General features: G+C 68.9%; 101 protein-coding genes, 1 tRNA gene and 1 pseudogene (2 of these 103 running past the window's edge). 51 read left to right on the top strand and 52 right to left on the bottom strand.

Annotated elements, in window-relative coordinates; translation table 11 throughout:
- Positions 1 to 423: the 5' portion of an SRPBCC family protein gene (locus tag ACH49X_RS29210; RefSeq protein ID WP_195082503.1), read on the bottom strand. Its footprint begins 102 nt before the window's first position; 423 of the gene's 525 nt are visible here — the first part of the coding sequence; the start codon lies at positions 421 to 423; the stop codon falls past the left edge of the window.
- Positions 424 to 988: 565 nt separating this feature from the next.
- Between ACH49X_RS29210 and ACH49X_RS29205 the strand changes: the two genes are divergently transcribed.
- The 3 genes from ACH49X_RS29205 to ACH49X_RS29195 all read left to right on the top strand — a co-directional run bounded on the left by ACH49X_RS29205 (position 989) and on the right by ACH49X_RS29195 (position 3,740).
- Positions 989 to 2,491, top strand: coding sequence for an amino acid permease (locus ACH49X_RS29205; RefSeq protein ID WP_323124602.1), 1,503 nt, complete (start codon positions 989 to 991; stop codon positions 2,489 to 2,491).
- A gap of 38 nt (positions 2,492 to 2,529) precedes the next feature.
- Entirely contained in the window at positions 2,530 to 3,447 is a 918-nt protein-coding gene (locus tag ACH49X_RS29200) for a ribonuclease Z (protein WP_195082504.1), read from the top strand.
- Between the two features lie 219 nt (positions 3,448 to 3,666).
- Positions 3,667 to 3,740 (top strand) — tRNA-Leu (locus ACH49X_RS29195).
- Positions 3,741 to 3,982: 242 nt separating this feature from the next.
- On the opposite strand, the gene ACH49X_RS29190 is transcribed toward ACH49X_RS29195, so the two are convergent.
- Together ACH49X_RS29190 and ACH49X_RS29185 are read right to left on the bottom strand one after the other, a co-directional pair.
- Positions 3,983 to 4,762: a hypothetical protein gene (locus ACH49X_RS29190; RefSeq protein ID WP_357208229.1), complete on the bottom strand. Its 780-nt coding sequence runs from the start codon at positions 4,760 to 4,762 to the stop codon at positions 3,983 to 3,985.
- A gap of 127 nt (positions 4,763 to 4,889) precedes the next feature.
- Positions 4,890 to 6,119, bottom strand: a complete 1,230-nt coding sequence (locus tag ACH49X_RS29185) for a helix-turn-helix transcriptional regulator (protein WP_357208231.1) — start codon at positions 6,117 to 6,119, stop codon at positions 4,890 to 4,892.
- Positions 6,120 to 6,507: 388 nt separating this feature from the next.
- Here ACH49X_RS29185 and ACH49X_RS29180 point away from each other — a divergent pair, with 388 nt between their 5' ends.
- Entirely contained in the window at positions 6,508 to 6,681 is a 174-nt protein-coding gene (locus ACH49X_RS29180) for a hypothetical protein (protein WP_357208233.1), read from the top strand.
- A gap of 9 nt (positions 6,682 to 6,690) precedes the next feature.
- Here ACH49X_RS29180 and ACH49X_RS29175 read toward each other — a convergent pair whose 3' ends face one another.
- Positions 6,691 to 7,494 (bottom strand): SDR family oxidoreductase, encoded by an 804-nt coding sequence (locus ACH49X_RS29175; RefSeq protein WP_357112226.1) that lies wholly within the window; start codon positions 7,492 to 7,494, stop codon positions 6,691 to 6,693.
- Between the two features lie 417 nt (positions 7,495 to 7,911).
- Here ACH49X_RS29175 and ACH49X_RS29170 point away from each other — a divergent pair, with 417 nt between their 5' ends.
- Together ACH49X_RS29170 and ACH49X_RS29165 are read left to right on the top strand one after the other, a co-directional pair.
- On the top strand, positions 7,912 to 9,303 hold the full coding sequence (locus tag ACH49X_RS29170) for a three-helix bundle dimerization domain-containing protein (protein ID WP_357208235.1): 1,392 nt from the start codon (positions 7,912 to 7,914) through the stop codon (positions 9,301 to 9,303).
- A gap of 97 nt (positions 9,304 to 9,400) precedes the next feature.
- Positions 9,401 to 9,724 carry a hypothetical protein gene (locus tag ACH49X_RS29165; protein WP_195082514.1) on the top strand — a complete coding sequence of 108 codons (324 nt, stop codon included), beginning with the start codon at positions 9,401 to 9,403 and terminating at the stop codon, positions 9,722 to 9,724.
- Positions 9,725 to 9,730: 6 nt separating this feature from the next.
- On the opposite strand, the gene ACH49X_RS29160 is transcribed toward ACH49X_RS29165, so the two are convergent.
- The 5 genes from ACH49X_RS29160 to ACH49X_RS29140 all read right to left on the bottom strand — a co-directional run bounded on the left by ACH49X_RS29160 (position 9,731) and on the right by ACH49X_RS29140 (position 19,217).
- On the bottom strand, positions 9,731 to 15,898 hold the full coding sequence (locus ACH49X_RS29160) for an amino acid adenylation domain-containing protein (protein WP_357208237.1): 6,168 nt from the start codon (positions 15,896 to 15,898) through the stop codon (positions 9,731 to 9,733).
- A gap of 545 nt (positions 15,899 to 16,443) precedes the next feature.
- Positions 16,444 to 16,995, bottom strand: coding sequence for a hypothetical protein (locus ACH49X_RS29155; RefSeq protein ID WP_357208240.1), 552 nt, complete (start codon positions 16,993 to 16,995; stop codon positions 16,444 to 16,446).
- A 139-nt stretch (positions 16,996 to 17,134) separates the two neighbouring features.
- Positions 17,135 to 17,746: a DUF305 domain-containing protein gene (locus ACH49X_RS29150; RefSeq protein WP_195082517.1), complete on the bottom strand. Its 612-nt coding sequence runs from the start codon at positions 17,744 to 17,746 to the stop codon at positions 17,135 to 17,137.
- 87 nt (positions 17,747 to 17,833) lie between these two features.
- A complete protein-coding gene (locus tag ACH49X_RS29145; RefSeq protein WP_195082518.1) occupies positions 17,834 to 18,598 on the bottom strand; it encodes a hypothetical protein in 765 nt (254 codons plus the stop codon).
- A gap of 46 nt (positions 18,599 to 18,644) precedes the next feature.
- Positions 18,645 to 19,217 (bottom strand): hypothetical protein, encoded by a 573-nt coding sequence (locus ACH49X_RS29140; protein WP_195082519.1) that lies wholly within the window; start codon positions 19,215 to 19,217, stop codon positions 18,645 to 18,647.
- 652 nt (positions 19,218 to 19,869) lie between these two features.
- Here ACH49X_RS29140 and ACH49X_RS29135 point away from each other — a divergent pair.
- Together ACH49X_RS29135 and ACH49X_RS29130 are read left to right on the top strand one after the other, a co-directional pair.
- Positions 19,870 to 21,021 (top strand): methyltransferase, encoded by a 1,152-nt coding sequence (locus ACH49X_RS29135; protein WP_357208242.1) that lies wholly within the window; start codon positions 19,870 to 19,872, stop codon positions 21,019 to 21,021.
- 133 nt (positions 21,022 to 21,154) lie between these two features.
- Positions 21,155 to 22,018, top strand: coding sequence for a Bax inhibitor-1/YccA family protein (locus ACH49X_RS29130; protein WP_067809325.1), 864 nt, complete (start codon positions 21,155 to 21,157; stop codon positions 22,016 to 22,018).
- Positions 22,019 to 22,075: 57 nt separating this feature from the next.
- Here ACH49X_RS29130 and ACH49X_RS29125 read toward each other — a convergent pair whose 3' ends face one another.
- From ACH49X_RS29125 to ACH49X_RS29115, 3 genes are all read right to left on the bottom strand, one after another.
- Positions 22,076 to 23,296: an acetyl-CoA C-acetyltransferase gene (locus ACH49X_RS29125; RefSeq protein WP_357208244.1), complete on the bottom strand. Its 1,221-nt coding sequence runs from the start codon at positions 23,294 to 23,296 to the stop codon at positions 22,076 to 22,078.
- Between the two features lie 38 nt (positions 23,297 to 23,334).
- Positions 23,335 to 24,222 carry an SGNH/GDSL hydrolase family protein gene (locus ACH49X_RS29120; RefSeq protein ID WP_357208247.1) on the bottom strand — a complete coding sequence of 296 codons (888 nt, stop codon included), beginning with the start codon at positions 24,220 to 24,222 and terminating at the stop codon, positions 23,335 to 23,337.
- 214 nt (positions 24,223 to 24,436) lie between these two features.
- A complete protein-coding gene (locus ACH49X_RS29115; protein ID WP_195082523.1) occupies positions 24,437 to 24,898 on the bottom strand; it encodes a hypothetical protein in 462 nt (153 codons plus the stop codon).
- A gap of 103 nt (positions 24,899 to 25,001) precedes the next feature.
- Between ACH49X_RS29115 and ACH49X_RS29110 the strand changes: the two genes are divergently transcribed.
- On the top strand, positions 25,002 to 26,390 hold the full coding sequence (locus ACH49X_RS29110; RefSeq protein ID WP_195082524.1) for a cystathionine beta-synthase: 1,389 nt from the start codon (positions 25,002 to 25,004) through the stop codon (positions 26,388 to 26,390).
- 55 nt (positions 26,391 to 26,445) lie between these two features.
- On the opposite strand, the gene ACH49X_RS29105 is transcribed toward ACH49X_RS29110, so the two are convergent.
- From ACH49X_RS29105 to ACH49X_RS29095, 3 genes are all read right to left on the bottom strand, one after another.
- A complete protein-coding gene (locus ACH49X_RS29105; RefSeq protein WP_195082525.1) occupies positions 26,446 to 26,925 on the bottom strand; it encodes a DUF4254 domain-containing protein in 480 nt (159 codons plus the stop codon).
- 274 nt (positions 26,926 to 27,199) lie between these two features.
- A complete protein-coding gene (locus tag ACH49X_RS29100; protein WP_357208250.1) occupies positions 27,200 to 28,822 on the bottom strand; it encodes an HD domain-containing phosphohydrolase in 1,623 nt (540 codons plus the stop codon).
- Positions 28,823 to 29,072: 250 nt separating this feature from the next.
- Positions 29,073 to 30,248 carry an acyl-CoA dehydrogenase family protein gene (locus ACH49X_RS29095; protein ID WP_357208253.1) on the bottom strand — a complete coding sequence of 392 codons (1,176 nt, stop codon included), beginning with the start codon at positions 30,246 to 30,248 and terminating at the stop codon, positions 29,073 to 29,075.
- Positions 30,249 to 30,476: 228 nt separating this feature from the next.
- On the opposite strand from ACH49X_RS29095, the gene ACH49X_RS29090 reads away from it, so the two are divergent.
- A complete protein-coding gene (locus tag ACH49X_RS29090; RefSeq protein ID WP_195082528.1) occupies positions 30,477 to 31,619 on the top strand; it encodes a cystathionine gamma-synthase in 1,143 nt (380 codons plus the stop codon).
- A gap of 97 nt (positions 31,620 to 31,716) precedes the next feature.
- Here the strand turns inward: ACH49X_RS29090 and greA are convergent, their stop codons facing one another.
- Together greA and ACH49X_RS29080 are read right to left on the bottom strand one after the other, a co-directional pair.
- Positions 31,717 to 32,211: a transcription elongation factor GreA gene (greA, locus tag ACH49X_RS29085; protein WP_028477722.1), complete on the bottom strand. Its 495-nt coding sequence runs from the start codon at positions 32,209 to 32,211 to the stop codon at positions 31,717 to 31,719.
- A 297-nt stretch (positions 32,212 to 32,508) separates the two neighbouring features.
- Positions 32,509 to 32,973, bottom strand: a complete 465-nt coding sequence (locus ACH49X_RS29080) for a DUF4307 domain-containing protein (protein ID WP_195082529.1) — start codon at positions 32,971 to 32,973, stop codon at positions 32,509 to 32,511.
- Between the two features lie 120 nt (positions 32,974 to 33,093).
- On the opposite strand from ACH49X_RS29080, the gene mca reads away from it, so the two are divergent.
- From mca to ACH49X_RS29060, 4 genes are all read left to right on the top strand, one after another.
- Positions 33,094 to 33,960, top strand: coding sequence for a mycothiol conjugate amidase Mca (gene mca, locus ACH49X_RS29075; protein WP_195082657.1), 867 nt, complete (start codon positions 33,094 to 33,096; stop codon positions 33,958 to 33,960).
- On the top strand, positions 33,957 to 34,235 hold the full coding sequence (locus ACH49X_RS29070; protein ID WP_195082530.1) for a hypothetical protein: 279 nt from the start codon (positions 33,957 to 33,959) through the stop codon (positions 34,233 to 34,235). Before mca ends, ACH49X_RS29070 begins: the two co-directional genes overlap by 4 nt.
- A 155-nt stretch (positions 34,236 to 34,390) precedes the next feature.
- Positions 34,391 to 35,701 (top strand): FAD-binding oxidoreductase, encoded by a 1,311-nt coding sequence (locus tag ACH49X_RS29065; protein WP_357208256.1) that lies wholly within the window; start codon positions 34,391 to 34,393, stop codon positions 35,699 to 35,701.
- Between the two features lie 529 nt (positions 35,702 to 36,230).
- Positions 36,231 to 36,806 (top strand): TIGR03086 family metal-binding protein, encoded by a 576-nt coding sequence (locus ACH49X_RS29060; protein ID WP_195082532.1) that lies wholly within the window; start codon positions 36,231 to 36,233, stop codon positions 36,804 to 36,806.
- 52 nt (positions 36,807 to 36,858) lie between these two features.
- On the opposite strand, the gene ACH49X_RS29055 is transcribed toward ACH49X_RS29060, so the two are convergent.
- Positions 36,859 to 37,305 carry a hypothetical protein gene (locus ACH49X_RS29055; protein WP_397071409.1) on the bottom strand — a complete coding sequence of 149 codons (447 nt, stop codon included), beginning with the start codon at positions 37,303 to 37,305 and terminating at the stop codon, positions 36,859 to 36,861.
- A 173-nt stretch (positions 37,306 to 37,478) separates the two neighbouring features.
- Here ACH49X_RS29055 and ACH49X_RS29050 point away from each other — a divergent pair, with 173 nt between their 5' ends.
- Entirely contained in the window at positions 37,479 to 39,530 is a 2,052-nt protein-coding gene (locus ACH49X_RS29050) for a thioredoxin domain-containing protein (protein ID WP_357110848.1), read from the top strand.
- 413 nt (positions 39,531 to 39,943) lie between these two features.
- On the opposite strand, the gene ACH49X_RS29045 is transcribed toward ACH49X_RS29050, so the two are convergent.
- Positions 39,944 to 41,581 (bottom strand): adenylate/guanylate cyclase domain-containing protein, encoded by a 1,638-nt coding sequence (locus tag ACH49X_RS29045; protein WP_357208261.1) that lies wholly within the window; start codon positions 41,579 to 41,581, stop codon positions 39,944 to 39,946.
- Positions 41,582 to 42,140: 559 nt separating this feature from the next.
- Positions 42,141 to 42,764 carry a hemolysin III family protein gene (locus ACH49X_RS29040; RefSeq protein WP_067809364.1) on the bottom strand — a complete coding sequence of 208 codons (624 nt, stop codon included), beginning with the start codon at positions 42,762 to 42,764 and terminating at the stop codon, positions 42,141 to 42,143.
- 277 nt (positions 42,765 to 43,041) lie between these two features.
- On the opposite strand from ACH49X_RS29040, the gene ACH49X_RS29035 reads away from it, so the two are divergent.
- On the top strand, positions 43,042 to 43,821 hold the full coding sequence (locus ACH49X_RS29035) for an isoprenyl transferase (protein ID WP_067809301.1): 780 nt from the start codon (positions 43,042 to 43,044) through the stop codon (positions 43,819 to 43,821).
- Positions 43,822 to 43,882: 61 nt separating this feature from the next.
- The gene (locus tag ACH49X_RS29030; RefSeq protein WP_357208264.1) at positions 43,883 to 44,482 is read left to right on the top strand and encodes a hypothetical protein; all 600 of its coding nucleotides are present in this window, start codon (positions 43,883 to 43,885) and stop codon (positions 44,480 to 44,482) included.
- Between the two features lie 6 nt (positions 44,483 to 44,488).
- Here ACH49X_RS29030 and coaA read toward each other — a convergent pair whose 3' ends face one another.
- Complete coding sequence (gene coaA / locus ACH49X_RS29025) at positions 44,489 to 45,421, bottom strand: type I pantothenate kinase (protein ID WP_195082537.1); 933 nt, start codon at positions 45,419 to 45,421, stop codon at positions 44,489 to 44,491.
- Between the two features lie 181 nt (positions 45,422 to 45,602).
- On the opposite strand from coaA, the gene ACH49X_RS29020 reads away from it, so the two are divergent.
- Positions 45,603 to 46,802 (top strand): DUF885 domain-containing protein, encoded by a 1,200-nt coding sequence (locus ACH49X_RS29020; protein WP_357208267.1) that lies wholly within the window; start codon positions 45,603 to 45,605, stop codon positions 46,800 to 46,802.
- A gap of 142 nt (positions 46,803 to 46,944) precedes the next feature.
- On the opposite strand, the gene ACH49X_RS29015 is transcribed toward ACH49X_RS29020, so the two are convergent.
- Positions 46,945 to 47,394 (bottom strand): nitroreductase family deazaflavin-dependent oxidoreductase, encoded by a 450-nt coding sequence (locus tag ACH49X_RS29015; protein ID WP_357208269.1) that lies wholly within the window; start codon positions 47,392 to 47,394, stop codon positions 46,945 to 46,947.
- An 11-nt stretch (positions 47,395 to 47,405) separates the two neighbouring features.
- Positions 47,406 to 47,867 (bottom strand): PaaI family thioesterase, encoded by a 462-nt coding sequence (locus ACH49X_RS29010; RefSeq protein WP_397071381.1) that lies wholly within the window; start codon positions 47,865 to 47,867, stop codon positions 47,406 to 47,408.
- Between the two features lie 94 nt (positions 47,868 to 47,961).
- Here ACH49X_RS29010 and ACH49X_RS29005 point away from each other — a divergent pair, with 94 nt between their 5' ends.
- Together ACH49X_RS29005 and glyA are read left to right on the top strand one after the other, a co-directional pair.
- Positions 47,962 to 48,540 (top strand): TetR/AcrR family transcriptional regulator, encoded by a 579-nt coding sequence (locus ACH49X_RS29005; RefSeq protein WP_195082541.1) that lies wholly within the window; start codon positions 47,962 to 47,964, stop codon positions 48,538 to 48,540.
- A 101-nt stretch (positions 48,541 to 48,641) separates the two neighbouring features.
- Positions 48,642 to 49,937: a serine hydroxymethyltransferase gene (gene glyA, locus ACH49X_RS29000; RefSeq protein ID WP_195082542.1), complete on the top strand. Its 1,296-nt coding sequence runs from the start codon at positions 48,642 to 48,644 to the stop codon at positions 49,935 to 49,937.
- 102 nt (positions 49,938 to 50,039) lie between these two features.
- Here the strand turns inward: glyA and ACH49X_RS28995 are convergent, their stop codons facing one another.
- The 5 genes from ACH49X_RS28995 to ACH49X_RS28975 all read right to left on the bottom strand — a co-directional run bounded on the left by ACH49X_RS28995 (position 50,040) and on the right by ACH49X_RS28975 (position 54,405).
- The gene (locus tag ACH49X_RS28995; RefSeq protein ID WP_357208272.1) at positions 50,040 to 50,780 is read right to left on the bottom strand and encodes an ESX secretion-associated protein EspG; all 741 of its coding nucleotides are present in this window, start codon (positions 50,778 to 50,780) and stop codon (positions 50,040 to 50,042) included.
- Entirely contained in the window at positions 50,777 to 52,027 is a 1,251-nt protein-coding gene (locus ACH49X_RS28990; protein WP_357208274.1) for a hypothetical protein, read from the bottom strand. The genes ACH49X_RS28995 and ACH49X_RS28990 overlap by 4 nt, the downstream gene beginning before the upstream one ends.
- Positions 52,028 to 52,045: 18 nt before the next feature.
- The gene (locus ACH49X_RS28985; RefSeq protein WP_357208277.1) at positions 52,046 to 52,627 is read right to left on the bottom strand and encodes a DUF3558 domain-containing protein; all 582 of its coding nucleotides are present in this window, start codon (positions 52,625 to 52,627) and stop codon (positions 52,046 to 52,048) included.
- Positions 52,624 to 52,947 (bottom strand): hypothetical protein, encoded by a 324-nt coding sequence (locus tag ACH49X_RS28980; RefSeq protein ID WP_323124597.1) that lies wholly within the window; start codon positions 52,945 to 52,947, stop codon positions 52,624 to 52,626. Before ACH49X_RS28980 ends, ACH49X_RS28985 begins: the two co-directional genes overlap by 4 nt.
- 261 nt (positions 52,948 to 53,208) lie before the next feature.
- Positions 53,209 to 54,405 (bottom strand): FAD-dependent monooxygenase, encoded by a 1,197-nt coding sequence (locus ACH49X_RS28975; RefSeq protein WP_357208280.1) that lies wholly within the window; start codon positions 54,403 to 54,405, stop codon positions 53,209 to 53,211.
- Between the two features lie 111 nt (positions 54,406 to 54,516).
- Here ACH49X_RS28975 and ACH49X_RS28970 point away from each other — a divergent pair, with 111 nt between their 5' ends.
- Together ACH49X_RS28970 and ACH49X_RS28965 are read left to right on the top strand one after the other, a co-directional pair.
- Positions 54,517 to 55,227, top strand: coding sequence for a TetR/AcrR family transcriptional regulator (locus ACH49X_RS28970; RefSeq protein ID WP_357110819.1), 711 nt, complete (start codon positions 54,517 to 54,519; stop codon positions 55,225 to 55,227).
- 23 nt (positions 55,228 to 55,250) lie between these two features.
- Positions 55,251 to 55,673 (top strand): limonene-1,2-epoxide hydrolase family protein, encoded by a 423-nt coding sequence (locus tag ACH49X_RS28965; RefSeq protein WP_195082549.1) that lies wholly within the window; start codon positions 55,251 to 55,253, stop codon positions 55,671 to 55,673.
- 6 nt (positions 55,674 to 55,679) lie between these two features.
- Here the strand turns inward: ACH49X_RS28965 and ACH49X_RS28960 are convergent, their stop codons facing one another.
- Positions 55,680 to 55,952 carry a hypothetical protein gene (locus tag ACH49X_RS28960; RefSeq protein ID WP_039800723.1) on the bottom strand — a complete coding sequence of 91 codons (273 nt, stop codon included), beginning with the start codon at positions 55,950 to 55,952 and terminating at the stop codon, positions 55,680 to 55,682.
- An 86-nt stretch (positions 55,953 to 56,038) separates the two neighbouring features.
- Here ACH49X_RS28960 and ACH49X_RS28955 point away from each other — a divergent pair, with 86 nt between their 5' ends.
- The 4 genes from ACH49X_RS28955 (at position 56,039) to ACH49X_RS28940 (ending at position 59,809) form a co-directional block, all read left to right on the top strand.
- Positions 56,039 to 56,407, top strand: a complete 369-nt coding sequence (locus ACH49X_RS28955; RefSeq protein WP_195046819.1) for a DUF488 domain-containing protein — start codon at positions 56,039 to 56,041, stop codon at positions 56,405 to 56,407.
- A gap of 266 nt (positions 56,408 to 56,673) precedes the next feature.
- A complete protein-coding gene (locus ACH49X_RS28950; protein ID WP_195082551.1) occupies positions 56,674 to 58,059 on the top strand; it encodes a PhoH family protein in 1,386 nt (461 codons plus the stop codon).
- A gap of 188 nt (positions 58,060 to 58,247) precedes the next feature.
- The gene (locus ACH49X_RS28945) at positions 58,248 to 58,850 is read left to right on the top strand and encodes an LGFP repeat-containing protein (RefSeq protein WP_195082552.1); all 603 of its coding nucleotides are present in this window, start codon (positions 58,248 to 58,250) and stop codon (positions 58,848 to 58,850) included.
- A gap of 101 nt (positions 58,851 to 58,951) precedes the next feature.
- Positions 58,952 to 59,809: an acyl-ACP desaturase gene (locus ACH49X_RS28940; protein WP_357208283.1), complete on the top strand. Its 858-nt coding sequence runs from the start codon at positions 58,952 to 58,954 to the stop codon at positions 59,807 to 59,809.
- Between the two features lie 63 nt (positions 59,810 to 59,872).
- On the opposite strand, the gene ACH49X_RS28935 is transcribed toward ACH49X_RS28940, so the two are convergent.
- The gene (locus ACH49X_RS28935) at positions 59,873 to 61,276 is read right to left on the bottom strand and encodes a class II fumarate hydratase (protein ID WP_195082554.1); all 1,404 of its coding nucleotides are present in this window, start codon (positions 61,274 to 61,276) and stop codon (positions 59,873 to 59,875) included.
- Positions 61,277 to 61,921: 645 nt separating this feature from the next.
- Positions 61,922 to 62,965: a class II fructose-bisphosphatase gene (gene glpX, locus ACH49X_RS28930; RefSeq protein WP_067809270.1), complete on the bottom strand. Its 1,044-nt coding sequence runs from the start codon at positions 62,963 to 62,965 to the stop codon at positions 61,922 to 61,924.
- 130 nt (positions 62,966 to 63,095) lie between these two features.
- Between glpX and ACH49X_RS28925 the strand changes: the two genes are divergently transcribed.
- A complete protein-coding gene (locus tag ACH49X_RS28925; protein WP_195082555.1) occupies positions 63,096 to 63,662 on the top strand; it encodes a DUF4245 domain-containing protein in 567 nt (188 codons plus the stop codon).
- Between the two features lie 188 nt (positions 63,663 to 63,850).
- On the top strand, positions 63,851 to 64,342 hold the full coding sequence (locus ACH49X_RS28920; RefSeq protein ID WP_323124596.1) for a GNAT family N-acetyltransferase: 492 nt from the start codon (positions 63,851 to 63,853) through the stop codon (positions 64,340 to 64,342).
- Positions 64,343 to 64,358: 16 nt separating this feature from the next.
- Here ACH49X_RS28920 and ACH49X_RS28915 read toward each other — a convergent pair whose 3' ends face one another.
- From ACH49X_RS28915 to ACH49X_RS28900, 4 genes are read right to left on the bottom strand one after another with little or no spacing between them, the layout of a single operon-like run.
- Positions 64,359 to 64,703 carry a VOC family protein gene (locus ACH49X_RS28915; protein ID WP_357110803.1) on the bottom strand — a complete coding sequence of 115 codons (345 nt, stop codon included), beginning with the start codon at positions 64,701 to 64,703 and terminating at the stop codon, positions 64,359 to 64,361.
- Positions 64,700 to 64,966, bottom strand: coding sequence for an exodeoxyribonuclease VII small subunit (locus ACH49X_RS28910; protein WP_195082558.1), 267 nt, complete (start codon positions 64,964 to 64,966; stop codon positions 64,700 to 64,702). Before ACH49X_RS28910 ends, ACH49X_RS28915 begins: the two co-directional genes overlap by 4 nt.
- A 1-nt stretch (position 64,967) precedes the next feature.
- Entirely contained in the window at positions 64,968 to 66,290 is a 1,323-nt protein-coding gene (gene xseA / locus ACH49X_RS28905; protein ID WP_397071372.1) for an exodeoxyribonuclease VII large subunit, read from the bottom strand.
- Entirely contained in the window at positions 66,287 to 66,958 is a 672-nt protein-coding gene (locus ACH49X_RS28900) for a lipid droplet-associated protein (protein ID WP_357208285.1), read from the bottom strand. The genes xseA and ACH49X_RS28900 overlap by 4 nt, the downstream gene beginning before the upstream one ends.
- A gap of 284 nt (positions 66,959 to 67,242) precedes the next feature.
- Between ACH49X_RS28900 and ACH49X_RS28895 the strand changes: the two genes are divergently transcribed.
- Positions 67,243 to 68,253: a 4-hydroxy-3-methylbut-2-enyl diphosphate reductase gene (locus tag ACH49X_RS28895; protein WP_195082561.1), complete on the top strand. Its 1,011-nt coding sequence runs from the start codon at positions 67,243 to 67,245 to the stop codon at positions 68,251 to 68,253.
- Positions 68,254 to 68,279: 26 nt separating this feature from the next.
- On the opposite strand, the gene ACH49X_RS28890 is transcribed toward ACH49X_RS28895, so the two are convergent.
- A complete protein-coding gene (locus ACH49X_RS28890) occupies positions 68,280 to 69,140 on the bottom strand; it encodes a DUF6542 domain-containing protein (protein WP_357110796.1) in 861 nt (286 codons plus the stop codon).
- 59 nt (positions 69,141 to 69,199) lie between these two features.
- A complete protein-coding gene (locus ACH49X_RS28885) occupies positions 69,200 to 70,345 on the bottom strand; it encodes a DNA recombination protein RmuC (RefSeq protein WP_357208288.1) in 1,146 nt (381 codons plus the stop codon).
- Positions 70,346 to 70,652: 307 nt separating this feature from the next.
- On the opposite strand from ACH49X_RS28885, the gene ACH49X_RS28880 reads away from it, so the two are divergent.
- Together ACH49X_RS28880 and ACH49X_RS28875 are read left to right on the top strand one after the other, a co-directional pair.
- Positions 70,653 to 71,825 (top strand): exonuclease SbcCD subunit D, encoded by a 1,173-nt coding sequence (locus ACH49X_RS28880; protein ID WP_195082564.1) that lies wholly within the window; start codon positions 70,653 to 70,655, stop codon positions 71,823 to 71,825.
- Between the two features lie 34 nt (positions 71,826 to 71,859).
- Positions 71,860 to 75,108, top strand: a complete 3,249-nt coding sequence (locus tag ACH49X_RS28875; RefSeq protein ID WP_357208290.1) for an AAA family ATPase — start codon at positions 71,860 to 71,862, stop codon at positions 75,106 to 75,108.
- A 28-nt stretch (positions 75,109 to 75,136) separates the two neighbouring features.
- On the opposite strand, the gene ACH49X_RS28870 is transcribed toward ACH49X_RS28875, so the two are convergent.
- The 4 genes from ACH49X_RS28870 to ACH49X_RS28855 form a co-directional block, all read right to left on the bottom strand.
- The gene (locus tag ACH49X_RS28870; protein WP_195082566.1) at positions 75,137 to 75,679 is read right to left on the bottom strand and encodes a methylated-DNA--[protein]-cysteine S-methyltransferase; all 543 of its coding nucleotides are present in this window, start codon (positions 75,677 to 75,679) and stop codon (positions 75,137 to 75,139) included.
- Positions 75,676 to 77,295 (bottom strand): DNA-3-methyladenine glycosylase 2 family protein, encoded by a 1,620-nt coding sequence (locus ACH49X_RS28865; protein WP_397071367.1) that lies wholly within the window; start codon positions 77,293 to 77,295, stop codon positions 75,676 to 75,678. The genes ACH49X_RS28870 and ACH49X_RS28865 overlap by 4 nt, the downstream gene beginning before the upstream one ends.
- Positions 77,296 to 77,467: 172 nt before the next feature.
- Positions 77,468 to 77,662 (bottom strand): YbdD/YjiX family protein, encoded by a 195-nt coding sequence (locus ACH49X_RS28860; protein WP_323124607.1) that lies wholly within the window; start codon positions 77,660 to 77,662, stop codon positions 77,468 to 77,470.
- A gap of 62 nt (positions 77,663 to 77,724) precedes the next feature.
- Entirely contained in the window at positions 77,725 to 79,983 is a 2,259-nt protein-coding gene (locus ACH49X_RS28855) for a carbon starvation CstA family protein (RefSeq protein WP_195082569.1), read from the bottom strand.
- A gap of 203 nt (positions 79,984 to 80,186) precedes the next feature.
- On the opposite strand from ACH49X_RS28855, the gene ACH49X_RS28850 reads away from it, so the two are divergent.
- From ACH49X_RS28850 to ACH49X_RS28840, 3 genes are read left to right on the top strand one after another with little or no spacing between them, the layout of a single operon-like run.
- The gene (locus ACH49X_RS28850; RefSeq protein ID WP_195082570.1) at positions 80,187 to 81,497 is read left to right on the top strand and encodes a sugar ABC transporter substrate-binding protein; all 1,311 of its coding nucleotides are present in this window, start codon (positions 80,187 to 80,189) and stop codon (positions 81,495 to 81,497) included.
- Positions 81,498 to 81,547: 50 nt separating this feature from the next.
- Positions 81,548 to 82,423 carry a sugar ABC transporter permease gene (locus tag ACH49X_RS28845; RefSeq protein WP_357208327.1) on the top strand — a complete coding sequence of 292 codons (876 nt, stop codon included), beginning with the start codon at positions 81,548 to 81,550 and terminating at the stop codon, positions 82,421 to 82,423.
- Positions 82,424 to 82,434: 11 nt separating this feature from the next.
- Positions 82,435 to 83,328, top strand: a complete 894-nt coding sequence (locus ACH49X_RS28840; RefSeq protein ID WP_357208330.1) for a carbohydrate ABC transporter permease — start codon at positions 82,435 to 82,437, stop codon at positions 83,326 to 83,328.
- 127 nt (positions 83,329 to 83,455) lie between these two features.
- Here ACH49X_RS28840 and ACH49X_RS28835 read toward each other — a convergent pair whose 3' ends face one another.
- The 3 genes from ACH49X_RS28835 to ACH49X_RS28825 are packed head-to-tail and all read right to left on the bottom strand — an operon-like array spanning position 83,456 to position 85,396.
- Entirely contained in the window at positions 83,456 to 83,872 is a 417-nt protein-coding gene (locus tag ACH49X_RS28835; protein ID WP_195082572.1) for a VOC family protein, read from the bottom strand.
- 10 nt (positions 83,873 to 83,882) lie between these two features.
- Entirely contained in the window at positions 83,883 to 84,719 is an 837-nt protein-coding gene (locus tag ACH49X_RS28830) for a helix-turn-helix domain-containing protein (protein WP_357208292.1), read from the bottom strand.
- Positions 84,720 to 84,763: 44 nt separating this feature from the next.
- The gene (locus ACH49X_RS28825; RefSeq protein WP_195082574.1) at positions 84,764 to 85,396 is read right to left on the bottom strand and encodes an NAD(P)-dependent oxidoreductase; all 633 of its coding nucleotides are present in this window, start codon (positions 85,394 to 85,396) and stop codon (positions 84,764 to 84,766) included.
- A gap of 74 nt (positions 85,397 to 85,470) precedes the next feature.
- Between ACH49X_RS28825 and ACH49X_RS28820 the strand changes: the two genes are divergently transcribed.
- The 5 genes from ACH49X_RS28820 to ACH49X_RS28800 all read left to right on the top strand — a co-directional run bounded on the left by ACH49X_RS28820 (position 85,471) and on the right by ACH49X_RS28800 (position 91,095).
- A complete protein-coding gene (locus ACH49X_RS28820; RefSeq protein WP_195082575.1) occupies positions 85,471 to 86,070 on the top strand; it encodes a TetR/AcrR family transcriptional regulator in 600 nt (199 codons plus the stop codon).
- 396 nt (positions 86,071 to 86,466) lie between these two features.
- Positions 86,467 to 87,390: a zinc-binding alcohol dehydrogenase family protein gene (locus tag ACH49X_RS28815; protein ID WP_195082576.1), complete on the top strand. Its 924-nt coding sequence runs from the start codon at positions 86,467 to 86,469 to the stop codon at positions 87,388 to 87,390.
- Between the two features lie 106 nt (positions 87,391 to 87,496).
- Positions 87,497 to 88,576 (top strand): redox-regulated ATPase YchF, encoded by a 1,080-nt coding sequence (gene ychF, locus ACH49X_RS28810; protein WP_195082577.1) that lies wholly within the window; start codon positions 87,497 to 87,499, stop codon positions 88,574 to 88,576.
- Positions 88,577 to 89,000: 424 nt separating this feature from the next.
- Positions 89,001 to 90,110 (top strand): LPO_1073/Vpar_1526 family protein, encoded by a 1,110-nt coding sequence (locus tag ACH49X_RS28805; RefSeq protein WP_357208295.1) that lies wholly within the window; start codon positions 89,001 to 89,003, stop codon positions 90,108 to 90,110.
- Between the two features lie 328 nt (positions 90,111 to 90,438).
- Positions 90,439 to 91,095 carry an HAD family hydrolase gene (locus ACH49X_RS28800; RefSeq protein ID WP_195082583.1) on the top strand — a complete coding sequence of 219 codons (657 nt, stop codon included), beginning with the start codon at positions 90,439 to 90,441 and terminating at the stop codon, positions 91,093 to 91,095.
- Here the strand turns inward: ACH49X_RS28800 and ACH49X_RS28795 are convergent.
- Positions 91,092 to 92,285, bottom strand: coding sequence for a hypothetical protein (locus tag ACH49X_RS28795; RefSeq protein ID WP_357208298.1), 1,194 nt, complete (start codon positions 92,283 to 92,285; stop codon positions 91,092 to 91,094). The genes ACH49X_RS28800 and ACH49X_RS28795 overlap by 4 nt on opposite strands.
- Positions 92,286 to 92,523: 238 nt before the next feature.
- Positions 92,524 to 93,963: a cytochrome P450 gene (locus tag ACH49X_RS28790; RefSeq protein ID WP_357208301.1), complete on the bottom strand. Its 1,440-nt coding sequence runs from the start codon at positions 93,961 to 93,963 to the stop codon at positions 92,524 to 92,526.
- A gap of 112 nt (positions 93,964 to 94,075) precedes the next feature.
- Here ACH49X_RS28790 and ACH49X_RS28785 point away from each other — a divergent pair, with 112 nt between their 5' ends.
- Together ACH49X_RS28785 and ACH49X_RS28780 are read left to right on the top strand one after the other, a co-directional pair.
- Positions 94,076 to 94,711 (top strand): TetR/AcrR family transcriptional regulator, encoded by a 636-nt coding sequence (locus ACH49X_RS28785; RefSeq protein ID WP_195082586.1) that lies wholly within the window; start codon positions 94,076 to 94,078, stop codon positions 94,709 to 94,711.
- A 287-nt stretch (positions 94,712 to 94,998) separates the two neighbouring features.
- Positions 94,999 to 95,700 (top strand): MerR family transcriptional regulator, encoded by a 702-nt coding sequence (locus ACH49X_RS28780; RefSeq protein ID WP_357208333.1) that lies wholly within the window; start codon positions 94,999 to 95,001, stop codon positions 95,698 to 95,700.
- Between the two features lie 133 nt (positions 95,701 to 95,833).
- Here the strand turns inward: ACH49X_RS28780 and ACH49X_RS28775 are convergent.
- Positions 95,834 to 97,000 (bottom strand): annotated as a pseudogene (locus tag ACH49X_RS28775) (transcription termination factor Rho, short form); the annotation flags it as partial.
- Between the two features lie 736 nt (positions 97,001 to 97,736).
- Here ACH49X_RS28775 and ACH49X_RS28770 point away from each other — a divergent pair.
- Both ACH49X_RS28770 and ACH49X_RS28765 read left to right on the top strand, forming a co-directional pair.
- Positions 97,737 to 100,187, top strand: a complete 2,451-nt coding sequence (locus ACH49X_RS28770) for an FHA domain-containing protein (RefSeq protein WP_195082588.1) — start codon at positions 97,737 to 97,739, stop codon at positions 100,185 to 100,187.
- Positions 100,188 to 100,610: 423 nt separating this feature from the next.
- A complete protein-coding gene (locus ACH49X_RS28765; RefSeq protein ID WP_357208307.1) occupies positions 100,611 to 102,260 on the top strand; it encodes a hypothetical protein in 1,650 nt (549 codons plus the stop codon).
- Positions 102,261 to 102,600: 340 nt separating this feature from the next.
- Here ACH49X_RS28765 and ACH49X_RS28760 read toward each other — a convergent pair whose 3' ends face one another.
- Together ACH49X_RS28760 and ACH49X_RS28755 are read right to left on the bottom strand one after the other, a co-directional pair.
- Entirely contained in the window at positions 102,601 to 102,939 is a 339-nt protein-coding gene (locus tag ACH49X_RS28760) for a VOC family protein (protein WP_195082590.1), read from the bottom strand.
- 20 nt (positions 102,940 to 102,959) lie between these two features.
- Positions 102,960 to 103,112 (bottom strand): CopG family transcriptional regulator, encoded by a 153-nt coding sequence (locus tag ACH49X_RS28755; RefSeq protein ID WP_195082591.1) that lies wholly within the window; start codon positions 103,110 to 103,112, stop codon positions 102,960 to 102,962.
- 86 nt (positions 103,113 to 103,198) lie between these two features.
- Between ACH49X_RS28755 and ACH49X_RS28750 the strand changes: the two genes are divergently transcribed.
- The 6 genes from ACH49X_RS28750 (at position 103,199) to ACH49X_RS28725 (ending at position 109,039) form a co-directional block, all read left to right on the top strand.
- On the top strand, positions 103,199 to 104,593 hold the full coding sequence (locus ACH49X_RS28750; protein WP_195082592.1) for an ATP-binding protein: 1,395 nt from the start codon (positions 103,199 to 103,201) through the stop codon (positions 104,591 to 104,593).
- A gap of 25 nt (positions 104,594 to 104,618) precedes the next feature.
- Positions 104,619 to 106,568 carry a VWA domain-containing protein gene (locus ACH49X_RS28745; RefSeq protein ID WP_357110756.1) on the top strand — a complete coding sequence of 650 codons (1,950 nt, stop codon included), beginning with the start codon at positions 104,619 to 104,621 and terminating at the stop codon, positions 106,566 to 106,568.
- 411 nt (positions 106,569 to 106,979) lie between these two features.
- Positions 106,980 to 107,366 carry a hypothetical protein gene (locus ACH49X_RS28740; protein WP_195082593.1) on the top strand — a complete coding sequence of 129 codons (387 nt, stop codon included), beginning with the start codon at positions 106,980 to 106,982 and terminating at the stop codon, positions 107,364 to 107,366.
- Positions 107,356 to 108,180, top strand: coding sequence for a hypothetical protein (locus tag ACH49X_RS28735; protein WP_195082594.1), 825 nt, complete (start codon positions 107,356 to 107,358; stop codon positions 108,178 to 108,180). Before ACH49X_RS28740 ends, ACH49X_RS28735 begins: the two co-directional genes overlap by 11 nt.
- Complete coding sequence (locus ACH49X_RS28730) at positions 108,177 to 108,656, top strand: roadblock/LC7 domain-containing protein (RefSeq protein WP_323124591.1); 480 nt, start codon at positions 108,177 to 108,179, stop codon at positions 108,654 to 108,656. Before ACH49X_RS28735 ends, ACH49X_RS28730 begins: the two co-directional genes overlap by 4 nt.
- An 11-nt stretch (positions 108,657 to 108,667) precedes the next feature.
- Positions 108,668 to 109,039, top strand: coding sequence for a hypothetical protein (locus ACH49X_RS28725; protein ID WP_195046858.1), 372 nt, complete (start codon positions 108,668 to 108,670; stop codon positions 109,037 to 109,039).
- 38 nt (positions 109,040 to 109,077) lie between these two features.
- On the opposite strand, the gene ACH49X_RS28720 is transcribed toward ACH49X_RS28725, so the two are convergent.
- A complete protein-coding gene (locus ACH49X_RS28720) occupies positions 109,078 to 109,560 on the bottom strand; it encodes a MarR family winged helix-turn-helix transcriptional regulator (protein WP_195082595.1) in 483 nt (160 codons plus the stop codon).
- A gap of 71 nt (positions 109,561 to 109,631) precedes the next feature.
- Here ACH49X_RS28720 and ACH49X_RS28715 point away from each other — a divergent pair, with 71 nt between their 5' ends.
- Positions 109,632 to 111,089: an MFS transporter gene (locus tag ACH49X_RS28715; protein WP_323124590.1), complete on the top strand. Its 1,458-nt coding sequence runs from the start codon at positions 109,632 to 109,634 to the stop codon at positions 111,087 to 111,089.
- 15 nt (positions 111,090 to 111,104) lie between these two features.
- Here the strand turns inward: ACH49X_RS28715 and ACH49X_RS28710 are convergent, their stop codons facing one another.
- Positions 111,105 to 112,076: a WYL domain-containing protein gene (locus tag ACH49X_RS28710; RefSeq protein ID WP_357208310.1), complete on the bottom strand. Its 972-nt coding sequence runs from the start codon at positions 112,074 to 112,076 to the stop codon at positions 111,105 to 111,107.
- An 88-nt stretch (positions 112,077 to 112,164) separates the two neighbouring features.
- Here ACH49X_RS28710 and ACH49X_RS28705 point away from each other — a divergent pair, with 88 nt between their 5' ends.
- Positions 112,165 to 112,800 carry a TIGR03086 family metal-binding protein gene (locus tag ACH49X_RS28705; RefSeq protein WP_357208313.1) on the top strand — a complete coding sequence of 212 codons (636 nt, stop codon included), beginning with the start codon at positions 112,165 to 112,167 and terminating at the stop codon, positions 112,798 to 112,800.
- Positions 112,801 to 112,910: 110 nt separating this feature from the next.
- Here the strand turns inward: ACH49X_RS28705 and ACH49X_RS28700 are convergent, their stop codons facing one another.
- A protein-coding gene (locus ACH49X_RS28700) for a glycine betaine ABC transporter substrate-binding protein (protein WP_195082599.1) crosses the window boundary here: on the bottom strand, positions 112,911 to 113,716 show its 3' portion. The gene runs 169 nt beyond the window's last position; 806 of the gene's 975 nt are visible here — the last part of the coding sequence; its start codon lies off the right edge, out of view; the stop codon is at positions 112,911 to 112,913.

Raw genomic sequence — 113,716 nt, 5'->3', positions numbered from 1 at the left:
GGCGATATCGGCGAGCCGGGACAGCGATTCCATGTTGCGCGGCACCAGAAGCAGTTCCTGCAGCACGTTGGGCACCAAGGTGCCCAACCCGCGTTCGGAGTGTTCGTACATCCGGATCTGCGTTTCGCCCGGCACGGTTTCCACCAGCTCCAGCCGGATCCACGCGGCGCCGAGCGGCGAGAGCTTGGCCTCCAGCTCCAGCATGTGCGGCGGTTCGGCCGAAACGACCCGCGTGGTGTCGTTGACGGTGAACGGCCACACGCCCGCGCTGTAGTGCAGCACGGAGCCCGGGCCCGGCCACGCTTCGTCGACGTCGCGGATGTGCGTCGCGCCGACCACCCAGGCGGCGAACAGCCATCCGTCGGCCAAGACGTCGAAGACTTGTTCCGGTGTCGTCGGCACGGTGATTTCCACGTGGACCATCAGCTCAACGCTTTCTGGGTGCGGTTTGCCTGTCGATTGCGGGGTGCCCGGTGGTGGGGTGGGCAAACCACGTCTCGGGATTTGATTCGCCGTCGCGCGTGAACAGAACAAACGAATCGTCCCCGGCGTCGTCCGAGATGCGATCTTCTGAGCATGGTCGAACCGGAAACATCGCCTCGGACGCTTCGTCTACTACTAGGCGACCGAGGGCGGTGCGGGCTTGGCCGAGGACACGGCCATCGGCGCCTGCGGCGGCCTGTGCTCCGTGCTGGGCGGCTGGGTCGCCGACCGTTTGCTCAGAATGCGGCGGCCGTGGTTGCGCGGTGTTGACGGCACTGTATTTTTTCTCGGATGGTCTCGGCACATCGATGTCGGGTAGTTTGGCTCGGTTCTATGACCCAGGTCACGAGTTCGCGTACTTCGGTATCACCGAGACGGCCGTGGCGTGTGCGGGGGCTGATCGTCGCCGCCATCGCGCCATGGCTCCGCGAATTCACGGCCGGCGTGCATCCACTCGCCGTGTGGGTACAGAACACAAGCAAGCAGCAAGGATTAAGGAGAACGCGTGACCAACCCCGGGCCACGAGCCGATTCGGCGGGTGATGTCTCGTCTCGATGGGGCGGTCTGTTCCGCACCAAGTCCATCGAACAGTCGATCCGCGACACCGACGAACCCGACTCGAAACTACGCAAGGACCTGACCGCCTGGGATCTCACCATCTTCGGCGTGGCCGTCGTGGTCGGCGCGGGCATCTTCACCCTCACCGCGCGCACCGCGGGCAATGTCGCGGGTCCGTCCGTCTCGCTCGCCTTCGTGTTCGCCGCCATCGCCTGCGGGCTGACCGCGCTGTGCTACGCCGAGTTCGCCTCCACCGTGCCGGTGGCTGGCAGCGCCTACACCTACTCCTACGCCACCTTCGGCGAACTCGTCGCCTGGATCATCGGCTGGGACCTGATCCTGGAGTTCGCGCTCGCCGCCGCCGTCGTGGCGAAGGGCTGGTCGCAGTACCTCGGCGAGGTGATCGGCACCTCCCCGATCGCGCATCTCGGCCCGGTGACCTTCGACTGGGGCGCGGTGCTGCTGATCACGGTGCTCGGCGTGCTGCTCGCGACCGGCACCAAGGTGTCCTCGCGGGTGTCGGCGGTGGCCGTCGCGATCAAGCTGGGTGTGATCGCGCTGGTGCTGGTCGTCGGCCTCACCTATTTCAAGTCCTCGAACCTCACGCCCTACATCCCGCCGTCGCAGCCCGGTGAGCGGGGTGAAGGGCTGCGGCAGTCGCTGTTCTCCTTCCTGACCGGCGCCGGGGCCAGCAACTTCGGCTGGTACGGCCTGCTCGCCGCCGCCAGCCTGGTGTTCTTCGCGTTCATCGGCTTCGACGTGGTCGCCACGACGGCGGAGGAGACCCGCAATCCGCAGAAGGCGGTGCCGCGCGGCATCCTCGGCTCGCTGCTCATCGTGACGGTCCTGTACGTGGCGGTGTCGCTGGTGCTCACCGGCATGGTGCCCTACACCGAGTTGTCGGGTAACGACGCGACGCTGGCCACGGCGTTCGGCATCCACGGGGTGACCTGGGCGAAGAACATCATCTCGATCGGCGCCCTCGCCGGGCTCACCACGGTGGTCATGGTGATGTACCTCGGGCAGACCCGGGTGCTGTTCGCGATGTCTCGCGACGGGCTGATGCCGCGCAAGCTCGCGCACACCGGCAAGAACGGCACGCCGGTGCGGGTCACCGCCATCGTCGGCGTCGCGTGCGCGCTGCTGGCGGGCTTCGTGGACTTCGGCACGCTGGAGGAGATGGTCAACATCGGCACGCTGTTCGCGTTCGTGCTGGTGTCGGTGGGCGTGCTGATCCTGCGGCGCACCCGCCCTGACCTGCCGCGCGGATTCCGGGTGCCCCTCGTGCCGGTGATCCCCGTCCTTGCGGTGCTGTCGTGCCTGTGGCTGATGCTGAATCTCTCGGTGGAGACCTGGCTGCGATTCCTGGTGTGGATGCTGATCGGGTTCGTGGTCTACTTCGCCTACTCGCGGCGCAACTCCGTGCTCCGGAAGGCTTCCGCCACCTAGTCGCGCGGCCGGAGTTCGGCTGCGGATAGCCTGACGCCGTGTCGCAGCGTGAGTTGGTTGTTCTCGGGACCGCTAGTCAGGTGCCGACGAAACAGCGAAACCACAACGGGTACCTGCTCCGGTGGGACGACGAGGCGATCCTGTTCGATCCCGGTGAGGGCACGCAACGGCAGATGACCTATGCCGGAGTGACCGTCACCGGGCTCACCCGGATCGCCATCACCCATTTCCACGGCGACCACAGTCTCGGGCTGGCCGGAGTGGTGCAGCGGATCAACCTCGACCGGGTGCCGCATCCGGTGGACGTCTGCTTCCCGGCGTCCGGCGCGGCGTACTACGAGCGTCTGGTCAACGCGACGTCCTACTATCACCGCGCCGAGCTGCGCCCCCGTCCGATATTCGGACCAGGCCCCGTGGACCTGCCCGAGGCGCCGTTCACGGTGACGGCGGTCGCGCTCTCGCATCCGGTGGAGGCTTTCGGCTATCGGCTCAGCGAGCCGCCCGGCCGCCGCATCCTGCCGGACCGGCTGCGCGCCCTCGGGCTGCGCGGCCCGGTCATCTCCGAACTGCAACAGCGCGGCAGCGTCGAGTTCGAGGGGCGGACGATCACTTTGGCCGAGATCAGCGAACCGCGATCCGGTCAGAGTTTCGCCTTCGTGATGGACACCCGGCTGTGCCCCGGCATCGCGGAGCTCGCCGCCGATGTCGACATGCTCGTCATCGAGGCCACCTTCCTGGACGCCGACGAACACCTCGCCGTCGAATACGGCCACCTCACCGCGGGCCAAGCCGCGCGGGTGGCCGCCGACGCGGGCGTGCGGACCCTGGTGCTCACCCACTTCTCCCAGCGCTACCGCGACCTCGACGAGCACATGGCCGAAGCGGCGAAGTACTTCACCGGCGAGATCCACATCGCCACCGACCTCGCCCGAATCCCCGTGCCGCCCCGGCGCTGACAGATTCGCCACGCCGAGAACACGCGCGGACGCTAACACCAGCCCGCCGCCGACGATCTAGTTCTCTGGGACGCCTGCCACCCCCGGGCCACGAACAACCGCCACCGGCGCCGGTCACTTGACCGCACCTTCGGCACCCGCCCACGGCCGACGCCCCGCCACCCCGGCGAATTGTCGGAATTCCGGTACAGCCGTACGACTCGGTACGCTGTCCCGGACGCCCCTATAGCCCAATTGGCAGAGGCAGCGGACTTAAAATCCGCCAAGTGTCGGTTCGAGTCCGACTGGGGGCACTCATGGTGCCGCAGGTAGATCGGTGTTCATGCTGTCCGGTTCGGCCGCGTCCACGCCCTCGGTCCGAGTGGATCCGCAGTGGCCAGCGCGCCGCTGTTCATCGCCTCCGCGACCCGTCCAGGTCACGATCACGCAGCTGCCTACCGGCGCGGCCTCTCGAACGTCACAGGTGCACCGCTGTACCGCCTCGGAACTCGCCGTCAGCAGCTCGGCGCGGAAACTGCGCGGATCCATGCGGACGCTAGGACGTCGGCCCCGCCCAGGAGAACTCGGTCGACCAGGTCAGTCCTGCCGTGTGGTCGGTAATGATCAACTCGAAATCCCAGGGTGTGTCGGCGATGTCATCAGGAATCGGAGCCTGGAAGGTTCTGGTAGTTCGCGTCGCCGAAGTCGATTCACCGGCCACCACCTCTGCGGTCCCGAAGTTGGCGCGCAGAACGGCGTCGACGTCGTAGTCCCAGATCGATGGTGCGTGTTCGTCACGCGCGGTCGCGGTGTAGAGGAACTCGATTCCTCTGGGGTTGAGCGTGACCGGTCCAATCCACGCCTCGATCGGGCCTTCATAGTCGGTGACGAAAACCGGATCGGTCAGCATGGCCAATCGACCTCGTGGATCGCCCAGCGGTGCTGGGTAGACGGTGTCGTTCGGCCAATACAGCCGCCGCAGCCAGGGACCGTCGGTGGTGACGTCATCAATGGTCAGCTCGATATCGACCGGTGTCGTATCCGGGGCGAGGTCGGGCAAGGTGATGTTCGTATGGGCGTGGGTGTCGGAGGAGATGCTGCCCCAGCCCACCTCAGTGGACACACCGTTAACCAGTGCCGACGCCCCGACGCGGTAGTGGAGCAACGACGGCGCGGCCTCGCCGACCGCTTCCGCCGCGAGGGACAGCCGCAATCCGGTGGGCGTACGCAGCGCCGGTCCGACCCAACTCAGAATTCCCTTGCTGCCGTCGGACACGAATTCCGGGGGCGTCCACACGGCCAGGACACGATCGGTAGTGCGCTCGCTCGGTGACATCGTCGGCTGTGCTCCTTTTGGATCGCGGTGGTGGACACGGAAAGGGCCGGTTAGGACGCGGGATCGGCACTCGATCAACGTTTAAACGAATCCCAGCCGGGCCAGGTCGTTACTCAACCAACGGGGATCAGGTGTGATCGACCAATTCGGGGGCGGCTTTGCGTATGCGGCGCAGCAGCTTCGACCCACGCTCCGAACCGACGGAGGTCAATGTGGGGAGCGCGGTGCGCCAGAGTTTGGCCGCGTCCTCGTGGTTGCCCATGCGCCAGCGGATGATTCCGGTCTCGGCCAGGCTGATCGCGTGAATCCGCGTGTGCGTTCTGGGATGCCAGATCGTCGCGCTCATGTATTGATAGCGCTCGGCTTCGGCCAAGTCGCCGATCGCGAGGAATGTTTTCGCGGTCTGGCGAGTCACGCTCGCTTTGTTCGGACAGAACAGCGCGGCCCATCGAGGAATCTCCGTCGTCGCCTCGGGCATGATCCATGGCTCGGCTCGGCGAAGCGCCTTGACGGCCTGGACCTTGTCGCCCGTTTCGGCGTAGCACCGTGCCAAGGCGACCTCGAACAGGGTCATCGTGTCGGGGCTGACCTTGCCGCGTGCGCTCAGCACCGCGCGTTCCGCGAGCGGGACACTGTTCTGGGGTTGATGTACGTCGCTGGCGTGCAATGCCAGGATGCGGAAGGCGAATCCGTCTTGGCCCGGCGTTCCGGATTCTTCGGCCAGACGAAGGGCGGACAGGAAGTAGCGTTGCCCGAGTCCGTCCTGCCCTGCGTCGTGGGCCTTGAAGCCCGCCATGTAGGCCAACTCCGACGCGGCGCTGAACGCCTGCGCACGCACCTCGGCGCTGGCGAAGCGCGACCTTAGCAGTGCGGCTACGTCGGTCGCCAAAAACTCCGCCACCGCGGAACGTCCCACATTGCCCCCGCGAACCTCATCCAATCGGAGAAAGGCGTCCGTCACGCCCTGTACGGCTTCGACCTCGGCCATACCCACCCGAGTGGCATCGGTGACGTGCACGAGTCTCGCCGCGTCCGAGAGAGCGGTGAGCGCCGTGGCGGTCAGCGCAGCGGAATACGCCGAATCACGCAGGAACGAGCGACGATCGACGTCGGCCCTGCCGAGAACCGACATCGCGGTGACAGGGTCGGTGAATCCGCCGCAGGCGCGCTCGTACCAGGTGACGACCTCGGACGAAGCGGTCCTACGCCCGGTCTCGTAGTGGCCGAGTGCGGCTTTGCTGTACGGAATCTTGGCGGCTAGTTCGGATAGCGATAGCCCTGCTGCTTCTCGGGCTGCACGCAGCCGGGCACCGAGAACAGCCGCTTGTGGGTCCGGTTCGTTGGCGCTACCGCGCATGGCTCGATCGTAGGCGAAGCCGTATACGGCTGTAGCCGTGAAGACATAACGGCCCGGCTGTGCGGCGGTGAGTCTTGAAGAGCCCCGGCCCGAGACGCACCGCGAGACCGATCGACTTCCTCGGCGTCGGACGCACTTCACACGACAAGGGGTGACGTATGGGGAACACGATTGCGGAGGCGGCTGTTCTGGCGGTACTCGCACCTGGCGGCATGTTGACCGCCGGGCAGATCACCGAGCAAGCCCAGCTAACCGCGTGGAGTGCCCGCCGGGCGATAGGACAACTGGAATCGCGCGGACTGATCATGGCCTCACCACATGCAGCGCGCTGGTCGATCACTCCACGCGGCCGCGCCTATTGGGCCAACCGTGGCAGGTGGTAGCCAGGATGAGCGCGGACACTTGGATCATCGTCGGGTTCGCTATCGCAATCGGCCTGCCGTTGGTTGTCCTCGTTGTAGCGATTCTTTGGCCGGAGCAAGTTCCTAAGGACCGCTCCGTGGATGCGATTCGCCAGCGCATCGAGGAAGAAGACGGCCCGCCTTCCGGTAATCCGACGTAGCTACTGCCCTCAACGCGAAAGTCCGTGGGCGCGGGCGATGATCCGTTCCATGACGGTGCGGGGGAGTAGGCGGCGGAGGGTGAACATGGCGGGGGCGTTGCTTCCTACCGCGTAGAGGGGTTTGGGGCGGTCGGCTTCGATCGCCTTGACGATTGTGGTGGCTACCTTTTCGGGGGTGATTCCCTTTGACTGGTTCTCATCGAGTTTCGCCATGAAGGTCGTGAAATCGGCGGTGTGGGGGGAACCTTCGGTGAGGTATTTGGTGCGGCGTTCGCGGAGGCCGGTGTCGATCTGGCCGGGTTCGACGGCGGTGATCCAGACGCCGAAGGGGGATTCCTCGAAGCGGGCGGCGACCGCGAAGCCGCGCAGTGCCGCCTTGGTGGCGACGTAGGAGGACCGGTAGGGCATCGGGAAGCTGGCGAGCATCGAGCCGACCATGACGACGCGGCCGTACCGGCGTTCCCGCATGCCGGGCAGCACCGCTCCGGTCAGGGCGACCGGGCCGAGCACGTTCAGCTGGAACAGTCGCTCGACGGCGTCGGTGGGCAGCTCGGCCAGCGGACCCGCCTGGCTCTCGCCCGCGTTGTTCACCAGCACATCGACGTGGTCCAGACCGGCCGCGAACGTCTCGATCGACGCCGGATCGGTGAGATCCAGCGCCCGGTACTCGACCCCCGGCAGCACGGCGTCCGAACCGATGGAATCGGGATTGCGGCTGGTGCCGATCACGCGATACCCACGCCCGGCCAGCGCGGCTGCGGTGGCCTTCCCGATTCCGGACGACGCACCGGTGACCACAGCGACGCGAGACATAACGCTCCTTTCGACGGCAACATGCTGACGATATCGTCAAGTTCCCGCTTTGTGCTACCCGCAAGTAACTCCTGAGCTTCGCGACGAGTGCGGGGTCCCGGTCCGGCGGCGGTGGGAAACGGGAGTACAACACGTGGTGGCGGCTCGGATATTGCCCATTGAATTCTCCATGGCGGGCTGGAGTCCGAACGGGGCGTCGGCAGGTTCCCGCGGGTGCGGCGCGAGAGTGGCTCGCGGGCCCGTGAGCTGGGCGTACGGGCTCGGGGCCCGATGTGAGAAGCCCACCGCCGCAGCGGAAATCGTTCACCTGTGGGAAATCCGGACGTATGTCGGCGGCCGAACGATGGGGCTAGTGTTGGCCGGCGCGGTGCAGGCCGGAGACGCTGCCGCGCTACCCCCGACGCCGAGGAGATTGTGGTGGTTGTCGATACCGTCCGTGAGGAACAGGCGATCCGTCAGATGACGGAGCGGCTGGTCGAAAACTACACCGAGACATATTCTCCCGAGCATATCGAGAGCGCCGTCGGTGCGGCGCGGCAGAAGTTCGCGGGCCGCCCGGTGCGGCAATTCGTTCCGATTCTGATCGAGCGGGTGGTGCGGCGGGAATTGGAGAAGTCGCCGGAGGCGGAAGTGCAACCCGCCACGGTCCCGCTGGACCAGGAACCGCAGGCCTCCACTCCGGGAAAACTGTCGGAGTTCCGCGAGTTGTGGACCTCGAAGAAGCGTTTCGCTCCGTACGCGCTGGGAGCCGTCGTCATCCTGACGGTTCTCGCCGTGGTTTTCGCCACGCGCCAACCCACTCCCGAGACGCCCGCCGCCGCGCCCGCCGCGCCGCTCACGGTCGTCCACGGTGTGGTCGGCTCGGAGAAGATGCCGTTCTTCCAAGATCCCGAAGTGGTCGACGCGCTCGCGCGCAACGGTGTGCGCGTCGAGGCCGAGCCCGCCGGATCGCGGCAGATCGCCACGTCCATCGATCTCACGAGATTCGATTTCGCCTTCCCGTCCAGTGAGCAGGCGGCCGAGCGAATTCAACGGCAGCGCAACGTGACCGCGAAGTACACGCCGTTCTCCTCGCCGATGGCCATCGCGACGTTCACCCCGATCACCGATCTGCTCACCCGGGCGGGAGCGGTGCGCCCCGGCCAGGTGCCCACCCTGGATCTGCGCCGCTACCTGGAGCTGGTTCGCAACGGCACCCGCTGGGACGAACTGCCCGACAACGCCGCCTACCCGGTGCGCAAGAACATCCTGATCTCCACCACCGACCCGCGCAGCTCCAACTCCGCCGCCATGTACCTGGCCGCGGCGAGCTACGTCGCGAACAACAACACGATCGTGCAGGGGCCCAACGCCGAGCAGGCCGTCCTGCCCGCCGTGTCGCGACTGTTCGTGGGCCAGGGTTACACCGAGAACACCACGGAAGGTCCGTTCAACAACTACCTCGCCACGGGGATGGGTCCCACGCCGTTGGCCTGGATCTACGAGGCGCAGTATGTCGAGGCGACCGTGCGCGGCCAGATCAAGCCAGGGATGACGCTGCTGTACCCGTCACCGACGGTGTTGTCCCGGCACACGCTGGTGCCGTTCGGCGCGACGGGTGACCGGCTCGGTCGGCTGCTGTCCACCGATCCGGAGTTGCAGCGGCTGGCCGCCGAGCACGGCTTCCGCACCAACGACGGCGCCCAGTTCGCGAAGGTCGTCGCCGAACACAACGTCCAGGTGGCCCCCGATCTGCTGGACGTCGTCGCCACCCCGACCTACGACACCCTGGAGCGCTTGCTCGACGGAGTCACCAAGTCCTACAACTGAAGCACGGACGCGCTCGCGTTTCGGCGCAGGCGATCCGGGCATCCCTTCCGCATCAGGAACCGGAACGACGGCCGGTATCGCGGCGGGAGGAACAGCAGTGACAGCGGACGAGGGCCCATGGGAGATACCCCCGATCGATGACGCCCCGGATATCGCGCGCGACTCCGCGCCGCCGCCGGGAGCGACGTTGGCCGACGCCAGGAACTGGCCGGGTTACGGGTTGCTGCTGGTCGCCGCGGCGGGCGCGATAGCCGCCGCGGTCCTCGCGGGCTTGGGACTCGGTCGGCTCTCGGTGGTCGCCGCGATCATTACGGTCGTCTTCCTGCTGGTGGGGGTGGGTTTGATCGTGCTGGAGCAGGTGCGGGCCCGCAGGCGCACCGAACAGCCCGCCGAGCGCGCCACCGTGCCGCCGGGGTACTGAGAAACCTCAATCCCGGGGCAGGAAGCCCGACGCGATGAACTCCCGCACGAAGGTGTCCACCACCGTCCGGTCCACTGTGGGGCAGTCCAGGCCCGCGTCCGCGAGCGCGGCGCGGGTGTGCTCGTCGGCCCAGTCGAGATGACCGGCGAGTTCGGCGAAGTTGTGGCTCAGCATGGCCGCGCGCACCAGCGAATCGTCGCCGAGCGCGTCCCGCCGCCGCGCTTCCCTGGCCAGGCCCGCGCGCACCGCGTCCTCCGGCATCGTCGCCACCGGCAACCCGTGCGCGCGCAGACTCGCGAGAATCTCCCCGACCGGTACCGGAGCCCGATTGACCAGGTGATACACGGTTTCCGAGCGCGGGCGAACGGAGATCTCCGCGATGGCGCCCGCCACGTAGCTCACCGGCACCAAGGAGACGGTCGCGTCGCCCACGTCGGGCGCCATGCCTAGCATCGCGGCGGCTCGCACCATGTTCCACAGCGAATCCTGCGGGCTGTTCACGCCGATGTCCGGGCACCCGCAGATGGTGCCAGGCCGGTAGATGGCGATGGGCACGCCCCGCTCGCCTGCCTGGCGGACCAGTTCCTCGGCCGCCCATTTGGACGCGAGGTAGCCGTTGCCGGGCACCTGCCCCGCGCGCAGGCGGACATCCTCGGTGACCACCGGCGAATCCGGCGTCGCGGCGACGGCCGCGCCCATGGTGGAGACCAGATGGAACGGCTTGACCCGCCGCGTCGTCGCCAGCCGCAACAACTCGCGGGTGCCCTCGACGTTGGCTTGCCGCAGCCGCGCGTACGGGTCGACGTGATTGACGCGCGCGCCGTTGTGGTAGATCGCGTCGATGCTGTCGGCCAAGCGTTCGTAGTCGGCGGGGTCCAGGCCGAGATGCGGCGCGGTGAGATCGCCCGCGACCACGACGATCCGCTCGGCGGCGGTGGTCCCCGACAGCCGGTAGTGGCTCAGCGCGCCCAGGATGCGGTCGATGCCCTCCTCGGCGTCGGCGGCGCGCACCACGCACCACACCCGGGCCTCGGTGCGATCCAGCAGCGCTTGCAGCAGGTGGACGCCGAGAAAACCGGTCGCGCCGGTCAGCAGGATCTCCTGCGGCGGACCGGTGTGCGCCGGTTCGCATCCGCCGATGCCGATTTCCGGCTCCAGCACGGCGTCGCGTTCCGGTGTCGCGGCCGTGGGCGCGGACCCGCCTGCCAGCCGGGCCGCGAGGCCGCCGACGGTCGGGGCCGCGAGGATCGCCGACATCGGCACGTCCCGGCCGAGCCGCTTCGACAACCGCTGGTGCAACGTGAAGGCGAGCAGCGACGACCCGCCGAGTTCGAAGAAGTCGTCGGCCACCCCGATCGGGCACACCGCGAGCACGTCGGCGAAGACTTCCGCGATCGCGCGCTCCAACGCGGTGCCGGGACGCGCGCCGGTGCGGGCGGCGAACACCGGCTGGGGCAGCGCGGCGCGATCGAGTTTGCCGCTGGTGTTCACCGGGAATGCGTCGAGCGCGAGCACCGCCGAAGGCACCATGTAGCCGGGTAGCATCCGCGCGACCGACTGCCGCACCGCGTCCGGGTCGACGGTGGCCCCCGGCGCGGCGACGACATAGCCGACCAGCCGGTCCCCGGCGTCGGAGCCCTTGACCGCCACCGCGGCCCGGCCCACCGCCGGGTCGGCCAGCAAGGCCGCTTCGATCTCGCCGAGTTCGATGCGATGGCCGCGCACCTTCACCTGGAAGTCCGTGCGGCCCAGGTAGTCCAGGGTGCCGGCGCGATTCCATCGCACCAGGTCACCGGTCCGGTACATCCGTTCCCCCGGGTGCAGCGGATCGGCGATGAACCGGGCCGCGGTCAGCCCGGGGGCGCCGTGGTAGCCGCGGGCCAGCTGAACGCCACCCAGATACAGCTCGCCCGCCACGCCCACCGGGACCGGCCGCAAACGGTCGTCGAGCACGTGGCAGCGTGAATTCCATTCCGGCACACCGATGGAAACGCTGGCCGCGGTGCGGTCGGCGGCCGAGACGGCGTGCCGCGTGATGCTCACCGCGGCTTCGGTCGGACCGTACAGATTGTGCAACTCGGCCCCGGACACCGTCGCGAAGGCGCGGGCGGTCTCCGGGGGCAACGCCTCACCGATGACGAAAACGGCTCGCAACGAGGACAATTCGTCCGCGGTCGCCTGCTGGGCGAACACGGTGAGCATCGCGGGAACGAAATCGGTGAGCGTCACCCGGTGTGCGGCGATCAGCCGCCCGAGCGCCGCCGGATCGCGATGCTCGTCCGGCCCGGCCAGCACCAGCCGTGCGCCCGCGCGCAACGGCAGGAAATAGCCCCACAACGACACGTCGAAGGTCGCGGGGGTCTTGTGCAGATAGACGTCGGTGGCGTCGACGCCGTATTCCGCCTGCATCCAGGCGAGCTGGTGCACGATCGCCCGATGACTGATCGCCACGCCCTTGGGGCGGCCGGTCGAGCCGGAGGTGTAGATGAGATACGCGGGGTGGTCGGCGTGCCACGGCGTCAGCCGCTCGGCGTCGAGCACGGGTTCCGCGCCGAAACGGTCGAGGTCCATGGCGTCGACGTCGTACGCCGCGACGGCCGTGAAGTCGTCTTCGGCGGTGGTCAGCACGCACCGCGGCTGTGCGGACTCGAGCACGTGCCGGATGCGCTCGGCCGGATGGCCGGGATCGATCGGCACCCAGGCCGCGCCCGCCGCCACGATCGCGTGCAGCGCCACGACCTGCTGGATCGATCGCCGCATCGCCACGGCGACGACGGTCTCCGCGCCGACGCCCTGTTCGATCAGCCAGCGAGCCAGCCGCGCGGACCGCTCGACCAGCCGCGCGTAGGTGATGGTCTCGGACCCGCAGACCACGGCGATCGCGTCGGGCGTCGCCGCGGCTTGCCGCGCCGTCGCGGCGGTGAGCGGCTCGGCTTGCACGCTGTGTTCCGGCCCAGTGCCCCAGGACCGGATCCGCTTGTGCTCGACCGGATCCATGATGTCGATGTCGCCCACCACGGCATCGGGCTCGGCCGCGACCCGGTGCAGGATGCGGATATAACCGTCGAGGAAGCGCTGCACCGTGTGCTCGTCGAACAGGTCGGTGCTGTAGCCGAATCGGATGATGATCTCGCCCGGCTCGCCGTCGTCGTCGCGGGTGTCGACCACACCGATGTGCAGATCGGTTTTCGCCGTGTCGGCGTCCACGTCGAGGAACGACACGCTCGGCCCCGACAGGTCGAGGGTGGCCTGCGTGAAGTTCTGGAACGCGAAGCCGACCTGGTAGAGCGGGTGGCGTCCGGGCGAGCGGGTCGGGTCGACCGCGTCGACCACGTGCTCGAACGGCACCTCGGAGTGCGCGAAGTTGACCAGGTCCCGTTCCCTGGTGCGGCGCAGCAGCTCGGTGAAAGTCTCCGCGGGCTCGATCCTGGTGCGGGAGACGGTGGTGTTGACGAACATGCCGACGACGTCCGCGAGCGCGGGCTCGGCCCGGTTGGTCATCGGCACGCCGATCGCGATGTCGTGGCTTCCGGACAGGCGCGCCAGCAGCACGGCGAGCGCCGAGCGCATCACCATGAACAGCGTCGACCGGTGGGCGCGCGCGACGGTGAGCAGGTCGCGGTGCAGACTCGCCCGCGCCGACCGCTGGGTGGCCGAGCCGCGCAGTGTGGCCACCGGCGGGCGCGGCCGGTCGGCGGGCAGATCGAGTTCGTCGGGCAGACCGGCCAGCTCGCCGGTCCAGTACGCCAGCTGCCGAGACAACAGGGAATCGGGGTCGTCGCGGGAACCGAGCAGATCCTGCTGCCACAGGGCGTAGTCGGCGTACTGCACATCCGGTGGCCGCCAGGCCGGTGCGGCGCCCGCGCTGCGTGCGGCGTAGGCCATCGCCACATCGCGGGCCAGCGGCGCCAAGGAGGACCCGTCGGCGCAGATGTGGTGCAGCGCGCAGACCAGGACGTATTCGGTGGGGGTGCGCAGCAGCCGCACGCGCAGCGGCACCTCGGCCGACACGTCGAACCCGTGGCGCAGGATCGCGCGCACCCGGTCGGGAACCGCGTCGTCGGACAGTTCCTCGACCGCGAAATCACCGACCACGTGCTCGGTGTCGAGAATCAGCTGCCGCGGGCCGGTCGCGTCGGCCGGATACTTGGTGCGCAGCGCCTCGTGCCGCTCGACGGTATCGGCGAAGGCCGCGCGCAAGGCGGGAATGTCCAGTTCCGACAGTCGCAGCGCGAAGCCGATGTTGTCCACCGAGGACATGGTGTCGAACTGGTTGCGCAGCCAGAATCGCAGTTGGGCGGGCGAGAGCGGGATGCGCTGCGGCCGGGTTCGCGCGCGCAGCACCGGGCGCGCGGTGTCGAATTGCTGCGAGCGGATGGCTTGGGCCAGGCCTGCGACCGTCGGATGGTCGAACACCAGCCGGGGCGGGATGCGCAGCCGCCACGTTTCGCTCAGGCGCGCGGCCACCTGGGTCGCCAGCAGCGAGTTGCCACCCGCGGCGAAGAAATCGGCGTCGGCGCTGAACCGCTCCCGGCCCAGCACGCGTGCGAAGACTTCGGCGACCGTCTCCTCGCCGAGGTCGACGGCGGGCCGATAGTCGGGCTCGTCCAGGGCGCGCACGCGCAGGGCGGGCCGATCTGCCTTGCCCGTCGGGGTGCGCGGGATTCGTTCCACGACCGTGATGGTGTTGGGCACCATGTATTTCGGCAGCAGCGCGGCCAGCGCGTCGGCCAGAGTGGCGGGATCAGGGACATGGCCCGGTTCGGGCTGGACGAAGGAGGCCAGCGTGGTCTCGCCCGTGGCGGTCTTGCGGTCGACGGTCACGGCCAGCAGGATGCCGGGCTGGGTCGACAGGATGGCGTCGATCTCGCCGAGTTCGATCCGGAAGCCCCTGATCTTGACCTGGTCGTCGGCGCGGCCGAAATAGTCCAGCTCACCGGAGGTCGTGCGCCGGACGAGATCGCCGGTGCGGTACATCCGGGAGCCGGGCGGCCCGAACGGGTCGGCGAGAAACCGCTGCCCGGTCAGACCGGGGCGGCCGTGGTAACCCCTGGCCACTCCCGGCCCGGACACATACAGCTCGCCGACGACACCGACGCCGACCGGGCGCAGCCGGTGATCGAGGACCTGGCAGCGCATGCCGGGCACGGCCGATCCGATCGTGACCGGTGCGTCCGGTCCCAAGGCGGGGCTCAGCGTCGCCACGATGGTGGATTCCGTTGGGCCGTAAGCATTGTGAAACAGCCGGTCGTCGGCCGCCCAGTGCCGGGGCAACATCGGCGGGCACGGCTCGCCGCCGACGATGACCGAACGCAGGGCGGGCAATCCGTCCGGCTCGATCGTGGCCAGCGCGGACGGGGTGAGGAACGCGTGGGTGATGGATTGCCGCGCGAGCAATTCCACCAACGCCGTGCCGCCGTACAGGGTCGGCGGGGCGATCACCAGCGTGGCGGCGCGGGAGATCGCGAGCAACAACTCCAGCACCGAGGCGTCGAAACTCGGCGACGCGAAATGCAGCACCCGCGCGTCTTCGTCCAGCGCGTGGCGCGCGGCCAGTTCGGCGCACAGCGGGGCGAGCCCGGCATGGGTGACGGCAACGCCTTTGGGCCGTCCGGTCGATCCCGATGTGTAGATCACGTAGGCCGTGTGGGCGGGGCGAAGTCGAGCGGGCCGCTCGAAGTACGCGATCGGACCCGCGGGGTTCGACGCCACCTGCGCGATGAAATCGGCGTCGTCCAGCGCGAACCAGCGCACGTCGGCCGGCAGCGTCGCCGCGTGTGCGGTCCGGGTCAGACCGAGCGCGGCGCCGCTGTCGGCGACCTGGAAACGTATGCGCGACAAGGGAAGTGCCGGATCGATAGGCACGAACGCGGCGCCGGTCTTCGCGATCGCCCACACGGCGAGCACCGAATCGAGCGAGCGCGCCACCGCCACCGCCACCGCCGTTTCGGGCCCCGCATCCGCCGCGATCAGCGTGCGGGCCAGCCGGGACGACCGGGCGTCGAGGTCGCGATAGGTAATCTCACCGTCCTCGCAGACCACCGCGACGCCGTCGGGATTGTGCTCCGCGGCGGCGGTCAGCAGCGCGGCGAACGTCGGTGCGGCCGACTCCGTCGATCTGCGGCGACGGCCGTTCCGGGCGGGTGGACGAGTATCCCGGATGCCGCTGGTCATGTGATCGTCCCGTTCCGCGTGGCAGTAAACGGCCAGATGCTATAGCCGCACGGCGGGATTCCTCACCGATGAGAAGGCGATACCGCTCCGGTCACCGGCGGCGTGCACGGCGACGCCGTCCAGCACGGCAGCGAGCCCGACGCTGTTGGGCGTGTCACCAACGGTCGCAATGGGTTTCGAGCCCGGCCGCAAGGGATGCCCGCGCAGGCATGGTCGCAGGGCGGCGCCGGCGACAGGCTGTCGGTACGAACCCGCCGCCGTGGGTGCTGGAGCTGCCCGGCACCGGCATCGTGCTGGTCGTCGACGGAAGCGTGACTGCCGCACCTGTGGCTCGGCGACGGGAAATCCACGCTCGATATCGTCAGCGCCCGGTTCTGCGTGCCGGGCGGTCCGAACCGAAGGCGCGCCGGTCGCGGATCGGTTCGGCGACCCGCTCGGCGTGATGGTGATCGACGCCGCGGGCCGGCCGTGCCGCGCGGGATCGGGGCTCCGCCGGTCGAGGCCCTGACTCGCAACCTGCGTCTGGTGCCGGCCGCCCGCGCCGATCAGCGGGTGCCGTGCCCCTGGCAGGCGGTCAGGGCGGTGTTCTTGGTGGCGTTGAACCGGTCGATCGCCGCGTTCAGGGTGTCGGTGTCGGCGCGGCGGGCGAGCGTGTCGGCCAAGGCGTTGGTGTCGTCGCGGTAGGCGCGCAGCGGGGTGGCGACCACGGACGGCACTTCTCTTGTCACGCTCTGGTCCACCGAGCGCGCGTTGTTGCGCAGCGTGGTGACCGCGGTGTCGGCTTTGCCGTTCGTATCGGGGTCGCCGCGGCCCTTCGTGTTGCTGGCATCGATGTAGTCGTTGAACGCCCGCACGGAGCTGCCGTTCGCGGCCAGGAAAGCGTCACAGGCCGATCCGGTGGCGCGTTCGGCTGCGGCGGCCCGGGACGACGAGGCGGCGGCAGAGGAGGAGGTGACCTCCGAGGCGTAGGCGGCCAGATCGGTCCGGTTGACCTCCGCCGTGCCGGAGATCTGCTGTGCGCAGGCGCCGATGGTCAGCGCGCCCGCCGCGGCGGCCGTCGCGGCCGCCAGCAGGCCCGCGCGTTCGAGTCGTCGCATGATCGGTCCCTCGCTCCCCTCGGAAGTCCGGCCGGGACGGATGAACGGAGCCGGACGATCCGACCGTACGTCGCGCGGGCTCACCGCGCGGGCCCGAGCCGATATCGATGGACAACCGATATCGGCGCGGAGCCACGGGTCAGCTCTGGCCGAGCATGGCCCGCATCTGGTTGATCTCGGCCCGCTGAGCGGCGATGATCCGCTCGGCGAGCGCCTTGGCGTCGGCGTTCTCACCCTGGGCCAGCTCGGTCTCGGCCATGGTGATCGCGCCCGCGTGGTGCTCGATCATCATGGTCAGCCACTGGCGGTCGAAGTCGGGACCCGAAGCCGCGCCCAGCGCCGCCATCTGTTCGGCGGACATCATGCCGGGCATGTCATGGCCGCCGTGCCCCTCGGTCGCGGTGGGCGCCGGTTGGCCGAAGCTCTGCAAAAGGGTGGTGATCTGCTGCATCTCCGGCGCCTGTGCTTGCTCGATCTGAGTGGCGAGCGCCCGCAACTGCTGATTGTCGGTATGGCTCGGCACCAGCCGTGCCATTTCCACGGCTTGAGCGTGATGCGGGTACATCATCTGCAGGAACATCACGTCGGCGTCGTTGTGCTCGGCGTGGGCGGGCGTGGTCGTGACGGCCGACGTGGTGGTCGATGGACCGTGCTCGGTGGTGTGTCCGGTGTCGGCGTCGCCGCATCCGGCGAGGCTCACCGCGGCCACGGCGGCGAGCGCGAGGGCCGATCGGGTGCGAGTGATGAACATGGGTCGCTCCTTGCGAAGTGCGGAAGTCTGAGGATGGAGTGGACAGCGCCGCCACCGTGGTTCGGACACACGGCGGCGGCGGACCTGTCAGATCCGCAGAATCGCCAGTTCGGCCAAGGTGAGCACGGTCCATGGCGGCGGCCGTTCCCGCCGCGCCCGCCAGTGCCGCGGGCGCGCCGCGCCACCACCGGGACGATCGACCGCCAACCGGAGAAGCAGCACCAACGCGGCCGATGCGATCGAAGCAACCAAGATGAACACACAGCCGTGCAGTGCGCTGTGCGCGCCGTCGCACCCGCCGTCCGCGCAGGGGGAGATCTTCGCCGTGACGGTCGCCCAGACGGCTTGCGGAGACGAGTCGCCGGAAGTTGCCATCGGCGCGCCGGAGACTTCCTGGTTGTCGCGGTGCGCCCGAGCCTGCGGCGGTAGCGGGTCGCGGGCGGTCGCAGCGGTGCCTGCGGGTGCCTGTGGGCCGTGTGGTGGCAGCGCGTTGTGGGCGGTTGTGGCGTTGTGCGTTGCCGACGGCGGGTTGCGCGGCGGAAGTGGGTCGTGGGCGGTCGCGGCGTCGTCCGTGTGTGGTGGGAGTGGGTTGTGGTCGATTGCGGCGTTGCCCGTGGGCGGCAGTGTCGCGTGCCGATGAGGTGAGCCGGACGCATGCCCTGCGGCGGACGCGGCGACAGTTGGTCCGCCGGGTGCCGCTACGGAAGTGGGCGCGAGGGCGGTGTGTGCGCCTGCCGTGTGGCCGGGAAGTCCGAAGACCGCCGAGTGCATCGCGACGACCCCGGCGAGCAACGCCAGCATCCCGAGGACCCGGGCGAGCCCGGCGGCGGGAAGTACGGTGCGTTCGACCACGAGCACCGAGTCTACCCGTGGGTATACCCGTTGGCGGTACGGGTATTTAGTCAGCGATATCGACGACCAACCGTGTCGGGTTGGAGAGGGTGGTGACGGTGAAGGCGGGCCGGTCGGACTGCACGCCGATGAACGACTGCGTCACGCCCTCGAAGACCGTGGTCCGGTAGACGCCCGCGATGCCGGGGACCGCCGGATCGACGGCGGGGTCGGGGCCCTCGTACGGCGTCACGCCACTGTCGAAGGGGTACGCCGAGCCGAGGATGCGTACTTCCAGGATCGATCGGCCCGCCACGTCCACGGGATTGCCGCTGGCGTCCTGCACCGCGCGGTCGGTGTAGCGGACGATCCAGCCGGGCGTGCCGACCCCGCCCAACTCGTAGACCACGCGATCGAAGCCGGGCTGACGCCCCAAGCGGACGTCGGTCACCGTGAGCGCGGCGTCGCCGGAAGGCTTACCCTCCTTCGGTGCGGCGTCCCCGGTGGCGGGCGCCTGCGCGACCTCCGCGGGCGTAGCGGTGGTCGGCGCGGCCGGAAGACCCGGTGCCGACTCGTCCTCCCCGCAGCCCGCGAGCAGTGCCGTCGCGACCGCGACCATGAGCACCATCCTGTTGCGCATGGCCCGATGCTACTCAGCGGAAGGCCGCGAACGGCGCAACCGGAGAGCGTTGCGGGGCATTCGCCAAAGATTGTCGGTGCCCTCCGCGCGTGGGCGGGAACCGGTGCACCTCGAGTGATCGGCTGTCCAGGCCGGTCAATCGCCAACTGATTGCCATGGCAGGTGAAAGTCCTACCGTCGCCAGTGGAGCGATCATCGGCGGGGGTCGCCCCCGCCGAGAGCGAGTGGATCGGCGCTTCGGATGAATATTGTGTCCCTCTGCGAGCCAAAGGCTTCGGTAGAGCCGCGGTGTGGCCCACACGTCCGTCCGCCGCCGCTCCAGTGCATGGAACACACCAGGCTGCGGCGGAACCCGTGGCTACCGGGCAGGTCTCCAGGTATACCGAGCGCGTCGATCGAACTTTCGGTGCTCTCCGGGAATCCGGAAGCACGCGCCGCGCGACCGGTGCCGCGCTCCTGCCGTCGAATATCTGTGACCTCGGTTGTCGAACTCGGAATCATTCTTCCCCGTTGTCACGAGGTCGTTCGATTCGCCCGCGAAACCCCTTGCCGCGACGTACTTCCGCGCCCTATCGACCGTGCCGAGAATTCGGCGAGATCGATAGGGCGGGGTGGCCGCAAGTATTCGGCAACGATCTAGCACACTTGAGGTGTGGGAAATGTCGAGGACGTACTTGGCCGGTTGCGGCGGTATCCGGACGTGGAGGCGCTGAACCTCTACGCCGTGGACGCCGCTGACCGGCTGATCCTCGACGTCGCGGCCGACGCCCTCGCGACTGCCGATAGCGGGAAAGTAGCCATTATCGGTGACGCTTATGGCGCACTGACCCTCGGCGCCATCGCGGGGCACGATCTGCGCGACGTCCGGGTGCATCAGGACTTGCTCACCGGCGAACTCGCCCTGTCCAACAACGCCCGCGCGGCCGGCTTGTCGGATCGCTACACGGCACATCCGCTCGGCCCCGGATTGCTGCGTGATGCCCGGGTGGTGCTGCTTCGCCTGCCCCGGATGCTGGCCGGGCTGGCCGAGATCGCCGACGCCATCGCGCGCTACGCGGATCCGGCGGTGGAGGTGTTCGCGGGCGGCCGGGACAAGTATCTGACCAAGTCGATGAACGATGTTCTCGCGCAATCGTTCTCCGAAGTGCGGGCCAGCCGTGGCAGGCAGAAGTCGCGGACCTTGCTGGTGGCGGGACCGAAACCCGTCGCCGAACGGCCGTTCCCGGTGCGTGATCGGCTGGAGGAACTCGGTCTCGACGTAGTCGCGCACGGCGCCGCGTTCTCCGGAGCGCGCCTGGACATCGGCACCAGGTTCCTGCTCGAGCATCTGAAACTCATGAAGCCGGACGCGCGCGACGCCATCGATCTCGGCTGCGGCACCGGCATCCTCGCCGTCGCGCTGGCCACGGCGCGGCCGGGCATCAAGGTGATCGCCACCGATCAGTCCGCCGCCGCGGTCGCCTCGGCGCGGGCCACCACCGAGGCGAACGGCGTCGCCGACCGGGTGTGCGTTGTGCGCGACGACGCCATGTCCTCGGCCGCGGACAACAGCGCGGATCTCGTCCTGTGCAATCCGCCGTTCCATATCGGCGCCGCGGTGCACACCGGATCGGCGATCAAGATGTTCGCCGAGACCGGGCGGGTGTTGCGGCCCGGCGGTGAGCTGTGGACGGTGTACAACTCGCATCTGAACTATCGAGCGGTGGTCGAACGGATGGTGGGCCGGACCGATGTGATGGGCCGGAACCGGAAATTCACCGTCACTCGGTCGGTGCGTGGTCTGCACGACCCACGACAGCGGTAGAGTCCGATTTGTCCGGCTCTGTGCGACTCCCCGGGAACTCGCGACGGATGACAAACGTTGGACAGGGCAGTTGGATATCGAGTGAACCACTCGATGAACAGCGGCAACGACTCCAGAAAGGGACGCCGTTCACATGCGTACCACGAGCAATCCGGTTTTCAGGAACCTGCCAAGGCAGGAGGGCGGTGGATACGCCAGCTTCGGTTCCGGCGTGACTTCCGCGGGCCAGTTCGGCAACCAGTACGGCCAGTACCCGCAGCAGTACGGCCAGTATCCGCAGCCCTACCAGCAGGCTCCCCCCACCACCAGGTCGATGACCATCGACGACGTGGTGACGAAGACGGGCATCACCCTCGCGGTGCTCGCACTGTCCGCCATCGTCTCCTACGGCCTCACCAACGCGAACACCTCGCTCGCGCCGCTGTTCGTGATCGGCGGCGGCCTGGTCGGCCTGGTGCTCGTGCTGATCGCGACCTTCGCGAACAAGATGGACAACCCGGCGATCGTGCTGTCCTACGCCGTGGCCGAGGGCCTTTTCCTCGGCGCGCTGTCGTTCATGTTCACCAATATCGAGTTCGGCGGGGTCGGCGGTAGCGCGCTGATCGGCCAGGCGGTGCTGGGCACCTTCGGTGTCTTCGCGGGCATGCTGGTGGTCTACAAGACCGGCGCCATCCGCGTCACGCCGCGATTCACCAGGATCATCGTCGGCGCCATGATCGGCATCCTGGTCCTGATGCTGGGCAACCTGGTCGCCAGCTTCTTCATCGACGGCGGCCTCGGCCTGCGGGACGGCGGCCCGCTGGCGATCGTGTTCAGCCTGGTGGTCATCGCCATCGCCGCGTTCAGCTTCCTGCTCGACTTCGACGCCGCCGATCAGCTGATCCGCGCGCAGGCTCCGGAGCGGGCGGCCTGGGGCGTCGCCCTCGGCCTCACCGTCACCCTGGTCTGGCTGTACGTCGAGATCCTGCGGCTGCTGAGCTACTTCCAGAACGACTAGCCATACGACGAAGGGGCGGTCGCCGGGATGTCCGGCGACCGCCCCTTCGTGTGTGGGTCAGCTCAAACGTTCGATGACCATCGCCATGCCCTGGCCGCCGCCGACGCACATGGTCTCCAGACCGAACTGCTTGTCGTGGGTCTGCAGGTTGTTGATCAGCGTGGTGGTGATGCGGGCGCCGGTCATGCCGAACGGGTGGCCCAGGGCGATCGCGCCGCCGGAAACGTTCAGCTTGTCCTCATCGATCTTCAGCTCCCGCGCCGAGCCGAGCACCTGCACCGCGAACGCTTCGTTGATCTCGACCAGGTCGATGTCGTCGATGGTCTTGCCCGCCAGCGCCAGCGCCCGCTTGCACGCCTCGATCGGGCCCAGGCCCATGATCTCCGGCGACAGACCGGACACACCGGTGGATACGATCCGCGCCAGCGGCGTCAAACCGAGTTCCTTGGCCTTGGTGTCGGACATGATCACCAAAGCGGCGGCGCCGTCGTTGAGCGGACAACAGTTGCCCGCGGTGACGGTGCCGTCCGGGCGGAACACCGGCTTCAGCGCCGAGACCGCCTCGTAGGTGACCCCGGTGCGCGGGCCGTCGTCCTTGCTGACCACGGTGCCATCCGGCAGCGTCACCGGGGTGATCTCGCGTTCGAAGAAACCGTTCTTGATCGCTTCCTCGGCGCGGTTCTGCGAACGCACGCCCCAGCGGTCCTGATCCTCGCGGGTGATCCCGGTGGAGGTCGCCACGTTCTCGGCGGTCTGGCCCATCGCGATGTAGACATCCGGGATCAGGCCGTCCTCACGCGGATCGTGCCAGATACCCGCGCCGCCCTCTGCGGTCTTCGCGGTACGCGCCTGCGCCTCGGCGAACAGCGGGTTCTGCGTATTGGGCCAGCTGTCGGCCGACCCGTTCACATACCGCGACACCGTCTCCACACCGGCGGAGATGAACACATCACCCTCACCGGCCTTGATCGCGTGGAAGGCCATCCGGGTGGACTGCAGGGAGGAGGCGCAGTAGCGGTGCACGGTGGTGCCGGGCACGAAGTCGTAACCGAGCTGCACGGCGACGACGCGGGCGATGTTGAAGCCCTGCTCACCGCCCGGCGAGCCGCAGCCCAGGATCAGGTCATCGATCTGGGCGGGGTCCAGGGCAGGCACCTTGTCGAGCGCTGCCCGCACAATCTGCGTGGTCAGATCGTCGGGCCGCATATCGACCAGCGAACCCTTACGGGCCCGGCCGATCGGAGAGCGCGCGGTCGAAACGATGACGGCCTCAGGCATGAGGACTCCTTGGGTCGGACGGTTCTGGCGAACCCTTGTTACTCGCGGGTTCTTACCGAATCTACGTCCCGTCGCCGAGTACCGGAAGCGCCCGTCCCACCCAGCGCTTCCAGCAGCACCGGGAGCAATTGCCCGGCGGCCAGCTCGTATCCCGCGGCCGAGGGGTGGAAACCGTCGGCGGCGAACAACAGCTCCGGTGCGGCGCGGAACTCGGGAGCGAGCAGGTAGCCCATGCGCACGGGGTGCCCTCCCGCGACCGTCGTCGCGACATCCTGCGCCTTGGCCAGCCGCACGCTCCAGTTCTGCACCACGATGCGCAGCGGCTGCGGGATGGCCGCGACGGTGCCCAGATTCGGGCAGGTGCCGACCACCACCACCGCGTCCGCACGGCGCAAACGGGCCATCGCGGCGGCGAGCCTGCGCGCGGAGGCACGGATCGAGTGCTTCTTGGTGACGTCGTTGGCGCCGACGAGGATGACCGCGGCATCCGGCGGCGGACCCGCGACGAACATCGCGTCCACCTGCCCGGCCAGGCCCTTGGAAGTGGCGCCGGAGATCGCTTTCGTGCTCAGGCGGATCCGCTGCCCGGTCGCATCGGCGAGTCCCCGGGCCAGGCGCACCCCCGGCACCTCGTCGGCCACGGTGCAGCCGAGGCCCGCCGCGGTGGAATCGCCGAAGATCATCAGATGCAGATCGGCCTGCTTGCCCGCACGCCACGGCTCGGGCTCCGCGCAGCCCGGGGTGTAGATACCGTCCGCTTCGGGTGGCTTCGAAGTGTCCCTGCCGATCACTCCACGCGCTACACCCGCCTGCGCCATGAGCAGGCGGTAGGTCGCCCACCAAGCGGTCCCAGCGCCGGAGCCGGCGAGTACGGCCGCGGCCCCGGTCAGCGCGGCCGTGCGCCAGGGAAACCGAGATGCGCTCACGCCAGGAATTTTACGAGAATCCACCGAGTCGACCAGCGGCGAACGAGCGGGACCGGCAACGGCCCGTGCCGGCTCCAGCGGACGCGGCGACGGACACCACACCGCCGCCTGGGGAGCGTGGCCGGAAGCCGCCAGGATCGCTCACCCGTGCCTGGGTCCGTGCTTCGACGGGATCGACGGGCCGAAGTCCGAACGTGCGTCCCGTCCGCAGGGATCAGCCCGGGACCACGAACGTGCCGCGAGCGGGGATGCTCGCCGCATCGGTGGTGACGGTGACTTCCACGAGACCGGGGCCGGTGTCCTGGAACAGCGCGTACTGGATGCTGCCGTAGATGCCGGTGACCACGATGTTGTCGTAGCTGCCCGTCGCGCCGGTGGTGACGTTGCGCCACGCCACGGTGGTGCGGACCTCACACAGCGGCGCCAGCGGGTAGGAACCCGGCCCGATGCCGTTCACGGGGAGCGCCCGGACGTTGAGGATGGCCCGCCCCGGCCATTCCGGGCTGGTATCGGCCCAGGTGCGGATGCTTGTCCAGCACAGACCGCCGCGCGCGAGCGTCGGCACCTGCGGGAATTCCACGGTGGCCGCCTCCGCGTGCGCGCCGGATCCGACCACCAGGGCCACCGCGGATCCGGCCAGAAGCGTTGCGGCGCGGGCAATGTTCGGCTGCCTCATGGCAGCGATCCTAAGGCGGCGGCGGCCGGTTCGCCGGTAGTCCCGGCCCGCTGCACGTGGCGTGCGCGAACTCACAGTTAGTGCGTCTGGAACTATGGGGGCCATGCGCATCGCGGATCATGTCGTGGATCTCATCGGCAACACGCCGCTGGTCCGGTTGAACTCGGTCGTCGGACCGAACGCGGGGCTGGTCGCGGCCAAGATCGAATACCTGAACCCGGGCGGCAGCTCGAAGGACCGGATCGCGGTGAAGATGATCGACGCCGCGGAGCGGTCCGGGAAGCTGCGGCCCGGCGGCACCATCGTCGAGCCCACGTCCGGCAACACCGGCGTCGGCCTCGCCCTGGTCGCCCAGCAGCGCGGCTACAAGTGCGTGTTCGTCTGCCCGGACAAGGTCAGCGAGGACAAGCGCAACGTGCTGCGCGCCTACGGCGCCGACGTGGTGGTCTGCCCGACCGCCGTGCCGCCGGACCACCCGAACAGCTACTACAGCGTCTCCGACCGGCTCGTCCGCGAGATCGACGGCGCGTGGAAGCCGGATCAGTACTCCAACCCGGGCGGCCCGGAAAGCCACTACGAGACCACCGGCCCGGAGATCTGGCGCGACACCGACGGCAAGGTCACCCACTTCGTGGCGGGCGTCGGCACCGGCGGCACCATCACCGGCACGGGCCGCTACCTCAAGGAGGTCTCCGGCGGGAAGGTGCGGATCATCGGCGCCGACCCGGAGGGTTCGGTGTACTCCGGCGGCACCGGGCGGCCGTACCTGGTCGAGGGCGTCGGCGAGGACTTCTGGCCGTCGGCTTACGACCCCGCCGTGCCGGACGAGATCATCGCGGTCTCCGACGCGGACTCCTTCGAGATGACCCGCAGGCTGGCCCGCGAGGAAGGCCTGCTGGTCGGCGGCTCCTGCGGCATGGCGGTGGTCGCCGCCGTCGAGGTGGCGCGGCGCGATCCGGACGCGGTGGTCGTGGTGCTGTTGCCCGACGGCGGACGCGGCTACCTGTCGAAGATCTTCAACGACGAGTGGATGAGCTCCTACGGCTTCCTGCGCGAACGGCTGGACGGCACGGCGGAACCGCTCGTGGGCGACGTGCTGCGCGGCAAGTCCGGGGAGCTGCCCGACCTGGTGCACACCCACCCGTCGGAAACCCTGCGCGACGCCATCGAGATCCTGCGCGAGTACGGCGTCTCCCAGATGCCCGTGGTCGGCGCCGAGCCGCCGGTCATGGCGGGTGAGGTCGCGGGCAGCGTGTCCGAGCGCGACCTGCTGTCGGCGGTCTTCGAGGGCAGGGCCAATCTGACCGATTCGGTGGCCCAGCACATGAGCCCGTCGTTCCCGCTGATCGGCTCCGGCGAGCCGATCTCCGCCGCGACGAAGGCGCTCTCGGACACCGACGCGCTGATGGTCGTCGAGGACGGCAAGCCCGTCGGCGTGATCACCCGCCACGACCTGCTCGGCTTCCTCAGCACGGGCAACATCGGGAAGTAGCCGAGGCCGGTTCGCCGTGCCGCACGGATCGGTGCGGCGAGTCCCGCCCGCGCGCCTACGCCGGTCTCCTACCGCGGACCGTTTCGCGCACGCCGCCGGTGATCAGGTCGGTCCATTCGTCGGCCAGCAGCGCCAGCCGGTACCAGGCGGCGTGCACCCGGGCGTCGGACACCTTCTCCGCGGTGTGCAGCAGGTGGCTGGCGTGCACATGGGCGGCGGCCATGCGGTCGACCGTGGCGCCGATGGACTCGCTGCGCAGATGGTCATTTGCCCGCTTGCGCGGCAGCTGGTCGACCACCCACGCATCGATCGCGGCCACCAGTTCGGCGCGGCGGCAATCTATTCCGGCGGCGGCCAGCGGATCGCGATGCCGCTGCCGGTGCAGCGCGGCCAGTGTGCTCGCCCAGCCGATCAGGGGGTGGTCTTCGGCCGACTCGCTCGGGTGGCCCCCGAAAGCGGCGACCAGTTCTCGCTGATCCGGCAGCGGCCGTGTGACGCCGTGCGGGCGCCGCGGCAGATGGTCACGCACGAACATGGCCGGCTCCCAGTGCGTTCGGAACGGACCGCCGTGCGTCGCGGTCGATCGGCGAATTGTGCATCGTGCACCTCCGATAGTGTGGGGGTGGAGGCATCGCCCCAATGCCGGGTCCCTTTGAATGATGCGCGCTTTCGCTGGCCTACCGGTGACACCCACATGGCACTTGAATGACAAGACGTAACAATGCGCTGGCCGCCGATTCCACACCCCGGTGAGAACGCTCTTCGCACAGTCCGTTTCGGGTGCGCGGACGTATATCGGTGCGCGGGAGTCAGCCGGGGAGGATGTGGTGGGTCATCGCGAAGACGGCCGCACCCGCTCGGGTGTGGTGGCCGGTCTTGGCGCGGATTTCGGCCAGGTGCTGGGTGACGGCGCGTTCGGGCAGCAGCAGTTCGGCGGCGATCTCACGGCCGCAGCGGCCGCGGGCGCGCAGCCGGAGGACGTCGGTCTCGGCTTCGGACAGGCCGTGGGCGGCGGGGAAGGGAGGGGCGTCGTCCGCGGCGGCCCGGACGACGGCGGCACAGGCGTCGCCGTCCAGGCGGCCCGCCGCGACCTCGGCCGCCAGCTGAGCGGCGGCTTCCTCGGGCCGGGCGGCGGGACGATAAGGCCGCGCTTCGGTGCAGGCCGCGAAAACCTCTGCGGCCGCGAGTAATCGGGCGCCGGGTGCGGGGTCGCGTTCGCCCCGCGGACAGCCGCTGCCGTCGAGTCGTTCGTGGCGCCCCGCCGTGAGATCGGCCAGCGCCGCGAGCCCGGGGCAGCGCCGCAGGATGCGATCGGTCCAAAAACGGCACAGTCGAACGCGTTTCCAATCCCACGATCCGAGCGGACCGCGTCGGTCCCAGACCGCGCTCGACACCGCGGCCCGGCCGAGGTCGTGCAGCAGGGCGGCGGCGCGCAGGGCCTCCCGTTCCCCGGCGGGCACGCCCATCCGGACCGCCGCGGCATCGGCGAGCCCCGCCACGTGCGCCGAATGCCCGAGCAGGTACCGCCCTTTCAAATCGACGAACATGGCCAGCGCCGAGCCGGGCCGATCCCATCGCGCGGACGGGAACGAGGACGGCGTCCCCGGCTCCGCGGCGAGGACAGCGGCCAGCAGGTCGGGGACGTCGAGCACCGCTCGGATGGCATCGGCGTCGCACACGGCGACCAGATCGGGATCGAGATGTCCGCCGGCGCGTCGCCGCAACTCGTCGACAACGACGTCCAGCCGTCTCGCCACGGCGCCGAGAGCGAAGCGTGCCCGGTCGTGCGAGGCGGCCGGGTCCACCGGCTGCGCGTCGCGGTGGCCGGGGACGGTCGCGCGTTCCTCTCCGACCGAGTCGAGCGCGAGTACCGCCTGTTCGGCCACGTGCAGGATCCGGCCGGCGAGCGAGATGGATTCCCCGCGCAGCCGGTTCGGCGCGCCCAGTCCGTCCCAGCGTTCCTCCACCTCGGTCAAGGCGCGAACGGCCGCGTCCGGCAGACTCAACTGCGATCCGAGCGCCTCGACGACCTCGCTCGACGAGCGCAGTGCCTGCGGGGAGCCGGACCGCAACCGGGCGACGAACCGATTGCGCAGCGCCGACTGGGCAGCGGGCGCCCAGCCGCCGAACCGGCGCAGCTGCTCGGTGAAGACGACGGAATCGCCCGGATCCAGCACATGACAGGCGCGCTGGAAGGCGATGTCGTCGGCGTACGCCTGCGCGTTCTCCGAAGCGCGGCCGGTGCATCCGAGGCCGCCGAGCAGCGCGGCATGGAAGACCGCACGGCCCTCGGCTTCCGGCAGCCCGACCCGCTGGGCCAGGCCGGTGGCGACCAGGCAGGTGGCCAGCCCCTTCTCGAACGGCATCCCGGTGGCGAGATCGGTGGTCAGCGACAGTGCCGCGAGAATCTCGGCGGCGCGGATCGACGACATGCACCGACAGTAGTGTCCGTGCGGGTCTCGCGCAGGCCCGAACCTCGTTCCGGCAGAGCGTGATCCGCGCCGCGACGGGCCGGCGTCCGACCGGCTACGGGACGGTGGTCCGGCTCCGAGAGGGCGGACTCGGGCCGATGCGATCAGCGAGCGGCATCCGGCAATCCATCCGCACTCTTCTCGCCGGGGACCCCGGCGTCGTGCTCGGTGCCCCAGCGCGACGCCGGATCGCGCGACGCGGCCGCGGTTGTCAACGGAAGGCGTTGGCGTCGGTCAGTGCCCGGCCGAGCACGAGCTGGTGCACCTCCGCCGTGCCTTCGTAGGTGAGCACCGACTCCAGATTGTTCGCGTGGCGCAGCACCGGGTAGTCGAGCGTGATGCCGTTGGCGCCCAGGATGGTCCGGCACTCGCGGGCGATGGCTATGGCCTCGCGCGTGCTGTTCAGCTTGCCCGCGCTCACCTGCTCCGGCGTGACCACGCCGCGGTCCTTCAGCCGTCCGATGTGCAGCGCGAGCAGCTGGCCCTTGCCGAACTCCAGCGCCATGTCGGCCAGCTTGGCCTGGGTGAGCTGGTAGGCGGCCAGCGGCTTGTCGAACACCTCGCGGGTCCTGGCGTACTCGATGGTGGCCACCAGGCAGTCTCGCGCGGCGCCGAGCGCGCCGAAGACGATGCCGAAGCGCGCCTCGCTCAGGCAGGCCAGCGGCGCGCCGAGTCCGCGCGACCCCGGCAGCACCGCGTCGGCGGGCAGGCGGACGTCGTCGAGGTCCAGCTCCGCGGTGATCGACGCGCGCAGCGACAGTTTGCGGCGCATCTCCCGCGCCGTGAACCCCGGCGTTCCGGCCGGGACCAGAAATCCCCGGATCACCTGCTTGCCTTCGTCTTCGGTCTGCGCCCAGACCACCGCGACATCGCTCACCGAGCCGTTGGTGATCCACATCTTCGAGCCGCTCAGCACCCAATCGGCGCCGTCGCGCTTGGCCCTGGTGCGCATGCCGCCCGGGTTCGAGCCGAAGTCGGGCTCGGTCAGCCCGAAGCAGCCGATGGCGCGGCCCGCCGCCAGCTCGGGCAGCCACTGCTGCTTCTGTTCCTCCGAGCCGTATTTGTGGATGGCGGTCATCGCCAGCGAACCCTGGACCGAGACCATGCTGCGGATACCGGAGTCCACCGCCTCCAGCTCCTGACAGGCCAGGCCGTAGGTGGTCGCCGACATGCCGGCGCAGCCGTATCCCTCCAGATGCATGCCGAGCAGCCCCAACGCACCCAGCTCAGGGGCGAGCTCGCGGGCCGGGAAGGTGCCCGCCTCGAACCACTCCGCGACATGCGGGCGCAGTCGCTGAGCCGCGAAGGTGGCGACGGTATCCCGGATCTCGCGCTCCTCGTCGGACAGCAACGCGTCGGTGGCGAACAGTTCTTCCACAGTGACCATGGACTCAGCCTAAAGGGGCGGCCGAAGAGTGAGACCGAACTCACGCCCCTTGCCTGACCGCAAGATTTCCGAGCTGGTAGTGCCCTTGACGTAATTCGGTCGAAATCAGAGGCTCGATCTCGTTACGCCGACGCCATTGTCCGTATTCGCCCGATTCGCCTGCGCGCGCGCCCGCTGTATGCACACACCGGGAAGTTGCCCGGGAATCGCCCCGGATAGGCTGACCACATGAGCGAGCTGGGATTCTCCACACGGGCCGTGCACGCCGGATACGAACCCGATCCGCAGACCGGCGCGGTGAATGTGCCCATCTACGCGAGTTCGACGTTCGCCCAGGACGGCGTGGGCGGGTTGCGCGGCGGTTTCGAATACGCCCGCACCGGCAACCCGACGCGGTCGGTGCTGGAGGCGAACCTCGCCGCGCTGGAATCGGGCCGCTACGGCCGGGCGTTCGCGTCCGGCATGGCCGCGACCGACTGCGCGCTGCGGGCCACGTTGCGTCCGGGCGATCACATCGTGATCCCCGACGACGCCTACGGCGGCACCTTCCGGCTGATCGACAAGGTCTTCAGCCAGTGGGGCATCGAGCACTCGCCCGCCCACGTGTTCAACGTGGACGAGATGCGCGCCGCGATCCGGCCGAACACCAAGCTGGTGTGGATCGAAACCCCGACCAACCCGCTGCTGAGCATCGGCGACATCCCCGCGCTGGCCGACGTCGCGCACGCGGCGGGCGCGAAGCTCGTCGTCGACAACACTTTCGCGACGCCCTACCTGCAGCAGCCGCTGCTGCTCGGCGCCGACATCGTGGTGCACTCCACCACCAAGTACCTCGGCGGACACTCCGACGTCATCGGCGGCGCGCTGATCACCGACGATCCGGAACTCGACGCGGCGTTCGCGTTCCTGCAGAACGGCGCGGGCGCGGTGCCGGGCCCGTTCGACGCGTTCCTCACCCTGCGCGGCGCCAAGACCCTCGCCCTGCGCATGGACCGGCACTGCGACAACGCCGAGACCATCGCGGAGTTCCTGTCCGGGCACCCGTCGATCTCCCAGGTGATCTACCCGGGCCTGCCGGAGCACCCGGGCCATGCGGTCGCGGCCAAGCAGATGCGGCGCTTCGGCGGGATGATCTCGGTGCGTCTGGGCGGCGACGTCGAGGCGGCGCGCAAGTTCTGCGCGCGGACCGAGGTGTTCACCCTGGCCGAGTCCCTGGGTGGCATCGAGTCGCTGATCGAGCATCCGGCCGCGATGACGCACGCGTCCACCGAGGGTTCCGAGCTGGAGGTTCCCGCGGATCTGGTGCGGCTCTCGGTCGGCATCGAGGATGTCAGCGACCTGCTTGCGGACATCGAGCAGGCATTGAGCTAAGTTCACGGACATGAGGAAGCGGCCGCACCCGATGATCGGGCGCGGCCGCTCGTGTCCGCGGGGGTTTCGGCCTGCCGTGGCGGCGCGGCCGAGCGCGTCAGCTGTGGTAGGGCTCGGCGCTGAGCAGGGTGACCTTCATCGTGTTCCCATTGGGCAAGGTGTATTCCCTGGTCTCGCCCACCTTGGCGTCGATGAGCGCGCCGCCGAGCGGGGAGTTCGGCGAGTACGTCTCCAGCTTGGAATCGCGGAGACCCTCCTCGCGGGTGGCGATCAGGAAGGTTTCGGTGTCCGTCTCGTCGCCGTCGTAGTAGACCTTGACGACCGACCCGGGAAGCGCGACGCCGGACTTGGTCGGCGCGACGCCGACCTTGGCGTTGTTCAGCAGCTCCTGCAGCTGGCGAATGCGCGCCTCCTGCTGACCCTGCTCCTCGCGCGCCGCGTGGTACCCGCCGTTCTCCTTGAGGTCGCCCTCTTCCCGGCGTTCGTTGATCTCGGCGGCGATGACCGGACGATTGGCGATGAGCGCGTCGAGTTCGCTCTTGAGCCTGTCGTGCGACTCCGGGGTCAGCCAGGTCACTTGCGTCTCAGTCATCTCGATCACTCCCTAGTAGTTGTTCCCGGCAGGCCGGGATTCCCTGAGCACCGGCGTGTGCTCACCCGAAAGCGGGCACGCGCCAGTCGACGGCTAGAGCGATCCTGGGAAGTTCATCGAACCCCGACAGGCCCTGGTCTCGGGCGAGCTCGCAAGCCCGAACCGTCAGCGCTGGCCGCCAATGCAGCAAACACGGCTCCGAGCTTCGGAACCGTGTATCACGCCATTTTAGCATGATTCACAAATGTGCAGGTCGGAGTTGATTTCGCGGCTAAATCGCGGGTTTATGCGCGGAAATCAGCCAACTCGCAGATAGCTGGGTACCCGATCGCTGCACGCGTACACACTGCCCGACACCGGCCGCGCGGAGGACCGCACGACGGTGGTCAACTCGACCGTTCCGCTGCTCGACGGCTCGATCAGCACCTCGCGGCGGCCGAGTTCGGAACCGTCGCGGGCCATGGCCCGGACGAAGCACACCACCGGCTGCCGCGGGTCGGCGCGGGTGACCTTCAGCCGGATGGTCATGGTCGAGTCGTCGACGACGACGTAGCCGAGCTGCTCGGCCTCGATGTCCTCCGGCCCGTACTTCTGGTAGCCCAGGTAGGCCACGCCGAGCCCGGCGAGCACCACCAGCACGCCGAGCACCGGCACGATCCAGCGGCGCGGCTTGCGCGGCCCGGCGCCGTACCGGTCGGCCGGTGGACCGCTCGCAGCCGCCGCCTTCGCGTCACCGCCGCTGTCGGGCGCTGGCTGGCTCATGGTGGTCGCTCCCGGGGGGTACGTCGGAACAAAAGCGGGTCGAATGGAACTATAGGTAACGAAGCCCCGACACCCGCGACCGAGAGCGACGGAGAACGAGACGTGAGTGGCCTTCGCCTCATGGCGGTGCACGCCCACCCAGACGACGAATCCAGCAAGGGTGCCGCGACGACCGCCCGTTACGCCGACGAAGGACACGACGTCCTCGTCGTGACGCTGACCGGCGGAGAGCGCGGAAGCATCCTCAACCCGGCCATGGACACGCCCGGCGTGCTGGAGCGGATCCACGAGATCCGCCGCGAGGAGATGGCCGCCGCCGCCCGTGCGCTCGGCGTGCGCCAGCACTGGCTCGGTTTCGTCGACTCCGGCCTGCCCGAGGGCGACCCGCTGCCGCCGCTGCCGGAGGGCAGCTTCGCGCTGGTTCCGCTGGAGGAGGCCACCGAGGCGCTGGTGCGGGTGGTGCGCGAGTTCAAGCCGCACGTGATGACCACCTACGACGAGACCGGCGGCTACCCGCACCCCGACCACATCCGCTGCCACGAGGTGTCGGTGGCGGCGTTCGAGGCGGCGGGCGACCCCGAGCGGTTCCCCGACGCGGGTGAGCCGTGGACGCCGCTCAAGCTGTACTACGACCACGGCTTCAGCATGAAGCGGATGGAGATCTTCGCCGCGGAGTACGAGCGGCTCGGCGAGCCGTTCCCGCTGCAGGAGTGGCTGGACCGGATGCGCAAGTACGCCGCCGAGCGCGGCGACGTGTTCTCCCGGATCACCACCCAGATCGACTGCGCCAAGTACTTCCCGCAGCGCGACGACGCCTTGCGCGCGCACGCGACGCAGATCGACCCCAACGGCGCGTTCTTCGCCATCCCGATGGAGATGCAGCAGCGGTTGTGGCCGACCGAGGAGTTCGAGCTGGCCAAGACCCGGGTGCGCACCGAGCTGCCGGAGACCGACCTGTTCGCAGGCATCGAGGACGAGCGGTCGTGACGCTGGTCCTGCTCGCCCAGACACCCGGGACGCCGACCGGCCCCGAGTTCGGCAAGGCGTCGCCGCTCGGCCTGGTCATCGTCCTGATCCTGCTCGCGGGCACCTTCCTGCTGATCCGGTCGATGAACCGGCACATCAAGGGCCTGCCGGCGACCTTCGAGCCCGAGCATCCCGAGCCGGACCAGGAGGCCGACGAGGGCACCGAACACGGCATCACCCGTCGTGCCGAGGAGCCGAAGGGCGCCGACCCCGAAGGCCGCGCCGGGCCGGACTGACCCGGAAACCCCTTTGACCTGCTCGTTGTTACCTTTCCGCGCTCTCTTTCGTCAATGAGGTAGTCGCGGCGCGAACCGCGGCCTCCCGCCGGAGGCCGGCACCCGGATTTCGTTGCGCGCGTCTGCTTCCGAACGCTGAGAGTCAGGACAGAGCAATGACATTCGACGAACTGCGCGCCACGCTGCCCGGCCGCGTGCTGGTGGCCGGTGACGAGGGCTTCGAGACCGCGGCGCGGCCGTGGACGACGACCGTCGACCAGCCGGTGGCCGCCGTGGTGCGGGCCGGGGACGCCGGTGACGTCGCGGCCGTGGTCCGGTACGCGAGCCGCGTGGGCGTGCCGGTGGTCACCCAGCCGACCGGCCACGGCGCGTCCGGCGGGGTGCCCGAGGCGATCCTGCTGCGCACCGGGCTGTTGGACGGCATCGACATCGACCCCGCGCGTCGGGTGGCGCGCGTCGGCGCCGGAGTGCCGTGGGGCCGGGTGCAGGCGGCCTCGGCCAGGCACGGGCTGACCGGCCTTGCGGGCAGCAACCCGGTCGTCGGCGTCACCGGTTACACCCTCGGCGGCGGCATGGGCTGGTTCGGCCGCAAGTACGGCTGGGCTTCCGACGCGGTGCGCGCGTTCGAGATCGTCGACGCCGATGGCGCTCAGCGCCGGGTCACGCCCCAGGACGATCCGGAGCTGTTCTGGGCGCTGCGCGGCGGCGGCGGCGACTTCGCCGTGGTGACGGCGCTCGAGTTCGACCTGTTCCCCGCGCCGGAACTGTTCGGCGGGCGCATGCTGTGGCCGCAAGCGCGGATTCGCGACGTGTTCGACGCCTTCCGGGAGGTCACCGCCGCGGCTCCGGACGAACTGTCGGTGTGGTTCCAGCGTCTGCAGATCCCGGACGCACCGCCGATGGTCGGCGTGGACGCGGTCTACCTGGGTGATCCCGATCGCGGCCGGGCGCTGGTGGCCGCGTTCGACGCCATCGGGGACACCGTTCTCGACAAGCGTGGTGTTTTCGGGCCCGCCGACATCGGCTCCGTGACCGCCGAACCCACCGACCCGAGCCCGTCGCTGTCCCGTGCGGAGCAGCTGACCGATCTGGGCGACGCCGTGGTCAAGACCCTGATCGAGGAACCGGTCGCCCCGCTGGCCAACGTGCAGATCCGCCATCTGGGTGGCGCCTTGGCCGAAGCCGGGCCGAACGGTGGCGCGCGGGGTCCGATCGCGGAGCCGTACCTGCTCTACTGCCTCGGTCTCGGGCTGCCGCACCTGCGCGACGCGGTTCAGGCGCGGCGCACCGCCGTCGTCGACGCGGTGAGCGGGCAGATCGGCGGCCGCAAGCCGTATACCTTCCTCACGCCCGGCGAGTCGGCCGAGGCCGCTTTCGATTCGGCGACGCTGACCCGGCTGCGGGAGATCAAACGGGCCCGCGACCCGCACGGCGTCATCCGGGCGAACTACCCGGTGCTGGGGTGAGCCATGAGGGCTCCGGAAGGCCGCGTCGGTCCGGCGGCCGACGGCGTGCTCCGGCAGACCGCGGGGCCGAGACCGCGGAACGGTTTCGGCCCCGGCCGCTCAGAACGGCCAGTCGGCGACGTGGCCCGCTTCCAGCAGCGGGATACCGCCTCGCCGATGGCACCCCGCGCTGTGGATGACCCTGGAAGACGGCGCCACCGAATCGGCCCGCGCACGCCTTTCGGGTTCCCCTACCGCGCCGCTGTGAACGCGCGGATCGCCAGTTCCCCCGTGGAAAGGAGAATTCGCCGGTCGGGCGTTCGAGAAAAGGTGGCGACACTTTTGGGTCCGAAGTAGACGTGGTCGGCACCGGGGCCGGTTCGCGCGTTTCTGGGTCGCGTTGTAGCGCACGCGCATCCGATTCAACCCAGGGGTCACGAGAAGCACACTGTGGGCAACATTTTCGGCGCAAGCTGGAGTTCGCATTGCCGCGCGCTTGTCGGTGTCCTGTGTTACCAATTCAGCCAAACCGCTCGACCGAAGGATGCTCATGGACAACGTGATCGGACAGATCGACCGCGCACTGGATGCGACCGGAGCGATCGTCGCCGCCGTGGCGGGAGCGGGCCTGACGACGCCGACGCCGTGCCGGGACTGGGATGTCCGTGCCGTTCTCAACCACACGGTGGGCGGTATGCACCTCTTCGCGGCGGCGCTGAGCGGCACGGACGCGGGCGCCGACCACGAATCCGACTGGCTCGGCGGTGATCCGCAGGGTGCGTACGCCGCGGCCGCGGAAGTGGACCGCGCCGCTTGGCACCGGCCCGACGCGCTGGACGGCACGGTGGGCATCTCGCTCGGGGAACTGCCCGGCCCCACGGCCGCGCTGGTGCACCTCACCGAGGTTCTGGTGCACGGGATAGACATCGCGGTCGCCATCGATCGGCCGGATCTGGCCGACGACCAGCTGTGTGGCGAACTGCTCGCCACCATGCAGACCATGGGCGGCATCGATTCCTTCCGCGCCCCCGGCATTTTCGGTCCGGAGGTGCTCGTCGCCGAGGACGAACCGGCACATCGCCGGTTGCTGGCATATGTCGGGCGCGAGGTAATGGCCCGCACGTAGCCCGCTGTTTCCAGAGAGCTGAAAAGTCTGGCAGCTGTCGCCGAGAACATTCTCAATTTCGCCGCGGCCGTACTCCGTCGAGGATGATGTGGGCTATGTGGGCAGAACGTGTCTCACTCGTCTCGGCTCCGGCGTGGCGGATCGCGGCGAATGCGCCGGCGAGCAGCGCCATCAGTTCTTCGACGGTGACGTCTCGGCGTGCGGCGCCGACGGACTGGGCGCGGTCGAGCAGGCCCGCGACCTGGTGGGTGGCGAGGTCCGGCGCGGCGGTTCGCAAGTCGTATCCGCGGCCGCGAGCGCGGTTTTCACGGTCGCGTTCCGCGCGCCGGAGGCCATCATCCGCGACAACAGAGCCACGTCGGGGGTCCCGGTGGCGGCGATCTGCTTCGCCTCCGCGACCAGTTGCTCGAGCTGATCGATCGCGACGGCTAGATAGAGCGCTTCCTTGGAGGGAAAGTGCCGGTGGACCGTGCCGGTCTGGAGCGACCAGCCGCAGCACGGCGACAACCAGACGCTGGCCGCGCCGGAACTGAGACCAGCCCTTCGGCACGGCGGTGGCCTTCTTCGCCCCGTACGCGGCGCGGCGTGTGCACCTCCGCGTCGTCCCCGGGTCACGGGAGAGTCACGGACAAGGTGCCCGCACGGCGCCGAGAAGGGTCGTACGGTGGAGCCATGAACCGGCTCGGAGAGGCGACGTCCCCGTACCTGCGCCAGCATGCGGACAACCCGGTGCACTGGCGGGAGTGGGACGCGGAGGCACTGGCCGAAGCGCGGGAGCGGGACGTGCCCGTCCTGCTGTCGGTCGGGTACGCGTCCTGTCACTGGTGCCACGTGATGGCGCACGAGTCGTTCGAGGATCAGGCCACCGCCGACCAGATGAACGAGAATTTCGTCTGCGTGAAGGTCGACCGGGAGGAGCGGCCGGACCTGGACGCGGTCTACATGAACGCCACGGTCGCGATGACGGGGCAAGGCGGCTGGCCGATGACCTGTTTCCTGACTCCGGACGGCGAACCGTTCTACTGCGGCACCTACTACCCGAAGCTTCCGCGCGGCGGCATGCCGTCGTTCACCCAATTGCTCACCGCGGTCACGGAAACCTGGCAGCACCGGCGTGAGGAGGTGAACCAGGCCTCCGCGCAGGTGGCCGCGGCGCTGCGCGACCAAGCGGGGGGACTGCCCGACGCGGACCTGACGATCACCCCGGAGTTGCTCGCCCACGCCGTCGCCGCCGTGCTGCGCGACGAGGATGCCGAACACGGGGGGTTCGGCGGCGCTCCGAAGTTCCCGCCGTCGGCGCTGTTGGAGGGCCTGCTGCGGCACTGGGAGCGCACCGGCGACCGGGCGGTGTTCGACGTGGTGGCCCGCACGGCCGAAGCCATGGCCCGCGGCGGCATCTACGACCAGCTGCGCGGCGGGTTCGCGCGGTACTCGGTCGATGCCGCCTGGGTGGTGCCGCATTTCGAGAAGATGCTCTACGACAACGCCCAGCTGCTGCGCGCCTACGCGCACCTGGCCCGGCGCAGCACATCGCGGCTTCCGGAGTCGTTGTCGCACCGGGTCACCCGGGAAACCGTGCGGTTCCTGCTCGACGACCTCGGGACCGCACAGGGCGGTTTCGCCTCGGCGCTGGACGCCGACACCCACCTGGAACCCGGCAAGCCAGGCGTCGAAGGCGCGACGTACGTGTGGACGCCCGCCGAACTGGCCGGTGTGCTCGGTCCGATCGACGGGGCGTGGGCAGCCGAATTCTTCGGCGTCACCACCGCGGGCAATTTCGAACAGTGCACCTCGGTGCTGACCAGATACACCGAACCCGCCACGCCGCAGGACGCCGCGCGGCTGGAACACGTCCGCGCGGCGCTGATCGCCGCCCGCGACCGCCGTCCACAGCCGGACCGGGACGACAAAGTGGTCACCGCGTGGAACGGGATGGCGATCACCGCGCTCGCCGAGGCGGCGGGCGCGCTGGACGAGCCGGAATGGACCGCCGCCGCCGTCCGGTGCGCGCGCTTCCTGCTGGCCGAGCACGTGGTGGACGGCAGGCTGCGGCGCGCCTCGCTCGGTGGGGTCGCCGGCGCGGCGCCCGGCATCCTGGAGGACCACGCCTGGCTGGTCACCGGGCTGCTCGCGCTGCACCAGGCCACCGGCGAACTCGGCTGGCTGGACGACGCCCAGCGCTTGCTCGACATCGCGATCGAGCACTTCGCCGACCCCGACCGACCGGGCAGCTGGTTCGACACCGCCGACGACGCCGAAACCCTCGTCGCCCGACCGCGCGACCCGATCGACGGCGCCACCCCCGCCGGCGCCTCCGCACTGGCCGAAGCGCTGCTCACCGCCGCGGCCGCGAGCGACCCGGAACGGGCCGTCCGCTACCGGGAGCTCGCCGACCGCACGCTCGACCGCGGGGCGATCGTGCTGGCGCGCGCGCCGCGCTCGGCGGGCCAGTGGCTCACCGTGGCGGAGGCGGCCCTGCGCGGCCCGCTGCAAGTCGCCATCGCCACCGAAGCGGCGGCCCCTTCCGCCGAGCTGCTCGCCACGGCTCGTTCGGCCGCCCCCGGGGGTTCCGTCGTCCTCGCCGCCGCCCCGAACGCCGTCCCGTTGCTGGCCGATCGGCCCTTGGTCGGCGACGCCGCCGCCGCGTACGTCTGCCGCGGCTCCGTCTGCGACCTCCCGGTCTCCACTCCCGACCAGCTCCGCACGGCACTGCTGCGCACTTAGCGGCCGGGTATCCAGACCGGCCGCACCGGCCCGGTCTCGAGTCCGGCCGGCGCGGCATCAGACGCCTCTCGGCGATCCAGCGTCATCCCGCGGCGCGCCGTGGACCAGGAACGCCGCGAGATTGTTGGGCGCGCCGAGCGGATCAGGCGTCCGCCGGCGGGTGGCGGTCGAACGGTTGGCGCACAGGCGCCGATGATTCCGCCCGCCACGGCGGGCGGGACGGCGACCGCACGGACCTGATCGATCTACCGGCCACCGAGGTCGGCCGGAACGAACTCGGCACAGATCGAGCGGCGTCGATGCGGTGAGCCTGCGGCATCAGCGCTCGATCATGTTGCCGAGGCGGCCGCAGGACTACCGCGATGCCGTGTTCGGCGGGCTCTCCTGGCCGAGGACCCGGCGCGCGCGGCGATCTAACGCCGGTGCGGAGCGTCGAATTCGGCGTCCGGCAGCTCGGTGCCGTCGGGTGGCTCCGCGACCGTGTGGATCTCGATGACCGGGTTGGTGTCGGCGGGCAGGTCGGCGCTGTCGAGTTTCGCGGTGCGGGTCTCGACGCGCTCGGTTCGAGCGCCGGAGGTGTCGATGTCGGTCCAGCAGAACGTCGGGTCCTTCATGCCGCGCAGCACGATGGTGTCGTAGAACGTCCACTTGGCCCGTTCGTCTTCCGTACCGGCCTCGATCACCGCTTGGCTCACCAGGATTCGCCGCGGCACCTCCTTGGCCGCCGTGGTGAGACGGGCGGCCTCGTTGACGGCGTTGCCGATCACCGTGAATTCCAGCCGGGTGTCGGAGCCGACGTCGCCGGCGAAGACCGGGCCGCGCGCGACGCCGATCCCGATGTCGAGCTCTCCGGTGGCGAGCACCTCGTCCCGGATGCGCCGCGCCGCCCGCAACGCCGGGGTCGCGTTGTCGCGCAGGGCGATCGGCGCTCCGAAGACGCACAGCGCCGCGTCGCCCTCGAACTTGTTGACCAGGCCGTTGTTCTCCTCGGTCGCCGCGACGACGATCGCGAGCAGGCGGTTGAGCTTGGCGACGAACTCCTGCGGCGGCAGCCCGGTGGACAGCTCCACCGACCCGGTCACGTCGACGAACAGTGCCGACACCTCGCGCACGTCACCGCTGAGATCCGCCCCGCGGGCCAGGGCGCGCTCGGCCACCTCGGGGCCGACGTGCCTGCCGAAGACCTCCCGCATCCGCTCCCGCTCGCGCAGGTTCGCCGCCAGCTCGTTGACCGAGTGCTCCAAGCGGCCGATCTCGCTGGTGCTGCCGATGGGCACCCGGGCACCGAGATCGCCCTGCGCGATGCGGTCCAGCGCGCGACGCAGGGTGCGCATCGGCGCGGCGACCGCGCGGGCGAGGAACGCCGTGGCCAGCGCGCCCACACCGATCCCGACCGCGGACAGGTAGATGGCCGTGCGCACCCGGTCGGGCGCGGCGGCCACCGGGTCGGCCAGCACGACGATCAGCATGAGCAGCGGGAGCGCCGCCGCCACCGCCCAGGTCAGCACGACCCGCACCAGCACGGAGGAACTCCAGTGCATGGTCCAGCCGAGCACCCCGGCGACCACCGGAATCGTCGGCCGGATCAACCGGTCCACGATCAGGAAGGTGACCGCCGCCGACTCGAAGGCGCCGATCGTGAACAGCGCCGCCGTCACGCCGGGATCGTTGTCCGGGCTCAATCGCGCGAAGATGACCGTCGCCACGATCACGCCGGGAATCCACAGCGCGAGCGCGCGCATGCTGATCGCGACGGGTAGGAGCAGCAGGCGCCGCGCCTCCACCTCCGTGGGTTTGCGCCCTGCGTCGAGCCAGCCGAAGTACAACTTGCGATCGCGCACGGCCAGGACGATGCCGGCCACGAACCCCACCGCCGGATAGATGCCGACGAAGGCGAGCGCCCGCACCCAATCCGTGCCCAGCCTGCCGAGGAACCCGTTGAGCCACAGCTGGGTGACGATCACCGCGAGACCGCTGAGATTCGCCGTGGTGACCAGCGCGGCCAGGCCACCCCGCGCTTTGAGCGCCCAGAGGACGAGTTTCGCGATCATCGGATTCGCGATCCCGAGGCCCGACCGGTGCGGGCCCGCTCCGGTGTAGGTGCCGCGCCCGCCATGGACTCCGCACCTGCTGGGGTGATGACCCGCCTTCCGAAGGCGGCGGTCGCAGGGTTCCCGCAGCTGCCCGAGCGCAGCGGCTGGTGCTTCGCGATCCGGGCTGATACCGGAGACTCCGCCGACCGAAGATCACCGAGCGCCCGTCCCGAGGGCGGCAGACGCCGCGCGACCGCCGGAAACGGCAGGGCGATGCCACACGAGGCGGCGACGGAGAACACGAACGAGCAGCATAGAGCCACGGCGACCGGCACAGGAGTTTTCCCGGTGATCTCCCCGGACCCGCCCGCCGACCAGCCGCACCGCGGCATCGTCGGTCCGTCGTCCGGCAGCGCGGAGCAGGCGATGGGGTGGATCACCGCCCGATCGGGCCTCGGCCCGCCCGCGCACCGGCGCTCGCGGCGCGGATGCCGAATCGCCGCGCGGCTTTCGGACGCACGCTGTTCCATTGCCTGCGCCGCCCCTCTCGTCCGACCTCCCCGTCGACTCTATGCGCTCAGCGCAGGACCACTAGCCACACCGCCGCGTAGTGGGTCAACGCGGCCAGCACCGTGGCCGCGTGGAAGAACTCGTGATGCCCGAAGACGGTGGGCCACGGGTTCGGCCACTTCGTGGCGTAGAGGATCGCGCCGCCGCTGTAGAACAGGCCGCCGATCAGCAGCAGGATCAGCGGCGCGATGCCGATCTGGCCGTTGAGCTGGCCGGCCACCGGCACGATGGCCCAGCCCAGCAGCAAATACAGCGGAACGCCGACCCAGCGGGGCGCGGTGGGCCACAGCAGTTTCAGTGCCACTCCGGCCAGCGCACCGGCCCAGACCACGGCCAGCAACGTCTGCCCGGTGCGTCCGGGCAGGCCGAGCAGGGCGAAAGGGGTGTAGCTGCCCGCGATGAACAGGAAGATCATCGAGTGGTCCGCTCGCTTCATCCGGATGCGGGCGCGCGCGGTCGGCCAGGTCACCCGGTGATAGACCGCGCTCACGCCGAACAGCCCGCACACGGTGAGCCCGTAGACCAGCGTCGACCACCCCGCGGTCGCGGAGACCCTGGCGGCGGTGGCGATCAGCACGACGGCCGCGATCGCGGCGACGCCGACGGCCCAGGTGTGGATCCAGCCCCGCATGCGCGGTTTGACCAGTGCCCCGGCGAGCGCTTCGCCCGCCGAGACGGGAACCGGTGTGACCGCTGCCGCATCGGCGGCGCCGACCGATTCGGACACGAGTACCTCCTAAGGGGACAGCCGGACCGGTCTGCTCGCGGCACCACGCCGGACCGAGGGCAGACCCGGTAGTTGAACCCGTCAGTAACCTACGCAACCGTAACTTGCGTGCTCCCGGCCACTGTACCGGCGTATCGCGGTCGATGCCGCGTTCGTGTCGCCGAGGCGTAGGGTTGCCCGCGTGGAACTTCCGAGTCAGGTGCGGGGTCTGCCGTATCGCATCTACGAGGCCCGGCTGTCCAGGCAGCTGGCCGGCAAGCAGCATCCCCGGCACGTCGCGGTGATGTGTGACGGCAATCGCCGGTGGGCGCGGGAGAACGGTTTCACCGACGTCAGCCACGGCCATCGGGTCGGCGCGCTGAAGATCGCCGAGCTGGTCGGCTGGTGCGAGGCCGAGGGCATCGAGATGGTGACCGTGTACCTGCTGTCCACCGAGAATCTCCAGCGTGATCCGGACGAGCTGGAGACGCTGTTCGAGGTCATCACCGACGTGGTGGAGGAGCTGTCGGCGCCGGAGCAGAACTGGAGCGTGCGCATCGTCGGCTCGCTCGACGGCTTCCCCGAGCTGATCGCCAAGCGGATGCGCACCGCGGCCGAGCGCACCGACGGCCGCAACGGCGTGCACGTCAACGTCGCGGTCGGCTACGGCGGCAGGCAGGAGATCGCCGACGCGGTGCGCTCGCTGGTCCGTCAGGAGATCGCCGCGGGCGAGACCGGCGAGGACCTGGTGCAGTCGATCACCGTGAACGCCATCGGCCAGCATCTCTACACTTCCGGTCAGCCGGACCCAGACCTGGTCATTCGCACCTCCGGCGAGCAGCGGCTGTCCGGGTTCCTGCTGTGGCAGAGCGCATACTCGGAGATATGGTTCACCGAGGCGTACTGGCCGGAGTTCCGCCGGGTGGATTTCCTGCGGGCGCTGCGCGACTTCGCCGCGCGTCATCGCCGTTTCGGCGTCTGATCCGGGGTCGCGCCGGTGAATCCGGCGCCATCACCACGCTTCTCGCGTACCGTGCGGTCTCATGAGCTCGTTCGATCACCGGCCCGCCGGAGCCGCGCGGGGCGAACCGGACGACTCGATCAGCTATGCGGAGTTCGGTAGACGCTTCCTGGAGTACGCCGCCTCCGAAGCGCGCATCTCGGGCGCGTTCGCCCAGCTGACCGGTAGCGCCTTCGATTTCGGCCCGATCGGGGCCGGGCCGGGCCGACTGGCCAAGGTGACCGCACAGGTGCGGCTCGGCGCGTCCCGGTTGGGCCGTCGCGACGACGAGACCATCGCGTTCGAACTGATCATCCCGCTGGAGGTCGACCTGCTACTGGACTTGGCGGTCGACCGGCACCGGTTCCACGTCGAGGGAACCGTGCATCTGCGCCTGACGGTGCACACGGCGGCGCCGCTGCGGGTGGTGATCGATATCGCCGAGCCGCGCCCGGCCGACGTGCGCGTCAGCGTGGCCGCCGCCACCAGGCGCGGGCAAATGCTGCGCGCTCTCGCCGGCGTCGATCACGAGATCAGGCGTTTCGTCGCCCGCTATATCTCCGCCGAGATCCGTAAGCCGCACATCGCCGCGGTGCGGGATATCGATGTCGCGCAGCGCCTCGACGAAGCGTGGAAATTGTAAGCGGAATCACAATTTCCGCAGTCGCAGCCGATTGATGCTGTGATCGGCGTCCTTGCGCAGCACCAGGGTCGCGCGCGGGCGAGTGGGCAGAATGTTCTCCACGAGATTCGGCCGGTTGGTGTTGTTCCAGATCTCCTGCGCCGCGGCGGTCGCCTGCTCGTCGGTGAATCCGGAGTAGTGGTGGAAATGCGCGTTCGGATCGGCGAACGCGGTCTTGCGCAGGGTGAGAAACCTTTGCACGTACCACTTCTCGATGTCTTCGATGCGCGCGTCCACGTAGATCGAGAAGTCGAACAGATCCGACACCATCAGACGCGGACCGGTCTGCAACACGTTCAACCCCTCCACGATCAGAATGTCGGGCTGGCGCACGCAGTGCAGCTTGTCCGGCACGATGTCGTAGGAGATGTGCGAATACACCGGCGCGCAGACCTCGGCCGCGCCTGATTTCACCTCGGTGACGAATCGCAGCAGCTTGCGGCGGTCGTAGCTCTCCGGAAAACCTTTGCGGTGCATGATGCCGCGCCGGGTGAGTTCCGCGGTGGGATAGAGGAATCCGTCGGTGGTGACCAGGTCCACGCGCGGGTGGTGATCCCAGCGCGCCAGCAGGGCTTGCAGTACGCGCGCGGTGGTGGACTTGCCCACCGCGACGCTGCCCGCCACGCCGATCACGAACGGCACCTGCTGGTCGGGATGGGTTTCGCCGAGAAATGTGGCGGTCGCGGCGAACAGTCGCTGCCGCGCGGCCACCTGCAGGTGGATGAGACGAGCGAGCGGGAGATACACCTCCGCGACTTCTTCGAGATCGATCTGTTCCCCGAGGCCGCGCAGGCCGATGAGTTCTTCCTCGGTGAGCACCAGGGGAGTCGATTTACGCAGGGTCCGCCACTGTTTCCGGTCGAATTCCACGTAGGGACTCGGCTCACTCATTCGTGCCATTTACCCGACGCTCCGTTTCGGCAAACACGCACAGTTACCGTGCGGATCCGGTGAGATTCGGTCTAGCTGTCGCCGCATAGGCGAATTCTGCTCCGCGCCGACACGATGAGCCGAGCGGGGTGCCACTACCGGTTGGTAACCGGCTCGATGCCCCAGGTGTGGGCCGCTAATCTCGGCTGGCATGGAAGCGCATCCGCTCGTGACCGAATACCTGCGGCTCGGCCTCGCCTTCGACCGGCTGGAGGAAGGATTCGTCGACGCCTACACCGGTGATCCCGCGCTGCGCAACGAGGTGCGCGCCGCGCCGGCCCCGCAGCCGCGCGAGCTGGCCCGCCGGGCCGCCGAGTTGCGCGGCGCGGTGCCGGAGGCCGGACTGACGCCGCAGCGCGCCGAGTTCCTCGACGTGCACCTGCGCGCGCTGGAGTGCTCCGCACGGAAGTTCGCCGGCGAGGACATCGGCTTCATCGACGAGGTGCGCGCCTACTTCGACGTCGACATCACGCCCGGCGACGTGGACGACTACCGCGAGGCGCACCGGCAGATGGACGAGGTGCTCGCCGGGGACGGTCCGCTGGCCGAGCGGATGGCCGCTCATCGCAAGGCCGACGAGATCCCGCCGGAGCGCCTGGCGGTCTGCGTCGAGGCGTTCTCCGGTGCGCTGCGTGAGCTGGTGCGCGCCCGCTACCCGCTGCCGGACCACGAGCACGTCACCTACGAGGTGGTCGGAGACAAGCCCTGGTCCGGGTTCAACTACTACCTGGGCAACTACCACTCCCGCGTCGCGATCAACTCCAACCTCGAGCAGCACATGGCGCACCTGCCGCAGCTGATCGCGCACGAGTCCTACCCGGGCCACCACACCGAGCACTGCCGCAAGGAAGCCGGGCTGGTCGCCGCCGGGCAGGCCGAGCAGACGCTGTTCCTGGTCAACACCCCGCAGTGCCTGATGGCCGAGGGCCTCGCCGATCTGGCGTTGCGTTCCATCGTCGGGCCCGGCTGGGGCAAGTGGGCACAGGAGATCTACGCGGATCTCGGGCTGCGCTTCGACGGCGAACGAGCCGAACGCCTTTCGAACGCCTCGGCGAAGCTGCTGGGCGTGCGCCAGGACGCCGCGCTGCTGCTGCACGACCGGGGCCGCTCGCACGACGAGGTGGCGGAGTTCTTGCAGACCTGGAGCCTGACGACGCCGGAGCGGGCGCGCCAGTCGCTGCGCTTCCTGTCCTCGCCGCTGTGGCGCGCCTATATCTCCACCTACGTCGAGGGATACCGGCTGCTGGGTGGCTGGCTCGATCGCGCGGCCGAAGCCGAGGACCGGGCCGATCGGTTCCGCAGGCTGCTCGACGAGCCGCTCACGCCGGGCGCGGTGCGCGCGGCGGTGTGAGAATCACTGGATCACCGCACAGCCCTGTCCGCCCGCGGAGAGGCTGCACAGCAGCAACGAAAGGGTGCGCAGCAGCGCCTCGACCGGAGAGGCGGGCACCGAGACCGAGCCGATCATGTCCGTTCCTTCCTGGGTTCGGTGGTCACGCGCCCGCGAAAGTGATGCGCACCGAGATCGGGTCGCTTTCCAGCACTTTCATGGTGCGTTCGGCGACGGCGGCGGCGACGCGCCCTTTGGCGAACGTGCGGGAGCGTGCCACCACATCGTCCTGCGGCACGAAGGCGGCCGTGCCGGTGCGCCAGTGGCTGCCCTGCCGGAGCCGGACGTGCGGGTCGGCGGCGATGTTGCGGGCCCAGCCGGAGCGATAGCCGTGCTGCGAGATCAGCCACGCGCCGGTCTCGTCGATCGACGCGGTGACCGGCACCCGCCGCGGCTGCCCGGATTTCGCTCCGACCGTCTCCAGTTCGGCGATCAGCGACGATCGGATGCCGAGCCGGTCGAGCAGGCCGACGGCCGGGTTGACCAGGTAGCGGCCGATCAGGCGTTCGCGCCGGAATTTGCGTACCGCGGCGCTCGGTGTTCGTCCGGCCATGACAGTGCTCCTCAGGTTCGATGCGGGCGGAAGACGGCGCAGGTGGTGGTGGCGTGCGCGACCAGGCGGCCCTGCTCGTCGACCACCCGCCCCTCCGCGGTCGCGGTGCTGCGCCCGACGTGGATCGTGGTGCCGGTGGCGGTGAGGCGCTGCCCGTCGGTGGGCACGGCGCGGATGTAGTTGATCTTCAGCTCCAGCGTCGTGTATCCCACGCCTGGCTCCAGCGTGGTGTGCACCGCGCAGCCCATCACCGAGTCGAGCAGGGTGGCGCAGATGCCGCCGTGCGTGGTGCCGAGCGGGTTGGCGAAGTCGGGCCTGGTCCGTAGGGCGAAGACCACCTTGCCATGCTCGAGTTCGTCGACCTCCATGCCGAGCAGGTCGCCGATGAACGGCGGGCGGTCCGTCCTGCTCATCGCGGTGCGCAGGAGCTCGAGGCCGGACAGCTGAGCCGGATCGACGGTGGCTTCGGACATGGGTCCCATCCTTTCGATGAACCGATCGGTCCACATCTGTCATGATTGCAACATGGACCGATCGGTTCACGCAACCCTCGAGCAAGGAACCCGCATGACCACAGGGCCGCGCACCAGGCTGATCGAAACCGCCATCGAACTGGTGCGCGAACAGGGTGTGCACGCCGCGGGGCTCGCGACGCTGCTGGAGCGGAGCAACGCCTCGCGCAACTCGCTCTATCAGCACTTCCCCTCCGGTAAGAGCGAGCTGGTCGAGACCGCGACGCGCGTGGCGGGCGTGCGGATCGGCGAGGTGATCGACAAGGTCACCGCCGCGCCGCCGCGCCGGTGGTTCGATTCGCTCATCGGCTGGTGGGTCGGCGCGTTGCGCAAGACCGGCTACCGCGCCGGGTGCCCGGTCGTCGGGGCGGCGCTGGCCGAGTCGGAACCCCGGGTGCAGGCGGCCGCGGGCGAGGTCTTCGGGGATTGGCACCAACGGCTCGGGGCGGCGCTCACCGCCGCGGGCTTGGACGCCGAGGAAGCGCGCTCGTTCAGCAGTTTCGTGTTCAGCGCGATGGAAGGGGCCATCGTCCAGGCGCGGGCCATGAAATCCACGCAGCCGCTGGAGGACGCGCAGCGGCATCTGGCGGTGCTGTTGGAGACCTATCTGCCGGAAGACGGCGCATCGAGTTGACGGCCGGCGCGTCACTGCGGATCGCCCGGCGCGCCACCGCTGACCAGGAGGGGTGAACCCCCTGCTCGAGGGCCGGGCATGCGGCCCATAGACTGAGGGTCGTGACGCAGACGACCGCCTCTGTCAATACCCAGTCTCTCGGTGAGCTCGATCCGGAGCTCGCTGCCGCGATGGCAGGCGAGCTCGCCCGCGAACGCGACACGCTCGAGATGATCGCCTCGGAGAACTTCGTGCCGCGCGCGGTGCTGCAGGCGCAGGGCAGCGTGTTGACCAACAAGTACGCCGAGGGCTACCCGGGGCGGCGCTACTACGGCGGTTGCGAGCACGTCGACGTGGTGGAGACCTTGGCCCGCGACCGTGCCAAGGAGTTGTTCGGCGCCGAATTCGCCAATGTCCAGCCGCATTCCGGCGCGCAGGCGAACGCCGCGGTGCTGATGTCGCTGATGGACCCGGGCGACAAGCTGCTCGGTCTCGACCTCGCGCACGGCGGTCACCTGACCCACGGCATGCGCCTGAACTTCTCCGGCAAGCTCTACGAGGTGCACTCCTACGGAGTGAGCAAGGAAGACCACCGCGTCGACATGGACGAGGTGCGCGAGATCGCCTTGCAGGCGCGTCCGAAGGTGATCGTGGCGGGGTGGTCGGCCTACCCGCGCCACCAGGACTTCGCGGCGTTCCGCTCGATCGCCGACGAGGTCGGCGCCTACCTGTGGGTGGACATGGCCCACTTCGCCGGTCTGGTCGCCGCCGGCCTGCACCCCTCGCCGGTGCCCTACGCCGACGTCGTGTCCTCGACCGTGCACAAGACCCTCGGCGGTCCGCGCTCCGGCCTGATCCTGGCCAAGCAGGAGTACGCCAAGAAGCTGAACAGCTCGGTGTTCCCCGGCCAGCAGGGCGGGCCGCTGATGCACGCCATCGCCGCCAAGGCCGTCGCGTTCAAGATCGCCGCGAGCGAGGAGTTCCGCAATCGCCAGGAGCGCACCCTCTCCGGTGCGAAGATCCTGGCCGAGCGGCTCACCGCCGCCGACGTCAAGGACAAGGGCATCAGCGTGCTCACCGGCGGCACCGATGTGCATCTGGTGCTGGTCGACCTGCGCAACTCCGAGCTCGACGGCCAGCAGGGCGAGGATCTGCTGCACGAGATCGGTATCACGGTGAACCGCAACGCCGTTCCGTTCGATCCGCGTCCCCCGATGGTCACCTCCGGCCTGCGCATCGGCACCGCCGCCCTGGCCACCCGCGGCTTCGGCGACACCGAGTTCGCCGAGGTCGCCGACATCATCGCGAGCGCGCTGGCCGGTAGCGCCGACCTGGACGCGCTGCGCGCCCGGGTGAGCAAGCTGGCCAAGGACGTTCCGCTGTACGACGGCTTGGAGGACTGGCGCCTGCTGGGCTGACGCCGGTTCGCTTCGTGCGTCCGGCGCGGCCGGATGCACGAAGCCCGTCGCGGCCGCTTCCTGGATCCACAGTCCTTGCCGACGGGCACGGCGATCCGGGAGCTACCTATCCATCCGCGCCTTCGCTCGCACAATCGATTCGTCCAGGTACCGGGCGATATCGGCGCTGGTGCCGGGGCGGATCATCAGGGCGCGGTTCGCGGGGACCTCGCAGTAGCGGCCGTCGGGCGTGTCGATCCAGCGGAGCCGGCCGGTGCGCAGCGGTTCGGCGTTGCGCGGGCCGAGCAGCACGGTGGCGGTGCCGCGGGTGGCGCACGACTGCCGCCAGAAGCGCCGGTAACGCTCTTTCGCCTGGCTGGCGGGCGCGTTGCCGAAGACGTCGGGGCGATCGTCGTTGAGATCATCGAGCAGGAAGCTCTTCTCACCCACCGTTCCCGCCGTGGCGTCCGGCAGCAGACGCACCACTTCGGTGGCGAGCTGATCGATCCGGCAGCGCCGCAAACGCACTCGTCCGCCGTCCGGCGCGGGCGACTGCGCGGCGAGCACACCGGAACCGCTACGGGTACCGCAGGCCACCGCGCGAAGTTCGACGCCTCCGCGCGTGTTGTCGTAGCCGAACAGCTCGATGCGCCAGTCCGGAACGGCCAGCGTGGTGATCGCGCCGCGCAGTGGCAGCCGCTCGTCGCGTCCCAGCTCGGCGTTGAACTGCCGCTGATACGCCTGGTACTCGTTGCGGCCGGGGAAGCGGCTGGTGAACCGGAACGGAAAGGGCATGCGGTCCAAACCCGTCCCGAACCAGGCCGCGGCGAACTGCTCGGCCGACAGCGACCACTGGGTGGTCATTGCTCACCGAGCACGGGCGGCACCGTCGGTTTCACCTCGCCGAGCAGTTCTTTCGCGTGTTCCTCGGTGCGCAGGTACTTCGGCGAGTCGTGCTCGTCGTCGTCCGTGCGCCTGCCGCGCAGTCCCGGCGGCACCATGCCCGAATAACCTGCGGCGCCCGTTGCCCCCGGGCGCCCGGGCGCGGTGGGTTGCCCATTCGCCGCGGCGGGGACGGTGGGCTGGGCGGGCCGAGAGGTGCCCGCGCGCGCTTCGTTGTCCGAGGTGGTCGGGATGCCGGCCGGGCCGGGGGCGCCGCCCGCCCTGCTCGGCGTGCCGGTCGGTCTGCCGGTGAACGAGGTCGGGGTGACGGTGGTGGGTGTCGTCTGCGGCGGCGGTGCGGAGGGGACGATGGGCGCGTACGGTGTGGATGTCTGCGTCCTCGTGATGGATGCCGGAGTGGTCGCCGCGGTGTCCTGGTTCGAGGAAACCGCTTGCGAAGGGACAGTTTCCGGCGTGTCCGCAGCGGTTGGATGCACTCCGCTGTCCGGCTCGCCGTCGTCCGCGGAACCGGCGGGGGAGGCGGTGTCCGCAGTGGCAGATGGTTCGCCGGAGGCGGAGTTGTCCGGGGAGCGGGTGAGGGCCACGGCCTGCGAGTCGACGCTCGTGCCGCTTTCCACGCCCGTGCCGGTTCCCGGGTCGGGATTGGTTTCCGAACTGGTGCCGGTTCCCGAACCCACGCCGGGCTGCACACCGGTCGGCGCCGCTGCGGCCGGAGCGACCGGGGGTGGCAGCGTCGGGATACCCGGAGCGGTGGCCCCGTACGGCTGGATGTACTGGGTGTTCATCTCGTCGCGGGCCTGTTCCTCCCGCGAGTTGCGCTGTGCCGGATCGGCCGTCGCACCCGAGGCGTCCAGCAGCTCCGGCACCGACATCTTGAACTTGGCCGCCGCGTCGGCCGCCGCCGACAGCGGCAGACTCTGCGCGCCGATGGCTTCCCCGAGTTCGCCCACCCGCGCCGCGTACTCTCGCACGCCGCGGACCGCGCTGTCGGCCGCCGCGCCCTCCCAATGCTGTTCTACCGCGTTCTTGATCGCGTCCTCGAATCGCTGGCCCGCGTTCGTCACCGCCGCGGCGATGGCCGACCACGCGGCGAACGCGCCGTCGAGCGCGGCGGGATTCATCGCGTCGGCGGCTTGCTTGATCTCAGCGTGCGAAAAGCTCTGCGCGTTCTCCGGATTGGTGATCGCGCGGCCGTCGGTCTGTCTCATGATCGCTTCCCCCGGTGGTCAGCTGCCCGCGGGCAGCAACGGTGCGACTGCTGTGGCGATATCGGTGGCGATATCGCAGGCGACGAGGTGTTTGTTTGTCGATGTCTGCGGCACATTCGTCAAGATGTAGAGCGAGCCCGAACGCATCTCGACGTTGATCGTGCAGCCGCCGGGTACGTCCGGACGTGCTTCGTAGCGGACGGCTTTGCGATCGCCCGCCGGGATGTTGACGGCCGCAGGGTATTTGCTGCGTATCTGGTCGATGGTGCCGTTGGTGGTCTCGACGACGAATCCGTACCCGGCCCGTGCGACATACCGGCACCCCTTCCAGGTGAGGCCGCCTTGGCTGTCCTGTTTGGGTTCCGGGGGTCTCGAATCCCACTGGTGCTCAGCGAGAAACTGCGGTGTCAGGGCGGTGCAGGGATCGAACGCGGACTGCGGGTTCGTCTGTGGCGACGATGCGCTCGAGCTGGAACCGGCCACGCCGGTAGCCGAGACCGCCGGATCGCTCGGTGCCGTCCCGCCGCATCCGGAGAGCAGGACAAGGCCGGCCGCTGCGGCGACGAATCCGGTTGTTCGAATGCCTGTGCCGGCTTTCATGCGCTGAGCTTCCGCATCGCGGCCGCGAATTCCGTATCGGTCCGAATGTAGCCGTCGCGGATGGTCGCGAACATGGATTTGATCTCTTGCGCCACGGAGATGTACTCGGTGAGCGTATCGAAGGCGTTGTTCGGGCCGCCGAATGCTTTCTCTCTGAACAGTCGCACCAGTTCCACAGCGGAGGTCAGCTTCGGATCGTCTTCACCCAGCCCCCACTGCTGCCGCTCGCCGAGTTCGCGCGCGTCGGTTTGAGCCGCGACGAGCGTGTCGATCAACTCCTGGCACGCCTGATCGATCTCCACGAACGCCTGCGGGTCCATCCGCACTCGCAACGCCCCGGTTTTCGCAGCTTCGATGTACCCGGGAAATGGGCTGTCCGCCATCGCCGCCCCTTCCGTCAGTGCCGTCTGACCTTATAGACGCGCCCCGTCTCGCTCCGGTTCCATCGAAACACAGCCGAATCCTCCGGTCGCCCCGTCCCGCCGGTCGTCGCCGGCCGCGCACGGCTCTCACCTGGGATGTTGTGCCGCGCAGCGACCGGTGCGGCGACCTCGATCGCTGTCAAGGCTGCTGACGAGCGCTCAGCGCGCATTCGCCGCCGCGACCAGAGCGGGGTAGTCCTGCAAGTCGATGTCGTTGGCGGCGTTGTCGCTGTATTTCGTCATCAGCGCGAACATCCGGGAACCGAGGAACCAGTTGCGCATCTTGATGCCGCGCGCGGTCTTCGGGGCCAGGAAGCGGCCGGCATTGCTGTTGCCCGCGATCTTCGCGTATCGCTTCATGAGCTCGTCGTAGCGAGCGAAGGCGACGGTGTGATCGCCGTCGGCCAAGGCCAGCTCACCCGCGATGACGTACGCACCGACCACGGCCAGCCCGGTGCCGAAGCCGCCGAGGGTGTTCCCGTAGCCGGAGTCGCCGACCAGCGCGACACGGCCCTTGGTGTACCCGTGGGGCATCCGGACCCGGCCGATCGAATCCATGTAGAAATCATCGAATTCGGGCAGTTCGGCGAGCATTCGCGGCACGTCCCAACCGACCTCGGCGAAGGTCTCGGCGAGGATGCGCCGCTGGGCCGCGCTGTCGTCGCGGGCGTAATCCAGTTCGGGGGAGGCGAACATGTACATCTGCTGCGCCTTGGGGCCGCCGCTGATCGCGAGGCGGCCGGGCGCGTTGTGGCCGTACGCGACCACCCGCTCGCGCGTCCCGGCGGAGGTGCCGCTCCACGGGCCGGCCCCCGCGACGGCGTAGTAGTAGCCGAGGTGCTTCACGAAGTCGCGCTCGGGACCGAAGGCGAGTCTGCGGACCCGGGAATGGATGCCGTCGGCGCCGAAGACGAGGTCGAAGGTGCGGGCGGGGGCGTGCTCGAATTCGACGTGGACGCCGGCCGAGGTCTCGGTGAGCGCGGTGATCGAATCGCCGAACAGGTAGTCGCAACGGTCGGCGGTGCGCCGGTACAGGATCTCGGACAGATCGCCGCGCAGGATCTCCACATCGCCGCCGGTGAACTCACCCGACATCAGCGCCAGCTCGTCGCCCCGCTCGTCCACGAAGACGGTGTCGGTGGTGCCCGTCCTGCGCTGCTCGATGTCCGCCAGCACGCCCATCCGTTCCAGCACCGTGCGGTGGGTGCGGCCCTTGAAGTCGATCGCCTGACCGCCGGGGCGCAGCGCCGCGGCCCGCTCCACGACGGTGACCGCGAAGCCGTAGCGGTGCAGCCAGTAGGCCAGCGCGGGTCCGGCGATGCTCGCGCCGGAGATGAGAACGGTGGTGTTGCGCATGAGATTCTCCTCGTAAAATCTGCGTCCAACGGAAACTGTATCCGATGGACGCTGATTAGCGTATGGTAGACACAGTTACACGTCAAGGCGATCTCCGGAAGGATCTCGGGCATGCCGACACCGACCACACTGGAACTGCTCTGGGGTACCGGTCCGCGGCCCAAACGCGGGCCGAAACCCGCGCTGTCGCTGGAGCGGATAGTCGCCGAGGCCATCGCGCTGGCCGACGCGGAAGGGCTGGCGAACCTGTCCATGCAGCGGCTGGCCGAGCGCTTGGGTTTCACGAAGATGTCGCTGTACCGCTATGTGCCGGGCAAGGCGGAACTCGTCGCGCTGATGCTGGACACCGCACTCGGCCTGCCGCCGGAACTGAGCGCGGAGGCGCTGGAGGACGGATGGCGCGAGCCGCTGCGCGTGTGGTGCGAGACGATCTACGCGCGCTTCAGCGCCCACCCGTGGTCACTGGAGGTGTCGGTGGGTCTGCGGCCGGTCGGCCCGAACGAGCTGGCATGGATGGAGGCCGCACTCGGCGCGCTCGCCGGAACCGGGCTCACCACGGCCGAACGGCTGGACACGATCGTGCTGCTGACCGGGCACGCCCGCAGTTTGGCCACGCAGGTGCGGGTGGCCGACGCCGACGCGTTCGAAAGGCAGATCGCGGGTCAGTTCGCCGAAATGGTGGCCGCCGCGGCCGACCGGTATCCGGCCGCGGCCGCCGCGTTCGCCGAAGGCGGCGCGGTGGCGGGCGGCGAGGGCGCGCTGCGATTCGGCATCGAGCGGATTCTCGACGGACTGGCCGTGCTCATCGCGCGCCGCGGGTGACCGGCGCGGCCTACGCTCGGACCATGACCGACGAACCCGATCTGAAACAGGACTCGATCACCACCGTGCGGGAGTTCTTCGCCGCGCTGGAGATGGGCGCCGCCGAGGAGGCGATCGACCTGCTGCACCCGGACATCGTCTGGAAGAACACCTCGCTGCCCGATGTGAAGGGCGTCCGCCGGGTCGGCGGCGTGCTGCGCGGCCTGCGTCGCGACTGGCTCGGCTTCGGGGTCGACCTGCACCACATCGCCGCCGACGGCGACGTCGTGCTCACCGACCGCACCGACTATCTGCGCTTCGGCCCGGTGCGCACCGGCTTCTGGGTGACCGGCACCTTCGAACTGCGTGACGGCCGAATCATCTTGTGGCACGACCACTTCAGCTGGGAGAACTTCCTGCGCGGCACGGCTGTCGGACTCTGGCGCGCGGCGCTCGCCCGGCGCTGACCGGCCTCAGGAGTGCTGGGCCAGGTAGTCCAGATACACCGGGCGCAACACCTCGGCGACCGCGCCGTCACCTGCGTGGACGTAGTCGTCGAGCATGGGCAGCACGTACTTGATGTCCGCCTCGCTTTCGCCGACGTTGCCCGCGGCGGCCTCCGCGGCCGGGATCGACGTGAGCAGCCGCCACAGGAACTTCACATCCCCACGCCGCACGGCGAGCTTCATCGCCCGGTCGTGCAGCTCCTTCGACGACAGCTTCTCCAAATCCTCGTTACCGGACATACCAGCGACTCTATCCGTCGAATCGGGCGACAGCGACCGCGTGGCGAAGTCCGTCGCGGCCCGCACGCCGTGCTGCGATGACTGCTATGACACCGCAACCTGGACCCGGCTTCCGGATCAAGCGCGTCTACGACGACCCCGACCCCGACGACGGCACCCGGGTGCTGGTCGACCGGCTCTGGCCGAGGGGCATCACCAAAGCGCAAGCGCGGGTCGATCGCTGGCCCAAGGCGATCACTCCGACCACCGAATTGCGGCGCTGGTTCCACGCCGATCGCGACGCGCGCGGCCCGGAATTCGCCGACCGATACCGCGCCGAACTCGCCGCGCCGGAGGTTCAGCAAGATTTGCGGGATTTGCGCGCCCTGGCCGCCGAAGGTCCGGTCACATTGCTCACGGCCGTACAGGATCCGGCGCACAGCCATGTTCCGGTATTGCTCGACGTGCTCCGGTGAACCCGTGTGACGTGCGGGTTTACCACAAATTCACGGACACGCCTCGCGGTCCCTGAGCGCGGACACCGTGATCGGAGGTAGCGTCGGGTGTGCGGGCCGCGGCGGTGTGGCTCGTACGGGAGGTCCTGACCGTGACTGAGCTACTCAGTACGAGGGGGCCGGCGCCCGGCCCTCGTGGCATCTGACGGCAACGTCGGGTCCATCAGGACGGACCGGTCCAGCGAGATCGTTCGTGCGAGTACCGCACGAACACAGAGGAGCCCACCGTGACTGCTGCACGCTCCGTTTCCGCTCCCTCGGCGAACTCCAGCTCCGCGAAAGGCGGAGCCGCCGCGAAGGGGGCCCGCCCCTCGCAATTACTCGGCAAAACCTTCGTCATCGATACGTCCGTCCTGCTGTCGGATCCCTGGTCCTTCACGCGGTTCGGCGAACACGACGTGGTGTTACCCCTGGTGGTCATCAGTGAACTCGAAGCCAAACGGCACCATCACGAGCTGGGCTGGTTCGCGCGAGAAGCTCTGCGCAACCTCGACGATCTGCGCCTGCAGCACGGCAGGCTGGATCAGCAGGTGCCGATCGGCACCGAGGGCGGAACGTTGCAGGTGGAACTGAACCACACCGATCCCGCGGTCCTTCCGGTCGGCTTCCGCACCGACACCAACGACTCCCGGATCCTGGCCTGTGCGCTCAACCTCGCGGCCGAGGGCCGCGAAGTGGTGTTGGTGTCCAAGGACATTCCGCTGCGGGTCAAGGCCAGCGCGGTGGGCTTGCACGCCGACGAGTATCACGCCCAGGACGTGGTGACCTCGGGCTGGTCCGGCATGGTGGAACTCGATGTCAGCACCGCGCGCATCGATCAGCTCTACGCCGAGTCGGTGATCGACTTGGACGAAGCGCGAGAGCTGCCCTGCCACACCGGTGTTCGGCTGCTCGGCGTCAGCTCCAGCGCGCTGGGGCGCGTGACGCCGGACAAGCGGGTGCAGCTGGTGCGCGAGCGCGAGGCGTTCGGTCTGCACGGCCGTTCCGCCGAGCAGCGCATCGCGCTCGACCTGCTGCTGGACGAGAGCGTCGGCATCGTCTCCCTCGGCGGCCGGGCCGGTACCGGCAAGTCGGCGCTCGCGTTGACCGCGGGCCTGGAGGCGGTGCTGGAACGGCGCGCGCAACGCAAGGTGGTGGTCTTCCGTCCGCTCTACGCGGTGGGCGGCCAGGAGCTGGGCTATCTGCCCGGCACCGAGAGCGAGAAGATGGGCCCGTGGGCGCAGGCGGTCTTCGACACGCTCGACGGGCTGGCCAGCCGTGAGGTGATGGAAGAGGTGCTCAGCCGCGACATGCTGGAGGTGTTGCCGCTGACCCACATTCGCGGGCGGTCGCTGCACGACTCCTTCGTCATCGTGGACGAAGCACAGTCGCTGGAGCGGAACGTGCTGCTCACGGTGCTCAGCAGGCTGGGAACCGGCTCGCGGGTGGTGCTCACCCACGACGTGGCCCAGCGCGACAACCTGCGCGTCGGCAGGCACGACGGGGTCGCGGCGGTGGTCGAGAAACTCAAAGGTCATCCGCTCTTCGCGCACATCACGCTGACCCGTAGCGAGCGCTCGCCGATCGCGGCGCTGGTCACCGAGATGCTGGAGGAGTACGGCCCCAACGCCTGAGTTCGCGACGCCGTTCAGCGGCGGGTTTCACCGCAGGTCCGGTGGGTATCACCCGCCGCGATAGCAGTTGAGTATGACCCGGTGGCCGCTCGTCGGTCACCGGGTCATTGCCTGACAATCGGCCGAGGCTGCGCGCGGCGTCGTCATGGAGTCGTGGTGCGCCCGCAGCCCCCAGCGAGAGGATGGACATGCACCACTTCGCTCGACGAACGGCTGGATTCACCGCAGTGCTCGCCGCGGCAGGACTGGTCTTGGCCGCCTGCGGCGACAATGACGACAAAGGCGACAGCGCCAAGACCGGTATGGCCAGTATGACCGGCATGGTCACCTCGATGATGAGCCCCGGCGCCGCGACCACCACGCACGCCGAGGGGAGCGCCACGCACACCGAGGGGAGCGCGACCAAGACCTCCGGCGCGGCAGCCGCCGAGGGGACCAAGATCGCCACGCCCGGTGGCGAGATCAGCGTCGACGGCGACATCTACAAGAAGTACGAACAGCTCGGGGGACCGACGGGCACGCTCGGCCTTCCGCTGCAGGCCGAGGAGCAGGGCCCCGACGACGGGGAGTACCAGGACTTCGCCGGCGGCACCATCTACGAGGCCAAGGACGGCGAACCGCACGTCGTCTGGGGCGAGATCCGCAAGGCATGGGAAGACAACGGCGGCGCGCAGGGGCAGCTGGGGTACCCGGTCAGCGACGAGAAGGACATCCCCGGCGGCAAGCAAAGCGACTTCTCCGGCGGCACCATCACGTGGGTGAACGGTACTATCACCGTCACGCCGAAATAGGAGCCAGATATTCGGCGTCCGGGATCGCGGCGCGGTCTCGGTTGCCTGTGAATCCCATCCATCCGTCCCCGCTCCGCGGGCCAAGCCGCTAGGTTATCTCGGTGCAAACTCTCCTGACCGATCGCGAATTGCTCGAATCGCTCGCGGTGGACGTAGAACTGCTGCTGCGTAAGCACGTGGATGTCGCCGACGGGTGGCAGCCGCACGACTTCGTGCCGTGGGACGACGGGCGCAACTTCGCCTTCCTCGGCGGCGCCGACTGGGCGCCTGAGCAGTCCGAACTCAGCGAGACCGCCAAACTGGCGTTGACCGTCTCGGTGCTGATCGCCGACAACTTGCCCTCGTATCACCGCGAGATCGGCAAGTACCTGCGCACCGGCGCGTGGTGGCGCTGGGTCGGCCGCTGGACGGCCGAGGAGAACCGCCACGAGATCACCATCCGCAACTACCTCATGGTGACCAGGTCCGTCGATCCGGTGGAGCTGGAGCGGCTGCGCATGGAGCACATGACCAAGGGCTTCCGCCGCCCTGCGATGCACTTGCTCGATGTACTGGCCAACTGCGCGTTCGAGGAGGCCGCCAGCGCGGTCCGGCATCGCAACACCGCGGCGCTCGGGGAGAACCCACTGGTCACAGCCATCGCCGAGCGCATTGCGCTGGACGATGAACTGCAGTCGGTGTTCTTCGCCGACCTGGTGGCCGCCGCGCTGGATCTGGCGCCGGACCAGACCGTGCGGGCCATCGCCGACCGGGTCGCCGGCTTCGAGGTCCCGACGGTGACGCTGCCGGACGGCCGCAGCAGCGACGTGGTGCTCGCCGAGGCGGGCATCTACGACCGGGCCAAGGAGGGCGAACTGGTGTTCGCCCCGCTGCTGAAGCGGTGGAATATCTTCGGCCGCACCGATTTCGGCCCGGCCGGGGAGTCGGCGCGCGAGGAACTCGCGCACCTGCGCGACTGAACCGCGGCCCGGCACAGCGATCGAACGCCACCTCGGCTACCGGGGTGGCGTTCGTTTCGCCGGTCAGTCCCGCTTCTTCACCTTCGCCATGGCCAGCACGTCGAGGCGGCGGTCGAGCTCGTCCTCGGTCAGCTTCTCGTCGAGCAGGCCGCGGTCGATGACCGTCTGGCGGATGGTCTTCTTCTCCTTCAGCGCTTCCTTCGCGACGGCCGCCGCCTCCTCGTAGCCGATCGCCGAGTTCAGCGGCGTCACGATGGAAGGGGAGGACTCGGCGAGGGTGCGCAAGTGCTCGACATTGGCGACCAAGCCGCGCACGCACTTGTCGGCGAACAGCCGGGAGACGTTGGCCAGCAGGCGGATCGACTCCAGCAGGTTGCGCGCCATCACCGGGATGTACACGTTCAGCTCGAAAGCGCCGTTCGCGCCCGCGAACGCCACCGCGGCGTCGTTGCCGATCACCTGCGCGCCGACCTGGGTCACCGCCTCCGGCAGCACCGGGTTCACCTTGCCGGGCATGATCGAGCTGCCCGGCTGCAGGTCCGGCAGCTGGATCTCGGCCAGGCCGGTGAGCGGGCCCGAGCCCATCCAGCGGATGTCGTTGGCGATCTTGGTCAGGCTCACCGCGATGGTGCGCAGCGCGCCGGACGCCTCCACCAGGCCGTCGCGCGCGGCCTGCGCCTCGAAGTGGTCCTCGGCCTCGCGCAGCGCGTCGATGCCGGTGGCCCGCACCAGTTCGGCGACCACCTTCGCGCCGAAGCCGTCGGGCGCGTTCAACCCGGTGCCGACCGCCGTGCCGCCGATGGGCAGCTCGCCGAGCCGCGGCAGCGTCGCCATGATGCGGTCGATGCCCGCGGCGACCTGCCGGGTGTAGCCGCCGAACTCCTGCCCGAGCGTCACCGGGACGGCGTCCATGAGGTGGGTGCGACCGGACTTCACCACGGTGCGCCATTCCGTCGACTTGTCCAGCAGCGCCAGCCGCAGATGCTCCAGCGCGGGGACCAGATCGGTGATGACCGCTTCGGTGGCCGCGAGATGCGTTGCGGTGGGGAAGGTGTCGTTGGACGACTGGGACATGTTCACGTCGTCGTTCGGGTGGACGGTGACGCCGTTGGCCTTGGCCAGCGAGGCGATCACCTCGTTGGCGTTCATGTTCGAGCTGGTGCCGGAACCGGTCTGGAAGACATCGATCGGGAACTGATCGTCGTGTTCGCCGCGCGCGATCTCGTTCGCCGCGGCGATGATGGCGTCGGCCTTCACGGGATCGAGCAGCCCCAGGTCGCGGTTCACCGTCGCACACGCGGCCTTGAGCAGGCCGAGCGCGCGAATCTGCGCCCGCTCCAAGCCGCGTCCGCTGATCGGGAAGTTCTCCACGGCGCGCTGGGTCTGCGCCCGCCACAAAGCGTCCACCGGAACCCGGACCTCGCCCATGGTGTCGTGCTCGATGCGGTACTGCGTCTGCTCGCTCATGATCCCGACCCTATGCCGCGACAGCGGCCCGTGGGGCAGGCACGCCTGAGGTCATTCGCACACCTCGGCGGGCCTTCGCCCGGGAATACGAACCGTTCTCCGACTGCCCGCGCCCGGGTGCGCCGAAGCCGCGCCCGCCTCGACCCAGGTTCCCTCCGCGCTCTCTCACTCTCACTGTCCCCGGTGCCGCGCTGCCGCATGAATCGTCGCGACCGAGACAACAGATCGACGGCCGCGCGACACGCGGCCGTGATCGAGCGGTGTGGAAAGAGGTTTCCTGGGTGCCGCGGCCTGCCCTGCGCGAGCGTTGAGCCTTGGCTCGAGGTACCGGCCGAATCGAAATCAGCGAGCGTCACGCACCCTGGCCGCCGACGTGCGGCGGCAATCCCGCCTATTCGATCGCCGTGGGTGGAAAGCGACCGAGGCACCATGAACGGCGCACATCGGGTGCGGCGGTTTGCCCCCTGCGGAACCACCGACCCCCACTCCCGGTTCCGAGCGAAGCGAGACCGAGCATCCGCCGTTCGCGGCCCGGCTCGCGTTTGCGCGGCCGCCGCGTTCGCGACGAAGTCGCCAGCGGTGGTTGCGCAAACGTGAGCCACGAGGGGGCCGCGAACACCCAGCGCCGCAGGCGCTGGAAAAAAATTACGGCAGCGGCGGGACCGCGTGTTCGTCGCCGATGAAATCGACCGAGGAGTATTCGCGCAGCTTGGTCAGGCGGTGGTAGGCGTCGATCATGCGGACCGTGCCGGACTTCGAGCGCATCACGATCGACTGGGTGGACGCGCCGCCGCCGTAGTAGCGCACGCCGCGCAGCAGGTCGCCGTCGGTCACGCCGGTGGCGCAGAAGAAGACGTTCTCACCGGAGACCAGGTCTTCGGTGGTCAGGACGCGGTCGAGGTCGTGGCCCGCGTCGATGGCCTTCTGCCGTTCCTCGTCGTCCTTCGGCGCGAGCATGCCCTGGAGCTCACCGCCCATACAGCGCATCGCGGCGGCGGCGATGATGCCCTCGGGGGTGCCGCCGATGCCGACCAGGATGTCGGTGCCGGAGTCGGGGCGGGCCGCGGCGATCGCGCCTGCGACGTCGCCGTCGGAGATCAGGCGGATGCGCGCGCCCGCGTCACGCACCTGCTGGATCAGCTCGGCGTGCCGGGGGCGGTCCAGGATGCAGACGGTCAGGTCGGACTTCGCGGAGTTCTTGGCCTTGGCGACCCGGCTGATGTTCTCCGCGATCGGGGCGGAGATATCGATCACGTCGGCGGCGTCGGGGCCGACGGCGATCTTGTGCATGTAGAACACCGCGGACGGGTCGAACATGGCGCCGCGCTCGGCGACGGCGAGCACCGAGATCGCGCCGGGCACGCCCTTGGACATCAGCGTGGTGCCGTCGATCGGGTCGACCGCGAAGTCGACTTCCGGGCCGGTGCCGTCGCCGACGGCCTCGCCGTTGTACAGCATGGGCGCTTCGTCCTTCTCGCCCTCGCCGATGACGACGATGCCGCGCATGGACACCGAGCTGACCAGCTGCCGCATGGCGTCGACGGCGGCGCCGTCGCCCCCTTCCTTGTCGCCGCGTCCGACCCACCGGCCCGCGGCCATCGCCCCTGCCTCGGTCACGCGGACCAGCTCGAGTGCGAGGTTGCGGTCGGGCGCCTCGCGGCGGCTAGGTGTGGGGGAAGTTGCCGTCATTGCGGGGTGCCTCCTGTGCGTCGGTACGTACCGGTCAATTGTCTCATTCGATGTGGCACGGGCGTACACCCCTGCTCGTGGTGTCCGGGGTGCGGGCGGCGGCGTCGCCGCGCGAGTGGATACTGGGAGCGTGTCGTACCAAAAGCCGCGCATCTTGAACGACTACCGGGATCTGTTCTGGTCGCTGATCCCGTTGGTCTTGATCGCGCTGGTGTTCGCCGGGCTGGCCAGCCAGTGCAGTTTCGCCGCGAACGGTCCGACGCAGGGTCAGATCCCGCATTTCGACGCGCGCGCTGCGCTCACCGCCGACGCTCGTTCGCTGCCGTTCCCGATCCGCAACCCCGACCTGCCCGCGGACTGGACGCCGAACTCCGGCAGCCGCGAATCCATCGGCGGCAACGGCGGCGGGCCGGTCAGCACGGTCGGCTACATCACGCCGCAGGGCACCTACATGCGCTTCACCCAGAGCAACGCCACCGAGGAGGCGCTGGCCAGGTTCGTGCTCGGGTCCCGGTACGCCAGCGGCACCGAGCAGGTCGGCGACCGGAAGTGGATCGTCTACGCCGAGCAGGGCTCGGAGACCGCGTGGATCACCGACCTCGGCCAGTCGCGGGTGCTGATCACCGGCGCGGGCGACCACGCGGCGTTCACCACGCTCGCCCAGGCGATCGCGGCGGCGCAACCCCTGAAGCCCTGAGAATTCGCTTGTCTTCGGCGGCGCGCGTCCGTTAGGTTTCGCCGCGGTACGAGACACGTGCCGAACCGGTCTTCGGAGGTCGATGAATATGGCTGCGCTCAGCCCTATTTCGCATGCCCTTCGCCGGTTCGCGCGCCACTGATCTCCCGCAGACGCGGACCGGTCTCTTCGATGACCAGGAGTGTCACGTGTCTGTTTCCCATTCCCCCGATCTGCGCACCGACCGGCTGATCCTGCGGTCGTGGACCGCCGGTGCGGCGGCCGCAGTGCTCGACGACCGCCGTGACGCCGAGTGGGCGGCGGATTTCCCGGCCGACGGCGATCGCGTCATCGCGGGCCTGCTCGCGGCGCATCCGGACTGGCTCGGGCCGTTCGGGCACCGGCTCGTCGTCGAGCGCTCGAGCGGGCTGGTCGTCGGCTCGATCGGGCTGTTCTGGCCGCCCGCCGACGGGGAGCTGGAGATCGGGTACGGCATCGTCGCCTCGCGGCGGGGTCGCGGTTACGCGACCGAGGCCACCGTCGCGCTGACTGCGCACGCGTTTACCGCGGCGGGCGTTCGCGCGGTGCGCGCCGAGGTGGAGCTGTCGAACCCGTCGTCGGCGCGGGTGCTGGAGAAAGCCGGTTTCGAGCGGGTGAGCAGCGCGGACGGCGTCGCCCGGTTCCGAGCCTCGTCGCGCTGACGCAGCCGGGCCGTCGTCAGCGGTGGCTCACCACGTTGACGACGGTCCCGCTCGGGTCGCGGACGAAGAAGCGGCGTACCCCCCACGGCTCGTCGCGCAAGGGGTAGACGACCTCGGCGCCGGCGGCGGTCACCGCCGCGTGCACGGCGTCGACGTCGTCCACCTCCACGCTCATATCCGGCTGGAGCTGCTCGGCGTCCGGGCCGACGAGCAGGACCTGGGCGGTCGGGTTGGACGGCGAGGCCATCGTCACGACCCAGCCGAGGTCCATCGCCTCCTGGAAGCCGAGCAGACGGTAGAAATCGCGGCTGGCGGCCAGGTCGGTGGTGCGGATGTCGGGCGTGGCGCGGCGGATGGTCATTCCTGCTTCTCCAGGTCGGTGCGGTGCAGCGCGTCCTCGACGCGTTTGCGCGCGCCGGCCAGGTGTTCTTCACAGCGATTGGCCAGCGCCTCGCCGCGCTCCCAGAGGGCGAGGGATTCGTCCAGGTCCAGGCCGCCTTGCTCGAGGATCTTGACGACGTTGACCAGTTCGTCGCGCGCGCGTTCGTAGCCGAAACCGGCGATCTCGGCGGCGTCGTCGGCCGGGTCGGCGCCGGTTTCGGTGGACTTGCCGGACTCGGCCAAGTCAGTTCCTCCCTGTGTCGGTGTTCTTCGCCCCGAGGGCCTGGGCGCCGAGCGCGGCGGCTGTGACGGCCCCGTCGGCGACCCGGATGCGCAACTGGCTGCCCGCGGGCGCGTCCTCGATCGAACGCACCACCTCGCGCTCCTTACCGGTGACGCGCTGCACGACAGCGTAGCCACGGGCCAGCGTGGCGGCCGGGCCGACGGCGGTGAGTTTCTCGCGCAGATGCCGGGTTGCCGTGGCTTCGGTGCGGATGAACTGCTCGGCGCAGCGGCGCGCCGCCGTGCGCTGGCGTTCTACCTCTTCTCGGCGGCGCTCGATCTCGCGCAGCGGGTCGGCCAGTACGGGCCGCGAACGCAGTTGGGCGAGCGCCTTGGTCTCGCGGTCCACCCAGCCCCGCAGGGCGGCGGCGGTGCGTTCGCGCAGTTCACGAATGCAAGCCAGTTCGGCGGCGGCGTCGGGGACGATGCGTTTGGCGGCGTCGGTCGGCGTTGCCGCACGCAGGTCCGCGACGAGGTCGCTGAGTGGATTGTCCGGCTCGTGGCCGATCGCGCTGACGATCGGCGTGGTCGCGGCGACGATGGCGCGGCACAGCGCCTCGTCGGAGAACGGCAGCAGGTCTTCCACGCTGCCGCCGCCGCGCGCGAGCACGATCACCTCGACGTCCGGATGCCGATCGAGTTCGGCCAGCGCGGTGAGCATCTGCGAGACCGCGGTCGGTCCCTGCACGGCCGTGTTGCGGATCTCGAAACGCACCGCGGGCCAGCGATTGCGAGCGACGCTCAGCACATCGCGCTCCGCGGCGCTCGCGCGGCCGGTGATCAGGCCGATGGTTCCGGGGAGGAAGGGGATCGGGCGCTTGAGCCGGGGATCGAACAGGCCTTCGGCGTCCAGCAGCGCCTTCAGTCGTTCGATGCGGGCCAGCAGTTCACCGATACCGACGAGCCGGATCTCGAGCACGCGCAGCGAGATCGTGCCGCGTCCGGTGAAGAAGGACAGCTTGCCGTAGACGACCACCCGGCTGCCCTCTTGCAAGGGGACGGGCGATTTGCGGATGAGGTCGGGATCGCAGGTCACCGACAGCGACATGTCGGCGGACGGGTCGCGCAGCACCAGGAACGCGGTGCGGGTGCCGGGCCGGAGGTTGATCTGGGTGATCTGACCTTCCACCCAGATGCTGCCGAGCCGGTCGATCCACTGGGCGACCTTGATGGAGACCGAACGCACCGGCCAGGGGTGCTCGGCGGAGTTGGCCGGTGCGGCGGCGGGTTGGCCGGAGGTGTCCCGGCCAGCCGTCGGCGAGGAGGGTGTCCGTGGTTCGGTCACTGGGCCTGCACAGTGGCGATCCGGTTCGTGAGCATGGTCACGAACGGCGCCCTGGCACGGGTGTGCTGCTCGTACTCCAGCAGCGCGGTGAGGTCGTCGAGCGTCAGCAGGCGCAGGCGGGCGCGCAGCTGGGCCAGGGTCATGTTGGCGTAGTCGTAGCGGGCGGCGACTTCCGGTTCGACGATCGCGGTCGTTTCGGCGGGATCGGGATCGGTGTCCGAGTCAGTCGGCGCCGGGTCGTCGTCCGGGTCCGGGTCCTCGGCCGGTGGCTCGCCGATCGGCGTCACCGAGGCGACATGACCGTTGGTCGAGCCGGTGTCGTCGGCGGCGAAGGGGTCGGGCGCTCGGAACGGCTCGGGATCATCGGCGGTGTAGAGATCGAAGCGGCTGGTGCGCGACGTGCCGGGGTTCGGGTCGTCGGCGAGGTCCTCGTCGAAGGTGGCCCACTCCGGCTGGTCGACCGGGCGGTTGGACAAACGGTCGAAAACCGCGTCGCCCTTCAGGGCCAGACTGGTGACGAACTGCTGGACGTGCATCGTCGTCTGCAGTACCTGACTGATGGCCGTGATCGGCAAATTCATTGCCGCCGTTGGTAGCCGACGGGATTCCTCGAGGGCGTATACGGCCGCGCCTGCGGCGACCCGGGCCAGAAAGGGTGGTCGAAACATGGTCCTAGCCTGCCCGAAATGGTGTGTTATGCAAAGAAGTGGCGCGCGTCGTCCGGTCGTCCGCCGGCCGCGGCGCACCGCCGATCGGCGGGAATCGCGTGGCGGTGTGCTCATAGTGCGGAGAATAGACCCAGGTCCCGGCTCCAAGTGTCCGAGACAATCGCGACACCCGGTCGTCGGCGCGAGCCGCGCCCGTCTTCCCGCCGCTCGGCGCCTGCGCTGCCCCGGTGTGACGGGCAACTCCCGCACGTGGCGCGAACCCGGGCCGCACGTATCCTGTGGGCATGTCTTCGGCCATTCCCTTGAACGTCGGAATCGCCCGATCGGCAGGTGCGGGAAGCGCCGTCGCCGACGGCGGAAAACGCGTGTTGCTCGCGGAGCCGCGCGGGTACTGCGCCGGCGTCGACCGGGCGGTCGAAACCGTCGAGAAGGCGCTGGAGAAGCACGGTGCGCCCATTTACGTGCGCAAGGAGATCGTGCACAACCGGCACGTCGTGGAGACGCTGCGCGAGCGCGGCGTGATCTTCGTCGACGAGACCGACCAAGTGCCCGAGGGCGCGGTCGTCGTGTTCTCCGCGCACGGCGTGTCCCCCGCTGTGCACGCGTCGGCCGCCGAGCGCGGCCTGCACACCATCGATGCCACCTGCCCGCTGGTGACCAAGGTGCACCAAGAGGCGAAGCGGTTCGCCCGCGACGACTACGACATCCTGCTGATCGGTCACGAGGGCCACGAGGAGGTCGAGGGCACCGCGGGCGAGGCGCCCGAGCACGTCCAGCTGGTCGACGGGCCCGGCGCGGTGGACCAGGTCAGCGTGCGCGACGAGTCGAAGGTGATCTGGCTCTCGCAGACCACGTTGAGCGTGGACGAGACGATGGAGACGGTGCAGCGGCTGCGTGAGCGCTTCCCCGCCCTGCAGGACCCGCCGAGCGACGACATCTGTTACGCCACGCAGAACCGCCAGGTCGCGGTGAAGGCGATGGCGCCGGAATGCGATCTGGTGATCGTGGTCGGATCGCGCAACTCGTCGAACTCGGTGCGCCTGGTGGAGGTCGCGCTCGGTGCGGGCGCCAAGGCCGCGTACCTGGTCGACTTCGCTCGCGAGATCGACCCGGCCTGGCTCGACGGCGTCGGCACGATCGGCATCACCTCCGGCGCCTCGGTGCCCGAGATCCTGGTCCGCGGCGTGCTGGACCGGCTGGCCGAGTACGGCTACGGCGATGTCCAGCCGGTCACCACGGCCAACGAGACCCTCGTCTTCGCCCTTCCGCGCGAACTGCGCGACGCCAGGCGCTGAGGCCCCACGCCGATGGTGCGGGGCGGCTACAGATTCTCCGGCCTGCGCCGTTCCGGGCGGCCCGATTCGCGGTAGCGGACGTTGGGCTGAGGGTGCGGCGGCATGTCGCGGCGGCGGCCCGCGCCGCGCGGTGGTTCGCCTTCCGGCCGCGGCATGGCGGCGGTCGGGCGAGTGGCGCCACGGGCGGGAGCCCGTCCTTCGCGCGGACGGGAGGGGGCGACACGCGGCGGGGTGTCGGCGACCTGCGCCGCCGGTCGGCGGGCCGGCCGGGCGGCGGGCTGGTCCGCGTCGGCCGATTCCGGCTCGGCGGGCTCGCCCTTCGGGCGGCGGGTTTTGCGGCGCGCCGGCTCCGCGGACCCGCGGGACGAACGGCCGGGCTTGCTCTGCTTCCCCGGTGACTTGCCCCAGCTGTCGCGCTTGCGTGACGACGACGGCTGGTCGGCTCCCTCCTCCTTGCGGTGCAGATAGATCCGTGCGCCACCGATCAGCAGCACGACCACCGTGGCCAGCATCATCGTGGGGAACCGGTTCACCAGCGGAATCGCCAGGTTCAGCAGGATGTCCTTCATCGAGGTGGCGCCACGGCCGGTGAGTTGCTGGTAGGCCAGCGGCACGGCGACGAACAGCAGCAGCGGCGGCAGCACCATCGTGCTGAACAAGCCCCGGTAGCGAACGGCGGCGACGGCCGCGACACAGCCCACGACGTACAGCGCGGCGAACGTGCCGGTCAGCTCGGCGCCGCCGCCGCTGGCATCGATCAGAAATCCCAGAAACGTGCAGGCAACCGCGATCAGGATCGCCGCGCCGACCGGGATCCCCGGCACCGACGGCAGGATCGAGCGTTGCGGCGCGGGCACCCGGGATCGCACACGTTCGGAAGCAGCCACGATATGCACACTAGTTGCCGCCGCTCCCGGCGGCGTGGCGGCACGGCCATACTCCCCGGTTACTCGCCCGCGTCGGCGAAGCTCACCGCGCGCGGCCGGGAATCCACGCGTCCGATCTCGGGCACTCCCTGTTCGGCTATCTCCAGCTCGTGCAGTTTGCGCGCGGTGACCATCACCCGCGACTCCACCGAGGCCACCGTGTCGTTGAAAGCCTCTACAGCTCTGCCGAGTTGCGCCCCCAGCCGATCCAGGTGTCTTCCCGTGGTGCCGAGACGTTGATACAGCTCGCGGCCGAGACGCTGCACGGTGGCCATGTCCTTGGACAGCGCCTCCTGCCGCCAGCCGAAGGCGATGGTGCGCAGCAACGCGATCAAGGTGGTGGGAGTAGCGAGGATCACATCGCGGCCGAACGAGTACTCCAGCAGCTCGGAGTCGGTGGTCAGAGCGGCGTCCAGGAACGGATCGCCGGGCACGAACAACACCACGAATTCCGGCGCCGGGTCGAAGGCGGCCCAGTACGCCTTGTCCGACAGCTGGTCGACATGCGCGCGCAGATGTTTGGCGTGCCTGGCGAGCAGATCGGCGCGCACGTCGGGGTCGTCGGTGCCGCAGGCGTCCAGATAGGCGGCGAACGGCACCTTCGCGTCCACCACGATGTGCCTGCCGCCCGCCAGGCGCACCACCAGATCGGGTCGCACCGTGCGGTCGTCCGCGCCGCGACCGGTGCGGCTCACCTGGGTCCGGAAATCGCAGTGCCTGGTCATCCCGGCCAGCTCGACCACCCGCTCCAGCTGGATCTCGCCCCATCGGCCGCGTACCTGAGGGGCGCGCAGCGCCGCGACCAGCTGACCGGTCTGCCCGGTGAGCCGGTGCGAGGTGCGCTGCATGCTCGCGACCTGCTCGCGCAGGCTGGAATACGCGGAGAGCCGTTGCCGCTCGACCTGCTGGATGTGCTCGTCGAGCGCCCCGACCGCCGCGCGCAGCGGTTCCACCAGCGCGCCGACGGCGTGCGAATGCCTCCGCGCGGCATCCTCGTTGGCCGCGGTGAGCGACTGCCGCAACAGTCGTTCGTTGTCCGCGACCGCCGCCAGCCGCGCCTCGGCCGCCGCAGCGCGATGCCCGGTTCGCGCGGCGCGGCCGAGCCAGCCGAGGCCGAAACCGGCGGCGAACACCAAGAGCAGGGCGACGAGCACGGGTGCGGTCATGGCGCTGATAGTGCCGTAGGACACCGACAAGAACGCGCATCTGGCAACTGTCCGGCATCGTGCCGGAAATGGGGCTCGGCCAGCGCATTGCCGCAGACTCCGCATAGCTGTTCGGGTTCTGGCATCCGGTGTCGTCCACGTCGTGGGATTCGGGAGGGCAAGAGGTGCGTGAGGTTTCGGTCTGTCGGTGATCGGCGACCGGCCGACTCGCCGGGCCGGTGGACACGCCGGGCCCTGGCCTGGCGAACCCGGCACAACGGGCGGGTCGATTGAAGTCTGTCGGTGCCGTGCCCTACGGTTTCGCGGCATGCGGATGCTGCACACCTCGGACTGGCACATCGGTCGCACGTTCCACGGGGTCGATCTGCTTGCCGATCAGGCTCGTTCACTGACCGCCGTCGCGGAGTTGGTGGCCGAGGAATCGGTCGACGTGGTGGTGCTGCCGGGTGACGTATACGACCGGTCGATCCCCAGCGCCGACGCGATCGCGGTGTGCAACCGGGGATTCGAGGCGATCCGCGCCGCGGGGGCCCGGATCGTCGCCACCTCGGGCAACCACGATTCGCCCGCCCGGCTGGGTGCGGGCGCGAGCTTCGCCGCGGCGGGCGGGCTGCATCTGCGCACCACCGTGGCCGACGCCGACCGGCCCGTGCTGCTGGAGGACGAGCACGGGCCGGTGGCGTTCTACGGCATCCCGTACTTGGAACCGGAGATCACCCGCGCCGAACTGGAAGTGCCGCAGGCACGCTCGCACGCCGAGATCCTGGACGCGGCCATGGCCCGGGTGCGTGCCGACATCGCGCGGCGGCCGGGGGTGCGAACGGTCGTGCTGGCGCACGCCTTCGTGGTCGGCGGGGAAGCCACCGGATCGGAGCGCTCCATCTCGGTCGGCGGCGTGGAGACGGTGCCGCTCGCCGCTTTCGACGGCATCGATTACGTGGCCCTCGGTCACCTGCACTCACCCCAGACTCTCACGGACGCGGTGCGTTACTCCGGCTCGCCGCTGCCGTACTCGTTCGGCGAGAGCGCGCATCGCAAAGCGGTGTGGATCGTCGACTTGGACGCTTCCGGCCTGCATGCCGTGCGCCGCAGGGACCTGCCGACCGTCCGGGGCCTGAGCAAGCTGACCGGCACGCTGGACGAACTGCTGAGCGGCGCGGAATTCGGCGCGGCCGAACAGCACTATGTGTCCGCCGTGCTCACCGACGTCGCGCGCCCGGTCGACGCCATGCGCAAACTGCGCGAGCGGTTCCCGTACGCGGTGCACGTCGAATGGGCGCGGCCCGAGGGCAGCCCGGAACTGCGCTACCGTGAGCGGGTGCACGGCCGCCGCGACATCGAAGTAGCCCACAGCTTCCTCACCGACGTCCGCGGCGCACCGAGCCCGAGCGAGATGGCCTGGCTGGAGCGGGCGCTGTCGGCCGCCGTCGCGGAACCGGAGCAGGTGGCCGTAGCCGCCGCCGAGGAACTGACCGCATGAGCACGTCGCCGAGGCCGGGCGTGGGCGCGGCGGCATGAGGCTGCACAAGCTGGAGATGACCGCTTTCGGCCCGTTCGCCGCCACCACGGTCGTCGATTTCGACGCGCTCGGCGCCGACGGGTTGTTCCTGCTGCACGGCCAGACCGGCGCGGGCAAGACCACGGTGCTGGACGCCATCGCGTTCGCGCTCTACGGCCGGGTTCCCGGCGCGCGCGGGGAGAGCAAGCGGCTGCACTCCGATCACGCGCCGGAGCAGACGCCGCCACAGGTGGTGCTGGAGGCCACCTTGGGCGGGCGGCGGCTGCGCCTGACCAGGAGCCCCGAGTTCCAGCGCCCCAAGCGCGACGGCACCGGTATGCGCACCATCAACCCGAAGGCGACGCTGACCTGGCTGGACGGCAGAGGCGAGAACCTGTCCCGGATACCGGATATCGGCGAGGAGGTGCTGCGCCTGCTCGGGATGAGCGCCGACCAGTTCTTCCAGGTGGTGCTGCTGCCCCAGGGCGATTTCGCCCGTTTCCTGCGAGCGGACAACGAAGACCGCGAGAAACTGCTCGAAAAACTCTTCGACACCAGGCGTTTCGGCACGGCGGAGCAGTGGCTCGCCGACAAACGCCGCGCCGCCGAAGCGGATCTGGATGCTCGCACCGACGGTATCAAGCGGCTGATCACACAGGTGGGCATGGCCGCGGGAGTGACGGATTCGGTCGGTACGGCCGAGTGCGTCGGATGGTCGCAGGATCTGCTGGCCACCGCGCGTGCCGATCTGACCGCCGCCGTTGCGGAAGTCGAACGTTGCCAAGCGGAATCGGCCCGGGTCCGGGAGCAGGCAGAACAGCAGCGTCGGCTGCACGAATTGCGCCGCCGCATGAGCGCGGCCCGCGCGCAACTCGACGAGTACGCCGCCGGGGCCGATCGACGCGCGGCATTGCAAGCCGAACTCGACCTCGCTCGCCGAGCCGAGCCGGTCGCCGCCGCCATCGTCGAAGCGCGTTCGGCGGTGCAGAACCAGCGCAGGCGCGACAGCGAAAAGGACTCGGCGGCGCAGCGGCTGGCGGACCGCTTGCTGGAACCGGCCAGCGCCGAACTCGGCGGAACGGAACTGGTCGACGGCAGCCGGATTCGCGACGACGCCGACATCGACGCCGCGGTCCAGCGATGGAGCGCGCAGATCGGCGCACTGGACGAAGTGCAAGCCGACGCCGCCACCGCCACCGAACTCGGCGGTGAACTCGACGCTCTGCGCGCCGAGGACGCGACGCTGGCCTGGCGCGTCACCGAACTCACCGCGCGACGCGACCAACTGCCCGCCGCGCTCACCGCGGCCGAGGCCAGGCTGCGCGAGGCCACCGAAGCGATCGCCGCCCTGCCCGGCATCACCGCGGAGACCGAGCGATTGCAGGCCGCCGCCGCGGCCGCGGTCGAGCTGGCGGCGCGGCGCACCGCGCTCGACCACGCCCGCGTCGAGCTCGACGCCGCCCGCGCCGCGCACCTCGACGCCAAGGAGCTGGTGCTTGATCTGCGTGAGCGCAGGCTGAGCGGAATGGCCGCCGAACTGGCAGGCGAGCTGGTCGACGGAAGTCCGTGCGCGGTCTGCGGTTCGGTGCGGCATCCCGCACCGGCCCAGCCGACCGACGACGCGGTGTCCAAGGATGAGGAGGAGACCGCGGCGGCGGCCGAGCGCGCCGCGGAGGACACCCGCGACCGTGCGCTGGCCCGCATCACCGGCCTGGAGCGCGAGATCGAAGCGCTGGTCGCTCGCGGCGGCGACACCGACCGGGTCGAACTCGCCGCGGCTCTGCGCGCCGCGACCCTCCGCTACGAGGACACCTCGGAGCTGGCCGCCAACGCCGACGGGCTGGAAGCCGAACTCACACGCCTGCGCGGCGACGAGGCGCGCCTGCACGACGAGCTGCGCGCATCCGAGGCGCGCCGCAGCGCGGTCGCGGCCACCGCCGCCTCCGCCGAGAAGCGTCTCGCCGAACTCACCGACCGGCTGCGCGGCGCCGCAGGCGCCGACCAGACCATCGACCGCCGCCGCGCCAGGCTCGTGGCTCTCGTCGCCGAGGCGACCGCGCTGCGCGATGCCCGCGCCGAGGCGATGGCAGCGCGTGAACAGGTGTCCCTGATCGCCGATCGGGTTGAGAATCTGGCGCGCGCAGCGGGTTTCGTGCCTGAGGGTGAGTACGGCGGTCCGGTGTCGGTTCTCGGGTCCGCGTCTGCCGCCACCGAGAATGCGGCTCGGTCCGGGGAAGGTTCGGCTTCATCCGGGGAAAGTCCGGCTCCGTCCAGGGACGGTTCGGCTCAGCCGACGGAATCCGGCGAGACCGCCTCCGCTCCGGCTCCCGGCGGCGGGGCGGAACCGGCGCAGCTCGACACCGGCGCTCGCGCCACGGTGGCAGACGATGTCGCACGCTTGACCGCCTACGCGAAAGTCGTCAACGCCGCGTCGCGCGACTCCCGGCGGCAGGCCGAGATCGAAGCGGAACTCGTGGCCGCCGACCGCGCCCGCGCCGCCGCCGAAGCGGTGCTGGCCGAACCGGAGATCCGAGCGGCGTCGGAGCGCGAGCCCGGCGATGAGGCCGAGCTCGACGCGCTGGTGACGGCCGCGCAGACCGCGCTCAACACGGCGGTGGCCGCTCATGCCGAGGCGAGCAGGCGAGCAGGCCAGCTCGAGGAGCTGGGCGGTCAGCTCTGGGCTGCCGTGGACCGGATCGCACCGGCGCAACGAGCGTTCGAAGAACTCGACGGCCTCGCCGACCTGGTCGCCGGGCGCGGTGCGAACAACCGCCGCATGTCCCTGCACTCCTACGTCCTGGCCGCTCGCCTGGAAGAAGTCGCCCAGGCGGGATCGCTGCGGCTGCGCCGGATGTCCGGCGGCCGTTACGAATTCGTCCACTCGGACAAGGCAGGGCCGCGCGGTCGCCGAGGCGGGCTGGGCCTGGACATCCGTGACGATTACACCGGAGCCATCCGCCCGGCCAAGACGCTGTCGGGCGGCGAGACCTTCATGGCCTCCCTTTCGCTGGCACTCGGGCTCGCCGACACCGTCGCCGCCGAATCCGGTGGTCTGGTGCTCGACACCCTGTTCATCGACGAAGGATTCGGCGGCCTGGACGCCGACACCCTGGACGCCGTGATGGGCGTCCTCGACGAACTCCGCACCGGCGGACGGGTGGTCGGCGTGGTCAGCCACGTGGACGAGATGCGCCAGCGCATCCCCAGCCGCCTGCACGTCGTGCGCGGCCGCGACGGCTCCCACCTTCAAGCCACCATCGCCTGAGCGCGTTTCGCCAAGCGGCCTTCTCCGCTCACCTCTCGTGGTCGAGCAGCCACCGTTTCACCGGCAGCCCCCAGCGGAAGCCGCCGAGTGCGCCGCCGATGCGGAGGATGCGGTGGCAGGGCACGAAGAGGGCGGCGGCGTTGCGGGCGCAGGCGTTGGCCGCGGCGCGAGTGGCGTCGGGGCGGCCGGCGCGGGCGGCGAATTCGGTGTAGGTCAGCGGGCCGCCCGCCGGGACGGCGCGCAGTACTTCCCAGGCGTGCAGGAGGAATTCACCGGAGTGCTGGCGAACCGGAATCGGGTCGATCGCGGTGAGATCGCCTTCGTGGTAGGCGGTGACGGCGGCGGTCACCTCGCCCAAGGCATCCCGCTGTCGCAGTCCGGCGGGCCGCAGGGTGGGGTGGATCAAACCGCGCAGGTTCTCCGCGTCGGATGTCCAACCGGAGGCCAGTACCGCGCCGTCGGAGTCGACGAGGGTGGTGAACGGGCCGAGCGGTGTCTCGCTGACGGCGTAATCCGCTGTGGCGGTCCGGGTGCCGCCGACCTCGGTGCGGACGGCGATGCTGGCGTTCATGATTGGACACTGCCTTTCGTGGTAGTGAGCGCTGGGCTGTCGGAAGGGGTGATGCGGCTGGTCAGCGCCGCTTTCCACAAGTGCATGGACAGGTATGACCGCCACGGAGCCCAGCGCGCGGTATCGGCCGGATCGATGCCGAGCAGGCTCGCGCCGCGGCGGACGACCAGATCCGTGCTGAGCAGGACGTCCGGATCGGCGAGCAGGCGCATGGTGACGTAGTCGGCCGTCCACGGCCCGACGCCGTCCAGCGCGAGCAGATCGCGGCGCAGATCGGCGGCGGTGCGCCCCTGGTGCAGCGCCAGCTCGCCGGAGGCGAGCGCCTCGGCCGCCGCGATGATGGAACGGATGCGCCGCGCCGGCCCGGTCAAGACCTCGGCGCCACGCTCGGCGATCACCTCCGGGGAGGGGAACAGCAGCGGGATCGGTCCGTCAACCCGTTCCCCGAGCGCCTCGACCAGCCGAGCGGTGTGCGTGGCCGCGGCCGACACCGAGATCTGCTGCCCGATCATGGTGCGCAGCAGCAGTTCGGCGCCGTCCACGGACCCGGGCACGCGGATACCGGGGGTGAACGACGGGCGATCCGCGTCGAGCGGCTCCAGCTCGGGCACCGCTTCGGGCTCGGCCGGCGACCCCGCTCCCGCGTCGGGCAGATACTCGGCGGCCTGTTCCGGCGGCCGTAGCACGGAGCCGGGCGCCGCGGACCCGACGCCGAGCGCTTCATCGATCCCGACGGGGTCGGCATCCAGGTCGAGCAGGTGCCGCAGCCTGGTCACCGTCGGCGCGAGGTCGCGCATGTCGTGCAGGGACAGTTCCGCCCGCACATGGTCGCGCTGGAAGCTGAGCCGGGCGGTGGCGTGCCCGTGCGGAGTGCGCAAGTTCCTGGTGTAGGTGCGGTCCTCCCACAGCTCCATGCCCGCCACTACATGCGCGGACAGGAACCATTCCAGCCAAGCCCGGTCGAGCGGCTCCCGGTAGGGCAGCCGCAGGGTGAGCGATCCGCTGCCGAGCGGCGCCGAACGCGCGGGCGCGCCGGTCTTCGCGCGCTGCGCTTCGAGGCGCATGGTGGTGGGGCTGACCGCGAACACCTCACGCACCGTGTCGTTGAACTGGCGGATCGAGGCGAAACCGGCCGCGAACGCGATATCGGACATGGGCATCGCGGTGGTCTGGATCAGCAGCCGCGCCGTGTGCGCCCGATGCGCCCTGGCCAGCGCCAGCGGTCCAGCGCCCAGTTCGGTGGTCAGCACCCGGGTGAGCTGGCGCTGGGAGTAGCCCAGGGTGGCGGCCAACCCCGGGACGCCGGCCCGCTCGACCACGCCGTCACCGATCAGCCGCATCGCCCGCGCGGCCAGATCCGCCCTCGTGTTCCACAGCGGCGAGCCGGGCGCGGCGTCGGGCAGGCAGCGGCGGCAGGCGCGGTAGCCCGCCTGCTGCGCCGCGGCGGCGGTCGGCAGGAACGACACGTTGGCACGCTTCGGCGTGATCGCCGGACACGAAGGGCGGCAATAGATTCCAGTGGTGCGCACCGCGGTGAAGAATTGCCCGTCGAATCGCGAGTCCCGGGTCGACACCGCCCGGTAGCAACGTTCGAAATCCAATGCCGTGATCGTCACGCCCACCACAATGGCAGCTGCGGCGAACCCGCGCTAGCGGGAATCGGCCACCACTGCTGGTGGTGGTCGCGACCTCGCACGACGGGTATGACATCGCACAGCCGCTGCCCGGGCAGCGGCTGTGGCAACTACCAAATCGGCCTGCGGCGACGCGCGCCGAGAATTCTTTCGCTCAGCAGCACCGGTTGGCCGGATTGCGATCCGCCTCGGCATGCCGCTGCCGCCAGTACTCCCGCTCGGTCGGGATGGCGCGGCCGGGATGCCTGCGCCGCAGGTGCTCGACGTAGCGCTGGTAGTCCTGTCCGCCCAGGATCGAGTTGAACCACCAGAGGCCCGCGCGGACACCGCCGCCGCAGGCGCGGGCCACGGCGCGCAGCCGCGCGCCGACCGGTCGCGCGGACCGATCGGCACCCGGCTGCGCGGAGTCGCTCATTGCGCGTGGACGTGGGCCGCGCCGGAGGGGCGCACCTTCCCGGCCGCGATCAACTCGTCCCACTGCTTCTGGACTTCCTTCTCCGCGGCGGTGGCGACGAACCCGCTGGGCGCGAAGATCTTCGACGGCTCCTCCGGCGTCTCGGTGGTCGTCGTCTCCCCGGAGCGCCAGGCGCGGAAGGCCACCAGCGCGCCGACCACCGCCACGATCAGCACCAGCACCGCGAACACGATCGACAGCGTGCCCTGGATGAAAGTGTTACGCACGATCGCGTTCATATCGTCCTGGGTCTTCGCCGTCAGGCACAGCTTCCCGGCGTCCTGCGCGGCCTGGCAGATGCTGTGCTGCTTCCAGTAGCCCAGCTTCGGGTCGGCGGAGAAGATCTTCTGCCAGGAGGCGGTCATGGTCACCAGCAGATCCCAGACCAGCGGGATCGCCGGAATCCAAGCCCATTTCGCGAGGCCCTTCTTCACCACGATCACCAGCACCACGGTCAACGCGATGGCCGCGAGCAGCTGGTTGGCGATGCCGAACAGCGGGAACAGCGTGTTGATGCCGCCCAGCGGATCGGTGACGCCCATCAGCAGGATCGAGCCCCACGCGCCGACCACGACGGCCGAGCACAGCCACGCGCCAACCCGCCAGGACGGATCACGGAACTTCCGCGCCGCACCGCCGAAGTTGCCCAGCGCGTCGGAGAGCATGAACCGCGCCACCCGGGTGCCCGCGTCGATCGTGGTGAGGATGAACAGCGCCTCGAACATGATCGCGAAGTGGTACCAGAACGACTTCATGCTCGCGCCGCCCAGGAACTGGTGGAACACCTCGGAGATGCCGATCGCCAGCGTCGGCGCGCCGCCCGTGCGGGAGATGATCGATGACTCGCCCACATCGCTCGCGGCCTGGCTCAGTTCCGCCGGGGTGATCGCAGGACCGCTGAGTCCGAGGCCGTTGGTGTAGGCCGCGGCCTTCTCCGCGGTGCCGCCGGTGAGACCGAGCGGCGCGTTCATCGCGAAGTACAGGTGCTGGTCGATGATCGAAGCGGTGATGATCGCCATGACCGCGACGAACGACTCCATCAGCATGCCGCCGTAGCCGATCATCCGCGCGTGGGATTCCTTCTCCAGCAACTTCGGGGTGGTGCCGGAGGAGACCAGCGCGTGGAAGCCGCTCAGCGCGCCGCAAGCGATGGTGATGAACAGGAACGGGAACAGCGAACCCGCGAAGGCCGGCCCCGTGCCGCTGGAGGCGAAAGACGAGACGGCGGGCGCGTGCAGCACCGGCAGCGTGACCAGGATGCCGACCGCGAGCAGCACGATCGTGCCGACCTTCATGAACGTCGACAGGTAGTCGCGCGGGGCCAGCAGCAGCCACACCGGAAGCACCGAGGCGACGAAACCGTAGGCGATCAGCAGCCAGGAGATGGTCACCGGCGAGAGCGTGAACCAGTCCGCGCCCCACTCGGTTTCCGACACCCAGCCGCCGCCCACGATGGACAGCAGCAGCAGGGCGAACCCGATCACGGAGACCTCGCCGACCTTGCCCGGCCGCAGGAACCGCAGGTACACACCCATGAACAGGGCGATCGGAATGGTCATGCCGATCGAGAAGACGCCCCACGGGCTGTGCGCGAGCGCGTTGACGACCACCAGCGCGAGCACCGCGAGCAGGATCATCATGATCACCAGCACGCCGACGATGGCCGACCAGCCGCCGATCACGCCCAGCTCGTCGCGGGCCATCTGACCCAGGCTGCGCCCGCGCCGCTTCATCGAGACCCACAGCACCAGGTAGTCCTGCACGGCGCCGGCCAGCGCCACGCCGACCACGATCCAGATGGTCCCCGGCAGGTAGCCCATCTGCGCGGCCAGCACCGGACCGACCAGCGGACCCGCGCCCGCGATGGCGGCGAAGTGGTGCCCGTAGAGCACCCGCCGGTCCATCGGCATGTAGTCCTTGCCGTTCTCCAGGATTTCGGCGGGCGTGGCCAGGTCGTCGCGCGGTTTGACGATCTTGCGTTCGATGAACCTGGCGTAGAACCGATACGCGATGATGTAGGTGCACACCGCCGCGATCACGATCCACACCGCGTTCACCGATTCGCCGCGCGAGATGGCGAGCACCGCCCACGCTATGGCGCCGAGAACGGCGATCCCCGCGAAGATCAATTTCTTGGCCGGTGTGATCGGGGACTTGTCGACCACGCCGACGGGCGGCAGATCGGGATCGGTCCGCAGATATTCGATTGTCGCCATCTGCCTACTCTCCTGTAAAACGCGCAGGATCTTGCTCAAACACGTGACAACGTAACCGATCGGCGATCGCCGTCGTGCCGATTCCGGACGCCGGACGAGCACCGTGAAATATTGTTCATGTGTCGGCCGTCACCACCTGATTGCCGAACGTATGCTGCCATGCGGTTCGATGAGCTCCACATCCGCCCCGGAGGAGGGCTGTGTTGCGTGCGAATCCCGTCGCCCGGCTCCGTCGCCGGACGCTGCTCGGCTCGGCGCTGGCCGCGCCGCTGCTGGCCTGCGGCGGCTGCGGCTCCGATGACGACGCGCTGACCTTCTTCTTCCAGGCCAGGCCGGAAGAGGCGCGGGTGCGGCTGAAGATCATCGACGAGTTCCGGAAGCGCCGCCCCGACATCAGGATTCGCACCATCATGTCGGGGCCTGACCCGCTGCAGCAGATGCTCACCTACTGCGCGGGCGGCAAATGCCCGGACGTGCTGATGGCGTGGGAACTGACCTACGCGGGGCTGGCCGAGCGCGGCGTGCTGCTGGATCTGAACACGCTGCTCGCCCGCGATCCGCGATACGCCGCCGAACTGCGCGCCGACAGCTACCCGGCGCTGTACGACACCTTCACGTACGCGGGCGGGCAGTACGCCCTGCCCGAGCAGTGGTCAGGAGTGTTCCTGTACTACAACCGGGCACTGTTCGACGAAGCCGGGATCACCGCGCCCGCGCGCTGGCGCGACGCCTGGTCGTTCGACGAGTTCCTGGCCGCGGCCGAGGCGTTGACCAGGCACGACTCGGCTCGGACCCGATGGGGCTTCGCGGACGCCTGGGTGCCGTACTTCTCAGCGGCCTGTTTCGGCATGAACAACGGCGCCGAATGGTTCTCGCCCTCGGTGAACCCGACCAGGACCAATCTGGGCGATCCTCGGTTCGCCGAAGGCTTCCAGTTCTACGCCGACCTCGCCGTACGCCATCGCGTGGCGCCGAAGGCCGCCGACACGATCTCCGTCTCGGCCCCCGACCTGTTCCGGCGCGGCCGGGCGGCAATGGCGCTGGGCGGGCACTGGTTGTATTCGGAGTTCGCCGGGCACGCCGATCTCCCGATCGACGTCACCGTGCTGCCGGTCGGCCCGCACGGCGGTCCAGGCGCCATCACCGATGTCGGCAGTACCGGGCTGGCCATCGCCGCGGACAGCCCGCGCGTCGAACAGGCTTGGGAGTTCGTCAAATTCGCGACCGGACCAGTGGGGCAGGCGATCATCGCCGCGTCCGGGCTGTTCGTCCCGGTGCTGCAGTCCGCGATGAACTCCCCAGGTTTCGCCGCCGCGCACCGCGAGATCCGCAATCTCGAGGTGTTCACCTCCGGTCCGGCCAATTCCCGTCCGTTGCCGGTCACCCCGGCTTGGGGAAAGGTCTCCGCCCTGCTCGAACGCGGTTCCAACCGAGTGCTTCGCGGCGCCGCCACCGCCGCGTCCTTGGACGGGCGTTTCGCCTCCGACGTCGACGCGCTGCTGGAGACGCCATGACAGGAGCGCGGCAATCGCAAACACCGGGCAAAGCGGGAGTCGCGTCCGGATTGGCGCGGCGGCGGGAACGGGCCGGTTGGGCATTCGTCGCGCCGAATGTGGCGGCCGTCGCGGTTTTCTTGTTGTTCCCGTTGGCCTTTTCGCTCTATCTGAGTTTTCATTCGTGGGACCTGTTCGGCGCCATGCGATTTGTCGGTGTGGACAACTACCGGCGGCTGTTCACGTCGGACCCTCTGTTTCTCATCGCATTACGTAACACGGCCGTATTCACGCTGCTGACCTTGGTGCCAACGGTGGTGATCGGACTCGCGGTCGCCGCCGCGCTGAATCGAAAGCTGGCCGGTATCGGCCTATTCCGCACCATCGCTTTCCTGCCGCTGGTCGCCTCGGCGGTCGCCATGGCCGTGGTGTGGCGGTTCCTGTTCACCGATGACGGGCTGCTGAACGTCGCGCTCGGCTGGATCGGCATCGACGCGGTGCCCTGGTTGACCGACCCGGACTGGGCGCTGGTCTCGCTCAGCATCGTCACCGTGTGGAAGAGCGTGCCGTTCGCGACGGTCATCCTGCTCGCCGCCATGCAGGGCGTGCCGGAGACGCTCTACGAGGCCGCGAAGATCGACGGGGCCGGGGCGCTGCGGCGCTTCTTCGCGATCACCGTGCCGCTGATCCGTGGGCCGCTGTCGTTCGTCTTCATCATCACGATCATCAATTCGGTGCAGGCCTTCGACCAGGCCTACGCGCTGACCGGCGGCAACGGAGGACCGGAGACGGGCACCTACCTGCTGGGGATCATGCTGTTCCAGAACGCCTTCGGCTTCTACGAGGTCGGGTACGCCTCCGCGCTCGCCTGGGTGATCTTCGCGATCCTGTTCCTGCTGACACTGGTGCAACTGCGGATGGCCCGGCGTTCGGAGGTGGAACAGTGAACACCTACCAGATGGTGCGGCGCGCGCTGCCGGTGCGGCGCGACCGGGTGTCCGTCGCGGCCGGTCGGGTCGATCGGGCGATCGTGCGGCGAGTCGTGCGCGGGACCACGATATACGCGGTGCTGGTCGGCATCGCGTGGTGCGCCCTGTTGCCGATCCTGTGGGCGGTGTCCGGCTCGCTGAAGCGGGACGGCGAGATGGCCGACGCGACGTTCCTTCCGCACCGGCCGCAGTGGTCGAACTACGGGAAGGTCTTCGAACTGCTGCCGATGGGGCGGATGCTGCTCAACACCACGGTCTACGCGTTGTGCGTGACGGCGGGGCAGGTCTTCTGCTGCTCGCTGGCCGGTTACGCCTTCGCCCGCTTGCGTTTTCGCGGGCGCGATGTGCTGTTCCTCGCCTATCTCGCGACGCTGATGGTGCCGTTGACCGTGACGGTGATCCCGCAGTTCCTGCTGATGCGGGCATTCGGCTGGGTGGACACCCCGTGGGCGATGATCGTGCCCGGCCTGTTCGGCAGCGCGTTCGGCACCTATCTGATGCGGCAGTTCTTCCGCACGCTGCCCGAGGAACTCGAGGAGGCCGCCATCCTCGACGGCTGCTCCACCTGGCAGGTCTATTGGCGGGTCTTGTTGCCGCACACCCGTCCGGCCCTGATGGTGCTCGCCGTGCTCACCTGGATCACCGTGTGGAACGACTTCCTCTGGCCGCTGGTCATGATCCAGCGCGAGGACGTCGCCACCGCGACACTGGGCCTGATCCGCCTGCAAGGCCAGTACCACACCCAGTGGCCGATCCTGATGGCCGCCGCCATCGTCATCCTGCTGCCGTTGCTGCTGATCTATGCGATAGCCCAGCGCGCGTTCATCCGCGGCATCGCGATGTCGGGGTTCGGTGGGCGGTGAGCGGGTGGCTTCGGTTCGTTGCGTCCAGGCGCGAGGTCGCGAACGACGTCTCATCGGCGCGGTGCCGCGGCCGGGCGAAGGTCGTCGCCAGGCCGCGGCCGCGCGGTGCAAGGGGATGCCGCCGCGATCAAGCGCCCCAATAGGTGCCGAAGCTCCAGAGGTTGCCTTCCGGGTCGCGCACCGTGAAGCCGCGTGAGCCGTAATCTTCGTCGCGCAGGCCACGGACGACTTCGGCGCCTGCGGCAGTGGCGCGGGCGAACAGCGCGTCGGGGTCCTCGCAGACGAGGTAGACCGAGTCGGTGCCGGTCGGGCGGGTGCTGAACGGGCTGTCGTCCTTGCCCGCGGAGCCGAACATCACTCCGCCGCCCAGGGGCCAGCGCAGTTCCGCGTGCTCAATGATCGACGGATCGTCCTCGCGAGGGTAGATCGCGGCCTCCCGGAAGCCGAACGCCTCGACCAGGAAGGTGGCCATCGCGCGGGCATCGCGGAAGGTGAGCGTGGGCCAGACGGCGGTGCGGGTGCTGGTTTCTGTCGGATTCGTCATGCGTTCATCGTCATCCGGCGGACTCGTCCGGGGCTTGGACGGATGTAACCTCTTCGGCCAGCCACGCGGTCGGGCTCGTCCCGGCGAGATCGGCGAAGTCGCGATCCAGATGAGCCTGGTCGTAATACCCGCAGGCGGCGGCCACCTGGGCGATGGTGACGTAGGACGGCGTGTGGGCGAGCATCCGGCGCGCCCGCTCGAAACGGGTGATCCGGGCCGCCAGCTTGGGGCTGAGGCCGAACTCGCGATGGAACCGGCGCGTCAGATGCTGTCTGGTCCAGCCGATCTCATCGGCCAGCGAACCGACCGCGATCCCGCCGCCGGAACCGACCACCGCACGCCACGCCCGGGTGAGTTCGGGACCGACCGCGCGGTCCGGGTCGGCCAGCGCCGAGAGCACCCGATCGCAGACACCGAAACGCTCCGGCCAGCTCGGCGCGTACTGCAATCGCTCCCACAGCTCCGATCCGACCGGTCCCACCACGTCGGCGAACTCGACCGACGTGTCCCACAGTGCCGCCGCGGGCATGCCGAACAAGATGCGGCAACCGAGCGGCGTGAGCGATACGGCCACGCCTTCCTGATAACCGCCGTGCGCGATCAGTGCCGTGCTCGCTTGCAGGCCGCTCAGCACGCACCGGTAGTTCTGCGGCGACTGACGCGAATCGGTCTGTTCGACCACGTCGATCGTCGGCCCGATCGCGACGATGAAGGTCATGTGCCGCGACGGCAGCCCCCGATGGATCCCCGCCGAGAATCCGGCCATGCGATAACCGAGGTACCGGTCGATGAACCCCGCGAGCGCGGGCGCCGGACGCGCCGTCATCACCTCCGTGGTCGGCTCCATGCGGTCACGCTACGCCGGGGGACCGACAGATGAAGCGGCGTCGATCAGTTCGCGACGTTCACATGCTTGCGGATCGCTGATCCGTCGGTGACCGAGTCGAGCAAACAGGCGGCCAGGTCGTCGCGGGTGACGCGGACGCCGAACAGCACGTTGCGTTCCACCGCGGTGCGGTAGGAGCCCTTCGCCGCGTTGTCGGTGAGCTGCGGTGCGCGCACGATCGTCCAGTCCAGCGCCGAGTCGCGGACCACGCGCTCGGCTGCGGCCATGTCGGCCAGGCTGTGGCGCAACAGCGGGCGCAGGATGAGTGGCTTCACCAGGAAACGGGTGAACCAGTCGTCGCCGGGTCCGGCGATTCGGGCACTGTTGCTGACGATGACCAGCCGCTTCACCCCGGCGGTCGCCATAGCGTCCGCGATGGAGCGGGCGGCGTCGGCGCAGACGGAAGTGGCGCCCTTTTCCCGCGAACCGATGGTGTCGATCACGGCATCCGCGCCGTGCAGCGCCGCGACGATGTCGGCTGGCTTCATGACGTCGGCTACGACCACACGCAGTGCGGGGTGGTCGGGCAGTGATTGCGGACCACGTGTCACCGCCGTGACTTCGTGCCCTGCTGCCAGTGCCCGCGTGACGACGCGCGCGCCGGTGTTGCCCGTCGCCCCGAAAACAGTCAGGTGCATAGCTTCTCCAAGTTGGTGAGTACTTACTAACTTAGGATGGTGAGTAATCACTAACCTGTCAACCGGGAGCCGGAATGGGAACGCGCGATCGAATACTCGACGCGGCCGCGGAGATCATGCGCGACCGCGGTGTCGTCCACGCCACGACGAAGGAGATCGCCAAAGTCGCCGGCTACTCGGAGGCGGCGTTGTACAAGCACTTCAGCGACAAGGAGGACATCATTCTGAATGTCCTCCGGCATCGGATGCCCGATCCGGCGGCGGCGCGGCCCGAGCCAGGACAGTCCACCGTGGAAGACAACCTCACGGCCATGGCCCGCGATGCATTGAGCTTCTACCAGCAATCCCTCCCATTGCTCGGGGGCTTGCTGGCGCAGCCGCAGCGGATGGCGGCCCACCGCGACTCTATGCGCCGCCATGGTGCGGGACCCGGCCACGCCATCGCGAACATCGCCGAGTATCTGCGTGCCGAGCGCGACCTCGGCCGCGTCGCTGCCGACGCCGACGTGCTGACGGCGGCCTCCATGCTCGACGGCACCTGCTTCCATCAGGCGTTTCTGCGCTACTACGAGTCCGGTGCAGGCGCGGCGCCTGCTCCGGACGACCTCGCTCGCGGATTGGCGCGGACGTTGATTTCTGGTCTCGGCTCGTGTGCTGATGATGTCTCCGGCTGAAGTGCGATTGCCTGCGGAGCGGGCCGAACTTGACTCGGCGCGGTTGCGCTCCGTGGTCTCGGCGCGTCCGCCGATTTTTCTTCGATCCGGCGCGGACCAGTGGTCACGTCGGCTGCGCGAGTGTCGCGCCGGACGAACGGTGTCGAATTCTGTCCCCCTGTGCGCCGCTGGGGCTGGACGGAACTCGTTCCCGCGGCTCTCCTCTGGTGACGAACTCTTCGGCGGATCGGTGCGGGTTGGTCCTGGTGCGCCGGTGGGGCTGGACCGAATCCGACCCGGAAGCTCTCCGCCGGTTCCGAGCAGCGGTGAGATGTACCACTACAGCGTGTAGTTGACTGTGATCACCTGCCGCGATCCGGATACCGTTGCGCCTTCTGACGGAAATCTGGAGGTGTGATGCGGCGGGTGCAGTACGAGCGCAGCGGTGGTCCCGAGGTGCTCGAGCTCGTCTCGGTCGAAGTGCCGACGCCGGGGCCGGGTGAGCTCCTGGTTCGCGTCGAGGCGGTCGGGGTGACCCTGCCGGTGGTGCGGAAGGTGCGCGAGCAGCGCGAACCGATCGCGTTGGGCGGCGAGGTCGCGGGTGAGGTGGTCGCGGTGGGCGAGGGCGTCGATCGATACACGCCCGGCTATCGCGTGACCGGTCTCGTGTTCGGTCACGGCTACGCCGACTACGCCCTGCTCTCGGCGGCCATGGCGTCGCCGATTCCGGACGGGGCGTCGGCCGTCGACGCGGTCGCGCTGGTGCGTAGCGGCCTGGTCGCGCTCGGCGCGCTCAGTGCCGCAAACCCGCGGGAAGGCGAATCCGCCCTGATCACCGCCGCCGCGAGTGGCGTCGGCCACCTCGCGGTCCAGTTGGCGCGGGTGCGCGGTGCGGCGCGGGTGGTCGGCGCGGTGTCGGATCTGGCGAAGGCGGAGTTCGTGCAGAAACTCGGCGCCGACGAGGTAGTCGAGTACGGCCAGGAATCCTGGGGCGCCCCCGTCGACTACGTGCTCGACGCCGTCGGCGGCGACTTGCTTTCCCCCGCCCTCGCCGCGCTGGCCCCCGGCGGCCGTTTGGTCGCCTACAGCTCCGGCGGCGGCGTCATCCAGGCCTACGACCTGCTCGCCGGCGCGAAATCCGTCATCGGCTTCCAAATGGCCCGCATCGCGAGAACCCAGCCGGACACCTACGACCACTGGCGCCAAGAACTCTGGCAGTACTTCGCCTCCGGCCAACTACGCCCCGCCGTGCACGCCGCGTACCCCCTCGAAGACGCCGCCACCGCCCACGCCACCATCGAAGCCCACGCCAACCTCGGCAAAGTCGTCCTCATCCCCTGAGACCGGCCGCGAGTGGCACATGGCTGCGGCGAAGTGCGAGTAGCCGCTCCACCATGTGCCACTCGCGGGGGAGCGGGGTTTGGGTGCCGCGTAGACTCTGTTCCTCGTGAGTCTCACCTTGGGAATTGTCGGTCTGCCGAACGTCGGAAAGTCGACGCTGTTCAATGCGTTGACGAAGAATGACGTGCTCGCCGCGAACTACCCGTTCGCGACCATCGAGCCGAACGTCGGCGTTGTCCCGCTGCCCGATCCGAGGCTGAACAAGCTGGCCGAGATCTTCTCCTCCGAGCGGATCGTGCCCGCCACCGTGTCGTTCGTCGACATCGCCGGCATCGTGAAGGGCGCCTCCGAGGGTGCGGGCCTGGGCAACAAATTCCTCGCCAACATCCGCGAGGCCGACGCCATCTGCCAGGTGGTGCGGGTGTTCGCCGACGACGACGTGGTGCACGTCGACGGCCGCGTCGACCCTGGCGCCGACATCGAGGTGATCGAGACCGAACTCATCCTCGCCGACCTGCAGACCCTGGAGAAGGCGGTCGTGCGGCTGGAGAAGGAAGCCAAGGTCAAGAAGGACCGCAAGCCGGTCGCCGACGCCGCCAAGGCCGCGCAGGAGATCCTCGACAACGGCACCACCCTGTTCGCCGCGGCCGACAAGGTGGACACCGAGCTGCTGAAAGAGCTCTCGCTGCTCACCACCAAGCCCTTCCTCTACGTCTTCAACGCCGACGAGTCCGTGCTCACCGACGAGGCGAAGGTCGCCGAGCTGAAAGCCTCCGTCGCTCCCGCCGACGCCGTCTTCCTCGATGCCAAGGTGGAAGCCGAACTGCTCGAACTCGACGAGGAATCCGCCACCGAACTCCTCGAATCCATCGGCCAGACCGAACCCGGCCTGCACGCCTTGGCCCGCGCCGGCTTCCACACCCTCGGCCTGCAGACCTACCTCACCGCAGGCCCGAAAGAAGCCCGCGCCTGGACCATCCACCAGGGCGACACCGCCCCGAAGGCCGCAGGCGTCATCCACACCGACTTCGAACGCGGCTTCATCAAGGCCGAAGTCGTCGCCTTCGACGACCTCGTCGAAGCGGGCTCCATGGCCGCCGCCAAGGCCGCGGGCAAGGTCCGCATGGAGGGCAAGGACTACGTCATGGCCGACGGCGACGTGGTCGAGTTCCGTTTCAATGTCTGACCCTCTGCGAAGAAGTAGTACACATGGCCGTTGCGCTATCCCGTCGGCTGGGATGCGGTCGGAATACAAGTCAGTGCGGACTGAGGAGTCGCCGTGCGGCCAGTCGGCTGCTATTAGTCGGATTGAGCGCATGGTCTTGGCTATGCCGTCTGGCGTATAAGGGAGAGCGGAGAGCCGAATTACCATCGGTAGACATGCAGAGTGGGGTAGGCTGCATCGTCAGAAAATTTTGCCTGAAACGGAGGGTGTCGGGTGGATTGGGTTTTTGAAGGAATCGGAACTTTACTCGTTGGGATGCTGCTGGGGGGTGGCGCGGGCGGTTTCGTCGGTTACCGTGTTGGTATCCGGACAATTCGGCAGAGCCAGAAAGCGCGCGACAATGCAAATCAGAATATGACTGGTAGTGGAAATATCGTTTCCAACGATGGCCAGTAAGAGTAGTCAGCGCGCTGGAGACAACTCAAGTCAAACGTACATTGAGAATCAGTACGTAGGAGTTACAGAAGAGCGTGCAACGGAGATTGCTCGGGTTCAGGCCGAGATTGCGGTCCGGGAGAAGTTTGTTGCTGAAGCTCGGCTCAAGGCCAGTCGGCGAATCGAATCGGCGGACCGGAAGATAATTGCAAAATTAACCGCGCTGGAGCTCCTTGATATCTTTGGCGAGCCGTCATTTATATCCGCATTTCAGAAGGCTCAGATAAGCGCGGCTCAGACCGACAGGGAGAGCGACTATGACATACTAGCGAATCTTCTTGCGGAGCGTGCCTTGAGCGGTGTCAGTGCCGCAAAGGCGGCAATCGTTCGAGCCATCGAGATTGTGGACCTTGTCGACGAGATAGCTCTGCGCGGCCTGACTGCCCTGTGGTTTATCGGTTCTACTACTCCGAGTTCGAAGAATCCCAATGTAGCGTTGCAAACTCTTGAATCATCGTATTCAAGCCTCTTTCCTGATTCGCTTCCTGGGGGCGAGTGGTGGATCGAGCACTTGGATGCTCTTAATCTTGTACGTAAAGATCGCACTCTGAAGTTCCACGAGTTCCTAGAATTTTTATTAAAGCAACGGCCCGGATGGGTGTGCCAAGGAATGACAGAGGATGAGATTGCCGAAGATTCACAGAAGCTTGCGGCCCTGATTGGTGTTGGCGTAGATGCGAGTCTGATAATCCCGCATTCATATAAGGATGGATACTATCGCTATGATTTCCAGTCAAAAGCGCAGGCAATAGAACATATCCGAAAATTCTTCGCCGCAGCAGATTTGCCGTTAGATGAAGGGAAGTGGCCTGCAATCGAAAAGCATTTCGACATGTTGGACAATGTAGACGCCGCATGTATTGAGACGATGAAGACGGATATAGTCGATCGACTTCCTGCGGTGGCACGTGTAAGTTCTTGGTGGGATTCTCTGGATAAATTTGTTGGAGTTACGCATATAGGAACCGCTCTCGCTTACACGAATGCCAAGAGGTATGATGACTTATCTGGATTGCTTCCTCTTGAGGATGTGTTGAGCGGAGTTGCATCTGTCAAGTAATAGTTTAGTGGTCAGCGTAAGTTTTGGCGCCTAGGGCAAACCTCGTGCAGACCGACGCGGTCTAGATAGTTGTAGTCCAATATCTGCCAGTTGGTACCCGGCCTGGCCGGGTAAGAAGGATCTTGTTACGGTGGGGGGTGCCGTCAGCGATATTGCGTTTTCATAGGTAATCATAAGTCCATTAGTCTGGCGTTGGCGGCGCACAATGCGGTTACTCGTCCGCCACAGTAGAGTGCTCTGCAGAAAGATGCAGTGGTTGGTCATCGCGTTCGCCCGAGGTTTTTGAGGGCATCGTGAATCGGTCGAGACAGCAAGGTACAGTTGGCGGGTGATTGCCGCAGTTGTCTTTGATGTCGGAGAGACTCTGGTCGACGAGACTCGGGAGTATGGAACCTGGGCGGACTGGCTTGGCGTGCCCAGGCATACGTTCGCGGCGGCGTTCGGAGCTGTTATCGCAACCGGTCTCGACTACCGCGAGACGTTCCAAATCTTCCGTCCTGGGTTCGATCTGGACGAGGAACGGCAAGCACGAGCTGACGCGGGGCAGGCTGAGTGGTTCGGTGAGGATGACCTCTATCCCGATGTGCGGCCCGCGTTGTCGAAGCTGCGCGAGATGGGAGTTTTGGTTGGGATCGCCGGGAATCAAACAGTGCGCGCGGGGACTTTGCTCCGGGGGCTGGACCTGCCCGCCGACTTCATCGCTACCTCTGATGACTGGGGTGTGCAAAAACCTTCGCTCGAGTTTTTCGCCAAGGTCGTCGAGGCGGCGGGCCGACCAGCGGAAGAGATCATCTACGTGGGTGACCGCATCGACAACGATGTGGCTCCCGCGAAACGAGCCGGAATGCGGACGGCCTACCTCTTGAGGGGTCCTTGGGGGTGGATCTACCGCGACAAGAAGGAAGTCGCTGATCTGTCCGATTGGCAGATCAGCGACCTCAACGAACTGGCGAATATCGTGGTGGCAGAGAATTCCGCCGGTTAGCCGACCAGAGAATTGACGGTCGTGTGCCAGTCGTACAATCGGGCATCGAGGTCTCGGACCGAGGGCAAGGAATCCCACTGTGTGAGCGTTTGACGCACGGCCTTGATTCGATCCAGCGCAGTCGCATACCAGTTGCTCGCGAGTAGATCCAACGCTTCCTCGAGGTATCGGCACGCCAGCTCGGGGTTCTTCTCCAGCACGGCTGCGGCGGCCGCGTCGGCGAGATAGATCGACCTTTGCTTCGCATCCGCATCGGGTAGGGCGCTGAGTACTTCCTCCAGGGTCTCGCGAGCTTCACGGCCTCGGCCGGCGAGGATCAGCGTGTTTCCTTTGAAGCCTGCGAGCCTGACTGGAGAAAACCAGTCGAACCACTCAGGTGACGGATCTGAGCTGCTGTCGTGTTCGCTGTAGATCTTCTCGGCGTGATGGATCAGGGCAAGCGCCCGGCGTGGATCACCGAGCCGAGTCTCGACCTCCGCCTCGACAGCGTCCAGCCAAGCCATCGTCTCGGAGTTCGCGTTACCCCTGCTCGCAAAAGCCCTTGCGGCACGCAGTCGTTCCCGAGCCTCCTCGGCGCGAGATTGGTCGCCAGAGAACGCTGGGGCGAATGCCATGTGCGCGAGCGCGGCCGCGCCGAGAAGCGAATCTCCGGCTTCGTGCGCAGCTTGAAGGGCGAGTACGAGACTCGGATGCGCGAGTTCGGGCTGTTGTAGATCGAAGAATCCCAAGCGCCCGGCCAGAAGACTCGATTCCGAGACGGCCCGTCCCAGAACCGTCTTGGCCGTGCCCGATATTCGCGGCAAGAGTTCGAGGCCGAACTGAGCATGATCGGCGACCAGACGGTGCAGGCGGGCCGCTGGGGTCGACCAGTACAGGTGGCGATGGGACGCTGTGATCGCGGCGAATTCCTTCGCGACCGAAGCTGGCAGGAGTGATGCGGCTGTGCCGAAACCTCTGTGCGCAAACGGAAGTGCGTGCCTCTCCGCGAGCCTCTGACCTGCACGTGAATTGCTTTCCGCTTCCGTCCACGGTGGTGAGAACCCCAACTCGGTAACCGGCCGCTTGAAGAGTGCTTCCAGTGCCGCCGCGTGGTCGGGATGTGGCCACGGCGGATTCGCGGACTCCCACCTACGGACCGTCCGGCTGGCGACCTCGATGCGTAGTCCGATCTGACGCGCAGCTTCCGTCACAGCTTCCGCGAGTGCTGTTTGAGATCGGAAGCCAAGCGCCTGCCTGGCCGCACGGAGTGAAGCGTTCCCTGTCGATGCCATGGGGGCGTCGGGCTACCCGCTTCGCCTTCGGACCCGAGGCCCGGCGGCGAAGCGAGCGGCTCGATCGGGGAGATCGGCATCCACCACGCCCATCACCGGGGGCAGTAAGCGGCACATTTCGCGTGACCGCCCAGCGGTGCGACGCCGATCCGGTTCTTCATGCTGCCGAGAACTTCGAGATGTGGGCGTGTCGAGGGCGCAGGTCGATCGGCAGGCCGTCGTCGGGGGTGGGGCCGGTGCCCCAGGTGAGCGGTACGTGGTAGTCGGCGGGGACGGTCCATTCGTACCGCAGCAGCATTCGGTGCATGATCGACTTCACGGTCATGCCTCCGAAGTGCAGGCCGATGCACTTGTGCGCGCCGCCGCCGAAGGGCGACCAGGCGTACCGGTGAACTCGGTCCTCGCGCCGGTGCTCGGCGAAGCGTTCCGGATCGAATTCGTCCGGGTGGGGCCACCAGCGGGCCAGCCGCATGGAGGGGTATGCGCCGATGATGATGTCGGTGTCGGCCGGAATGTAGCGGCCCAGGATTTCGGTGTCCGCGAGCGTGCGGCGCATCAGCACGCCCGCGGGCGCGTACATGCGCAACGTTTCCTTGAACGCCAGGTCCAGCGACGGCAGCCGGTCCAGGTCTTCGTAGTCGAGGTGATCCTTGCCCAGCGCGATCGCCTCCGTGCGCAGCCGCTGCTGCCAGTGCGGATTCTTGCCGAGCAGATAGGTGAGCATGGACAGTGCGACGGCGCTGGTGTCGTGGGCCGCCATCAGGACGAAGATCATGTGGTTGACCACGTCGTCGTCGGTGAAGGTCTCGCCGGTGTCGCTGGTGGCGTGGCACAGCACGCTGAACAGATCGGAGCCTTCGCTCGCTCGTTTGGCCGGCAGCTGGGCGCGGAAGTACTGTTCCAGCACTTTCCGGCCGTGCAGACCGCGTGACCATTTGCCGCCTGGCGCCGAGGTCCGGATCAGGGCCTGCCCGCCGACCACGGTGCGCTCGAACGCGTGCTCCAACCGCTGCGCCTCCGGCCCGAGCTTCGCGCCGACGAAGACCTCGGTCGCGAGATGCAGCAGCATCTGTTTCACGTTGTCGTACAAGCGGAATGCCGACCCGGGGCGCCAAGAGTCGAGTTCCCGCACGATTCCCGGTCGCATCAGGTCGAGGTAACTGATCAGCCGCGGTCGCGTGAACGCCTGCTGCATGATGCGCCTGTGATGCAGGTGCTCATCGAAATCGAGCAGCATGATCCCGCGCCGGAAGAACGGCCCGATCCAGTACTCCCAGCCCTTCTCGCTGGAGAAGACCTTGTCCTTGTTGCTCCAGACCACCTCCAGCGCGGCGGGGCCGAGCACACTGACCGCGCGACGGCCGTAGATACTCGTCCAGGACACCTCGCCGTACTTCTCGAATGCGTTGCGCGCCCACAGGAGTGGGTCGCTATAGACGCGCAGTGAATGTCCGATCAACGGCGCCCCCGGATCTCCCAGCACCGCGAGCAGGCCGCTCCCCGGCGGGGGCTCGGCGAGCGCTGTCGTCCGGGCTGGATAGCGATCCGCCAGGTCGGCGGCGTACTGCTCGAACCTGCGGCGGAGTGCTGCGTTCATGTGGTGTCCTTTCGCGGCGCTGCGAAGGTTCGCGAGATCCGGCTCGCCATCAATTGGTGACGATCTGTCACCAATTGACGCGCACCGCGCGCGGGCTTGTCAAGATGGAGTCATGACCAGCGCATCGACCTGGGGCGGCCGGACCGTCGAGGCGCGCCGCGCCGCGCGCCGGGAACGGCTGATCGACGCCGCGATCGATATCTGGGCCGACAGTGGCTGGGCCGCGGTCAGCCTGCGCAGCGTTTGCGCGCGGGCGGGCTTGAACGATCGGTACTTCCGCGAAAGTTTCGCCGATCGGGAGGAATTGCTCGCCGCGGCCTGGGACCACGTGCGGGACGAGACGACCGACACCCTGACCGCCGCGATCGGCGACCGCCGCGATTCGCCGCCGCTGGAGATACTGCATCGCGCGGTCGAGGCGGTGGTGCTGCGCTTCGCCGAGGATCCTCGGCGAAGCCAGGTTCTGTTCGGTGATCACGCAGGCAGCGCGATACTCGAACGTCGCCGCCACGACCTGGTACTACTCGCTGCCGACTTGCTGGCGACGGGCCTCGAGCCGTATCTGCGCGCCGGTGTCGACCGCGAGGAGTTCCATCGCACGGCATTGATGGCTGTCGGCGGGTTCGTGGAACTGACGAGCGCGTGGCGGGCGGGCGCAGTCGCGATCGATATTCCCGGTCTCATCGATCAGACCATCCGTCTCGGTGACATCCTCGCCGCACACTATCTCGCCGACCACACCCCTTAGTGAGCACTCGACGGTGGCTGTCCTGCTGGCGTTCGCGAGGTATCTCGCGGTCGTCAGGTCACCGGAGAGTAGGCGTCACGGGCTGCACGCTGCGATGTGCAGTCGCTGTGTCGGCGATGAGGACACCGCGTCGCCGTTCGAGTCGGCCGGGATAAGCCGGGATGTGGTCTGGGAGATCGCCGATCGGCGGTAGCACGGCGCGTATGGCCGGTGCCGGGAACAGGCTGCGGCGGGTGGTTGGCTCGACCAATACGTGCAAGAGATAGATCCTCAATCGGAGGTGCAAGCTGCGTCCCATCGACCTCGCCCGGGAACACGGGCTGTCGGCACAGGCGATCCGCAATTACGACGACGCGGGCATCCTTCCGCCGACCGAACGCAGCGAGGCCGGCTACCGGCGCTACACCCTTCTGCACGCCCAGGCCTTACGGGCCTTTCTCGCGTTGCGCGGCGGACACGGGCACCAGCAGGCGATGGAAATCATGCGCGCGGCCAACCGCGGCGACACCGAGTCGGTCTACCGGCTGATCGACGCCGCGCACGTCGCATTGCTCGCCGAACGTGACACCCGCACCGAGGTCGCGCAGGCGCTGGGCAGCCTGTCCACCGCGACACCGGCTCCTCTCCAGGGTCGGCCGCTGACCGTGGGCGAACTCGCGCGCCGCATCCGCGTGCACCCGGCGACCTTGCGCACGTGGGAGACCCATCGGATCCTGCGCCCCGAACGCGATCGGGCGACGGGTTACCGCCAATACGGACCGGACTGCGTTCGCGATGCCGAGATCGCACGTCAGTTGCGCCGAGGCGGCTACCGGCTCTCCCAGGTCGCGCGATTCATCGAGGCACTGCGCGAGGCGGGCGGCGCGGACCCGTTGCGCACTTTTCTGGACTCCTGGCAGTCTCGGTTGACCGCGCGCAGCCGCAACCTTCTCGCCGGTGCGGCCCAGCTCGACGCCTACCTCACCATGCTCGATCAGGCGCAGGAGTGATGACTGCGCCGGGCCGAGTCTCAGCTCTTCCGAGACGATCCACAGCAATTCGCCGCCCCTCTCGATCGTGCGGAAGGTCATCGAGCACTGGCGGCAGCTCGGCCGAGCGCGGACGGTAACTCGGCCGTCGTTCTCAGCCCGCGTTGCGGATCTGGGTCAGGAATTCCGGGTTCGTTCCGGTCTGCCGGAGACCGGTCAACAGCAGTTCGAGCGCTTGCTGCGGGTCGCGGCCCGCGAGGGTCTTGCGCAGGGATCGCGTGGCGGTGAGCTCGTCGGCGGTGAGCAGCAATTCCTCCTTGCGCGTGCTCGAGCGGCCGATGTCGATCGCGGGGAACAGGCGCCGGTCGGCCAGGTGCCGATCGAGCTTCAGTTCGGCGTTTCCGGTGCCCTTGTATTCCTCGAAGATCACGGTGTCGGCGAGTGAGCCGGTCTCGACCAGGGCGGTGGCGATGATCGTGAGTGAGCCGCCGTGCTCGATATTGCGGGCGGCGCCGAGGAATTTCTTCGGTGGCGCGAGCGCCCCGGCGTCGACACCACCGGAGAGGATGCGGCCGGACCCGGCGGCGGCCAGGTTGTAGGCGCGGGCGAGCCGGGTCAGCGAGTCCAGCAGAACAACGACGTCATGGCCCATTTCGACGAGGCGTTTGGCGTGCTCGATGGCCAGTTCGGCGAGCGCGATGTGCTCGTGGGCGGGCTGGTCGAACGTCGCGGCGGCGACCTCGGCAGGCACCGCGCGGGACAGATCGGTCACCTCTTCCGGGCGTTCCCCGACCAGTACCAGCATGAGCTGGCATTCGGGATGGTTCTTGGCGATGGCGTGCGCAATGGATTGCAGCACGGAGGTTTTACCCGCCTTGGGCGGTGCGACGACCAAGGCGCGCTGGCCTTTGCCGATCGGCATGACCAGATCGGTGACGCGCGTGGTGAGTTCGTGCGGCTCGGTCTCCAGCCGTAGCCGGTCCTGCGGATAGATGGGAACCAAGTCGGCGAAGTGCGGTCGCGCCTCGGCATTGCGCGGTGGCAGGCCGTTGATCTGGTCGACTCGGACCAGCGGTGCGAGTTCGGCGCCCTCACGTTTGGGTCCGACTACGCCGGTGACGGTATCGCCGCGACGCAGGCCGTACTCGCGGACCAGTCGCGTCGGCACATGAGCGTCGTGCGGGCCGGGCAGATATCCGTCGACGTGCAGTGTGGCGTGGTTGTGGTTGATGTCGAGGATGCCGGTGACCGGCGTTGTGCGGTTCGCCCTGGTTGGGTTGTCTTCGGTGTGATTCGTGTTGCGCTGCATGGGGTTTCTCCTGGGAAAGTTATGGATGTGGCGGGTCGCCGTGGAATGCCGCCTGCTGGGAATGGCGCTCGGTGCATGCGCAGAGGTGTGCTGGAGCCATCCGGTGCGCACATGCTGTGGTTACGAGATCGCCGTGGCGAATGTGGACTCTTGCGGGAGGGAAGTGTCACCTACATCCACAAGATGAAGACCGCATCAACAGTAGCGGCATCAGGCACAACACGCAATAGCTTCCGTTTGTTCCCACGGCATGTCGCCTGGATCGCTGCGACAGGCATGGTGCGACGACGCTCTGCCGCACCGTGGCGCGCGAGCGCGCTCGCCCAGTCGTCTACTGCCCGTCGAGACATTCATTTCGTTGTGGAACGAATCGTATTGCGGCAGTCGAGCATTGCGGGAGCGTGTTGTGAATCAATTGGAATACCGTCGAATTCGGCATGTTGAATCTCCGATCGGCGGACCGCTACCTCGGCATCGAACACGGAATATCAGAACCAGACGGAGTGAGACCTCGCGTACACCGGTTCGGTGGTCGCATCGGCAAGCTCCGTATCCAAATCCCGGATTCGGCACTTTTCTGCGTACGACAAGGCGGGGCCGCTGGGGGAATGCCTGGTCAGCCTTCTGTCGCCCGCACCTGTTCGCGCTGGTCACGCGGCATTTTCGGGATGGTAGGGCGCGCAGCGCGGAAGATCGAGGTGCGCGCGACTATTGCGGTGACCGTGCCGCGCGGTCGTATACTCCCTTTATGGCGGATGGTTCTTCCTCCACCGAAGTCCCCGAGCCGGTTCTCGTGGTGCAGACGCGAGAACGCGTCTATCGGCTCCGCGCCGGGGGCGCATATAACGTCGGTCGCGATCCGGCGGCCGATATCGTCGTCTCGGATCCGCGGGTCTCCTCCTTGCACGCCGTTCTGGAGCGTGGCGCGGACGGTTGGAAAATTGAGGACGCGCACAGTCTCAACGGCACATTCTTCGACGGTCACCGCGTCGATCGAATGGTGATCGATCACGACGAAACGTTCCAGCTCGGGCACGCCGTCGACGGCGAGAAATTGGCCTGTTCGGTGGAGACGCCACCCGGCCAAGAGCCCGATGGCGATGCCGGCGGCGACACGATGATCGTGCCGAATCCCGGCTACGACCTCGACGACGAAGCCACGGTTACGAAGTTCGACCCGCGCCTGTCGCGGCGGGTGTCGCGCTCCGCGCCCCCGGCGCACCACCCCAGCGCGGTGGTCCGGATAACGTCGCCGACGCTGCGGATCGGACGCTCCGCCGACAACGACATCGTCGCGCACGATCTGATGGTCTCCCGCCGGCACGCCGAGTTGCGGACGATCGGCGCGGGCAGATACCGGATCGTCGACCTCGACAGCCACAACGGCACCTACGTCAACGGCGCCCGTGTCGATACCGCCGATCTGTCCGAGAACGACTTGATCGGGATGGGGCATACGACCTTCCGGCTGGTCGGCGACGAACTGCGCGAGTTCGTCGACACCGGTGACGTATCGGTCTCGGTGCAGAACCTCACCGTGCGGACACCGGAGGGCAAAGTGCTGCTCGACGGTGTGGGCTTCCCCATCCCGGAGCGCTCGCTCGTCGGCGTCATCGGACCGAGCGGCGCGGGTAAGTCGACGCTGCTCGGCGCGGTGACGGGATTGCGGCCCGCCACGGAGGGGACGGTCCGCTACGACGGCCGCGACCTGTACGCGAATTACGACGAGTTGCGCCATCGCATCGGGTTGGTCCCGCAGGAGGACATCCTGCACAACCAGCTTCCCACCCGGCGCGCCCTGCTCTACGCGGCGGAGCTGCGCTTCCCCGGTGACACGCGCCCGGAAGAGCGCGAACAGCGGGTCGACGAGGTGCTTGAGGAACTCGGTTTGGCGCGGCATGCCGACACTCGCATCGATCAGCTCTCGGGTGGCCAGCGCAAACGCGTGAGCGTCGCGCTGGAGTTGCTGACCAAACCGTCGCTGTTGTTCCTCGACGAGCCGACCTCCGGCCTCGATCCGGGCCTGGACAAGACGGTCATGGAGATGCTGTCGGAGCTGGCGCACGACGGGAGGACGGTCATCGTCGTCACCCACAGCGTGGCGAATCTCGACGCCTGCGACCGTCTGCTGGTCCTGGTGCCCGGTGGCAGGCTGGCCTACTACGGGCCGCCAGCGGAAGGATTGCAGCAGTTCGCCGCGGGGAACTGGGCCGAGGTGTTCCAGGCGTTCGATCGCGAGCACGACCGGGACTGGGCCGGTGAGTTCGAGGCGTCGCCACGCTTCGAGCGCTACGTGGCGGTCGGTCTCACCGATGACGTCGGCCCGGCGCAAGTGCACACCCCGGCGCCACCGCCTGCGCCGCAGTCCGAACTCAGCCAGCTCAGCACGCTGTGCCGGCGCTACCTGGCGGTGATCGCGTCGGACCGGAGCTATCTGGCGTTGCTCGGCGTGCTGCCGCTGCTGCTGGGCGGCTTGATCGCCGCGGTGCCTTCGGGCGCGGGATTCACCGGGCCGCCGGGCACGAACGTCGATGCCCCGACCAAGCTCATGGTCCTGGCCTTCGCCGCGTGCTTCGTCGGCACCGGCAACTCGATCCGCGAGATCGTCAAGGAACAGACGATCTATCGCAGAGAACGCGCGGCAGGGTTGTCGGCGGGGGTCTACCTGATGTCGAAACTGCTGGTGCTGGGCGTGATCACCACACTGCAGGCGGCGGTGTTGGTGTTGATCGGCACCATCGGCGTGAGTATGCCGCCCAAAGGGCTGTTCACCTCGGTCGAGTTGGAGCTGATCGTGGCGATGGCGCTGCTCGGCATCGCGTCGCTGGCACTGGGGCTGCTGGTGTCGGTCACCGTGAACACGTCGGAGAAGACGCTGCCGCTGCTGATCGTCCTGTCCATGGCGCAACTGGTGCTCACGGGCGGGCTGGTACGGCTGCCGGGCACTCCCGTTCTGGAGCAGCTGGCATACATAGCACCGGCCCGCTGGGGGTTCGGCGCGGGAGCCGCGACTCTCGACCTCGACACTCTCGCGCCGCATGACGGCGGGCCCGACCCGCTGTGGAAGCACACCATCGGCACCTGGCTGCTCGATATGGGCGTCGTCGCCGGTTTGGGAGCGATATTCCTGGCGCTGGCCTGGTATCGCCTGTATCAGCTGCGTCCGCGGCGCCGCGGCGCCCGCCGCGCGAGGATCTGACGCTTCCGCCGGAGACCGCGTCCAGGGGACTTACCCGGCCGTCTCCGAGTGCCTTTCCCTGCCGGGTGACGGGACCGCCGCTTGCATTCCCGACGGGCGCCGCCGGTTCGAACATCCGCCTGGACGGCACGGCGTCTCCGGCCACGACCTGCGGGCGACGGTGCAGCAAGCGGCGCCGAACGGTTCGCCGGAAGGCTACTGAGTGCCGGTCGGAAACGACTGTCCGCACGGCGGCCAGGGTTCTGTCTCGGGTGATTCGTCCCGCTGCCCCCGAGCAGCCATGATTGCTCGTCGGGTCGAACGGATTTCGATGACGAGTTATCTTTTCGTTCTCGGCCGAGTCGGTCGTCCGGTTCGGCGCGGCCGAAGCAGCTATGGCGCGTTGCGTCTGGAACACTCGACCGTCGGAAAGGTTCTTTGCTGATGTTCCGTCGTTTCACGACCAACGCGCCCGCCGGGGCGCCGCCGGTGGATGATCTGGTGGCAGGCGCGCTGCCGGACCGGGTGCAGATCGCGCACGAGCGGTTGGCCCACCAGGACGATCCGGCGCTGCTCGAAGCACTATCGGAGCGTGAGCTCGCCGCCTCCCGCGAGTTGGCCGAGCTCGTGCGTGACTATGAACGCCACGAGAAACGCGCGCGCATCCAGGCGGCCGCCGACGCCGCGGAGCGGGTGCGTCGCACGGCCGCCGAACTGGCCGAACGGGAAGCCGCCGACCTGCTGCGCGCCGCGCAGGCGATCGGTGAGCAGCGCCACAGCAGCAGCCCGCACGCGAAAGTCGCTCGCTTGCATCAGCGCAAGCCGCGGGTGCTGGGCCTGCTGGCCGGAGTCGTAGCGTTCTCGATGCTGTTCTCCGCGGTCACGGTGCAGCAGAACATCGCGCCGACCGGAGGCGCGACCAATCCGATGTTCTGGCTGTCCTACGGCTTGGAGGCGCTGATCAGCGCGGTGCTGGTCGCGCTGATGCTGTCCACGGGTGACACCGCCGAATGGGGCGTGATCGATCGGTTGTGGCAGGTCTACACCGTCGAGGGCGTCTTGCTGACGGCGAGTATCGCGTTGAACACGTTCCCGTACTTCCGGTCGGGCGACATGGCAGGCATCGGCATCCACGCGATCGCGCCGATCATGATCGGCGTCGCGCTCGTCACCCACCGGCTCGTCGCCGAGCGCTACGGGCGCGCGATCGAGCAAGCGACCGCCGCCGTGCCCGACCATGAGGATCTCCAGGAACGGCTGGCGGCGCTCACCCAGGTCGGTGGCGCGGGGAACCAGATTCTGCCGAGCATCCTCATGGAGCCGACGGCGACGGCTCGCCGCGAGAGCGAACCCGCGAGCGCCGAAGCGCCCGCGCCCGGCGCGGAGGGTGCGGCCGGACCGCAGACCGAACAGCACGCCGCGTCGGAGCAGCCCGCCCCTGCGGCCGAAGTCGCCGCGCCCCCTGTTCCCGCGCCCGAACTTACCGAGCTGTGGTTCGCTACGACGCCGCTGCCCGCGGTCGAACGGGTTGCTGCCGGCGGTCCCGAAGCGCCCGTGGAAGCCAGTCCGGACGAGGCCGTCCTCGACGCGCGTCTTGCTGCGGCGGTGCGACAGACGCTCAACCGGATCCGGTCGGTCAAGCAGCCCGAGCCGGGCGAGCAGCCGGTGCAGCCTCCGGCCGCGCCCCAGCCGAGTGCACCCGCAGTCGCGGAGGTTGCCGACGGGCATGACGCGCGCGGCGAGGCCCATCGGACGGGTCCCGCGCCGACGGCTGACGGCACGGTCGTCGAGCACGACCCGCGTTTCCAGGCCGCCGAGGCGAACCCCCAGCCCGACGATCGTGACGTGATGGCTGGGGTCACCGAGCACGCCGTGCGCGCGGAGGCCGCCGAGCTGCATCCGGAATCGAATGGCGCCGCGCTGGAACCGCTCGGTGCCATGGCCCAGCACTATGGGCCCGGCGCCGCGGGCAACGATCAAGCGCCGCGGATGGAACACGTGGCACCGATCGCCGCCGTGCACTCGGCTCCGATCCAGGCGGCGGACGCCGCCGCACCGCACGCGGCCAACGAACCTCAGCTCACCACTCGGTGAGCGGAGCGGCACGGCGATTCGGTTCGACCACAGCCTGTTCAGCGGAACGCGGCTCGATGCGCTGGTTCGCATGTCCCGCTCCGATTGCGCAGGCGCGGGAGGACGCTGCCATACCGCGCGGCCGACGAACCTCAGCTCACCACTCGGTGAGCGGAGCGGCGTCGGATTGTCGCTGGGCGCAGCGAGTCACCGGTCATCCGCCGTGGCGAATTCGCGCACCAGCGGTCGCGCGGGGCTGCCGTGCCCCGGTGCGTCTACCTGAGCACGGACGGCCCGCTCGAGTGCGAACATCGAGGCGCGGTCCGGCGTACCGGGCGCGGTGCCTCGGCGTGGCGGGCCCTCAGCCCTGCGCCTGCAGGCTCCAGGTGCGTCCGTCGGGATCGCGCACCGTCATTTCCTTTGTGCCGTAATGGGTCGCCTCGAACGGCGCCACCACGTCGATGTCTTCGTTCGGACGGAACGCGTCGGCGTCGGTGACGGTGAGGACCAGTTGGGTGCGCGGCGTCTGATTGTTCGGGATCTCCGCGATGAAGACGTAGGGTCCGTCGCCGTTGCGGAACAACCCGGAGCTGTGGTCGGTGGTGAATTCCGGCTCGTAGCCGAGGGCTTGGAAGAATCTCGCCGTCTTGCCCCAGTTGTGCGTCTCGACGTGCACGCCCTCGATGCCCTTGGTCGTCATATCGCTCTCCTTCGGTTGCTTCAGTTGTCGGTGGTGTCGTCGAGATAGGCGCGCAACGCGTCCGCGACCAGCGCGGACAGGGACGTGCCCGACTCGATGGCGCGAAATTTCACCTGCTTGATCAGACCGATCGGCAAGTACACGTTGAACTGCTTCACTTCCTCGTCACCCACGCGGCGATGCTAGCATGCTAGCAAGCTAGCGTGCATCCGGTTTGTTTCGGTCGACCCGATGGCGGAATGGACGTAGCGTCGAATTCGTGAAAGTTCCCGAACACCTGCCCACGACCGCGGGCGAACTACGTTCGGCCGGCTATCTGCCGCGTGGCGTGAAGACCGAGATCCGCGAGAACCTCTTGGCGCTGCTGAGTTCCGGCGGCGACCCGTGGCCCGGCATCGTCGGGTTCGACCGGACGGTCGTGCCGCAGCTGGAACGCGCCCTGCTGGCGGGACACGACGTCGTGCTGCTCGGCGAGCGCGGCCAGGGCAAGACCCGGCTGCTGCGTACCCTGGCCGGCCTGCTGGACGAATGGACGCCCGTGATCGCGGGGGCCGAGCTGGGCGAGCATCCGCTCGACCCGATCAGCCCGGCCGGGCGCAGGCTGGCCGCCGAACTCGGCGACGATCTGCCCGTCGCGTGGCGGCATCGGTCGCAGCGGTACGCCGAGAAGCTCGCCACGCCGGACACCTCCGTCGGCGACCTGATCGGCGACGTCGATCCGGTGAAGGTGGCCGAGGGCCGCAGCCTCGGCGACCCGGAGACCATCCACTTCGGACTCGTTCCGCGCGCGCATCGCGGCATCGTGGCGATCAACGAGCTGCCCGACCTCGCCGAACGCATCCAGGTCGCGCTGCTGAACGTCATGGAGGAGCGCGATATCCAGGTCCGCGGCTACACCCTGCGGCTGCCGCTGGACGTGCTGCTCGTCGCCACCGCCAACCCGGAGGACTACACCAACCGCGGCCGGATCATCACGCCGCTGAAAGACCGTTTCGGCGCGGAGATCCGCACCCACTACCCGCTCAGCGTGGAAGCGGAGGTGGCGCTGGTGCGCCAGGAGGCGGAGCTGGTGGCCGAGGTGGGCGATCCGCTGATCGAGGTGCTCGCGCGGTTCGTGCGGCAATTGCGCGAGTCGCCCGCGATCGACCAGCGGTCCGGCGTATCCGCGCGTTTCGCCGTGGCCGCCGCCGAGACGGTCGCCGCGGCGGCCTTGCGCAGATCCGCGGTGACGGGGGAGAGCCCCGCCGTCGCGCGTCCGGTCGATCTGGAATCCGTTCCCGCGGTATTGCGCGGCAAGCTGGAGTTCGAGTCCGGCGAGGAGGGGCGCGAGCAGGAACATCTCACCCACCTGCTGCGCCGGTCGTTCTCCGAGACGGCGCGTGCGCTGCTCGGCGGACTGAACCTGCGGCCGCTGGCCGACGCGGTCGGCGACGGGCACCTGGTCACCACCGGGGAACGCGTGCCGGGTGCGCAGGTCCTCTCGGCGCTGCCCGAGCTGCCCGTCCTGCACGAAGTCGCCGGACGGCTCGGCGTCGACGCGGCCGATCCGCCGCCGCGGATCGCCTCGGCCGTCGAGTTCGCGTTGGAGGCGCTCTACCTGGCCCGGCAGATCGCGAAGGATTCCGACGACGGGTCGGCGGTGTACGGCCGATGACCGCCGCTGTTCCCGGCGAGGCATCGTGACCACCCCCGATCGCTACTCCTACGGCCCGTATCACGACGGACCGGACCCGTTGGCGCCTCCGCTCGACCTGCGGGAAGCGCTGGACCGGATCGGGCGCGACGTGATGGAGGGCAGCTCCCCGCGCAACGCCATGCAAGAGCTCCTGCGGCGCGGCACCCGCACCATGCCAGGACTGGAGGAGCTGACTCGCCGGTTGTGGCAGCGCCGCGCCGAGATCGCCCGCAGCCACCGCCTCGACGGCACGCTGCAGCAGGTCCGGGCCTTGTTGGAAGAGGCGCTGGAAGCCGAGCGCGGCGCGCTGTTCCCCGACCCCTCCGACGACGCCAGGTTCGCCGAAGCGCAACTGGACGCCCTGCCGTCGAGCACCGCCGCCGCCGTCACCGAACTCGCCGACTACCCCTGGCGATCGGAGACCGGCCGGGAGAACTACCAGAAGATTCGCGACCTGCTCGGCCGCGAACTACTGGAGTCGCGCTTCCAGGGCATGAAAGAGGCCTTGCGGAACACCACCCCGCAGGACGTCGAGCGGGTCAGGCGGATGATGTCCGATCTCAACGACCTGCTCGCCGCCCACGCCAGAGGCGAGGACACCGAGCAGCGGTTCGCCGAGTTCATGGCCGAGCACGGCGAGTTCTTCCCGGAGAACCCGCGCGACACCGAGGAATTGATCGACGCGCTCGCCGCCCGCGCCGCCGCCGCGCAGCGCATGATGAACTCGATGTCCGAGCAGCAGCGTGCGGAGTTGTCCGAGCTGATCGGCCAGGCGTTCGGTGATCCGGCGATCGCGCAGCAGGTCGCCGCGCTGGACGCGAACCTGCGTGCGCTGCGTCCTGGCGAGGATTGGAACTCCGCGCGGCGCTTCCGCGGCGAGGACCCGCTCGGCCTGGGCGCGGGCGCGCAAGCGCTGCAGGATCTCGCCGAACTCGACGCGCTCGCCGAGCAACTCGGCCAGTCCTACGCGGGCGCGCGGCTGGAGGACATCGACTTGGACGCGCTGGAGCGCCACCTCGGCGCGGACGCGAGCGTGGACGCCGCGCGGCTGGCCGAGCTGGAACGTGAATTGCGCAGGCAAGGCATCTTCGAGCGCGCGCAGGACGGGTCGTTGCGGTTGACGCCGAAGGCTCTGCGCAGGCTGGGCGAGACGGCGCTGCGAGATGTCGTCGGGCGCTTGCGTTCCCGGCGCGGAGAGCGGGACACGGCCCTGGCCGGGGCCGCGGGTGAGCCGACCGGTGGCTCCAGGGCCTGGCGCTTCGGCGACACCGAGCCGTGGGACGTCTCGCGGACCGTGCGCAACGCCGTGCTGCGGTCGGCGTCGACGGGGGATCGGCGGGTGCGGCTGGACGTGTCCGACGTCGAGATCATGGAGACCGAGCAGCGCTCCAGGGCCGCCGTCGCGCTGTGTGTGGACACCTCATGGTCGATGGTGCAGGACGGCAGATGGGTGCCGATGAAGCGCACCGCGCTCGCGCTGCACCATCTGATCGGCACCCGGTTCCGCTCCGACGCGCTGAGCGTGATCACCTTCGGCAGGCACGCGACGACCGTGGACATCGGCGAACTCACGGCGCTGGAAGGGGTGTGGGAGCAGGGCACCAACCTGCATCACGCACTGCTGCTGGCCGCGGCGCACCTGCGCAGGCACCCCGACGCGGTGCCGGTCGTGCTCGTCGTCACCGACGGTGAACCGACCGCCCACCTCGAGCCGGACGGGGAGACCTACTTCAACTGGCCCCCAGCGCAACGCACGCTGGCCGTGACGATGGCGCAGGTCCACGCCTTGGCCGAATTGGGTGCGTCGGTGACGGTGTTCATGCTCGGCGAGGACCCGCGCCTGGCCGCCTTCGTCGATCTGATGGCCCGCCGCAGCGGCGGCCGCGTGGTGGCGCCCGACCTCGACGGCTTGGGCGCCGCCGTGGTCAGCGACTACCTGCGCGGCAGGCGCTGATGTCGCGCCTCGCCGGGTCGATCTTGTAATTGCTGCGAGATCACTGCTGGCCTGTCCATCGTTCCGAACCGCTCCTGCCGTCGGGCGCAGGGTACGGCGGGAGACCTCCTGCGGCCGTGCCGTTGCGGTCGTGCACGTTCGTGCGTGCGCGGTCGCAGGCGTGTCGTGGAAGTGGCACGGCGGCAGTCGAGCGGGCGTATCGAGGATTTATTGTGTCCGGCTCGGCGTGTCCCGAACGAAAACCGAAGGGTATTGAATACCAATAGGTATTGAATACCGAAAGGTATTTATCACGTATTTCCAGGGGCGATGTTTTTTACCGGAAATTTCTCACCGATTTGCTGTACAGCGCGCGGTGCCCGTGTGTAGCGTCTGGAACCCGTAAACCCCTCCCATGACAAGTGGTGGCGTGTGAACGGAATCGACGGCTGTCTGAAACGCATCATGGATATTCCCGGTGCGCGCAGCGTGACGCTGGTTGACGGAGCGAGCGGTCTGGCGATCGCGGCGGACGGCAGGCACGACCTGGTTGACGAGCACGAAGACGCCGCGGCCACAACGGATGTGGTGCGCGCGGTGCTCGCCTGCCCGGCATTGTCGACCGACGGCGACGACGTCACCGAGATCATCGTCTGCGGCACTCGGGGATATCACCTGTTGAACCTGGTGAACGGCGATTTCGACGGACGGCTTTTCGTGCACGTGCTGTTCGACGCGGACGCCGGAAATCTCGCGATGGCGCGATACCAACTGCGCGGAATTCTCGACGAATCGGCCGAGGACGCTCATGAGCCCTGAACTCGCGGTCGAATTGCGGCGGCTGGAGCAGGAAGGACGGACGGGGGTGCTGCGCGCGGGCGACGGTGCGTTCCATCTCGCCGAGGGCGCGATCGTTTCCGCCGACTGCCGCCGCACCACCGGGTTGGACCGGCTGGTCGTCGAAGCGGGCGTGGCGACCGCCGAGGACTGGCGGCGCGCCGACGCGGGCGATCCCGGCCGTGTGCTGGGGCGGCCACGGCTGGAGACCCTCGCAATGCTCTCGGTGTTCGATGCCGCCTATTTCCTGCTCGCCTCGCCCGCCGTCCCTGAGTTCCGCCCGGCCCCGCCGCACTGGCTGGCCCCGGTCTGCCACATCACGCCCCGTGCTCTCGTGCAGGAGTGCGCGCGGCGCGGCGATCCCGGCACCGGACCATGGCCCGCCGACCTGGTCGATCGCGTTCCGGTCGTGCCGGTGCGGCGGGTGCGGCGCAGGCGCCTGGTACTCACCGGGGGACAGGCCGAGGTGCTGGCCGCCGCCGATGGCAGGCGCAGCGTCGCCGGCATCGGGCGGGAACTCGGTCGCACCACCTACGGATGCCTGATGGCGGTGCGGGATCTGACCGCGGCGGGTCTGATCGAGCCGCCCGTCGCGGCGCGGGTCCCCGTGGCGGCCGGGCCGGTCGCGCCCGAGCCGGTGCGCAGCGAGCCCGCGCCCGTGCTCGCCGAGCCGGGGCGGCTTCCCCGCCGTCGCGGCAGGCATTCGGCGCCACCCGCCCCGGTCACCGATCCGTTGGAGCCGCCGGATCGAGACCTGCTCGTCCGCCTGCAAGCGGCTTTGGAGGAGCTCGCGTGACCGCGCGGAAGAAACTGCTCGGCGATTGGATGGGAAGAAGGTTGACGAAGGTGGCGATGTCCGGACCCGAACCGAACGCGGCGGTGCTCGACGAGCTGAAGGCGCTGCGCGATCGGGTTCCACGGCTGACCGGCGCGCTGGTCGCGTCGAACGACGGGCTGCTCGTCGCCCACGATCTGCCCCCGCAGATCGAGCCGAACGGGATGGCCGCCATGGCCGCTTCGCAGCTGTCGCTGTCGCATCGGCTGGCCACCACCGCGCACGGCGGCGGCTTCAGCGAGGTCGTGGTGCACGGCACCGGCGGGCACGTGGTCATCTACGCCGCGGGCTGGACCTCGCTGACCGTCTTGGCCGCACCCGAGGTGAACATCGGCCGGCTGCACCTGGAATCCCGTCCGGCGGCCCGAGCGATCGCCGAGTTGCTGACGTCGGTGACCGCAGGCGCAGGAAGCGAACAAGCAACGAAAACCCACTGAAAGGAACACATATGTCCAATATGGATCTGGCACTCAAAGACATGATGGTGATCGACGGCGCGATCGGCGCCGCCGTGGTCGACTACAACAGCGGCATGGCGCTGGGCATGCTCGGCAGCTCCAAGTCCCTCGACCTCCAGGTCGCGGGCGCGGGCAACACCGAGGTGGTGCGCGCCAAGTTGCGCACCATGGATCAGCTGGGGCTCAAGGAAGAGATCGAGGACATCCTCATCACGCTGTCCGGGCAGTACCACATCATCCGGCCGATGACCGGCCGCAAGTCCAAGGGCCTGTTCCTCTACCTCGCTCTGGACCGGGGCCGGGCGAATCTGGCGCTCGCCCGCCACCGCCTGAGGGGCATCGAAGAAGATCTGGAGGTCTGATCGGCGGCCGGGATAGCAGTCACACCGCACGGCCTGCATCAGTCCAGCTCGGCCGGACGAGGCCAGGGGTTGGCCTCCTTGTCCTCGACCGACTGATTGAAGCGTGCGATGAGCCTGCTGAACAGATCGATGTCGGCCTCGGTCCACTCGGCCACCACCGCGCCGATGCCTTGGCGGCTCTGCTTGCGGTCGGCGGCAAGCAATTCCAGTCCCTTGGCGCTGGCTCGGATCTTGCGGGCGATACCGCCGTCGGGGTCGGGCACCCTCTCGACCAACCCTTGCTTACGCATGGCCCCGACCTGTCGGTTGATCGTGGAAACGTCCAATTGGAATGCCTCGGACAGCTCGCGCAAGCTCAGCGGGTGGTCCAGTTCCAGCCTGGTCAGGATCAGATATGCCGAGCGGTCGAGCTGAAAGCCGGGACGCCGGAGCAACGCGGCGGGGAAGTGCCTCGACAGCAGCGACAGTTCGAAGGTGAGGCGGTTCAGCGCCGCCTTGTCGCCGGGACCGGAATCGGACATAGCTCACTATGTCGCGCGGATCACGTACTCGCCAAATTGTGCAGCATACACACCATATGTACCGTGCACATGTGACTGTAGCTGCCGACGCGTCCTCGACCGTCTCTGATTCCGGCGACCGGCGCCGTCCCTCGTCGGCACTGCTCATCGCGACGCTGGGCATGGTCGGAGTGGTCGTCTCGCTCATGCAGACGCTGGTCATCCCGATCATTCCGTCGCTGCCCACGCTGTTGCACACCTCCGCGTCCAACGCCTCCTGGGTGGTGACGGCCACGCTGCTGGCGGGCGCGGTGGCGACCCCGATCAGCGGGCGGCTGGGCGACATGTTCGGCAAGCGGCGGGTCTTGTTCGCGAATCTGCTTCTGCTGGTGGCCGGTTCGGTGGTCTGCGCGTCGTTCGCCACCCTGGTGCCCGAGATCGTCGGGCGCTCGCTGCAAGGGGCCGCGGTCGGCGCGATTCCGCTCGGCATCAGCATCATGCGCGACGAGTTGCCCGCCGAGCGAGTGGGTTCGGCGATGGCGATCATGAGCGCCACGCTCGGCGTCGGCGGCGCGATCGGCCTGCCGGTCGCGGCGGCCATCGCGCAGAACGCCGATTGGCACATGCTGTTCTGGACTTCCGCCGCGCTCGGCGTCCTGTGTGCCGTCCTGGTCTTCGTGTTCGTCCCGGAATCGCCGGTGCGCACGCCCGCACGGTTCGACTTCGGCGGCGCCATCGGATTGTCGGTGGCGCTGCTCGCGCTGCTCGTCGCGATCACGAAAGGCGCGGACTGGGGGTGGGCCAGCGCCCGAATCCTGACTCTGTTCGCGGTGTCGGCGGTGGTGTTCCTCGGCTGGGGCGCTTTCGAACTGCGGCAGCGGTCACCGCTGGTGGACCTGCGGGTCTCGGCGCGGCCGAGGGTGCTGTTCACCAACGCGGCCTCGATAGCCGTCGGATTCTCCCTCTACGGCATGTCGCTGACCTTCCCGCAGTTGCTGATGGCGCCGGAGCAAACCGGATACGGCTTCGGGTTGTCCATGATCACCGCGGGCTTGGCGCTCGCCCCGACCGGCTTCGTCATGATGCTGCTGTCACCGGTGTCGGCGCGGCTGTCGGCCAGCCGCGGGCCCAAAGTCACCCTCGCGCTGGGATCCGCGGTGATCGCGGTCGGTTATCTGTGCGCGGTGGTGCTGATGAACAGCGTCTGGGAGATCATGCTCGCCTCGGTGATCGTCGCGGGCGGCGTCGGCCTGGCGTACGCGGCGATGCCCGCGCTGATCATGGGCGCGGTGCCGATCACCGAGACCGCCGCGGCCAACGGCCTCAACTCGCTGATGCGCTCGATCGGCACCTCGACCTCGGCGGCGGTGATGAGCGTGGTGCTGGCGCACATGACCATGAAACTCGGCCCGCACCTGCTGCCCTCGCGCGACGGTTTCCACACCACCTTCCTCATCGCGATGGCGGCGGCGCTGGTCGCGATCGGCCTGACCGCGTTGATCCCGATGCGCAAGACCGCCGACGCGGCGACCACCACCGGGCACTCCTGACGCGTTCGGCTCGGTTCACACGTCGGCGACGGCCTCGGTGTACCGGCGGCCAAGGGTGCGGATGTGGGCGACGAGTTCCGGCGGGCCGTCGACGCGGAAGTCCATCATCAGCATGGACAGGTAGATGGCGATCGTCTCCAGCGCGTCCGCGCCCGTGTAGAGCACGCAGGTGTCCTGGTCCACCGGCTCGACCACGCCGACGGCGGGATTGATCCTGGCGATGACCGTCTCGGCGGGCGCGAGCACGGTGACCTCGGCCCGCACCCGCCACCCCGTGGTGGCGATGTGGCGCATGACGAAGGCGACCAAGTCGCCGTCGGGAAGCGCACGCGCGGCGAAGCGGCGTGAACTCGTCTCCGCGCGCAGCACGCGAGCGACCGGGATCGCACGCCAGGAGTGGTCCTCCAGGCTGTAGGCCACCAGGTACCAGCGGCGCTGCCAGTTGATCAGCCGGTACGGCTCGATCTCGGCGCAGGACGCGGCCTCGGCTTCGGAGATACGGATGGTCGCGCCGTCGCGAATGGCTGCGGCGAGGGTGGTGAGCACCGCCGCGGGTACCGGTGCGTCCGGCTCGCGCGATCCCGTCGTGGCCGGGCCGATGGCCGTGGCGTCGCGCAGCGCGGACACCTTGCGCTGCAATCGTTTCGGCAGGATCTGGTCCAGTTTGCCCAGCGCCTTCGTGACGTGCTCGGCGATGTCCGCGATGCCGGTGGAGCCGTCCTCGGCGAGGCCGACCGCGACCGCGACGGCCACCGCTTCGTCGTCGTCCAGCAGCAGGGGCGGCATGGTCGCGCCGCGGCCGAGCCGGTAGCCGCCGATCGCGCCGCGCCCGGCATGCACCGGGTAGCCGAGCTCCCGCAGCCGCTGAATGTCTTGCCGCAGCGTCCGATCGGTGACGCCGAGGCGCTCGGCCAGCTCCCGGCCGGTGTACGTGCGGTCCTGCAGCAGCGCGAGCAACCGCAGCAGACGCGGTGTGGTCGACGCCACTTTCGCCCTCCTGGGTTATTAGGAATAAAAGTAGCCTAATGTCCGAATAGGCTGGTGTCATCAGCGAGAACGACCGAAAGGCTCCGAGATGAACGCCACCGCCACCGCGACTCTGCTCCCCGTTTGGCGGGACGTGCTCGCCGATTCCCACCGCGCGCTGGAAAGCGTCGTCGCCGGAGTGCGAGCGGATCAGTGGCACCTGCCCACCCCGTGCTCCGACTGGGATGTGACGCAGGTCGTGCAGCACGCCGCCGGCGACCAGCTGGCCTACGCGGCGTCCCTGGGCATCGGCAACGGACCGGCGTACAACCCGTTCGCGCCGTCCGGCATGATCGACGGCGCCCCCGCCGACCTGGTGCGTACGGCGGTCGAGCAGACCGCCTTCGCCTGGACCACGGTCGACGACGCCGCCGAGACCGTGCCGACGCCGCTGCCGCACGGCGCGCTCGCCACCCCGGTCGCCGCGGTCATGTGCGCGCTGGATGCCGCGGTCCACGCCTGGGACGTCGCGATCGCGACCGGCCAGCCGTCGCCGTTGACCGACGAACTCGCCGCACACCTGCTCACCGCCGCGCGGGCGGGTCATCCCGCGCCCGGCAGCGGCGAGACGGCCGAGATCATCGAGCCGCTGCGCCAGTGGGGGGCTTACGCCGCGATCGTCGACGGTTCGGCCGATGGAGCCGTCGGAGAACTGCTGCGCTACCTGGGCCGCGATCCGCGCTGAGCGCCCGGCCCGACGCGGGGCTCGCCGACCGGGCCCCGCGGGCGATGCAGCGGGTGGGCGTCATCGAAGCGTCTGTCCGACCGGCAAGGCGGCGCTCCGCAGGCGTCGACTCAGCGCGCGGTGACGAACCCTTGGGCGACCATCCAGTCCCTGGCGACCTCCGCGGGCTCGCGTCCTTCCACGTCCACCTGACGGTTGAGCTCGGTGATGGCCTCGTTGGTGAGGCGCTGCGAGATCGGCGTCATCACCGCGATCACCTGTGGATGCGCCGCGGCGAAACTCTCGCGCAGCACGAGCGCCGCGTTGTACTTCGGGAAGAACCCACGATCATCTTGCAGCAGAACGAGATTCAGCGCCGGAATGCGTCCGTCGGTGGCGGCGACCGAGCCGAATCGGCACTGCCCGCCGTCGGCGGTCGCCTGGTAGACCACCGCGTCCTGCACGATCTGCTTGCGCACCTTGCTCGTGTCGATCTCGTATTTGCGGGCCAGCCCGGGAAATCCGTCCTGGCGGACGTTGAACTCGGTGCCGACGCAGATGGCCGCGGCCGCCGGATCGGCGGCGGCCAGCCTCGCGTAGTCCGACAGCGTGCGCACACCGGTCTCCTGGGCGGTGCGCGCGCTCATGACCAGCGCGTAGGTGTTGTTCATCGGCGCGAGCGCCGTCCAGAGCATGCCGTGCGCGGCGAGGTCGGCGTCGCGTACCGCCTCGAACTGGCCGATTTCGTCCGGCACCGGTGTCTCGTTGCCGAGGTAGTTGATCCACCCGGTGCCGGTGTAGTCGTAGGCGAGGTCGATCTGCCCGTGCAGCTGGGCGTCGCGCACGCTGTTGGAGCCCTGGATATTGGTCAGGTCGCGCACCTGCGCGCCCGCCGCCGTCAGCGCGAACTCGATCAGATAACCGAGGATGTTCTGCT

The sequence above is a fragment of the Nocardia sp. NPDC019323 genome (assembly GCF_044389845.1).
GTDB lineage: Bacteria > Actinomycetota > Actinomycetes > Mycobacteriales > Mycobacteriaceae > Nocardia > Nocardia implantans.
Note: the sequence above shows the minus strand (reverse complement) of the source record. Positions and strands in the feature narration are given on the sequence as shown.

What these genes read in the sequence shown, in the direction of transcription:
- ACH49X_RS29190 (WP_357208229.1), bottom strand. Translation starts at nt 4,762, where the DNA reads ATGTCACCGAGCGAGCGCACTACCGATCGTGTCCTGGCCGTGTGGACG.
- ACH49X_RS29185 (WP_357208231.1), bottom strand. Translation starts at nt 6,119, where the DNA reads ATGCGCGGTAGCGCCAACGAACCGGACCCACAAGCGGCTGTTCTCGGT.
- ACH49X_RS29180 (WP_357208233.1), top strand. Translation starts at nt 6,508, where the DNA reads ATGAGCGCGGACACTTGGATCATCGTCGGGTTCGCTATCGCAATCGGC.
- ACH49X_RS29175 (WP_357112226.1), bottom strand. Translation starts at nt 7,494, where the DNA reads ATGTCTCGCGTCGCTGTGGTCACCGGTGCGTCGTCCGGAATCGGGAAG.
- ACH49X_RS29160 (WP_357208237.1), bottom strand. Translation starts at nt 15,898, where the DNA reads ATGACCAGCGGCATCCGGGATACTCGTCCACCCGCCCGGAACGGCCGT.
- ACH49X_RS29155 (WP_357208240.1), bottom strand. Translation starts at nt 16,995, where the DNA reads ATGCGACGACTCGAACGCGCGGGCCTGCTGGCGGCCGCGACGGCCGCC.
- ACH49X_RS29150 (WP_195082517.1), bottom strand. Translation starts at nt 17,746, where the DNA reads ATGTTCATCACTCGCACCCGATCGGCCCTCGCGCTCGCCGCCGTGGCC.
- ACH49X_RS29140 (WP_195082519.1), bottom strand. Translation starts at nt 19,217, where the DNA reads ATGCGCAACAGGATGGTGCTCATGGTCGCGGTCGCGACGGCACTGCTC.
- ACH49X_RS29130 (WP_067809325.1), top strand. Translation starts at nt 21,155, where the DNA reads ATGCGTACCACGAGCAATCCGGTTTTCAGGAACCTGCCAAGGCAGGAG.
- ACH49X_RS29125 (WP_357208244.1), bottom strand. Translation starts at nt 23,296, where the DNA reads ATGCCTGAGGCCGTCATCGTTTCGACCGCGCGCTCTCCGATCGGCCGG.
- ACH49X_RS29115 (WP_195082523.1), bottom strand. Translation starts at nt 24,898, where the DNA reads ATGAGGCAGCCGAACATTGCCCGCGCCGCAACGCTTCTGGCCGGATCC.
- ACH49X_RS29110 (WP_195082524.1), top strand. Translation starts at nt 25,002, where the DNA reads ATGCGCATCGCGGATCATGTCGTGGATCTCATCGGCAACACGCCGCTG.
- ACH49X_RS29105 (WP_195082525.1), bottom strand. Translation starts at nt 26,925, where the DNA reads ATGTTCGTGCGTGACCATCTGCCGCGGCGCCCGCACGGCGTCACACGG.
- ACH49X_RS29100 (WP_357208250.1), bottom strand. Translation starts at nt 28,822, where the DNA reads ATGTCGTCGATCCGCGCCGCCGAGATTCTCGCGGCACTGTCGCTGACC.
- ACH49X_RS29095 (WP_357208253.1), bottom strand. Translation starts at nt 30,248, where the DNA reads ATGGTCACTGTGGAAGAACTGTTCGCCACCGACGCGTTGCTGTCCGAC.
- ACH49X_RS29090 (WP_195082528.1), top strand. Translation starts at nt 30,477, where the DNA reads ATGAGCGAGCTGGGATTCTCCACACGGGCCGTGCACGCCGGATACGAA.
- greA (WP_028477722.1), bottom strand. Translation starts at nt 32,211, where the DNA reads ATGACTGAGACGCAAGTGACCTGGCTGACCCCGGAGTCGCACGACAGG.
- ACH49X_RS29080 (WP_195082529.1), bottom strand. Translation starts at nt 32,973, where the DNA reads ATGAGCCAGCCAGCGCCCGACAGCGGCGGTGACGCGAAGGCGGCGGCT.
- mca (WP_195082657.1), top strand. Translation starts at nt 33,094, where the DNA reads ATGGCGGTGCACGCCCACCCAGACGACGAATCCAGCAAGGGTGCCGCG.
- ACH49X_RS29065 (WP_357208256.1), top strand. Translation starts at nt 34,391, where the DNA reads ATGACATTCGACGAACTGCGCGCCACGCTGCCCGGCCGCGTGCTGGTG.
- ACH49X_RS29060 (WP_195082532.1), top strand. Translation starts at nt 36,231, where the DNA reads ATGGACAACGTGATCGGACAGATCGACCGCGCACTGGATGCGACCGGA.
- ACH49X_RS29050 (WP_357110848.1), top strand. Translation starts at nt 37,479, where the DNA reads ATGAACCGGCTCGGAGAGGCGACGTCCCCGTACCTGCGCCAGCATGCG.
- ACH49X_RS29045 (WP_357208261.1), bottom strand. Translation starts at nt 41,581, where the DNA reads ATGATCGCGAAACTCGTCCTCTGGGCGCTCAAAGCGCGGGGTGGCCTG.
- ACH49X_RS29040 (WP_067809364.1), bottom strand. Translation starts at nt 42,764, where the DNA reads ATGCGGGGCTGGATCCACACCTGGGCCGTCGGCGTCGCCGCGATCGCG.
- ACH49X_RS29030 (WP_357208264.1), top strand. Translation starts at nt 43,883, where the DNA reads ATGAGCTCGTTCGATCACCGGCCCGCCGGAGCCGCGCGGGGCGAACCG.
- coaA (WP_195082537.1), bottom strand. Translation starts at nt 45,421, where the DNA reads ATGGCACGAATGAGTGAGCCGAGTCCCTACGTGGAATTCGACCGGAAA.
- ACH49X_RS29020 (WP_357208267.1), top strand. Translation starts at nt 45,603, where the DNA reads ATGGAAGCGCATCCGCTCGTGACCGAATACCTGCGGCTCGGCCTCGCC.
- ACH49X_RS29015 (WP_357208269.1), bottom strand. Translation starts at nt 47,394, where the DNA reads ATGGCCGGACGAACACCGAGCGCCGCGGTACGCAAATTCCGGCGCGAA.
- ACH49X_RS29010 (WP_397071381.1), bottom strand. Translation starts at nt 47,867, where the DNA reads ATGTCCGAAGCCACCGTCGATCCGGCTCAGCTGTCCGGCCTCGAGCTC.
- ACH49X_RS29005 (WP_195082541.1), top strand. Translation starts at nt 47,962, where the DNA reads ATGACCACAGGGCCGCGCACCAGGCTGATCGAAACCGCCATCGAACTG.
- ACH49X_RS28995 (WP_357208272.1), bottom strand. Translation starts at nt 50,780, where the DNA reads ATGACCACCCAGTGGTCGCTGTCGGCCGAGCAGTTCGCCGCGGCCTGG.
- ACH49X_RS28990 (WP_357208274.1), bottom strand. Translation starts at nt 52,027, where the DNA reads ATGAGACAGACCGACGGCCGCGCGATCACCAATCCGGAGAACGCGCAG.
- ACH49X_RS28985 (WP_357208277.1), bottom strand. Translation starts at nt 52,627, where the DNA reads ATGAAAGCCGGCACAGGCATTCGAACAACCGGATTCGTCGCCGCAGCG.
- ACH49X_RS28980 (WP_323124597.1), bottom strand. Translation starts at nt 52,947, where the DNA reads ATGGACCCGCAGGCGTTCGTGGAGATCGATCAGGCGTGCCAGGAGTTG.
- ACH49X_RS28975 (WP_357208280.1), bottom strand. Translation starts at nt 54,405, where the DNA reads ATGCGCAACACCACCGTTCTCATCTCCGGCGCGAGCATCGCCGGACCC.
- ACH49X_RS28970 (WP_357110819.1), top strand. Translation starts at nt 54,517, where the DNA reads ATGCCGACACCGACCACACTGGAACTGCTCTGGGGTACCGGTCCGCGG.
- ACH49X_RS28965 (WP_195082549.1), top strand. Translation starts at nt 55,251, where the DNA reads ATGACCGACGAACCCGATCTGAAACAGGACTCGATCACCACCGTGCGG.
- ACH49X_RS28960 (WP_039800723.1), bottom strand. Translation starts at nt 55,952, where the DNA reads ATGTCCGGTAACGAGGATTTGGAGAAGCTGTCGTCGAAGGAGCTGCAC.
- ACH49X_RS28955 (WP_195046819.1), top strand. Translation starts at nt 56,039, where the DNA reads ATGACACCGCAACCTGGACCCGGCTTCCGGATCAAGCGCGTCTACGAC.
- ACH49X_RS28945 (WP_195082552.1), top strand. Translation starts at nt 58,248, where the DNA reads ATGCACCACTTCGCTCGACGAACGGCTGGATTCACCGCAGTGCTCGCC.
- ACH49X_RS28935 (WP_195082554.1), bottom strand. Translation starts at nt 61,276, where the DNA reads ATGAGCGAGCAGACGCAGTACCGCATCGAGCACGACACCATGGGCGAG.
- glpX (WP_067809270.1), bottom strand. Translation starts at nt 62,965, where the DNA reads ATGACGGCAACTTCCCCCACACCTAGCCGCCGCGAGGCGCCCGACCGC.
- ACH49X_RS28915 (WP_357110803.1), bottom strand. Translation starts at nt 64,703, where the DNA reads ATGACCATCCGCCGCGCCACGCCCGACATCCGCACCACCGACCTGGCC.
- ACH49X_RS28900 (WP_357208285.1), bottom strand. Translation starts at nt 66,958, where the DNA reads ATGTTTCGACCACCCTTTCTGGCCCGGGTCGCCGCAGGCGCGGCCGTA.
- ACH49X_RS28895 (WP_195082561.1), top strand. Translation starts at nt 67,243, where the DNA reads ATGTCTTCGGCCATTCCCTTGAACGTCGGAATCGCCCGATCGGCAGGT.
- ACH49X_RS28885 (WP_357208288.1), bottom strand. Translation starts at nt 70,345, where the DNA reads ATGACCGCACCCGTGCTCGTCGCCCTGCTCTTGGTGTTCGCCGCCGGT.
- ACH49X_RS28880 (WP_195082564.1), top strand. Translation starts at nt 70,653, where the DNA reads ATGCGGATGCTGCACACCTCGGACTGGCACATCGGTCGCACGTTCCAC.
- ACH49X_RS28875 (WP_357208290.1), top strand. Translation starts at nt 71,860, where the DNA reads ATGAGGCTGCACAAGCTGGAGATGACCGCTTTCGGCCCGTTCGCCGCC.
- ACH49X_RS28870 (WP_195082566.1), bottom strand. Translation starts at nt 75,679, where the DNA reads ATGAACGCCAGCATCGCCGTCCGCACCGAGGTCGGCGGCACCCGGACC.
- ACH49X_RS28855 (WP_195082569.1), bottom strand. Translation starts at nt 79,983, where the DNA reads ATGGCGACAATCGAATATCTGCGGACCGATCCCGATCTGCCGCCCGTC.
- ACH49X_RS28840 (WP_357208330.1), top strand. Translation starts at nt 82,435, where the DNA reads ATGGTGCGGCGCGCGCTGCCGGTGCGGCGCGACCGGGTGTCCGTCGCG.
- ACH49X_RS28835 (WP_195082572.1), bottom strand. Translation starts at nt 83,872, where the DNA reads ATGACGAATCCGACAGAAACCAGCACCCGCACCGCCGTCTGGCCCACG.
- ACH49X_RS28830 (WP_357208292.1), bottom strand. Translation starts at nt 84,719, where the DNA reads ATGGAGCCGACCACGGAGGTGATGACGGCGCGTCCGGCGCCCGCGCTC.
- ACH49X_RS28825 (WP_195082574.1), bottom strand. Translation starts at nt 85,396, where the DNA reads ATGCACCTGACTGTTTTCGGGGCGACGGGCAACACCGGCGCGCGCGTC.
- ACH49X_RS28820 (WP_195082575.1), top strand. Translation starts at nt 85,471, where the DNA reads ATGGGAACGCGCGATCGAATACTCGACGCGGCCGCGGAGATCATGCGC.
- ACH49X_RS28815 (WP_195082576.1), top strand. Translation starts at nt 86,467, where the DNA reads ATGCGGCGGGTGCAGTACGAGCGCAGCGGTGGTCCCGAGGTGCTCGAG.
- ACH49X_RS28805 (WP_357208295.1), top strand. Translation starts at nt 89,001, where the DNA reads ATGGCCAGTAAGAGTAGTCAGCGCGCTGGAGACAACTCAAGTCAAACG.
- ACH49X_RS28790 (WP_357208301.1), bottom strand. Translation starts at nt 93,963, where the DNA reads ATGAACGCAGCACTCCGCCGCAGGTTCGAGCAGTACGCCGCCGACCTG.
- ACH49X_RS28785 (WP_195082586.1), top strand. Translation starts at nt 94,076, where the DNA reads ATGACCAGCGCATCGACCTGGGGCGGCCGGACCGTCGAGGCGCGCCGC.
- ACH49X_RS28770 (WP_195082588.1), top strand. Translation starts at nt 97,737, where the DNA reads ATGGCGGATGGTTCTTCCTCCACCGAAGTCCCCGAGCCGGTTCTCGTG.
- ACH49X_RS28765 (WP_357208307.1), top strand. Translation starts at nt 100,611, where the DNA reads ATGTTCCGTCGTTTCACGACCAACGCGCCCGCCGGGGCGCCGCCGGTG.
- ACH49X_RS28760 (WP_195082590.1), bottom strand. Translation starts at nt 102,939, where the DNA reads ATGACGACCAAGGGCATCGAGGGCGTGCACGTCGAGACGCACAACTGG.
- ACH49X_RS28735 (WP_195082594.1), top strand. Translation starts at nt 107,356, where the DNA reads ATGAGCCCTGAACTCGCGGTCGAATTGCGGCGGCTGGAGCAGGAAGGA.
- ACH49X_RS28725 (WP_195046858.1), top strand. Translation starts at nt 108,668, where the DNA reads ATGTCCAATATGGATCTGGCACTCAAAGACATGATGGTGATCGACGGC.
- ACH49X_RS28720 (WP_195082595.1), bottom strand. Translation starts at nt 109,560, where the DNA reads ATGTCCGATTCCGGTCCCGGCGACAAGGCGGCGCTGAACCGCCTCACC.
- ACH49X_RS28705 (WP_357208313.1), top strand. Translation starts at nt 112,165, where the DNA reads ATGAACGCCACCGCCACCGCGACTCTGCTCCCCGTTTGGCGGGACGTG.